The organism is Streptococcus ovis DSM 16829 (assembly GCF_000380125.1).
Classification (GTDB): Bacteria; Bacillota; Bacilli; order Lactobacillales; family Streptococcaceae; genus Streptococcus; species Streptococcus ovis.
Genome location: NZ_KB904563.1, coordinates 117,396 through 232,738 on the forward strand (window position 1 = coordinate 117,396; position 115,343 = coordinate 232,738).

A 115,343-nucleotide genomic window follows, 5' to 3' on the forward strand; every position below is an offset into this window, starting at 1 on the left:
AAGTCATAGAACATTACCCATGGAGGAAAGAAAGAAATGGCAGTACCTGCACGTCGCACTTCAAAAGCGAAAAAGAACAAACGTCGCACTCACTACAAAGTAACAGCTCCAACTGTGAAATTTGACGAAACTACTGGAGACTATTCACGTTCTCACCGTGTATCCCTTAAAGGATACTACAAAGGACGTAAAATCGAAAAAGCAACTTCAGCTGAATAATAGAAGGGAGATACCATGCGCGTAAATATTACACTTGAACACAAAGAATCTGGTGAACGCTTGTACCTTACTTCAAAAAACAAACGTAACACTCCAGACCGTCTTCAATTGAAAAAATACTCACCAAAATTGCGTAAACACGTGATTTTTACTGAAGTAAAATAATTGAATTCAGAAAAGCCCTTGAAATCAACGTTTCAAAGGCTTTTTTCTTTTGATTTTAGCAAAATAACTGAATTTTAACTGATTAAGATACTCAAGTGATTATTTCAGCTAAATCTAGCATAGCTTTTTCAATCTTATCTTTTCCTTTTTGCATGACATGAAGGTAGATTCTTTCAACCTCTTTACTATCTTCTGAATGTCTTACAAATTCTCGAATAACGTTTAGACTGACATTCTTATCAGCCATAACTGAAACAAAACTATGTCGGAACATGTGAGGCACGATGTGAATAGATCTACCAAAATCTACTAGTTCATCAATATCTTTATAAGGTTTTCCACTTTTCTTATTATACTTTGCTGACTGGCTAGTCCCACCCCTCAAGAACATTGAAATTTCTGTATGATATAACGGACTACCTTGCTGATCCTTACCTTTGATATAGATTCTAGTAAATATATATCCCATATCTTTATAAGTTGGGTTGAACTCTGCTTGAAATCTATTTCTCTGAATATATTTCAATAAAATCGCTTCTACTTTTGGAGACATTGGAATAGTTCTCACACTTTCTTTGGTTTTTAAAATGGCTCTGTATCGTTCCTTTTCATCAGTCAATCCTTCTTCTAGCATTTCTTTATCAGTTTTATTATGACTTGCTCTCTACCAGTGTACCTTTATCAGTTTATTTCTAAAATCTAGAACATCCTCATTTAATCCCAGCGCCTCACTCGGTCGCATTCCTGTTAAATAAATTATTCTTAAAACATCAGCCTACTTGCAAATAAATGGAAGCTAGAAGCCTTATCAGCCACCAGCTTAGCTGGTGGTTTTCTTGTTTTTCTCTACGAGAAAAACTGGCTTGAAGCCATAATAAAGTCCTCACCACCCATTCACAGGCGGTGAGGACTCTATGTTTACAGATTTCGTTTATAAATATTCTGCACGCCAAGGTTCTACGGAAACATATAAGTCAGCTTTATCAATTGCTCCGAATAATTGATTTTTATGATGCACTACTTTCTTACCCTCTACAAGACATTCAGGGAATAACGTATTAGGATCCCAGCCTTCATTTTCTGTCAACACTTCTCTTACTTTATCAAAAAATGCTTTTTTGAAATCTGAAGAAATATTAATTTTCTGGATACCATGCTTGACTGCATCAGCAATTTGTTCATCTGGATTAGAAGAACCACCATGTAAAACCAATGGAACTTCAACTTGTTTTACAATATCATCTAAAATATCAATTCGAATTTTAGGGGTAACACTCTTTGGATAAACACCATGAGCAGTTCCAATACCAATCGCCAACGTATCAACACCTGTTAATTCTACAAATCGCTTCGCATCTTCTGGTTTCGTATAGATACCATTTTGCAAACCATCTTCAACAGTGGTACCAGTCTTACCAATTGTTCCTAGCTCACCTTCAACGCTGACCCCAACTCGATGACAGATATCTACTGCTTCCTTAGTAAGAGCAACATTCTCCTCCCAAGACAACAATGACCCATCAATCATTACGGAGCTGAAACCATTATGAATTGCACGGACAACACTCTCTATACTATCACCATGATCTAAGTGCAAAACAAATGGCACACGACTGTTCTTAATCCGTTGTAGCACGTAAGCAAAGAAATCATCTTTACAATAAGCGACTTCTGTTGGATGCACTTCAATAATTGCTGGAGCATTATCAGCCTCACACTGTTCTACAACAATTCGTACGAGTTCCAAGTTCGAAATATTATAAGCAGCAACCGCAAATTTATTTTCTTTCGCAATTGCCAACATTTGTTCCATATTAATTAACATCTTGTTTCCTCCATTATATTTTTATTCAAAAGATAAACTTGACAAATCTACTGTTTCTTCTTCCTCTTCTAAAACAGCATCCATCTCTGTATCAGTTAACGGTTTTTTCAACAATACTAATAACACTGCCGTCACACATGAACCCACAAGTAAAGCAACAAGGGCTACAAATGGTTTGTCCATCGCTGGAATAACAAAGACTCCTCCTGAAGGTACTGGACTACCATTACCAAACGCGTAACTAATAGCCCCAGTAATCCCACAACCAATAGAAGTAGAAATAACTGTACGTAACAAATCATTCATTGCAATTGGAATCACACCTTCCGAAATCATACATAATCCCATTGGAAAAGCAACTTTAATCGCATTCACTTCTTGTTTTGTATAAATAGATTTGTGAACTACTTTTGACAGCAGATAAGCAAACGTAACTCCGATAGGAGGCACCATCGCTGCCAATACCTTAATTCCTTCGGGACCTGTAATCCCTTCAAGCAACAAACCATCACAAATCAAATTAGGCACTTTAGAAATAGCTCCACCGTAGTCAATACATCCTATGAAACCGATAACAAATCCATATAACGCTTTTTGAGATTGATCTAAACCAGTAATAAAGTTTGTCAATGAATTCGTTGCTAATGTTAAAGGAGTCCCCAAAACAAAGAACATAAGTGCCCCACCTATAATAGCTGTTAGAGTTGGTACAATCATCATTGGCATTAAAGCTTGGGCCCACTGCGGTACCTTTAAATAATCTTTGATTAATTTTGCTAGATACCCTGAAATAAAACCACCAATCATCCCACCTAAGAAACCTGCTCCTAAGAAAGAAGCAATCTGTCCCATTAAGAAACCTGGAGCTATCCCAGGACGATCTGCGATAGAATATGATACATAACCACCGATAAAGGATGGAAGCAACCCCATACCAAATACCCCTAGGGTAGTCATCGCATCTGGAAATGACATGCCTGCTAATTCTGTAACATTTTCACCTCCCATTAAATTCCCGATTGCAATTAATAATCCTGAAGCAACTACAAGAGGTAGCATATACGAAATAGCTGTTAATAAATGCTGCTTTATATCCTGTATCACTTTATTCATTACTTTTTCCTCCTCTATGAAATTACTCTGCTGATGCGCTTTTCTGCTTTAAATCTTGTTCAATTTTTTCTAACAATTGCTTTGGTGCTTTCACTACAATAGATGTCGGTACCTTTATAACAGGTAAATCCTTGAATCGTTCATTACCACTTGTTTGAATGTCAACTGCTAATATCGCAACATCAGCATCGCGAATTTCTTGAGGCGTCAGTTCATCTTCCACCCCAATTGTTCCTTGCGTTTCGACATGAATCTTGTGTCCCAGTGCCGTGGCTGCACGAATAAGTTTTTCCTTTGCTAAATAAGTATGCGCTATCCCTGATGTACAGGCTGCAACGGCGACAATTCTCATAAAATTTTCCTCCTTTTTGTTTTTAATTATTTAAGCAGCATCATCAGCTCTTCTTTTGAACTGACTTGATGAAGTTTTTGAATAAATGTATCATCCGCTAAAAGAATTGCAACACGCTGTAATAATTTTAAATGCAACACATTGGAATCCTGTGCACGTACTGCAAATAAAATAATAGCATTCACAGGTTCTCCATCTAAACTCTCCCACGGAATTAAGTGGTCAGAAATACCAATCGCTATTGTTGTACGTTCTACAGCTTCTGATTTCCCATGTGGTATAGCGACACCCTGTCCAATACCTGTCACTCCCTCACTTTCTCGAAAAACAACATCTTCAATAAATGCTGCCTTATCTCGAACATCTCCATGCTGTAATAGCAATTCACTCAATTCTTCAATTGCTTCATACTTCGTTTTTGCTTTTAAATGAAGCGATATCAAGTCTGAATCAATTATGTTAGACATATTTAGTAATATTTCTTCTCCTGGCATATATCATTCCTCCTGTTCTTCTGACTTTCTTTATGTCTTTATCATATCACCAGTTTTTTTACTTGTCACTAATACTTTTTTCCCCCTTTAACGGCAAAAATGATTAAAAAAAATTCCAGTATTTTGCCACATTTTGCGGTAAATAGTTAAAAAAAGATGAATTTATTTACACTCATTTTATGTTACAATAACAGAGAGGATGATTTGTTTAAAGGTTGGTGAGTACATGGCAAAATTAGATTACACACGTTTAGATGATATTTTAAATTATCTCATTTCCCAAAATGTTCCTGTCCCAGCAGGAAGATTATGTAAGGATTTAAATATCTCAGTTCGCACCTTGAGAAATGATATTAAACAAATCAATGACTACATTCATCAAAATGGAGCTACTATTGAACTGATTCGTCGAGAAGGATACTTACTTAGATATACTAACCAAAAACAGTTTAAAAGTTTTTGGGCACATGAGGATAAAGGGACCTTCTTATTTACTTCATCGGAAAATCGTATTCTTTTTCTACTCCGAATTTTTTTAACAACTGAAAACTTTATTTCAAAAGAATATTTAATTGATACGTTTTTTATCAGTCAAAATACACTATATAATGATTTTCGTATTTTAAAGAAAACGCTAGAACCCTATCAGATTTCCATACATAACAAAAGTAATATGGGCTACTATATTCAAGCGGAAGAAAAAAACATACGAACGGCCATTGTAGACCTAATATTTCAAAATAATTTACACCATTTTATTACAGAACAAACTTCGGTTGTAAAAGATGTATGCAATAACATTGACTATAAACTTTTTACAGTTATTTTTTATAAATTTTTCCGAAAAATTAATTTATCAAATACAGATTTTTTCGAAAAAAACTCCTTTGCCTCTCTATTATTAACTATCAGCCGGATTAAAAGTGCCCATCTCATTTCCCATATCCACTATTCAGGTTTATGCCTCTCAGAGGAGTACAAGGAACCCTTCAAACAATTTATTTCAGAATTAGAAGTTGCATTCCAATGCACAATCCCACAGGAAGAACAGGCCTATATCCTATTTTTGTTATCCGAGAATTATCCCAATCTTATCTCAGAATTATATAGCATTCAAGATAATGATACACTTGCGTCTAATATCACAGATGCGCTCATCACCAACCTCTCAAAAACGATTTCTGATCACTGGGTATTTGATGAACAATTACGTATTAATTTAAAAAATCATATTTTACGCGCATTAAATATATTAGTCATTAAAGGCTCTCGCACAAATCCAATTATTCAACATGTTGAAAATAACTTTCCTTACGCTTTTGAATTAGCTGTCAATGAAATGGCTAAAATTGAAACATTGTTCAATATTTCATTCTCAGAAGACGAAATTTCTTATATAGCACTTTACTTCGCAAATGCAATTGAAAATCATAAAGATGATACTATTTCTAAAATCAACATTGCAATTATCTGTGGGACTGGACAAATTCTAAGTTCTATTATTGAAAGCAAGTTACGAAGACAGTTTTTAAATACTATCGGTACCGTAGAAAAATTATCTATAAGGGAATTCGAAAATCTTTCAAATATTAATTATGACTTAACCGTATCTACCGTTCCTTTACCAGAGTATCTAAATCACAATATTTTCTACTTTGATATCAGTAATTTTGAACAAAATTTTCAAAACATTTCCGAGATTATCAGGACTATGCAATATAAACATAATCTCTTTTATCCTGCATTTGTCCAAACGTTCCATCAAAAACTGAATAAAAAAGATTTATTACAACTCTTGGCAAAGCAATTATTAGAGAATCAATTTGTAACTGAAAATTTTTATGATGATATTATGAAACGAGAAGAAATTTCAAATACTGTTTTAGATAATGTCGTTGCAATCCCTCACCCTATTCACCACAGCGTGTTAAAAAGTACTATTTCTGTCGCTATTTTCCCAAAAGGTATTGTTTGGAACGATGTCACTATTAAGTTTGTCTTTTTACTTGCAATACGCCCCGAAGATATCAAATCACTCGAATACATCTATGAGCGTATGCTAGATTTCACATCTTCTATTTCTTTACAAGAAAGTCTGTTAAGGCAACAAGATGTTCAAACATTACATCAGATTTTTCATCATTAAAAAAGGAAGCTAAATAGTAACTAGCTTCCTTTTTGATTTATTTAATTTTGTGTAGCATTCTCAGCAATTCTCTCATGAATCTCCAGATTCGTCACATCTGACAGGACAAGTGGAACAACTTCTGTCGTGACTTCGGAGAATTGGAGGCCAAACCAGCGGACTGGGGTGGCTGTGATGCGTTTAATCATGGCCTTTGTTTGTAAGATGAAACGGTCAAAGACCTTCATCTGATGTGCATTGGAGAGGCGTTCTTCAAGGACCACAAAGCGGAAATCGCCGACCATTCGACCTGGGGTGACAGAATAATCCTGATGCTGTTTTGGTAAACGACCTGATTCCAACAAATCTTGGACAATTGTTCGTAGGTAGCGTGGCACTTCTTGTCTTCTGCGGAAGCCAAGATAAAGCTCGACCTGCACAATATAATCTGTGTCTAGCATATCGACTTTGTATTCGAGCGTATAGGGATCGTCCGTCACATTGACTTTGACAAACCAGTAAACCTCCGCTTTTTTCGGACGTTTATCTAAAATAGAATATAAAATAGAGTGATCAATCATGTGACCATCCATTCGATTGGTCAAATACACCACATTATTTTGATAGAGAGGATAGTTCGAGTCTAAACGCAATCTTCCCAACTGCTCTTTGAAGTCCTCCAGATTCAACGACTTAATGTATTTAAAGGTAATTTGATTGCCCTTGAGCCAGATAAACATAATCCCAATAATAATGGCGGCAATGATGACGACCACGTAACCACCATGGAGGAATTTGACGGCAGAAGCAATGAAAAATACTATTTCAATTAGGGCAAAGAAGGCCATCAAAAGATAAGTCAGTACTGGCTTCACACCACGTTGCAAAAGGAAGTAGGTCAAGAGAATGGTCGTCATCAGCATGGTGATGGTAATGGCAAGACCATAGGCCGCTTCCATGTGAGCAGACGTTTGGAAATGAAGCACAATCCCACAGGTGATAAACCACAGTGTCCAGTTAATAACTGGAATGTATAACTGTCCCAAGGATTGACCAGGATAGGTAATCTTGAAGGTTGGGAAGATTTTCAAACGCATGGCTTCTGATACAAGGGTAAAGGAACCAGAAATCAGAGCTTGCGAAGCAATGATAGCTGCCAAGGTCGCTAAAATCACGACAAAAACTGATAGGAATTGCGGAATGCTGGCAAAGAACGGATTGAGCTCGATTCCACTGTCTCGATGCGCCAAAATCCACGCGCCTTGTCCAAAGTAGGACAAGAGGATACAGACCTTTACAAAGGGCCAGCTAAGGTAGATATTTCCACGGCCTACATGTCCCATATCTGAATAGAGGGCTTCTGCCCCTGTTGTCGCAAGGAAGATAGAGCCTAGTATGAAAATCCCACGATGATTTTCAGGGCTGAGCAATAGGTGGACCGCATAATAAGGATTAATAGCCTTGAAAACCGCTAGATTGGTCAGACTATTGAGCAGTCCACTGATTCCTAAAAAGGAAAACCAGACCAACATGACTGGCCCAAAGACCTTTCCAACAAAACCAGTACCGAACCGCTGAATGCCAAATAAGACTGTTAAAATAACCAAAGTCGTTGCCACAACAAGGGCTTGATTGCTATAAATCTCTTGAAGGGCTGGAACACTTTTAAGACCTTCCACTGCCGTTGTCACCGTCACAGCAGGTGTCAGAGCCCCATCTGATAGAAGGGTTGCTCCCCCAATTAAAGCTGGAATAATGAGCCACTTGGCCATTTTCCGAACCAATGTATACAGAGAGAATATCCCCCCTTCATGATGGTTATCTGCTTTGAGTGCCAGCCAGACATACTTAACTGTTGTTATCAGTGTCAAGGTCCAAATAATTAATGAAATAGACCCTAAAATAAAATTCTCCGATACAGAGGCGAGACCACCTTGGTTTTCAACCAAAGATTGCATCGTATATAAAGGACTCGTTCCAATGTCTCCGTAGACAATTCCAAGTGCAATTAAAAAACCAGCAGCCGTCCCTTTTTCAAAGTTCCTCTGTCCTGCTTGTGTCATATCGGTTATCCTCCGAAACCTCTTCATAATCTTCATCGCAAAATGATTCAAGCCATTATAGCACAATCTTTGAAAATTAAAAGCCTTTTTCGCATTTTTTTCATTTTCTCTGCAATTTACCGAATATTTCCTAAACATCCAAAAAATGCAACCAGTCATCTGACTGATTGCACCTGCGTTTTTGCTTATTACTGTTCTTCTCTAAGGAGCTGTTCGATTATCTGGAAAACACCCGAGGCATCATTTGAAGGAGCTAAAAATTTGGCGGCAGAAAGGACAGAGATCGGACTACCCTCCATGGCATAAGAATGCGCAGCATACTCTAACATTTCCAAGTCATTGTCACTATCTCCAAAAACCATCATTTCATCCGGGTTAATTCCCCATTTTTCTCCCAGATATGCCAAGGCTGTCCCCTTATTGACATCTGGAAGGACAATATCAATAAAGTGAAACCCGCTGGATACCGCCTTGACTTGCCCTTGACCAAGATGATTAATGTCCGCAACAAGGGTTGGAATATCCTGACCAGGTACATCTAATGTTAGGATGGTAAACTGGTCATCCGGCAAATCCAATAGGCTTGGAATTTCACGCCAAGCATAATTGTGTTTTTTGATAATGTTTTTGAAATCCGAATCTGCCTCCTCTTCAAAATAAAGGGCTTCAAGTCCCGCCACTGAACAGCGAGCCAACAAGTCTTTCTCTGCAAATAAGTGCAGAATATTTTCGACTACTGTGCGGTCAAAAGAGTGGCAATCAATCCGCTGCCCCTTTTCAAAAATCTGAGCTCCAATCTCTGATACAATCACGATATCGTCTAGATAACCCTCAAAGAAACTCCGAATCTGCTGGTATTGATTCCCAGAAATCGCAACCAGACGAATCCCCTTCTCTTTCAAAAGAGGAAAAAGACGAGCAAAGTGGGCACGATCATAATTATTTTGAGAATTTAAAAAAGTCCCATCCATATCAAAACCAATCAGACGAATCATTTCTTCTCCCTTTCTACTGCTACCAAATAGGCTTCAATGGTAGTCAATACCGCTCCAGTATCATGGGAGGCAATTTGGTGTTTGGCTACTGATTTGATACGCTCAGTTGCATTTTCTACTGCATAAGAATGACCAACCAACTCTAGCATTTCCTTGTCATTGTCGCTGTCACCAAATGCCATCACCTGGCTAGGATTTACATTCAAATGGTCTAAAACCCGTTTTAGCCCCCAAGCCTTATGAATGCCCTCAGGCAGGATATCAATACTTCCATAGCCGCTGGTAACTGCTACTAATTTCCCAGCAAAAAACCGATTAAATGCTGTCACAACCTCACCCAGCTGCTCCTCTGGTATCCACATTCCCATCTTATAGAAAGAGCCTTGCGCTAATAAATCACTCAAATCTGGCACATAACGTATCCGACTTAAAAAGGCTTCCATCTGTTCTTTGGCAATGATCAACTGATGATCAAATGGCTGATTCGCCCCCTCCGCCATGTAAATCCACTCATCATTACTTAGCATAAAGCAATAATCTTTTACCCTATCTTCTAGGTAATTCAACGTTTCTTGAATCAATGATGATTCCAATGGTTTTCGATAGAGAGTCTGACCGTTCTGATACAAGTGGCTTCCATTTTCAGCTACAAAAATCAAGCGATTTTCAAATCCTTCAAATATTTTCAGAAGTCGCCCCATCCCATTGCCACTGGCTACTACAAAGCGGATGTCATGTGTTTCCAAAGCTGATAGAACACGTTCAAAACGAATTTTATCAAACGCTCCTTGATTGTCTAAGAAGGTCCCATCCATGTCCGTAGCGATTAATTTAATCATCTATTCTCCTACCCCTTTATTTTAATTCTTCTGAAGGCATTCAGCTGTTTTAGTATACTTCATAAGTGCACCCTTCTCTTACAAGTTCAATACCCAACCTACTAATTTTATCAAGACATATAGGAATGTAATACCAAGTAAAAACATGATTGGCATCCAAAAAATTGACTTATCCCTCTCTTTAGAAAAACTATAGCTTGAAAAATTTCTAAAATTGATACCAATATAAAATATTCCAAAAAATAAAATGGATAAAAACAGTGAGATAGACTTTTTATGAACAATCATTATCAAAAGAACAATAACAATTATTAACAAAAACAAAGAGGCTGACGTTCCTTGACTGACTGCATCGATTTCTTTTGCCGATTTTGAATTTGCTGAAACATAAGAAAATAGTGTTAGAAAGATGACAGGTAATAAAACGAATGGTGTAAATGTAATAGGTCGGTAATAATACAAAAAGTCCATATACATTGCCACTAAAAATAAGGATATAGTCGAAGTGTACCAAAAGTGTAGTAAATTTAAGTGAACATGCCAACGTTTAAAGGTGTATGTGGAAGGATTCTCAATATTTATATTTTGAATAAAATCTTGGTCAGTTAATTGATCATCTTTTTTTTGAATACTAAATATCTGCCAAAAACAAAATACCATCACTCCAGTAGGTATGATTTCGGTAAACATAACACGAATATCATCATTTTTAATTATTGTTAAGTTACTAGCACTCTGTAAAAATCCAGGTACAAATTTTAAATACAATAAAAAACTAATAACTACCATTGAACCCAAAACATTACATAATGCAGCGTATTTCATATAATCTGCCGAATAATCATACACACCTTTACCTTTGACATAATGCAGTCCTTCAAATTTCACAATCCTTCTTTTCTCATCTTTTGTTTTTGGCTGATAGTTCATCCTTTTTTGATACCTTAACAGGAACAGTTTCGACTCTACTATTCCTGCAATAACAGTAGAAATAGATAAAATTAATGAAAAAGCTGTCATTAGCAAAAAGAATTTTGAATTTTGTAATGACTTCAAAACTATTTGATCAAGAGATAATTCCATCCCATTGAAAATAATGATAATAAGTGGAACTAGCTTTCTAAAATAAATATTATTTTGGAGATAATGCTCTCCTTGTTTCTCAAAATAGGGAATCAAGCTCTCTTCAAATATAAAATCTACTATTACAAAAATAATTAGTGGAGAAATTATTTTTTGCATCCTCTACTCCTTACCAGTCAATGCATTTTCATAAAATTGGCTAATCGTTGCCATTAATTTTTCATCAACCTCACTCATCTTCCATAAATCAACTCTGTTATAAAATTTCTCAAACTCCTTTTCAGGAACTTCACCCCCAAATTTGTCTTTTAATTTAGCATACTGACTCCAAATATATAATGCATACTCGGCCGCTTCTTGGGTTAACCACAAAGTCATATGCTTATTACGAAATTCTTCATCCACTTCTAAAAATACTACCTGTGAATTTGTTATTTCGTCTTTAAAAGCATAGATACCAACTTGTTCAGCAGGTATTACCTCATCTTCAGATCCGAAGATTACTAAAATTGGTATGTTAGTGTTATTAATACTTTCAACAGCTATAGTATTGGCATCATTTCCAAAAACAAACCGATTTTGTAATGTTAAAAACGGAAATTCTAAGTATGCTAATGGACCTATTATTTTATTAGATTGATAAAGCATTAATTGATTTGGTGAATTAAAAGGTGCTAAGCTAACAACTGCATCAACATTTATATCTTCTGAAAGAATAGCAGTAACTGCATATCCCCCCATACTATGACCGTATAACAGTTTAGGTATATCTTTAAATCTCACATGCTCTTCCAAGAAACAAAGTGCTGATTTTACATCTAATTTTGTTTGCGACAATCCTCGGATACCAATACCTGTACTTGTTCGTGTTCCAGTCCCATCAAAAGCAAATACAGACCAACCTTGGTCTACAAAATACATGATAGATGTCAGATAGGTATCTGCTCCTCCTTCAATTCCATGGGCAAATATAATCACTCCCTTTTTAGAATTTCCATTATACAAGTACCCTGTCAAAATATTTTTCCCTGAAAAAAACTGAAACTGTTCACGTGGGTACTCTTCTTTCGGAATACTTGAATAGCTAATTTCAAGGTGATCTGCTCGTAAATCATTCCTATCAAAATATATTGAAAAAAAGAGTGTTGCTAAAAAAAGTGAGACTAAACAATAAACAACTACAATTCCACTCACCCATACTATCATTTTCTTCGCCTTATCATTTACCATATGCATTAAATTAAGTCATGTCTTGTTTAAACATTAAATAGTTTCCACTATTTGATAACATTGTTTTACATTAAATTTATACCATTCTCACATCTATTCTCCTACTCCTTCCAATTCAAGCCCATCAATTCCGTCATTTCCTGATAGGCAGTGTCAATGCGTTCTTGTGTTGCTGCATCTAGCTGATCTCGGTGCTTACCACCTGCGATAAAATCATCCAAGATATAGGTCTGATACGTATAAAGAGCTGTCCCATCTGGAGAATAGCGACCATTTGGCACACGATTGACCCAAGTCGGATGAGCCTGCGCTGTTTGAATGATGGTTTGCCCGTCTTTTTTCTCAATCGTTACATCCATCAAGACACCACGTTCTGTCCACTGATAGTTTGAAACACCTTCCATGGTTTCCATCCGTTGATTCGAAATAAAATTCCCCATGGAATAGACAATCAGCTTCTTCTGACCAGCTTTCTCAATGGTTTCCGTCGGCTCAGCCACATGAGGATGTCCTCCAAAGACCAAGTCCGCTCCCCAATCCACCATCTGACGGTAAAGAGTCTGCTGCTCCACTGTTGGCTCTAACTGATACTCAACACCCATCTGCGGCATAACAATCGTGATATCTGCTTCCTTTTCTGCTCGCTCAATTTCTGCTTGCATTTTTTCTGTATTCAAGTCAGACAAATAGCCCGCTTGTTCTTCCTGCGTCAAATTGCCTTCCATTCCATTGAAACCATAAGCATAGGCAAGTATGGCAATCTTGATGCCATTGACTTCTCGAATCTGTAAAGGAGCTGTTGCACGATTGCCTTCTGGGTAAACCCCTACTGTTGCAATCCCAGCATCCGTAAAAGCCTGCGAAGTTGAAATCAGACCATTTAACTGAGAATCCAGGATATGATTGTGGGCTAAATCAACTATATCATAACCTGCTTCCTTAATAGCCGCTACCACTTCTGAGGGTGCATTAAAAAGAGGATAGCCGGCAAGAGAAAATTCTGGTGAGATCGTTCCTTCAAAATCTGCTATGGCTAAATCCGCTTGCTCAATCCATGGTTTCACATAGGTAAAATTCTCTCGAAAATCATACAAGCCATCTGTTTGCTGGGCACTCATATAGAGAATATCGTGGTACAGTAAATCCCCATGGGCCATAATCCGTGCTGTCTGTGTTTGCTCCTTTGGTATCGAAGAATGTGATGAAGAAGAAGCTACAGTTGGAGACGCTTGAGAAAGTTTATTCCTCTTTTCCTGTGGCGACAGGAATGAGGAAATTGAAAAAACAACCACTCCAATGATGCCTAGAACAGTCAAACCTGCTAATCCACCTATTATCCTTTTTCTCCTTTGGTGCCGTCTTCTTTTTCCAATCCGATTCATCCTTTTCTCCATCTTGCAACCCCTTTCTTTTCTTTAGTATACCTTTTTTTAAGCAAACAAGCTAGAAAGAAAAAGACTGCTTAGGCAATCTTTTCACTTTTCGTCAATATAATGCAATTTTCCACGAAAATCTTCTATGGTTTCGTAGCCCTTTTCTTCCATAATAACCTTGAGTTCATCCGTAATCTGCTCAAAAGCAACAAGACCTTCCTTTTGAAGAGTTGTTCCTAATTGTACCATACTTGCCCCACATAAGATATGTTCAAAGGCATCGCGTCCTGTCAGAACACCACCTGTCCCAATAATTTGAATAGCAGGGTTCAGACGTTGGTAAAAGGCATGTACATTCGCTAAGGCAGTCGGTTTAATATACTCACCACCAATCCCGCCAAAGCCATTTTTTGGTTTGATAACAACGGTTTCATCCTCAATATATAAGCCATTTCCAATCGAATTCACACAATTGACAAATGTTAAAGGAAATTGATTGAAAATCGCTGCAGCTTGATCAAAATGAACAATGTCAAAATACGGTGGCAATTTGATTCCCAATGGCTTCGTGAAATAAGTAAACACTTCTCTCAGGAGGCTTTCTGTCGTATCAAAATCGTAAGCAATCTGCGGTTTACCAGGGACATTTGGACAAGAAAGATTTAATTCCGTTAAGCCTTTAAAATCACTAGCCTCAACAGATTTCAAAATCGTATGGGTTTCATCAGGCGACATACCAACTACAGACAAAATAAAGGTCCGCTCAGGCTCTGCTTCCTGTAATTCTAATAGATAATCTAGATAATAAGCCAAACCTTGATTGGGCAAGCCCATAGAATTAATAGAGCCTAAAGGCACATTCTGATAACGAGGTTCTGGATTGCCTGAACGATACTCTAAAGTAGCTGTTTTCGTCACAAATGTTCCCGCAGCTGAGGATTTGACAGCCGCTAATTCATCTTTGGTCATGCACCAAACTCCTGCAGCATTCATCAAGCAATTGCCAAATTCAAAACCACCTAGACTTGTTTTTGTCGAAACCATCGTATTTCTCCGTTTTTTTCTTTTTATTATATCATATTCATCTATTAATTTTCTATATTTCCGAACTTTTCCCTATTTTTTCTATATTTTTCTGACAATTTAATTTTTTACTTTACAAGCCTTTAGGATGGTGCTATAATATTCAACAGATAATATTGAATTGTCTGACAATTTAATAAATTAATCCTATTTAAAAGGAGTCATATAATGACCACTGCTAAAACTTACATCGAAACGAGCTTTGAAGCTGTAAAATCCCGTAATCCTCACGAAACTGAATTTCTCCAAGCGGTAAAAGAGTTATTTAACACTCTCGAACCTGTCTTTGAAGCCCACCCTGAATACATCACAGAAAATATCCTTGCGCGTATCGTTGAGCCAGAGCGCATCATCAGCTTCCGTGTGCCATGGACTGACAAAGACGGAAACGTCCAAGTAAACCGCGGTTACCGCGTCCAATTTAACTCTGCTGTCGGCCCATACAAAGGGGGACTTCGCTTCCACCCAACTGTTAATCAATCCATCTTGAAGTTCCTCGGCTTTGAGCAAATCTTCAAAAACGTCTTGACCGGTCTACCAATCGGTGGCGGTAAAGGTGGTTCAGACTTTGATCCAAAAGGCAAGACCGACGTTGAAATCATGCGTTTCTGCCAAAGTTTCATGACAGAATTGCAAAAACACATCGGTCCATCGCTTGATGTTCCAGCTGGTGATATTGGTGTTGGAGGTCGCGAAATTGGTTATATGTATGGTCAATACAAACGCCTTCGTCAGTTTGATGCTGGTGTCTTGACTGGTAAACCTCTTTCAATGGGAGGCTCTCTCATCCGTCCAGAAGCAACTGGCTATGGTCTTGTCTACTTCACAGATAACATGCTAAAAGCAAACGGAAAATCATTCGACGGACAAACTGTCCTCATTTCTGGTTCTGGAAATGTCGCTCAATTTGCTGTGCAAAAAGCAACAGAACTCGGTGCTAAAGTCATTTCTGTATCAGACTCAAATGGTTATGTCATTGATGAAACAGGTATCGACTTCGACCTTCTCTGCGACGTGAAAAATAACCGTCGCGCTCGTTTGACAGAGTACGCTGCTGAAAAAGCAACCGCTACTTACCACGAAGGGTCTGTATGGAATTATGCAGGTCATGCCGATATCGCATTGCCATGTGCTACTCAAAATGAAATCAATGGTGCACAAGCTGCTGCCCTCATCCAAAACGGTGTTTACTGTGTCGCTGAAGGTGCCAATATGCCAAGCGATCTTGATGCCATCAACACTTACAAAGCAAACGGCGTTCTCTATGGTTTGGCAAAAGCAGCCAACGCCGGTGGCGTTGCCGTATCAGCTCTTGAAATGAGTCAAAACAGCCTTCGTCTCTCATGGACTGCTGAAGAAGTGGACAATCGCCTCAAAGACATCATGGCAAACATCTTCAACACAGCCAAAGAAACAGCTGAAAAATACAACCTTGGTACAGACTACCTCGCAGGTGCCAACATCGCAGCCTTTGAACAAGTTGCGGACGCAATGATCATGCAAGGATTGGTATAAAAAAGCAAAAAGAGTTGGAAATCCAACTCTTTTTCCATTTTATCCAAATTGATTATATACTCTCTATTCTTTAAATAGTCGGTAAAACAGAGCCTGCCTATTGTTGATAAACATTTCTGTCACACGGAAACTGTCCGTTTCCTCATAGGTACATGCGTGAATCCCATTTTGGCCAAAAGAATAGATCGTTGCATTTGGAATTCCTAATAAAATAGGAGAGTGAGTCACAATAATAAATTGTGCTCCTTTTTTTGCGTAATCATGTATCTCCTTCAACAAAGTTAACTGTCGCTGTGGAGATAAGGCCGATTCTGGTTCATCAAGAAAATAGAGACTATCCGCTTGAAATTGCTCTTGAATCAGCATTAAAAAACCTTCACCATGTGAACGTTCATGATACTTGCGAGAAGGGTGTAGCCTATCCGCATAATACTCTTCTTGGGTTGCTACATTATAAAAACTTTCCGCTCTTAGAAAATAGCCCCACTTTTCCTTCCTCGCACCTTTCACAATCCGTATCGCATCATGTAGTTCCGAATGAGTATCATATGTAGAAAAGACATAATTTTTTGTTCCTCCTTCCGGATTAAAACCATGAGCCACTGCAATTGCCTCCAGCAAGGTTGATTTCCCACTCCCATTTTCTCCAACAAAAAACGTGATTGGCTGATAAAAATCCAATTTCTCAAGCCCCTGAAGGGCAGCAATTTCCCTCAAGTAACTATCCTGATCCACCTTATTCCAATCAAATAGAATACTCTGAATGATTTGATGATTCATATCACGTCCCTCTTTCAGCATATGTTTGCGATACCAAGATTCCTGTACTCCCTTTACTTCCCAGAAACCACGGTCAACAATGGCAATTCGATTCCGGCTTCGACCAGGGCTTCTTGATAAAGGGCATAGAATGTATGATAGATGGCATATTGCTGACCATTTTCCACAATCAGATTGACCCGATACGAAAACTGCCCATTTGGCGAGGTCTGAGCCCCCAATACAGTACAGCCTTTAATCTGCTCATGTTTTGGAATTTCACGTAAATTCACTTCTTCAATTACCTGGGAAACTTTCTCCAAATTAACCGTTGGATAAAGGGGAATATCAATCTGGGCCCGCATATCGCCACGGGATTTATTGCTAACAACTAAAATATTCCGATTGGGAATAAAATGCAGGGTTCCATCTGCGTCACGAACCTGCGTTGTCCGAATCCCAACGCTGACAATAGTCCCCTCCACTACAATCGGACCATTGGTTAAACGCACCACATCTCCTACATCAAATTGACGTTCAATGAGGATGAAAAAGCCGTTGACCAAGTCAGACAAGAAGCCCTGAGCTCCCATCCCGATGGCGACTCCAGCAATTCCAGCGCCCGCCAATAAGCTCGAAACAGGTAGGCCTAAAATACTTAAGATAGAATAAATCAAAATAAAATAAAGAGCATAATTCAGACTATTCTCAATTAAACGCATAATCGTTTTTTGTCGACCAATATCTCGGCTAGACAACTTCAACGATGGGGCTATGATTTTTCCTACTGATGTCCGAATAACTTTCTTTGCAATATAAAACACGATAGAAAGCAACAGTAGCGACAATCCTTTGTTGAAAAAGGTTGTCAAAATGGCTTCAACGTCAAATTGTGCGAGGTATTTTGTTAAAAAATGTGTCATATCCATCCTTCCTTCACGCTCTTATTATATCATAAAAAGGACGCGATTCTTTTATAAACGAAAAATGGCAGTAAGACAGGTATCTTACGCCATTTGCTGTATACTTTTTACATTATATAAAATGAGGAAGAGAGACACAATTAGAAACAAGAAAGCAATCTGTGTAGCCGACAAAAATAGTACCATCATCGAAACGAAGAATTGAGTGAAGACCACTCCTAATCGAAAATAGGTTGAAATCCCACCATCAATCGTCGCTAGTGTCTCTTCTGGTAGTCGATTATAAATCAAGGCCCCAAACTTTGGATTCACCGCTCCGGCAGTGATTCCGGTTGCAAAAAGACTTGCCATCATCCAGTAAGGTTGTCGGAAATAGAGAGCAAGAAAAATCAAACTCGTCCCAATACAAGCTAAACGAAGCAGGGTGAAAATATCTACCTTTTGTAACACATTCATGGTCAAGATACTGCCGAGGATATTCCCTACTGTCATACTTATGGTCAAGGTAGCGATGGTTGTCGCAGAATTGACAATGATAAAGTCTTTATGAGTACTCATCATCAAGAGACCAATTGTCCCTAAGACTGCCAGAATTCCATTAATAACAGGCACAATCACCATGGACATTTTTAATTCTGGAATGCGATTCATTTCTCTCAGAGCGAGTTTAAGACTGTGCCCTAATCCTTGAACCAGTTTTTTCTCCTGTCCCCCTTTATTATTTTCATCTATTTTCACTGGATGGTCGCGAAGCAATTTTTTTAGGGAAGGGGTAAGTCCCATCATGACCAAGAAAGAGACGAGAAAGGTCCCAGCATTGATAACAGCTAACTGCGTATACGTAAACCAGCCTACTAAAACTGCTGAAGCTGCTTGAAAGAAAATATTGAGCATAGCTGATACCGTCTGACGAAAAGCCATTGAAGTCTCGCGGTCTTCATTAGAGATAATCCGAAGGCTCAGTGGAATGTACAAACCGCTCTCATACTGACCGGCCATATCCGAGAAGACATTGATGATACTCACAACCACCACAATCCAAAGGGCCGGTGTAAAAGACATAATAAAACCAACCAATAGATAGAGTAGTACTCGAAAAATCAACGTTACTTTAATCGTCTTAATTTTATCTGGCGTGCGGTCTGACAAATAGCCCGTAACAAACCCTGTAAGGACCGGCAGCATTTCCGATAAACTAACAAGGGATAAGGCTAGTTTGGGATCCGGTAAGAGCAAAATATAATTCATCATGGCCAAATAATACATGATATCCCCAAAATTGGAGAGCATATCTGACGCCAAAACAGTCATGTATATCCGATTGTTTAAAATCTTTTTCATCTTCCTACCTCTATTTTTTGAATATTCTGATAATTTTAGTGTTATTTTTTAGAGCAGAAGCATCTGCCCTAAAAAACTAAATATAAATCACCTCAAGGCTACTAAATACAAAATCACCTGTCACAATCAACTGCTTCTCCGCAGGCATTCCGCTCGGCTGTGCTTTGATATTGCTAAACACCTGATCTCCAACAAACTCAACAGACCAGTCTTGAGGAACGTAGAGTTTGACAGATGAGAACACTGCATCGCCTGAATAGGTCCCCTTATCTCCGAGAATCAGCGCATTATCAAAATAGATGACTGTACTCGCAAAAACTGTATCTCCTGATACATCTACGAAATCTCCATTGATGTAGCGGGTTTTACTCCCAAAAATCGTATCTGAGTCAGACTTCTGGTAGTCACTGCCCTTTTCACCCACGTGCTCAAATACACGGTCTCGCACATGCTCACCAATCGATTTCTCTTTAATCTTGATAGTAGTAGAACGTCGTTTCGGCTTCCATACCAAACTAAATCCAATTCCCGCCAATACCGCTGCGAGAATCAACGTCCCTATGGAAATATCAAACCAATCAAATATGGAATTGACACAAGAGAAAGACAAGACGCCCAAAACACCAGCTCCAATCCATTCTCCATCAAACAGATTATTGAGAGCTAAAATCCCAAAGCCAAGTGCCCCAACCATCGGCCATAAAGGGAGCCCCTCTAAGCCAAGTGAATCTTTAAATACAATAACTATCGCTAATCCAATCAAACCGAATCCTAATAGTGTTTTTTTCATTTTATCTACCTCAATTCTTGTAGTTTTTCTTTCAGCAATTGGTAATAATGTCTGGAAACGTGTACTTGCTTATGGGTATCCACAAAGCAAATACTACTTGTTCCAGAGAAGGATTTATCCAGTGAATAGATAGCTTTAATATTGACAATAGTTGACTTAGCAACTCGACTAAAGATGGCTGGTAAATGTTCTTCCAGCTCATAGAGTTTCAACTTGACCTCATAGGCATTGTCCTTGGTGTGTCCAAAAATCTTACTACCATCCGTCTCAAAGAAAAGAATATCTTCTATTTTCAGGAAGTACTCACTACTTCCCTTGTAAAAAATCAGAGGTTTGCGATTGAGTTGTTCAAGTGCTTCTTGGATTTGTGTGATTTGTCCATCCAATCGTGCTGTTCGAATCACAACTTCTGCTTCATCACAACTGCTGTCTAATTCTATCCGAATCTTCATCGCGAACCTCCTTTTCATTTTCTATGTATCCATTATAGCAAGCCTTTTGAAAAAAACAAGGTCTTTTCAGTAAGTGGTGTATTTCAGTAAGTAAGTGGTAAAAAAGAGACCCCAAGTTTCCCTGAGTTCTCCTTCTTTACTTTTATGAGGGCCCACCGCCAAATAATCCACCAAGAATCTGGCTCAGTGCAATGTCACTTCGATACCGCTGAGCCGTCTTTTGCACAGCACCAGCTAAATCAGTAATGGTCTTCGGGGCCGTGTATTTATTCGCCATCAAATACCAAGAAAGGCTGTGACTTAATTTGGTAAAAACCAGATTTTCAGGTTCATTTTTCTCCAAATCCGCTTTTGCCGCCAGACAGATTTGGTACAATTCTTCGTCTTTGGCCACTTCTTTGTCTAACAAGGCATTGTATAATAGTTCTACGATATCTTGATCTTTTTTCATCAACTGCCCTCTCTTCTATTATCTGACTAATTGCTACCTGTTACGATATAACGTTGTAATTGACCTGCAAATTGTTGCAAATTCAAACTTTGAATGTAGATTTCTCCATAACCAGAGAAGGTATTGACCACACCTTCACCTGTACCAATAGACTGCATAAAGCCATTTTCAAGGTGAATATCATAGTTAAGGTCACGGCTCCAAGCTACGACGTGCGCATTGTCTATGGTGATACTTTCGCCTTGCAATTCCAGTTTTTTAATAGAACCAAAACTATTGGCAAGAAGAGTCCCTTCTCCTTCAGTTGTCATCACAAAGAGGCCCCCTTGTCCCCCAAAGAAGGCACGACCAAGGCTTTGGCGTTCCATACTATATTGGGCGGAACCATCTAGAGCTAGGAAGGCACCGTCATTGAGGCGATATTGTTTAGCCCCTAGCTCCAAGGCAATCACTTGACCAGGAGTAGATGGAGCAAGAGCCAATTTCCCATCAGCTGCATTAGATACAGCTTCTGTGATAAACATGGACTCGCCTGATACCATCGAACGACCAAGGGCACCCACTAATTTACCTAAGCCCGATCCCTTTCCATTTAATCGTGTATTCAGACTGACGCTTGGCGTATGGTAAACCATACTTCCTTGTTGAATATAGGCTGACTCACCTACTTCAAGAGCGATTTCTACCAGCGGAAACTGCATATTGCTTTCAATTGTGTATTTCATACGGTTATCAGACATAAGAAAACTCCTTTTGTATTAGTTATTTAATACAATTGTATTCCTTTCCGAAAAAGTTGTCAAGAAGAAACATGTTTATTCTGCGTTCTACTGAACTTCTGTCATCAAGCCAGTATCCACATCATAGACCGCACCGCTAATGATGACATCATCAGGAATTAGGGGGGACTGACGTAGCAGTTCCATGTCTTCTTGTACACTTTCTTCTACATCTTTGAAAGGCAGGAAATCCTGTCCTTTGACATCAACACCTAGTTCTTGATGGATATGCTCTGCAAAATCCTCATTAGTGAACGTCTGCGCCCCACAATCCGTATGATGGAGGACGACTATTTCTCGCGTTCCCATCTGTTGTTGTGAAATAACCAAAGAACGAATCACATCCTCTGTCACTCGACCACCTGCATTCCGCAAGATATGGGCATCTCCTAGTGCCAACCCAAGAGCAGGTGCCACATGAAGACGAGAATCCATACAGGTCACAATAGCCACTTGTGTTTTGGGTTTCAAGGGCAGATGGGCAGTTCCATGGAGATCTGCGTAAGCTCGATTGGTCTTTAAAAAACGGTCAAAATAGGACATCACTTTCTTCCTTTCTTCTGTCAAAACAGGGTAGCCTGCGGCATCCAAAATGTTCTAAAAATTTGTTCCATCCTATCATTTTCAACGCATTCTGTCACGCAAAAAGCCTGCCCAAGGCAGACTTTTATGTTTGTTCTTGCTTGATAAAACACCAATTTATCAGCTGGCACATCCTAGCGAAAGACTTGCTGCAAAACCTCTCCCAATGTGGTCACACCTATCACCGTAATACCTTTTGGTAATTGCAATTCTGCCAGAGAGTTTTTAGGGGCATAAACTTTGGTAAAACCAAGTTTTGCTGCCTCGTTTATCCGTTGTTCAATACGGTTGACACGACGAATTTCGCCTGTCAGTCCGATTTCTCCGATAAAACATTCCTGTGGATTGGTTGATTGGTCTTTGTAAGACGAAGCAATGGCTACCGCAACTGCTAGGTCAATGGCTGGTTCATCCAAACGAACACCACCTGCTGATTTGAGGTAGGCATCCTGATTTTGCAAGAGAAGCCCTGCTCGTTTTTCTAGCACTGCCATAATCAAGCTGGCACGGTTAAAGTCCAAACCTGTCGTTGTCCGCTTGGCATTACCAAACATAGTAGGCGTTACAAGGGCCTGTACTTCTGCTAAAATCGGGCGAGTTCCCTCCATGGTGACCACAATGGCAGAGCCTGTCGCCCCATCCAAACGTTCTTCTAAAAAGACCTCGCTTGGATTGGTCACCTCAACTAGACCTTGCGACTGCATTTCAAAAATACCGATTTCATTGGTCGAGCCAAAACGATTTTTGACTGCTCGCAATATGCGGAAGGTGTGCTGACGTTCTCCCTCAAAGTAAAGCACCGTATCAACCATGTGTTCAAGTGTACGAGGACCAGCCAGTGTTCCTTCCTTGGTCATGTGCCCGACGATAAAGGTTGCGATGTTATTGGTCTTAGCAATCTGCATGAGTTCATTGGTCACCTCACGCACCTGGCTAACAGAACCTTGCACACTCGAAATATCAGGACTCATAATAGTCTGGATGGAATCAATGACCAGAAAATCGGGCTTGATTTTTTCAATCTCAGTACGGATAGACTGCATATTGGTTTCTGCGTAAAGATAAAATTCACTGTCAATATTGCCGAGACGCTCCGCACGGAGCTTGATTTGCTGGGCTGATTCTTCCCCAGAAACATAAAGAACTGTTCCAATGGTCGAAAGCTGGGTAGAAACTTGTAAGAGGAGAGTGGATTTTCCAATCCCTGGATCTCCACCAATCAGAACCAGACTTCCTGGTACGACACCGCCCCCAAGAACGCGATTGAACTCTTCCATTTCCGTTTTTGTGCACGCCACTTGAATAGAGGAGACTTCGTTAAGCTTCATGGGGCGCGTCTTTTCACCTGTTAAGGACACGCGCTCATTTTTCACTTCTGCCACTTCAACTTCTTCGACAAAGCTAGACCAAGCCCCACAGTTGGGACAACGTCCCAAGTACTTGGGCGAATGATACTCACAATTCTGACAAACAAAGGTTGATTTTTTCTTAGCGATAATATTTCTCCTTTATACTGTTACTGTCCTGTACTGCCAAAGCCACCTGTCCGCTCGCCAGTCGCTTCATCCCCATCAGCTAGTAAGAAGGGAGCAAAGACAGCCTGCACAATGCGTTCGCCTGCTTCAACGACCACCGTCTCATCTGTAATATTTTTCATCTGGGCAAAGATGTGACCCTCGTTGGCTTCATTGCCATAGTAATCCCCGTCAATCACGCCAACTGAGTTAATCAATACCAAGCCTTTCTTACGAGGATTGGAAGAACGGTCATAGAGATACAATACCTCTGTCGGTTGCATATAGGATTTGACACCTGTTGGAACTAGCTGAATCTCCCCAGGTAAAAGCTCCACACGTTCTGCCGCCTTTAAATCATAACCCGCTGCATGAGCAGTTTCCCGCTTTGGCAATAGCTCCTTATCTGTATAGTTCGTAACTAATTCAAATCCACGAATTTTCATTATCTTCTCCTTCAACAATTTCTTCCATTATAACATGTACCACACCTTTCCGTAAAAATAAAGAAACGGCTCTCCCGTTTCTTTATGCTTCCTTCAATAATTGCAGGGCAACTTCCAAATCCACATCTCGCTCTAAATGCTTAGGTGTCCAAGGAACAAAGACATCCGGCAGCGCTCCCTTGTCTGTCATCCCTTTTCCAGCATCAAGTGCCAGCCAACGTGAGGTTGGATACAAAAGCGAAAAATCACCAAAATCTGCCGTGCAACAATTTGAATAATCCAAGATTCCCAAAGTCGGACGACCAACCACTGTCACCTTAGGCATTTTCTTCATGATATCCACAAAGTTATCCCCAGATGATCCACACATCACATCGGCCAGAAGGATAACACGTTCTGGGCTCTCAACCAAACCTTTTTCACGCGTAAAAATATTTTCTCCATCTTCATCAGCAGCACCGTACACTACATATCCCTTGTCTTGATTGGCTTTCAAATCAACAGACATCACCTCCAGCTGATGCCTTGTCTCCTCAGATACTCTTTCTTCCTGCAAAAATTCATCAAATTGAGCCAGGCGATGCGCAACATTGGTCGGCGTATAGAGAATTTCCATCCCATAGTCCTCATCCTTTAATTCCAACTCATTGAATCCTTTACCAGCTGGAAGGAGGTATTTCAACAATGGAAAATAGAGGGAATCACTCCCACCATGATTGACCCGCACATCAATGATCAAATTTTTAATCGTTGCTAATTTTGGAAAGACCTGCTCATAGAGTTGCCCAATTGCCAACTCATTCGAAAAATCTCCCATTTTCATGTAGTAAGTTTGCTCATCCAAAGCATAGTGTTCAAACAGCGAAGCTGGCGTATCGCTAGGATCAGACAAATGGATAACTACTTTTTCCCCACCACGTGCAACGGTCATATCCTTTAGGTATTTCAACAAACGAGCCCAGTCTAAATAATGACGTTCTGGAGTCTGACTAACAAAGTAGGCACGGTGCTCTTGAAACGTCTCCTCAGTTGACTTCCCAGCCACAGCCACAATTTCATCCCCTTTTCTCAGACCTGTCGCCTCATCTGCCCATTCAACAAAGAGACGCTGCTCAAAGACACGTAAACGAAAACCAAGTGCTTCTGGTTTCTTCGGATGAAAACTCACATGGCTAATCACACCAAAACTCGCCAGATAAGAGCGCATCACATAAAGAAAATCATCGTCAGACATCTCTTCTGAAATCTGTGCACGAAAGAGAGCAGGATTCGCCCCCTGTATATCTTTCTTCGTCGCTGAATCTTCCTTCATCAGCTTTACCACTTGATCAAAGATTTCTAATTTTTCCATCCTTTGTCCCCGCTTTTCATTTTCTCCAGTTTATCATATTCACGTAAGCACCTCTATAATTGTTGCATATATTCAACGCTTTTTGTTACAATAACTACAAAAGGAGGTAGCTATGCATCTAGGTCCTATTTTTAAACACTTACGACTTTCCAAGCACATCTCACTACGTGCTGCCGCTGGTGACAGCTGTTCCCCCTCACTCTTATCTCGTTTTGAGAATGAGCAGACAGATTTAACCAGCCAAAAATTACTCGACGTTTTACAAAACATCCATATCACTTTAGCAGAATTTTCTCATTACATTTATCCTCAACATACATCTGCTATCACCCATATCCGTCGCTTACGAGATGACAATGATATAGAAGGTTTATCCAAATTGTATGCGGAAGAAAGACAACTAGCAGCCCAAGAGGATCAGCCCTATCATGCGATCAACAGCTTAATCATCAAGGTTTACCTTTATTCCTATAATCAAAAAGAACCACTCTCCTCTGACGAACTCGCATTTTTACACGATTGGTTATTTACTTTGGAAACATGGGGTGAGCAAGAAATTGAACTGTTTGCCATTTCCTCGCTCTTTCTGGCACCTCAACTCTACGTCACTTACACACAAGAATTATTAAAAAAAGTTGATTTAGCCAAACTGTATCCACAGAAGCGACATACGTTATTGTTAAATGGCCTTATGCTCTGTGTCGAGCGGGAAGAATATGGTTACGCGACATTTTTTAAAGAACTGATTGAGCAGGATTTCTATTTGGAGCGCGACGCCTATTACCGTATCCTGTATCAATGGACCTGTGGAGCCTGGCAAGCCAAAACAACTGACAAAGTAGCTGGCATCACCAAAATGGAGCAAGCCATTCACATCCTTGAGATGCTAAACTGCCATAGTTCTGCACACTATTATCAAGAAGAAACCAGCAGAGTCAAACGCATGGTCTATTCTAAAAGTTGACTGTCACTTTCTTTTCTATGGTAGGAAAATGAGGACTGTGGTATAATGAAGATAAGTACGATTTGACAAGGAGAAATCATGACAAAACAAACAATCGCTGTCCTTGGACCGGGTTCATGGGGAACAGCTCTCTCACAAGTACTCAATGATAATGGCCACGAAGTTCGCATCTGGGGAAATGTTGCTGAGCAGATTGACGAAATCAATGAACAACATACCAATACCCGTTATTTTAAAGATATTGTATTAGATGAAAAAATCAAGGCCTACAAAGACCTCGGCCAAGCTCTCGACGGAGTAGACGCCGTTCTCTTTGTCGTACCAACCAAGGTGACACGCTTAGTAGCCAAACAAGTCGCTGCTGCCCTTGACCACAAGGTTGTGGTGATGCATGCTTCCAAAGGGTTAGAGCCAGATACACATGAGCGACTATCAACGATTTTAGAAGAAGAAATTCCTGCTGACCTACGTTCTGAAATCGTAGTAGTTTCTGGACCTAGTCACGCAGAAGAAACCATCGTTCGCGACATTACTCTAATTTCAGCTGCATCAAAAGATATGGAGACAGCAACATACGTCCAAAATCTCTTCAGCAATCACTACTTCCGCCTTTACACAAATAACGATGTTATTGGAGTAGAGACAGCAGGGGCTCTTAAAAATATCATCGCTGTTGGAGCAGGAGCTCTTCACGGTCTTGGGTATGGTGACAACGCAAAAGCTGCCATCATTGCACGCGGATTAACCGAAATCACTCGTCTCGGTGTAAAAATGGGCGCCAATCCATTGACTTACAGCGGTTTATCTGGTGTGGGAGATTTGATTGTGACAGGAACATCTATCCACTCACGGAACTGGCGAGCTGGGGATGCACTCGGTCGTGGCGAAAAACTAGAAGATATTGAACGCAATATGGGCATGGTCATCGAAGGGATTTCAACTACGAAGGCTGCCTACGAATTAGCACAAGAACTAGACGTTTACATGCCAATCACTCAAGCCATTTACAGTGTCATCTATCAAGGGGCTAGCATCGAAGAGGCCATTAAAACGATTATGGCAGGTGAATTCCGCCAAGAAAACGAGTGGTCTTAATAAAGGAGAAACTATGATGAAAAAAGTTAGAAAGGCAGTCATTCCAGCTGCTGGTTTAGGAACTCGTTTCCTTCCTGCTACAAAAGCACTCGCAAAAGAAATGCTTCCAATTGTGGATAAACCTACGATTCAATTTATCGTGGAAGAAGCCCTCAAATCAGGAATTGAAGATATTCTTGTCGTCACGGGTAAATCAAAACGGTCCATCGAAGACCACTTCGACTCAAACTTTGAATTGGAATACAATTTAAAAGAAAAAGGAAAACACGACTTATTAAAACTAGTCGATGAAACCACTGGTATTCGTCTCCACTTCATCCGCCAAAGTCACCCACGTGGGCTGGGTGATGCCGTTCTCCAGGCAAAAGCTTTTGTTGGAAACGAGCCTTTTGTTGTCATGTTGGGGGATGATCTCATGGACATTACCTCTCCTGACACTATCCCATTAACCAAACAGCTGATGAACGACTACGAAGCAACACATGCCTCTACCATTGCCGTCATGCCCGTTCCTCATGAAGAAGTATCGTCCTATGGTGTCATTGCACCACAAGGAGAAGGAGTGAATGGCCTTTATAGTGTGGATACCTTTGTGGAAAAACCTGCACCTGAAGATGCACCAAGCGATTTAGCCATTATTGGACGTTACCTTTTAACTCCTGAAATCTTTGGCATCTTAGAAAATCAAGCCCCTGGTGCTGGCAATGAAATTCAATTGACAGATGCCATTGATACACTGAATAAAACACAGCGCGTCTTTGCTCGTGAATTTACAGGAGCACGCTACGATGTCGGTGACAAATTTGGCTTTATGAAAACTTCTATTGACTACGCACTTCAGCATCCACAAGTGAAGGATGATTTGAAGAAATACATTATCCAACTTGGGAAAAAATTAGAAGGTAACACAACACCTTCAGAATAAGAAAAGGGAAATCAGTGTGATTTCCCTTTTCTTATTTAAATTATTCCCAAAGATAGAGCAATCATTCCCAAAATCAATACCATGAAGATGGTACCTGCTAGCCATCGTTGCCAACTAGCAAACATCTGTTTTTCCACAAGAGGCGGCAGGTAAACTGCGGTCAGTACACCACCCACTAATCCACCAATATGCCCAACTATCCCAACACCTGGAGTAAAGAGGTTAAAAATCAAATTGACAACGATGATGGCTTGATAAGATTGCCCAATTTGTCTAAGATAAGGATTGTGACCATAATATCCTACTACTGCCACTGCTGCAAATACACCAAAGATGGATGTTGAAGCCCCTGCTGCTACTACATCTGGTGTCCAAAATAGAGTAAAAACATTCCCCATCATTCCTGACAACAGATAGAGCAAGAGAAATCGCCACGATCCCCAGATACTTTCTGCCAACTGTCCTACCACATAGATTGCAAAAATATTAAATAAAAAATGTTGCCAACCAATGTGAACAAAAATTGGACTAACGAGACGCCATAACTCGGATGGAAAGACTTGTACATAACGACCATACATGCCTCCAAACTCAAAAATCGTTTGACTAGAGGTGGTCGCTCCAAAACGTAGCACCTGCATTAAAAAAAAGACAAGCGTCGTCAGAGCTAGTAATCCCCCTGTCACTGGATATTGCTTGAACTCTTTCATCATTTGCAAATCACCTCCTGCACCGCAATATCATGCTTTTCTTCTAGGAAAGGAGAGTGCTGAAAAGCATAAATCGTACTAACCGTTTTTCCCTTATAATTCTGTAAATATCGGTCATAGAAGCCGCCACCATAACCAATTCGAAAACCACGCTCATTAAATACAAGACCGGGTACATGAATCAAATCAATCTCCACCTTAGAAATTGGTTCGCCAACTGTAGGTTCCCATGTTCCAAATTTACTTTTTCCTAAATGGTTCTCATCATATTCCAAGAACACCATTTCTTCCCGAGACAAAACTTTCGGCACAACAACCCTCTTCCCGTCCGCCAAGGCAGCTCGAATAAGAGGAATTGTATCCACCTCGCCCTCCATTGAGAGATAAGTTGCAATCGTTCGTGCTTCACGATATTCCGGCAGACTCATAAAGGCACGTAATAATTCGGAATCTCGTTCCTGTTTATCAAGCGCGTTTTGCTGTTTCAAGTTCTTCAGACATTTCTGCCGCAAAGCTTGTTTCACTGGCGGCACCTCGCTTTCATCTTTTGTAATCAAAAAGCCCCATTTCAGGGCTTTGTCTGGGCTTTTCCATGCCGATTATAGGGATCGAACCTACGACCTACGCGTTACGAGTGCGTTGCTCTACCAACTGAGCTAAATCGGCTCTACCCAATTATTCTATCACTTTCAAGCCATTTTCTCAAATGAAAAACTTCATTCACATATTTCATGTTTGGTTTATTCTGAACATGAGGATGTTAAAAGAACACATTGAAATTGGGATTTCATATAAGTCTTGACACTCTAGGATAAATGTTTTTACACAAAGCTTCATCCGAATTCAATTATATTCATGATTTATATGGTTATGGCTACCTACTTAGAATTTAGGTTTTCGAGACTCCCCATTCACTATTATATATCTTATTATCACACCTCTATCCATAATTCCTCTGGCGATGAGGATTTCTAATATCAAACTTAAACCAGTCAATTCTTTGACCGTTCCAATTCACTACTCCACTATAAGTCAGTCTTAGGAGCTGCTATTGGGCTCACTGGTGGTGACCCTCAAAGGACTTTTCCCCTCGAATGTACAACAATACCCACTGTACCAAAAACCACCACTAAATTTGTGGTGGAAATATTATTGATGTTTTTGTTGAACAACGAGAATAAAACCAGAGCCTATTATGAGAACAACTACACTTACTATACGCCATAACGGATTGTCGGTAGAACCTGTATTTGGGAGCACTCTATTTTTTGCAGCAGGAGCAGTTATTGCAGTGGTTGGAACGGGTGAATTCTCTTTTTGATAACGCAATACAAAATAACTCTTTCCATCTTGTTCACTAAACTCACTGGAAACATACGTATATCCTGCAATGTCCGGGATACCTGGAACGAAACCATCTTGCCTTGGAGCAATTTCCTCTCCACTATCTTGGTCTATGTATTTGGTATAGTCTGTTAGACGTGGATAGTATTGGTGTCCTGCATATTGGATATAGTCCTCATCGGTTAAATAGGATAAGAGATAAATTTTTTCTCCATTTTCTTCATAAACGAAAGCATTATAAATTTTTGCAGCTCCGAAATGACTAATAAAGACCTGTCCCGCGCGGTCTTCTTGTATTTTCTTTCCAGTCATCCCGTCTATGTAACGCGTCTTGGTAATAGACTGATCTACTTTGTTTATATCATGGTAAATATGGCCAACTGCTTGACCGCTATCTGACCAGGTTAGGGTTGTTGATAAGTAGATATAGCCATCAAATTTGTAAGGAGTCTGGTAACCATCGACACTCTCATGGAGGGTCTTACCGTCAATATCGCTTACAAAAAAGGTTTTGCCAACATAAAGGTTTTGGTGCCGTATCCACTTCATAGCCCGACTGTCATCCTCTAGCAACAACTGCTTAGTGGTTATGGGCTCTGTGGTAACAGGCGAGCTGACGGTTGTAGCACTAGACAACATGGCAGTTGTTGTAGGAGCAACTGTTGAATAATCAGATAAAGTAGGGGTAGGAGCAGCCGTTGTCTTATCGGACGAAACAGTGGTCGTAAGGGTAGTTGTAGGAGAAACTGTAGTCTTACTGGATAACACAGTAGTGGTTGTAGCAGGAACATTACTTTCAGCCTGTACTAAGTGTGAAACCGACATAGCTAAATGTAAGCCTAAGCAAAGGATCAAACTAACGTGAAGCATTTTTGAAGATTTCATTTTACCGACTCCTTATTCTTATTTTTACCTTATTATAGCGCTATTTTTTACAAAACACAAGTATTTATGTCATCTTTTTGTAACCTTTTTGTAATATTTGTTTTCTTTTTGAAACAAAAAATAAAAATCTACGATTGCATTCACACAACCATAGATTTTTATTTTTATTACAAACTATTTACGACTGCAACAACGTTTTCAACTGTGAAGCCATAATTGTCAATGACTGTTTGTGCTGGTGCTGATGCACCGAACTTATCAATTCCGATCACTTTACCATCAAGACCGACATATTTGTACCAGCTTTGAGTAGCAGCCATTTCAATCGCTACACGACGACGAACGGCATTTGGTAGGATTTCTTCTTTGTAAGCTGCGTCTTGTGCATCAAAGAGTTCTGTTGATGGAACGGATACGACACGGACTTTTGTTCCAGCCGCTTCCAATTCTTTGGCAGCTTTGACAGCCAAGTTGACTTCTGAACCTGATGCAATAAGGATGGTATCGAAACCTTCTGCTTCATAAACGACATAAGCACCTTTGGCAACCTTCGCAAAGTCAGTACCTTTTTCTACTGTCAAGTTTTGACGAGTCAGGACAAGGGCTGTTGGCGTTGAAGGGCTGTTGACAGCTAAATGCCAAGCTGCTTGCGTTTCACGCGCATCTGCTGGACGAAGAACGTTCAGGTTAGGCATTGCCCGAAGTCCTGCTAAGTGTTCGATTGGTTCATGAGTTGGACCATCCTCACCAACGGCAATAGAGTCATGAGTAAAGACATAGGTCACTGGAAGTCCTTGAAGGGCTGACAAACGCACTGCTGCTTTCACATAGTCTGAGAAGACGAAGAATGTACCACCGTAAACACGAAGTCCTCCGTGAAGAGCCATTCCGTTCAAGACAGTTCCCATTGCAAACTCACGCACACCAAATTGAATATTGCGGTTGAGTGGATTTGCAGCATCTTGAAGACCGTCTGACTTGATGTAAGTCATGTTTGAATGTGCCAAGTCTGCTGAACCACCGAGGAAGGTTGGTAATTTCTCTGCAATCACATTCAAGGCATCTTGTGAAGAATTACGGGTCGCTTGTGAGAAGCCATCTTCCAATGCTGGGAAGTCTTCTGGCGTAATCGTTACAGGGTCTTTGCCTGCAAGGATAGCAGCTACTTCTGCACCTTCTTCTGGGAATCTCGCTTGATAGTCTGCCACTAATTTTTCCCAAGTAGCATAAGCTGACGCACCACGATCGGCTACATTTGTTTTGAAGTCTGCATATACTTCTTCTGGAATTTCAAATGGTGCATAGTCCCATCCAAGATTTTCACGAGCCCCAGCTGTTTCTTCGTCACCCAATGGCGCACCGTGAACCGCATTTGTACCACCCTTAGTAGGTGCACCATGACCGATAACAGTTTTCACTTCAATCAGAGATGGCTTGCCAGCTTTTTTCGCTGTTTCAACAGCAGCGTAGATAGCATCTACATCTGTTCCATCTTCTACAAGCGCTGTATGCCAACCATAGGCTTCATAACGAGCCCGGACGTTTTCCACAAGAGCATCATCTGTGCTTCCATCCAAACAGATATTGTTTGAATCATAGAGAACGATGAGTTTATCTAATTGTTGAAGTCCGGCATAGGAAGCTGCTTCACCTGATACACCTTCCATGAAGTCCCCATCACCTGCAATCACATAAGTATAGTGGTCGAAGATTGGGAAGCCTTCTTTATTGTATTTTGCAGCGAGAAAACGTTCTGCCTGCGCAAAACCAACCGCTGTTGAAATCCCTTGACCAAGAGGACCAGAGGTCGCATCCACACCTGCTGTATGGCCAAATTCTGGGTGACCTGGTGTCTTAGAGCCCCATTGACGGAAACTCTTGATTTCGTCCATTGATACATCTTCAAAACCTGACAAATGAAGCAAAGCATATAGCAACATAGATCCGTGTCCAGCTGATAAAACAAAACGGTCACGATTGATCCAGTTTGGTACGGCTGGATTGATATGCATTTCTTTCGTAAATAGAGTGTAAGCCATTGGAGCTGCACCCATGACCACACCTGGGTGACCTGATTTTGCTTTATTGATAGCATCAACACCCAAGAAACGAATAGCATTGACTGATAAATTTGACATAGTTTCCTCCTTTTATTCAATACCTTATTATAACATAAAACGCTTACCATTGTCAGTTTTCGGTTAGAAAAACTCCCCATATCTACTTGGACATGGGGAGAAGTAACTACACTTAAAATTCACCTGGATTTGACTCAATAAGAACTTTGTATTCCTTACCACCCATGACAGACTCAAAAGCTGCTCGCCATTCTTCCAATGGAAATTTCTTTGTAATCATCTTGTCAATATTGATGGCTCCGCTATCCAACAAGTGAATGGCGATTGGCCAGTCAAATGGATTTTGTGAACGACTGCCCACGTATTCAATTTCACGTTGAATGATCGAGTTTGTATCTAATTCGACATGATGTTTAGCAAATAGTCCGACCTGAACAAAACGACCACGTTTTTTCATCAATTTTAACACTTGATTGACAGCCGGAACCGCACCTGAGGCATCGTAGGCTTTATCTACTCCATAACCGTCAGTATATTGCATTACAATCGCTTCTAGGTCTTCTGTCAACGTATCAACGACTACGTCTGCACCTAATTCTTTAGCAAAAGCGAGGCGCTCAGCATCTTGAGTAATCCCCGTCATGATGACAAAAGCACCTACATGTTTTGCAATCTGCAACAAGAGCAAGCCGATTGGTCCAGGGCCCATGATGATGATTTTATCATGTAGGGTTAACTGACTCTTTTGGTACATGGCATGCACACAACAAGCCAACGGCTCTGTCATAGCAGCACCTTCATAGCTAAGCGTATCTGGCAAGATATGGACACTTTCTTCACGTGTCATCACATAGTTTGCCATGGAGCCATTTTGTTGTGAACCAATGCCTTTGCGTTTCATAGCAAGATTATACAAACGATCATGAGTATAAATATCAGTACTAGTTTCAAAAGTCGTTTCACTTGTTACGCGATCACCGACTTTTACTTTTGTAACCTTATCACCAACTGCAACCACTTCCCCAGCAAATTCATGACCTAAAACTACTGGTTCTGTTGGATTAATATATTCTCCCTTAAATGTATGAATATCTGAACCACAAATTCCTGTAAAAGCCACTTTAATAAGAACCTTATCATCGGCAATTTTAGGAACATCTAATTCATAAAAGTCCATTTGATCATATCCAGGTGCTGTTTTAAAGACACCCATCATTTTTTCTGGAATTGTCATTTTTATACCTCTTTTTATTCATTAAAACTGATATTCACCTAAAGTTTTCCCTGGTAACAATCAATTTATTACTAGGGAAGTATATTATGGTTTAAAATACTGAATTATATACTTCGGCAAGTTTCAAGAAAATCCAGTTGAGCAAGTTACCACCTGTATCAAAGTTTGAAATTTGTGATGCCCCTTCTGGGAATTCAATGATACCATTCGCCATTTGTGTCATAGCAGGTGCGTAGTCGGTTGCCATCCAAAGTGCAAATGTGATGACGACTGTCAATGTCAATACAGACTGAAGGATATTTCCTTTACGGAATGGCACAACCATTGATGCAAAAAATGGAATCGTAGCCAAGTCTGCAAATGGCAATACACGGTTTCCAGGAAGTATAATTGCGATAAAGAGTGTGATTGGCACCATCAATAAACCTGTTGAAAGAGCAGCTGGAGCACCTGTCGCCAAAGCCGCATCCATACCGAGGTAGATTTCACGATCGCCATAACGTTTTTGAAGCATATCACGAGCAGCTTCTTGAATTGGAATCAGACCTTCCATCAAGATTTTAACCATACGTGGAAGCAAGAACATGATACCTGCCATTGTCATTGAGGTTTGAAGAATACCTGTGATATCGTATCCAGCAAGGATTGCAAGAAGAGCACCGATAAGGAAGCCCATAATCATTGGTTCACCAAATACACCAAAATGTTTTTGGATTGTTTCTGGGTCTGCATCAATATCTTTGATGAATGGGATTTTCCCAATCAACCAACCAACTGGAATACCGATAAGGGCATAACCTTGGGCAGAACCAGTTGAAATAGAAACACCTTCCAAGCCATAATAGTCTTGAATTACTGGAGCAGTTTTATCCGCCACAATTTGAACGATAATAGTGTAGATAACACCACAGAAGATACCAAAGAAGAAATTACCTGTTACAACATAACCCGTCGCTGCTGCTGCGCTCATGTGCCAGTAGTTCCAGATATCAATGTTGAGTGTTTTTGTCCAGTTCAAAGCAAGCATCACCAAGTTTACTACCAAGATAACTGGAATCATTACAGCAGCAATTGGTTGCGCCCAAGTTGCTGCTGATACAGCTGGCCAACCAGCATCAATGATGGTCAAATCAAGCCCCATACGCTCTACCATCGCTTGTGCAGCTGGTCCAACACTATCACCAAGAAGGCCGGTTACCAAACCGATACCAATCATACCAATACCAACTGTCATCCCTGATACAATAGCATCTTTCACCTTCACTCGGAATACGAGTGCTAAAACGAAAATGATAATTGGAAGAACTACACTAGAGCCCATTCCTAGAATAGTCTGAACGATATTATTTAATGCATCCATTGACTGATCTCCTTTTTTAAAAATATTGTTTCCTAAATTTATTTCGCTTGAATTTTAGCAACTTCTTCTAAAATCTGTGCTTCAACTCTATCTTGACCAATACCTGTCAAGAAAGCCATTGCTTTTACAGCTGGGATACGGTATTCAGTTGGGAGCATCGTTGTTGTAATCAACAAATCTGCTTGATCCTGTTTTGCTGCCGCTTCAGCAATCTTAATTTGAATAAATTGTGCATCGATATTGTTCCGTTTGAACAAATCTTCAATTTTTTTCATTACAACTGTAGAAGTTGCAATCCCTGCGCCACATGCTACGAGTACTCTGACTGCCATAACATTTCTCCTTTTATAAATTATTTTTGTTTACGATAGTAATGACATCATCTGACGATGTCGCCGCTAAGATTTCCTTCAATAATTCTTCATTCTGAAGGAGTCCCATCAATGATTGGAGCATTTCCAATTGAGCATGAGGTTGATTTAAACCAAGGACAAAGACCAATCTTGCCAGCACTGTCACATTGATATCTTCCATGCTTTGAAAAGCTACTGGTTCACGATTGACCACTACTGCTACGAATTCCTCTAGGACACATTCAGCGTCAGTATGAGGAATTGCTACTCCTAAATTCTCCAATTGAATACCTGTCGGGAAGGTTGCTTCACGTTCCTTTACACGTGTTAAGAAATCCTCACGAACCCGACCTTCTACCAAAGCAACGTCATAAACAGCTTGAAAAAGCTCACCGCTATTGGCATACTGGTCTTGGGTAAAGATTAATTTATCTGTAAGATAATTGGACAATTTAATAGATTCTGACATAATAATCTCCTTTCTGTTTCATTACTTTATAATCGCTCAATAAATTCTGCCTTTGTCCGACTTTGCGAGAGTGCTTCAATATAGGGCTCGCTGTCAATTTTTGAATACAAACCAATTAGAGCTTTTTTATAAAATTCTTCATCATTTTCAGCAATGGCAATTAGGGCCACTACACTGATTAAATTCTCCCCCCACTGAATAGGTTTCTCTAAAGTCATCATGACCAACTGAGATTCCTTAACTGTAGTAGGATCTGCGTGCGGAAGAGCAATCCCCGTATAAAGACTAGTGCTTCCCAATTTTTCTCTAGCTAATACCGAATGTAAAAACTCATGATTCTTACGATTCTTTGCTGTAGTCTGTCTGACCATAGCTCCAATACACTCTTCTACCGTTCGGTAAGATTGATTAAGAAGGATATTATCCTTTAGTAAATCTAGAATCACAGACTTAGAAAAGACAGTACTATCATGGATAGCTGATAACATATTGCGATTCCCTTGAGTCAGACTTGCATACTTTCTTTGAATAAGCTCCATTTCCCGACTAGTCACAATCGGACTAACCTGAATATAAGGCTTTGGAAAAGCTTCTAACTGTATGGAACTAATCACCAAATCTGCTTGTTCAATTTTCTCAGGAGTAAGCTCCTTCAAATCAATATTCATCAGATTATCAAAAGTAGAAATCGTCCTTCGTAAAGAACTCATAATCAATTCAGATGTCGCCAGTCCATGCGGGCAAATTACATAGATATTGAGAGGACGACTCATCTTCTCTACCGATATCTCAAAATAAATGGTGAGAAAAGCAATTTCTGCATCTACTAATTTCACATCATATGTTTCAGAAAATACTTTTGATGCCAACCAAACCATATAATAGAGAACGCTATACCGTGACTTAATGTCTTCGGTAATCTGATTCTTGATGTTGATCCCACTCTTTAGACGATAAATCATAGGTTGGATATGATTGACCAACATCCGAAACAGGTGGTCATCCTGCGCAAAATCCACACCTGACAGTTGCCCGATTCGATTGATGAATTTCCGAACGGTTTGCTCTATATCAGACTGTCTAACTGTTTGATTTTCGTAGCCTACAGATAAAAGGGTGTAACAGATATTTCGAATCTCTACGTCCTGAAGATGTGACATTGCAATTTTGCTACTCTTACTGAGCAACTCTCCCGCGATGATATAAACTTCATATTGTTGTAAATCCTTGACAATTACGGTAGAAGGCTCATCCGATATAATATGTCCACTTAGGTACCGATTACTACTAATCAGTAAATCTAACACAAGATAGATACTATACTGCTCAGCCGTCTTGAAATGATAGATACTAGAGAAGGATTGAACATTTTTTATCGTTGCACAAATCTCTTCTCTTTCAAAAAAGGTATCCAAACTACCTTCTTCAACCTTCTGATAACTTAAATCAAAATGTTGAATGAGATAATTTCTAAAAAATCGACGAACACTTTCTTCTTTAGCCGATAGATAAACCTGTCCACTTTTTCTGACTAGTTGAATATCGTAAGAAGAAAGTTGCTGTTCAATTCGCTCTAAATCTCGTCGGATAGACGCCTCACTGATATAATGGGTTGTCGACCAATCTAAGATATCCAACTCTCCAGTTTCTAAGATCAGTTTCTTTAGAATATCACAATCCCTTTGAAACTGAGAAGTTTCATCTACTTGATCATATTGTTGTGTTTCAATTAGTTGTAAGATTGTTCGTTTCTCATCCGGTGATACGTTCAACCGTACTCCCTTTCGAGGTTTTCTCTCAATCTCTACTCCAACTGGTCGCAACTGGTCATTGATGACAGCCAGGTCTGAGTAGGCTGTCTTTGTCGAGATACCATACTTATCAGAAAGTTCCTGCCCCGTCATGTAGTCTGAATCAGAAAGTAGGTCCCGAAGAATATTATTTTGTCTTTTGTTCAAATTCTACCTCCTTCACTTGCTACAAGGTCATTGTATTACAACCGCTTACAAAACAAAAGTCAACTTACTTCCACATTAATCTGGAAGTTCTGAAAAAAATGACAGCTTCCCAAAAAAGACGCTGGAAAATCTATTATATAATAAGTTTTCTGTTTTTTTCAGAAATTTTTTTGCGTTATTTTACACGTTTTTTCACATTTTGACTGTCAAAATGAAAAATGGTATATTCTACTTGTGAAAAAAATTACATTCAAAAAGGAGTCTTTATTATGACCACACACTTTGATTCACAGGAGTATTTGAAAAAAGTCGATGCCTGGTGGCGAGCAGCCAACTACATCTCTGCTGCCCAAATGTATCTAAAAGATAACCCACTCTTAAAACGTGAAGTCGTCGAAAATGATTTGAAAGCTCACCCAATCGGACACTGGGGAACTGTTCCTGGACAAAACTTCATCTACGCACATTTAAACCGTGCTATTAATAAATACGATGCCGATATGTTCTATATTGAAGGACCTGGTCACGGTGGACAAGTCATGGTATCCAACTCCTACCTGGATGGTTCCTACACAGAGTTGAATCCAAACATTCCTCAAACAGAAGAAGGTTTCAAACAACTATGTAAAATCTTCTCATTCCCAGGAGGTATCGCTTCTCACGCAGCGCCTGAAACACCAGGTTCGATCCATGAAGGAGGAGAGTTAGGATACGCTCTTTCTCACGCAGCTGGTGCCATTCTTGATAACCCAGACACGATTGCCGCAACTGTTATCGGTGATGGGGAAGCTGAAACTGGACCACTCATGGCTGGTTGGTTCGCCAATACCTTTATCAACCCAGTCAATGATGGAGCTGTCCTTCCTATCCTCTACTTAAATGGTGGTAAAATCCACAACCCAACCATTCTAGAACGTAAAACAGATGAAGAACTAGACCTCTTCTTCCGTGGTCTCGGCTGGAAACCAATCTTTGCGGACGTCACTGCTGTAAGCAAGGACTTTGACGCATCTCACAAACTCTTCGCTGAAAAACTAGACCAAGCGATTGAAGAAATCAAGGCTATTCAAGCAGAAGCTCGTAAAGGTAGCGCTGAAGAAGCCGTTCAACCAGCTTGGCCTGTATTGGTTGCACGCATTCCAAAAGGTTGGACTGGTCCAGAAAGTTGGGAAGGGACTCCAATCGCAGGTGGTTGGCGTGCACACCAAGTACCAATCCCAGTAGATTCTCATCACATGGAACACGTAGATGCCCTTCTTGACTGGCTCAAAGGCTATCGTCCTGAAGAACTCTTTGATGCAGATGGTCGTCTCCTTCCAGAGATTGCCGAAATCTCACCAAAAGGTGACCGTCGGATGTCCATGAATCCAATCACAAACGCTGGAATCATCAAACCAATGGATACAGCTGATTGGAAGAAACACGCATTTGACATTGAAACTCCTGGTGCAATCATGGCACAAGATATGATTGAATTTGGTAAATATGCGGCTGACCTTGTCGAAGCAAACCCAGATAACTTCCGTATCTTTGGTCCAGATGAAACCAAATCAAACCGTCTTCAAGAAGTCTTCAAGAAAACAAACCGTCAATGGATGGGACGTCGCGATGCTTCTTATGACGAATGGTTATCACCTGCTGGTCGTGTGATTGACTCACAATTGTCAGAACACCAGGCAGAAGGCCTTCTTGAAGGTTATGTCTTGACAGGTCGTCATGGATTCTTTGCGTCATATGAATCCTTCTTGCGTGTGGTGGATACAATGGTGACACAGCACTTCAAATGGTTGCGTAAATCAAAAACACACACAACCTGGCGTAAAAACTACCCAGCCCTTAACTTGATTGCGACATCTACTGTCTTCCAACAAGACCACAATGGATACACTCACCAAGATCCAGGTATCCTGACTCACTTGTCAGAAAAAACACCTGAATTTATTCGTGAATACTTGCCTGCCGATGCCAACTCACTTCTTGCAGTGGCAGACAAGGCCTTCAAAGACGAAGATGTCATCAACTTGATTGTCACTTCGAAACACCCACGTCCTCAATTCTACTCGAAAGAAGAAGCGGCTGAATTGGTAGAAAAAGGCTATAAAGTGATTGATTGGGCTTCAACTGTCTCAGCAGATGAAGAGCCAGATGTTGTCTTTGCGGCAGCCGGTACAGAGCCAAACTTGGAAGCTCTTGCGGCGATTACGATCTTGCACAAGGCCTTCCCAGAACTCAAGATCCGCTTTGTCAATGTTGTCGATATCTTGAAACTTCGCCATCCAGATGTAGACCCACGTGGCCTTTCTGATGAAGAGTTTGACAAGGTCTTCACAACTGACAAACCAGTTATCTTTGCCTTCCACGCTTACGAAGGTATGATTCGAGACATCTTCTTCGCTCGTCAGAACCACAACCTCCGCGTTCATGGTTACCGTGAAAATGGGGATATCACTACACCATTTGATATGCGTGTGATGTCAGAACTGGACCGCTTCCACTTGGCACAAGATGCGGCAAATGCAGCACTTGGTGCGAAAGCAGCAGATTTCGCAGCCAAGATGGATGAAACAGTCAAATACCACAAAGAATACATCCGTGAACACGGTGATGATATTCCTGAAGTACAAAACTGGAAATGGGAAAATGTGAATAAATAAATTGTTTCCAATATTCGAATATGGCTACGAGTAACCGCCTAGATCAACAAATCTAGGCGTTTTTTTTAAATAGAAAAAGACAGGCAACAATCACTGCCTGTCTCATTTTTGAGAATCTGTTTCTTATTCAAATACAAATTGATTGTGATAGAGTTCTGAATAAAATCCTTTTTGCTTGAGCAATTCATGGTGGTTTCCTTGTTCAAGCACCTTGCCATCTTTTAAGACAATGATCTCATCCGCATTCAAGATAGTTTTCAAACGGTGAGCAATCACAAAGCTAGTGCGCCCTGCAATAATGGCTTCCATAGCATTTTGAATTTTTGCTTCTGTTACTGTATCCACATTTGACGTCGCCTCATCCAAAATCAAGACTTGCGGATCCGTCAACAAGGTACGCGCAATGGAAATCAATTGTTTCTGACCTGTTGAGAAGATATTTTCATCGTCGGTCACATAGGTCTCATAACCTTCTGGTAAGCTCATGATAAAGTCATGAATATGGGTTGCACGCGCTGCTGTTTCCACCATTTCTTGCGAAATCTCGTCATTGCCAAAACGGATATTATCCGCAATAGTGCCAGAAAAGAGCACCGATTCCTGCAAGACAATCCCCACTTTTTCACGGAGGCTATCTAAATCATACTCCCGAATATCTCGACCGTCAAATGCAATAGAACCACCATTCACATCATAGAAACGGTTAATCAAGTTCATGATGGTGGTTTTACCAGAACCTGTTGGACCAACAACCGCGACCATTTTGCCCTTGGGAGCTGAAATGGTGACATTATCCAAAACTTTTTGACCGGGAAGATAACCAAAGTCGATGTTCTTGATCTCCACTCCTTCTGTTAATTCAGTAAATAGCGGAGCATTTTCTGGACGGACTTCCTCAGGCTCATCAAACATTTCCTGAATGCGATGTGCCCCTGTGAAGGCAAGTTGAAGCTCAGCCCAGCTAGAGGCGATCTGCATCATCGGTTGGTAATATTGTTGTGAGTATTGGACAAAGGTTACGACAAGGCCAAGCGCCACCGCTGTATCCATGGAGCTATCGTTTAAAACAATATTAGACCCCGCAAAAATGACAATAGCTGTATTAACCAAACTCATCCCGTTCATAAATGGGAACATAATTCCACTAAAAAGACGTCCCTTGAAGGTTGTACGACGCACTTCTTCGTTGAGTTCCACGAAACCAGCGATGGTTTCTTCTTGGACACCTTGAACAATAATGGCTTTCTGACCAGAAATTTTCTCGTCCATGTAAGCATTGAGTTTTGATACCGCAGCTTGTTGTAAATTGGTATATTTCCGTGCTAGACGAATAATGATGACCAAGGCAAGCAAAGCAACAGGAGTTGACGCAATTGTTACAAGCGCTAGTCTCGTATCTTGACGGAACATCATCCAGACCATCCCAATGTAGAGCGCCCCATTTGAGAGAATTTGTACCATTGATTGGTTGAAAGCATTTTGGATATTGTCTAGGTCACTAGTAAAGCGAGACAAGATGTCCCCATCTTTATGACGATCGAAAAAGGCAATGGTCAATCGCTCTAATTTTCCAAACAAACCTTTACGCATACGGTTGGTCGAATTCGCCACAATACGGGTCAACAATAAACTATAAATTAGGTTAGCAACAACTGTAGCTACATAAGCTAAAAAGAGATTGAGCATGACTCCATTAAAATCTGCTACATCCGGTTCAAAACCTTTTTGCCCCATTTGCGCTGCCGCAAAGTATTGCTGACCAATTTTTCCTAATTCAGCAATCGCATCCCCCATCAAAACGGGCGTTTTTACTTGTAGATAGGTTGCCAAGATAATCGCAGCAAAAATGACCACAAAGGATAGTGTATACCGTTTAAAATAAAACCAGAAAAATCGTGCTGTCTTCATTTATTCTTCCTCTTTTCCTTTCTGTGTCTCATAAATTTCACGGTAAACGGCGTTATTCGCCACCAATTCAGCGTGTGTTCCCTCTCCAATTAGTCGTCCTTCATCCAATACCAAAATTTTATCAGCTGTCACCACAGACGAAATCTTTTGAGCAATGATGACTGTAGTTGTATCTTTCAAATCGTGGTTTAGAGCTTCTTGGACCAATTTTTCAGATTTAGCATCAAGAGCTGACGTTGAATCGTCAAGGACCAATACTTTTGGATTTCCAATGACACCACGTGCAATAGACATCCGTTGTTTCTGACCACCAGAAAAGTTATTTCCACGCTCTTCCACTTCACTTTCATAGGTTTCATCCAAGCGATCAATAAATTCCTTGGCTTGGGCAATACCTGCTGCGCGTTCTAATTGTTCAAGACTCGCTTCAGCTGCTCCCTGACGCAAGTTGTCTGCGATTGTGCCAGAGAAGAGAATCGCTTTCTGTAAAACAATAGAAACAGTTTGACGAAGCGTCTTTTGATTGACGTCTTTTAAATCACGTCCGCCAATTGAAACTGTCCCTTCTTGAGGGTCAAACAGACGCGGAATCAATTGGGCCAAAGTTGATTTCCCAGCACCTGTCGCACCAACAACCCCAACCATTTGGCCCGACTCAATTTCAAAAGAAATATTTTTAAGCATTGGTTCAGAATCATGAGGATAGGTAAAGCTGACATTATCAAATACAATTTTTCCGTCTAACACCTCATCAGGAGTGTCCACAAAACTCATAGCTGGCTCTGTTTCAAGGATTTCATTAATCCGTTTAATGGAGATAGCGGCACGCGCTGCATTCATCCCCATAAAGCTCGTCATGATGATGGAGAACATGATTTGCATTAAGTAGCTCATGAACGATGTGAAGCTACCGACCACTTCAAGATTATCTTTTACCATACCTGAGACTAAGTACAGGGAGGCAAAAATGGCCATGAAAGATACCAACATCATGATTGGTTGAAGGATAGAAAATCCATATCCAATGAAAAGGTTCAAATTCAGTAAGTCGTTTGAAGCTTCTTTGAACTTGGCATATTGATTCTTCTCTTGAACAAAGGATTTAACCACTCGAATACCACGCAGATTTTCCTTAGCAATGCTATTCATCTTGTCCATCAATATTTGGAACTTGCCAAAACGTGGTCCCATATGCTTCATCACAACTGCCATGATGCTAGCAATCACAATGACCATGACAATAATCATCCACCAGAGCTCAGGCAATGTTCGCACCGCCATAATGAAAGCCCCAATGAACAACAAGGGTACCCGCAAGAGAACAGTAAAACTCATCATCACCAAGTTCTGGATTTGGGTCACGTCATTGGTCATGCGCACGACCAAGTTTCCAGCATTGAACTCTTCGATATTCGCATATGAAAACTCTTGAATCTTACGGAATGTTTGTTCACGAACATCCGCAGAAACCCCTTGTGCAATTTTTGAGGCAACAATTGTATTGAGCATCCCTGCCACAAGACCAATTCCAGCAATGACTAGAAGCCATTTCCCAACGCGAAAGATCTCATTCTGGTCATTCATCAGAACAGCTGTCAACACTTCTTTTAAGTAACTAGGCTGTAACAAAGTTGTCATGACAACAGTCGATACCAGTAGAATGGAGGCAAGAGCATACCATTTGTATCGCAACATTGCTTTCTTAAACATCTTCTTTCTCCTTATACATTTTAATATTTTCTTCCAGCTGCTCAAAAACAGCCTCTACCACTCGGAAATCCTCATAAGGAATATTTGAGAATAATTGGTCAACCATCTCCGCATGCCACACTTTTAAAGGAGGCAACTTTGAACGACCAAGCTCTGTTAGGACAACCTGCTTACACCGCTTATCTGCCACTGAAGAGATGCTCTGAATAAAGCCATTTTTCTCCATTCGTTTGACTAAATTACTAGCAACAGATTTTGAAATTCTCATTTCTTTCTCAATATCTTTGACAAAAATCTCATCTCCATCATGCCGATCAAGATAAAACAACACCTGCCCCTGTGGTCCTGCCAAATGCTCGATATCATGCACTTTGGCAATATCCTCCACTGCCTGTTCTACTTGATTGATAAGATTGCGGAAATCCGATAAGCTATGCATAACCATCCCTCTCTTTGATTGTTTCCATGAGAACCATTATAATTCCCTTAAAAAGCATTGTCAATGGTTTTGTATGAATATCAACATAAAAACGTTTTCGCACTCACTAATCATAACGATATCTAAATAAAAAAGCACTCTCCTAAAATCATGGAAAGTGCTCAATGTGATAAGAAGAATGGATTATAGCAAGGCTTTAAATTGGATATTCGATTCTTCTAAGAAGCAATCATCGAATCCACGTGGGTGATGGTATTCGATTCTATCCTTGTCTTGTGGGTAGGTGTATTTGCCACCGACTTCCCAGATGAATGGGTGGAATTGGTATTGCAACCGTTCCTTGCGCATCTTCCAGAGAGTCAGGATTTCATCGGTAGATGCCATAAAGTTAGACCAGATATCATAATGAACGGGGATGATGACCTTAGCACGGAGATTTTCTGCCATGCGAAGCAAGTCAATAGAGGTCATCTTGTCTTGAATACCAATAGGATTATCCCCATAGTTATTGATAGCTACATCAACATTAAAGTCGCGACCGTGTTTGGCAAAGTAGTTTGAGAAATGAGAATCTGCACCATGATAAATGGTTCCACCCGGTGTTTCAAAAACATAGTTGACTGCCTTACGAGCCATTTCTTCATCTGTTACAGCCAAACCTTTTAATTCACCATCTTGCGCATCAGCTCCATCAACTGGCAGAGTTACCAGGCAAGTCCGGTCAAAAGACTCTACCGCTGTAATTTTGACATCCTTCAATTCGAGAGTGTCGCCTGGTTTCACAATGAGAATCCTCTCTTCTGGCACACCCCATTTTTTCCAGATTTCCCCACATTCATAAGGACCAACAAATTTGACATGATCCAATTTAGGATTATTCACAATCGCTGCAGCAGTATTGATATCAATATGATCACTATGGAAGTGAGAAACCAGATAATAATCCAACTCGTTGATGGCAAACGGATCAATCACCATTGGTTGCACACGTAAGTTTGGTTGCAACTTACGAACACCTGCCATATTCGCCATTTGGTGTCCACGTACCATATCTTTTACTTTCTTTGTTGATTTCCCGCGATTTGACCAGAGGTCCATAACGATATTGGCTCCGCCCGGTGTCTTAATCCAAACACCGCAGTTTCCGAGCCACCACATTGAAAAATTTCCAGCAGGTACAACTTCTTCTTCGATTTCTTCATTCAGCCAAGTGCCCCATTCCGGGAAGGTAGAGAGAATCCAAGACTCACGTGTAATATCTTGTACTTTAGCCATTTCAGCATCCTCCTATAAATCATTGCTTTTACATTACATCTTCAGTATAAACCTTGTAGACCTAAACCAAAAGACCAAGAAGTACACAAGGAAGTGTCCAAAACTGTACCGAACGATTCATAAACATTTGCCACTAAAAAACGCTAGGAATGTTTCCTAGCTTACATGGATAGAATCCGACTAACAATTTCTTCAATCTGTGCTTTCAAAGCCTGCCGATTCTTTTCTTCGGGCAAATAAGCCTGCAAACATTTCTCGAGTTCTGTACTGAATTGTGTTTCAACAGTCTTTCCCATCCCTTTGGCAAAGCGAACCAATTCGATAATGTCTTCATTATCTAAAATAGGATGGACGACAATCACAGGAAAATGCGTTTCCAGAGCATCACTTGTTGAAACCACCAAATCTGTCGCCACTAAGTCACGTACACTGTAAAATTGTTCTGACGTAAAAACAGCTTCAATCGTACAGTTTGTGAGATATTGTTCACATTGATTAAGCAATAATTTCTGTACTCCGACTCCTTCATCACAAACAAGGATGATTTTTCTCTTAGCAGGTTCAGCCGGTGCATTTTTTTCCAGTTCCCCTCCTAAATGAATCGTAATATAGGCAATATCATCATCTGTCATGGTCAACTCCCATGCCTCTTCTAAAATTCCTATATGCGTCTTGGTAATCTGAAATAGACTCTGATAGCGTTCTTTGATATATTTGGTCAGTGGATTGACAGACAAAATGCCATAAGTCTTTCTGTAAATCAAAGCCTTACAATGCATGAGAAGTTTCCGAAGCAGATCGTTGCGATGTACAAATGTTAACGAATGTTGAGCCTCAATTTGACTGAGGAAAAAATCTAGAGTGACACGCATTTCAGAATAATCCTGACTTTCCAAGTGGCTGTCCTTGTCTTTCCGAAATGATAAGAGCAACATGGCAACCAAACTAATCTCAATGTCATCTAACTGGATGTCATAGAGGTTCGATAAATCCTCTGCCATGTCACGTGCCAACAGATATTCTTTTCGCTTCCAGGTCATACTAAAATCACGTCGAACCGCTTCTTTTTCACATTCCGATAATTCAATACTGCGATAACTGAGAAGCAAATACGGTAGAATTTCCACCATAAAAACCCGATCCTGACTATTGAGCTGTTTCCCCAAGCTTTCTTGCGCATTGGTCAATTGATCTTCAATATAGGCATTCACTTCTTCAGAAAAATAACGGTTGAACCCTGTCACATCTACGATTTTGTCTCGGACAATCTCAACAAAATTTTTGTTTCCTTCCGTATAGATTGCGTAGAGCAAACGGTAAAGGTATTGAATTTTGGATAAGGGATGGCATTTTAGATAGTAACCGTCTGCTTTTGTGACGTTGAGTTGAATATCATAATCCTCTACTGCTAACATTTGACGAATATCATTGAGATCACTTAAAACGGTATTACGAGAAACATCATTTAGTTGCATGAGCTTATCAATAGTGACCCGTTCTTTAGAAACAGCAATATAGGTCATCGTCAGTTGGATACGTTCTTCAACACTCATCACATAAGTATAATCATCTAATTGATCCAACAAATCTTGACAAACTTGCTTTTGTTCATTGGTCAATAATATGCCTACTCGTGGATAGGAGACGATCTTATCAATACCGTCCGGCAAGGCTTCGTTGATTTTTTCCAGATGGTAGTAGACCTTGCGCCGAGATTGATTTAGTTTTTTTGACATAGTCATGACTGTCTCTGGTTTCTCTAATGATAGCAAGTAGGACACCAGCTCACAGCTTTTCTTGTCTAGAATAATCACACTCTCTTCTCCCTTCCGAATACAGAATATTATACCATTTTTATAGTCTTGTTTACATGTATATAAAGGCTAAAACATATTAAGAGAGGAGAAAGCTATTTGTTGCATCACTTCCTCCTACTCTCTTCGTATTTCAATAATTTTCCCTCAATGTGCATCACCTTTTTGTCCGTAATAGGCATTTGGACCATGCTTGCGAAGATAGTGCTTGTCCAAGATATACTGTGGAGCAGGTTCTACGCGAGGATTGATTTGCTCGGTGAAACGATTCATCTTTGCCACTTCCTCTAAGACAACAGAATGATAAACTGCTTGAGCAGGATCTTTCCCCCAAGTAAACGGTCCGTGGTTGCGCACAACAATCCCCGGAACGGCAAGAGGATCGAGACCACGGCGTGTGAACTCTTCGATAATCACTGTTCCTGTTTCTTTTTCATAGGCTGTGTTCACCTCATCTGCTGTCAAAGAACGCGCACATGGTACAGATCCATAAAAATAATCTGCGTGGGTTGTCCCATAAAAGGGAATGTCACGACCAGCTTGCGCCCAGCCGACTGCCTCGGTTGAATGAGTGTGTACAATGCCGCCAATTTCAGGCCAAGCTTTATACAGTTGAACGTGGGTTGGTAGGTCAGAGGAAGGATTTAAATCCCCTTCTACCACCTTGCCATCTAAGTCTGTTACTACCATATTTTCGGGTGTCAATTTCTCATAATCCACACCAGAAGGTTTGATAACAATGAGGCCTGCTTCACGATCAATTTCAGACACGTTGCCCCAAGTGAATTTTACCAAGCCGTGTGCTGGCAGTGATTGATTGGCCGCGCAAACACGCTCACGCATTTCTTGTAATGATTTTGCCATATTAGAGTACCCCTGCTTTCTCCATTAGTGGATAGAGGAAATCCTGCGCCTCTTTTATAGCAACACGCGTTTCCTCAACCGTTGGACAATTTTCTGACCACATTTCAATCAAGAACGGTCCATTATAGTTGGTCTTTTTAATCACATCAAACATCAACTCCCAGTTCACACATCCTTGACCAAAAGGAACATCGCGGAACTGACCTTTTGATGTTTCTGTCACAGCATAAGTGTCCTTCAAATGAAGGGCAGCGATAGACCTATGTCCGTTATAAAATTCACTCCAAAGGTCATTGTGCCAAGCAGAGACATTTCCTGTATCAGGATAAACAAAGAGATAAGGGGAGTCAATTTCCTTTTCAATTGCCAAATACTTTTCAATAGAATTGACAAATGAATCATCCATGATTTCAATGGATAAAATGACTTGTGCTTCTTCAGCCCATGTACAAGCTTGACGAAGATTTTTCAAGAAGCGAGCACGTGTAGCTGGTGATTTTTCTTCATAGTAAACATCATAACCAGCTAGCTGGATATTGCGAATGCCGATATCCTGCGCAAAGACAATACATTTTTTCATCATGTCCATAGCACGTGCTTCCTTTTCAGGGTCATTGGATCCCATTGGAAAACGGCGATGGCCACTAAAGGTAATAGTCGGCACACGAACACCTGTTTCAAAAATGGCCTTGACCAACTCCAAACGTTCTTCCTTGGACCAATCCAAACGCGCTAAGCGCTCATCCGATTCATCGATAGATAGTTCGACAAAATCAAAGCCCAACTCCTTTGCAAAATTCAACCGTTCTAACCAAGTGAAATGTTTGGGGGTCGCTTTTTCATAAATACCAATTGGACGTGCCATAATCAGCCTACCCCCAAATCCGTTTGATTTCATCCTTGAAGGCACGTGCTGCGGCAGCAGGATTTTCTGCTTCTGTGATGCCACGTCCTGCGATAAAGGTAAAGACATCCACTCCTTCAAATAATTTTAAGGTATCTACATCAAGTCCACCTGTAACAGATACACGGAAGCCCATTTCAATCAATTTCTTAACCTTGGTTAAATCCTTTTCTCCCCAAGTTTCTCCTGCAAGAAGTGCATCGCGAGACTGATGGTAGATGGCTTGTGAAATACCTGCATCCAACCAAGCCTGGGCATGCTCATAAGTCCAATCTCCGTACAGTTCCACTTGGATTTCTCCACGTTCTCCGCGCTCTTCTTTGATGGCTTTTAGCGCTGCTTTCATGGTTGGAATGGTTGCTGAACAGATACAGGTCATCCAATCTGCTCCACGTATCGCATTATTTTTCGCCACTGTTCCGCCTGCATCTGCACATTTTGTATCAGCCACGATAATTTTTTCAGGGAATAGATGGCGAAGCACCTCCACCAATTCGCTACCAACTTGCAACAGGCAGACAGTTCCTGCTTCAATTACATCGACCTCGTGACCAACAGACACCGCCGCCTTGATAGCTCCCTTCAAATCAGAGTGGTCAAGGGCAACTTGTAAATTTGGAATATGTTTTGTCATAATCGTTTCCTCTCTAAACTGTTTCATGTTTAACTTTCTAAATCCAAACCTTCAAGATAAGGACTATTTTTTGATTCTTCTACCATTGCCAATACCTCTTCAGGAGTCTTACAATCAACCAATCGTTGGATTGAGTTTTCCAATTCAAAAAGAGCAATAATTTGTGGAATGGCTACTGTTGTATGAATGGCTGCAGATTGTGCAGCTAAGGTAAGCAGGACGGAGACTTCCTTCCCATCTGAAAATGTCACCGGCTTGGTCAGGGTAATCAAGGCAAAGGAGTCCTTATGCACCCCAACACCAGCCTGCGCATGTGGCATTGACATTCCCGGCATCAAGATATAGTATGGTCCATATTCTTCCGTTGATTGGATAATGGCATCATAATATTCTTCTGTCACAGCTCCGCTATCAATCAGCGGTTCTACCGCCTTATGTACAGCCTCTTGCCATGTTTCAGCTGTTAAGCCTAAACGGATTGAATTATTCTCTTTAAAAGATTTTGCTAAATTCATAACCTGATTTCCTCCATCTAAAGATAAAGGAGAGGAGACTTTCCTTATAACTAAGCTTGTCTCCCTCTCCTATATAGCATTGTTTACAAAACTGCTTGGAGTTTTGTTTTAATTTCATTGTCATCCATCAAGTTATCAAGACCAACTAAATGACCATTTGTCCGACCTTCCAATTCCTTAATTAAGTGATTGGAAGCGACAACAATATCATACCCCGAAGCCAATCCTTTGGCCTCACCGACAGAACAAGATGCAGACTGGATGTCTGTTACTCCGAGCTGACGAAGGGCGTTTTCAACCTTCATCTTGATGACCATGGATGAACCCATCCCATTACCACAAGCTGTAAGAACTTTAACCATTTTAATTTCCTCCATTAGAACGAATTTTTTAGAAATAGCAGAGCCATTATTGAGCTTCACCACGATAGTAGGCTTCTTTATCCTTAGCCTTCATAAATTGAAGCTGTGGAATCGCCAAGAAGAACAGACATACAAGAACGTAACCAGCAATGCCAAGGTATTTAAAGAGATAACCAAATGGAACCCATGGAATAGCGAGGTCAATATTTCCATGATATCCACCTGTTAAACCAAGAAGGGCAACAGCTACTGCCCCAACTGACACTTGTATAATCCCTGAAATGAAGGAGAGCACAACAGCCGCCTTCCATCCGCCACGCTTGTCAGCATAGACCGCAATTGCAGCATTATCAAAGAATACTGGAACAAATCCTGTAATAATCAAAATCGGATTTTTAAAGATAACGAGAAGTGCAATGGTAATCAATTGACCAATCAAACCGAAGGCAAATCCTGAAAGCACCGCATTTGATGAACCAAAACCATAAGAAGCTGCAACGTCAACCGCTGGGAATGAACCTGGGAGAAGCTTACTTGAGATACCTTGGAAGGCGTTTGTCAATTCCGCAACGAACATCCGAACACCTTGCATCAAGATGAAGAGATAAACAGAGAAGGTGAGTGATGTTTGAATCACATACATAAAGAATGATTTCGTTGGAACGTATGCTCCTGCACCAATCAATTCTGCATTAGACATGAGTTCTGGACCAAGGACTGCCAAAATTGCACCAAAGAAGACCAACATGAGCGTCGCTGAAGCAACAACTGTATCATGGAAAATATTAAGGAAGGTTGGCAATTTCAAATTATCCAAATTCTCTTCTTTTTTACCAAAGAATGGTGCCACCTTATCCACAAACCAAATCGCAAATTGCTGTTGGTGTCCAATAGCGAATCCGCCACCACCAGTCAAACGTTGTGTCGGTTCCACTGTCATATTGGAGCTGACCGCCCAATAAAGACCACAGATAATACCAACTGCCCATGCTCCAAAAGCATTTTGTAATTGAGGAATCAAGAGAAGGACAAAGACAGAAATAGTTGCCGCCTGCTGCACCATAATGTGACCAGTGATAAACAAGGTACGCACTTTCGTCACTTTACGCAGAGCAACAAGGAGGATGTTAACACCAAATCCAATGAGGAGTGCTGTTGTAGCGACACTAATGAAGCCCATTTCTTCTAACTTGGCATTTGCAGCTGCAAGGCCAAAGTAAGGGTCGATAACTGCTGCCTCCAAATTGAACTTTTTCGCAAGAGCGACCAAAATTGGACGGAATGTACTAACTAACCCACCAGCACCAACGTTCAAAATCAAATAACCAACAGTCGCCTTGACAAAACCTGCAAACACTTCATGAACTGGTTTTTTCAAGAGAATATAACCAATCAAAACCAAGAGACCAACGAAGAAGGCTGGGTTTTGCAAAATATTGGTGGAGAACCAATTTAGGGGAATTAAGAGTATATCCATTTTTCCACTCCTTTTAAATGTTTTTCTATATCCTTATTATAGATTTTGTAAGCGCAAACAAAAAGACCAAGTCTTACACACTCATGTGTGCAAAAATGGACCAACCTGTTCCCCCAAAAAAACACCCCAAATTTAGATTTTTCACCTAAATTTGGGGTATCAGTATTTTTGCTTATATTATACATTTGATGAGTTAATTTTTAAGCATCGTTGCTTCTTCTCCGTAAATCATTTCCCAATCTGTTTGAAATTGATTGACTGCCTGAAGAATAGGAGCTGCTAGTATAGCTTGCCGTAATAATTGCGGATCAACTGTAACGGTATGTCCTCCAGCTTCCAAGGTACGATTCACTTGAGAAATATTTTTGTAACTAGCACCTAAAATTTGTGTCGCTTTACCACTTTGCCCTATGTACTGTGCAATCGAGGCGACAACTTCCGTCGCATCTGTCCCAAGATTTTCCATACGATTATAATATGGAGCCACAAAGTCAGCTCCGGCTTCAATGGCCAAGTAGGCTTGCATTTTACTGTAAATTGCTGTTGCAGTAATATGGACGCCTTTAGCTTTTAAGAGTTGGATGACTCGTAAGCCCACCTCTGTTACAGGAACCTTGATATAGACTTCTGAATCAATTTCAGTCAAAATGGTTTCCGCCTCTTTGAGCATTGTCTCCACATCTTGCGAAACAACTTGAACATGTAAACTACGTTCTTTTCCAATCAAGTTGCGAATGGTACGTAAATGTTGGTATACATTGATTTTTCCTTCTTTTTTTAAGATAGAGGGGTTTGTCGTTACACCTACAATCGGTAAAATCTCTATGGCAGACTCAATCTCTTTCAAATCTGCACTATCTAGTAAAAATGTCATTTCCATTCCTCCTATGAAAAAATTTGAATGACCGTTCCTTCCTTCAACACTGGTGGATTTTCTACTTGAATGTGTAATGTGCCTGGTAAACTTCCTTCTACAGAACCATCTAAGGCAACGGTAATATGACCAAGGTTGCTAAGATTTTTTTCCACAACACCACCAACGGCTGTAATAGGGTACTCTAGCCCATCAACGACTAACTTGCCACCAATCTGAATCGGTCTTGCTAAGGTCTTATCATTGATGGTAAAGCAAAATTCCGCTAAATCTGCAGGTGCTCCTTCACCAAATAGGATAAACATCCCTGCATCCGCAATCATATTTTGCGCTTCCGGGCCAATAGCAATTATTTTTGTCTCAAATACTTTTTTCATTTTTATCTCTTTTCTGATTAATAATGGAACAGCGATGAGAACACTGTCCCATCACTGTCTATTTTACTGATAAAGTCCGATACTTGCAATCCATGCAACGATAACACGTGGTACACCGCTCAAGAAACGTGAGTAGAGAACAGATGGAACACCGACTTCAACCGTTTCTGCTTCAGCTTCTGACAAACCAAGGGCAACTGGGATGAAGTCACAACCATTTTGCGTATTGATAGCGAAAAGTGCTGGAAGTGCCATTTGTGGAGGAATATTTCCTTTTCCAATTTCCACACCAATCAAGGTACCAATGATTTGTGAGATAACAGCGCCAGGGCCAAGGAGAGGAGATAGGAATGGAAGTGAACAGATAAATCCAATGACGACAAGCCCCCAGACATTACCTGCAAGTGGTACCATGAGTTTCGCAATCCAGTTACCGACCCCAGATCCATTGATAATCCCAATCAAGAGAGATACAAAGGCCATGAATGGTAAAATGGTGTTGAGCATGGTTTGGATAGCATCACGCGCAGCTTGGTTGAAAATCGCAACAACCTTACCAGCACCCATACCAATGCGAGCTACAAAACTCGTTTCAGCACGTTGTTCTGTGATTTTCTTTGTTGTATCATATGTGGCTGTTTTAACTTCTTCTTTTACTGGAGCAACAGTTGGTGCAACCTCACCTGAAGGAGAAATTTGATCAACCCCAACAGCTGAAACATAGATTTCTTCTGTGATATATTGAGCTAACGGACCTGATTTCCCTGTTGCAACGATGTTAATCGTTGGGATACCCTTTTTAGGATAGATTCCACAACGAAGTGTCCCACCGCAGTCTACAATTGCAAGAGCAATTTCTTCATCAGGAATAGACGTTTTGAAACCATTAACAGCTTCCATACCTGTCAATTCCACAATTTTATCCACAATCTCAGGTTTTTCACCACCGCCAGTGATATAGATAAATTTGTGTTTCTCTTCAGTTGGTGTAATTACCAATGGACCACCAAATCCGCCACTACCTTTAACAACTTTAATGCTATTATATGCCATGATTTTTTCTCCTCATTCTATCTTTATTTCAATGTCTTGCTAAGTGTTACACCTTGTTGTTTACATACCCAAGCAGTTGTGAAGTCTGTGATCCAACCTGCAAAGAAGTTCATCACAATACCGACTAGCATATAACGAATCGCCAAGTCCATTGTATTAAAACCAAGCGTTTCAATCCCGGACGCAATCCCCAACCATACAAAGAGTTCCCCTGGATTGATATGCGGGAAGACCCCGTTTGAAGTGTGGCAGAATTGCATTTGTGATGCTACGTAACCTGGTTTGTAAAATTCAGGCATGAAACGTCCCATTGAGATAGCCATTGGATTTCCCAACATGAAGGCTGAGATAAATGGTAAAATCATGTAACGACTGATTGGATTTTTCGCAGAAACTTCTGCTAGTTTATTGACCTTATCTTCTCCCAAAATAGCAATTAAAGCATTCATCGCTACCAAGAGCATCAAGACAACTGGTACAATCCCTGTCATCCAAGAGATAAAGGTTTCTCCACCAAGTTGGAAGAGCTTCATGAAGCCCTCAGCAAATTTAATAATGTAATCCATCATGTACTCCTTTTCTCCGAGAATCTTCTCGGTATTTTTTTATGATTTTTTTAACTGAAATTTTAACCGTGAGAGGAACAATTTTGCATGTGTCGTCACATCTACCACAGGAGCGTACTTTGGTACATCCTTGTAGACACCAGCTTCTACCCGTAAAAAGACCTCTCGTGCATCTTCAATAGCAATTTGCAATAATTTATTTTCTTTGCGAACCATGGGATTGTACTTGTCAAAGTAATGGATATCTTGCCCAACATAGGTCGGCATATCCTTGAAATGAGCCAAGACTGTTACCCCTTGCATTTTTTTAGCCGCCAAAACTTTACCATCAGGATTGATAGCGAACATGACAATCGTACCTGATTTAATTTTCCCAGCACGACGACCAATGGCAACGCGACCTAGCTGACGCAATTCCCCATATGTTTCATTAAAATGCTTGAGTTGCCTCAATCCAAATAAAATTTGCAATAGATAGGCTGCAATACAGAACAATCCAAATATAATCGCAAAACTCATTTAAAATACTCCTTTACTTCGTGTCAAGTCAATAAATTCAGCTTCCGTCTGAATTCGTTTCAAATCAGACTTCAAGTGCGCATCATTCGCGATTCTAAAAATATCATCGTATAATTCTAACAATTCCGCTTCCATTTTAGACTCAACCTGATGAGGTATCGCCACCAAGAAAATCAACTCAACAGATTCCTTTCCTTCAATGTGGGCCTCTTCTAAAACACCCAGCATCAGAACAGTTTTCGTATCCAATTGATTAATAGTATGCGGAAAACCAATGCCATTTCCAAAAAAGGTTGACTGTTGCTCCTCTCGGTCCAACGTTCGTTGAACAAAGGCTTGATCAACTAATCCTTGCACCTGCAATTGACTCGCCATCGTGATCAAATAGTCTTCATATCGCTCCGCCTTCGGAAGACGGATAAACTTCAATACAATGGTTTCTAAATTTTTCTGATGGTAACGATTAACGCGTTGCCATTCTTCACGCAACCACTGATCGTCAAAAAGATTGGTGATATGAATAAGTGGGGATTGAAGGTTTCCCAATTTTAAAGGAATGGTTGTAAAAATCGCAAAGTAATCATCGTCTGCTTCAGGATTGAAATTTTCTTCTGAATACTGTGTAATTTCAATGTCACGACCTAGTACACGGTGTAACTGTCTAAAAATCATATTGGCCGTTCCACGACCTGTCGTACAAACAACCGCAATTTTACGTTTTTTTACTTCTAATTCTTGTGTATCCTCTCTCAGAATCATTTCAAAGTAAAGGGCCAAATAACTCAGCTCCGACAATTCTACAGGATGTCCAAAGCGCCCTTCTAGGTAGTCGCCTGCTACTCTTGCCATCTCAAAAGCTAATGGATACTTATGTTGGATTTCTCCATGGAAGATATCTCTCGCCTGTACATGAAAGATCAGACGATTGAGTAGGAACTTCAAGTGAGTATGCAGTTCCAGAAAGAGCTTTTTCTCGTCCACCTGCACCATCAATGTGTGTTGAACTTCCTGAATCATTTCCGAGTAGATTTCCTGTAAATTAGAATCACTTCTCGGTTGATAATCGAGACCGTCAACATACTGCGTATTTAAAGGAAAACTTAGAAAATCTTGCTCATATTGACTAAGTGATAATTGATACTGCATCTCAATATGATAGATCAACTGCACCATCAATTCTGAATCCAGCAGATCATTACTGTAGTAAGAGATTGGTTTAATCAGCGGTTTATGCCGTTTTACACGCGCTACTGTAATCGCAATCACCTTGGTCATCAACTCTTGCGTTTTCTTTGGAATTCGGAAAGTTTCATATAATTCTTCCAAAAAAGCTTTTGTCTCATCAACAAGGGTATCTGAATCAAAATATGCATACACATGATGAAGGTAGAAAAGTCGTAGATTGATTTCTGTCCCGACAACTTCTAAGCCCCAATTAGGTTTTCCTGATATGGTCACTTGAAACGATTCTGCCAGTTCTTTAACCTGCTTTAAATCTTTATTGATCGTCGTACGACTCACGCCGATTTCTTCTGCTAAATCATCAATTCGAAGCGGTTCTGCACTTTGAAGTAACCGTTTAATCAAGTAGGAACAACGCTTACTTGAAGAATTAAAATCACTTTCCTTACGTAAGCTGCCTGCTAAGATTTCCTCCAATCTTATATAATCGTAAACTTCAATCGACAGCAAACCTTCTTCTTGTTTAATTTCCAAATCGGGAGCCAGCAAATCATTGAGTTGTTCCAAACTTTTTTGGAGAGTAGAGAGGCTGACATTCAAATCCGCCCGCATCTCTTCTACACCAACTCGGCGTTGTGCGACTAATGTTTCTAAGATACGATACCAACGATTGACTAATGCCACTTTTTCTACTCCTATTTACTATCCTCTCGTCTTACCACCTGCGACATTGGTTGTGATTCCTGTAATATAACTTGAGCGATCTGATACATAGTAGGCCACTAAATCAGCCACTTCACTCAATTTACCACTCCGACCAAGAGGCGTTGTACTCGTAGATGCATACCCTGCACGGATTTCATCTACTGTCTTCCCTCTTGTATAACCCAATGCTTCTTCATAAGCAAGTGTCCGTAAGCCTGTCGCTTCCATAATCCCTGGTGCAATCCCAACTACGCGAACATTATATTTCCCTAGTTCTTTGGCCCATGAACGTGTGTAACTATATACAGCTGCCTTTGTTGCTGCATATGCACTCTGACCTTCTGAACCTTCCAAACCTGCCTCAGAAGCCATATTAATAATGACGCCCTTCTTCTTCTCAACTAAGATTCGTCCAACTGCTTGACTGACGAGGTAAAGCCCCTTTTGGTTGATCATAGTGATTTTCTCAAATGTCGCATCATCCAATTCGTATTTCCCATGCGGGTCTTTTGGATCTACCAATAGACGCGGAACATTGATACCTGCATTATTCACCACAGCATCAATCGTCCCAAAACGCTCTACTGTTGCTGCAACTGCTGCTTCCACTTCCTCACGGGAAGTCACGTCTACTTGTTGGAACAGTAAATTTTCATGGCGCACATCGTTATCTGAAATATCAAAGTTAGCGACGTTTACTCCTAACTCTAATAGTTCATCAACGATGGCTTTCCCAATTCCAGAGGAAGCACCTGTGACAACTACTGTTTTGCCTGTTATATTTAACCAATCTGTCATCTTTTATCTCCTTTTGTTTTGTTTACGCTTTCATTATAAAGTCTTTCCTCCAAATAATTAAGACACACTTTTTGAATCCAAAAGAAAATTTAGTTGACTAATTGAAAAAACAAAAACAGACCCCCGAAGGAGCCTGTTCTCAGGTTCTATTTCCGTTTACAAACGTGCGTTAAGCTCAGCTGCTAAATCTTCAAAACCTGGTTTGCCTAAAAGGGCAAACATGTTTTTCTTGTAGGCTTCAACACCTGGTTGGTCAAATGGGTTAACACCATTGAGATAACCAGAAGCTGCAATCGCAAGTTCAAAGAAGTAGATGACATATCCAAGCGTAAATTCATCTTGTTGTGGAAGCGTTACGTACATATTTGGTACACCGCCATCCGTGTGAGCAAGAAGAACCCCGTCTGTTGCTTTTTTGTTCACAAAATCTACATCCTTACCTTCAAGGTATCCAAGTCCATCCAAGTCCTCTGCCATTTCAGGGATGAGAACATTCTTAGCTGGTTTGTCTACACGAAGAACTGTTTCAAACAAGTCACGACGGCCTTCTTGGATAATTTGTCCAATAGAATGAAGGTCTGTTGAGAAGTTAGCAGATGATGGATAGATCCCCTTGTTATCTTTTCCTTCTGATTCACCAGCCAACTGTTTCCACCATTCTGAGAAGTATTGGAGACTTGGCTCATAGTTCGCAAGGATTTCAGTTGTGTAACCTTTACGGTAAAGAATATTACGCAGTGCTGCGTACTGATATGATTCATTCACTTTCAAATCAGCCGTAGCATAAGCTTCACGAGCCGCTGCAGCTCCTGCCATCAACTGATCCACATCAGCTCCAGATGCTGCGATTGGCAAAAGACCAACTGCTGTTAAAACAGTAAAACGCCCACCAACGCTATCTGGTACAACAAATGTTTCCCAACCATTTGCATCAGCTTCCACTTTTACTGCTCCACGCACTTTATCTGTCGTTGCATAAATCCGTTTATTCGCTTCTTCTACACCATATTTTTTAATCAAAGCTTCTTTGAAGACACGGAAAGCAATGGCAGGTTCTGTCGTTGTCCCTGATTTAGAAATCACATTCACAGAGAAGTCTTTATCAGAAACGTACTCCAACAAGTCCGCTAAATAAGTAGAAGAAATTGAATTTCCAGCATACAAGATTTGTGGTGCCTTGCGTGCTTCTTTTGGTTGCAAATTAACAAACGAACTATTCAAGAAGTCAATTGCTGCTTTTGCTCCAAGGTAGGAACCACCAATACCGATGACCACCAAAACATCGCTGTCAGATTGAATTTTTGCTGCTGCTTCTTTGATACGAGCAAATTCTTCCTTATCGTAGTCTTTAGGAAGGTCCAACCAACCAAGCATCTCGGATCCAGCACCAGTACGATTACGCAAATCAGCATCTACTGCAGTGATTTGACTTTGCATATAATCCAACTCATGTGGTTGAATATATTTCCCCAAAAGTTTTGAATAATCAAATTGAATATGTGTCATGAGTATCCTCCATTTATAATCCATTCTATGATATCGCTTTATCACTTTTTTTTCAAGCGATTTGTTAATGTTTGAACAATCTCTTTTGTTTTTTCTGAAGAAAATCAAAAGAGCACACACCTGACTTCGCTTAGGGCTGCTGGATTCCTCCCCTGACCCACTTCACGCACAGATGTTGCTCCAAAGAGTATTATACCATATTTTTTCGTTATTGCAAATCGTTGAGATAAGTTGGTATTGAATCAAGAAACTACGGATTCTTCTGCTTGCTGGGCCAGTTGTTTGGTCACCTTCTTCCGTTCACGGCCTTGGCGAAAAAATGTACGCATCAGACTCGCACATTCCTCTTCTAAAATCCCTGTTTCCACTGCTACACGATGATTGAGGCGTTCATCGCTTAAAATATCATAGAGACTCCCTGCACCACCAAATTTTTGATTGGCTGCCCCGTAAATAACCTGCGGAATACGAGCTAGACCAATCGCTCCACTACACATGACACAGGGTTCAATCGTGACAAAGAGAGTACTATCCAACAAACGCCAGTTGCCCTCTCTTTGGTTAGCATCGTTGATGGCCATGATTTCCGCATGCATAATTGCTTGATTTAGCTCCTCACGCGCATTATGCCCCCGTCCAATAATATGCCCATCCTTTACAATGACACAACCAATTGGAACCTCTTCTTTGTGAAGGGATTTTTCTGCCTCTTTCAAAGCTTCCCGCATAAAGTATTCTTTTTCTTCTACTGTAAATTCCATAGTGTCATTATACCATATCCTAGACATTGAAAAAAGCCACGAAAAGGTGGCTTTCTTACATTTTATAGGAGGATTAGCGAATGGCTTTTTCAGTTTCTTTATCGAAGAAGTGTCCTTTTCCAACATTGAAGGTCAATTTCACTTTTTCACCTGGTGAATGGAAGTCGCGAGCATCTACGCGAGATACGAACTCTGTGCTACCATTTTTCACGTAGAGCATCGTTTCAGAACCCAATAATTCTGCTACAAGAACTTCAGCTTCTACAGTCGCATTTGGATAGGTATCATGCACAATTTGGTTACTTGAAATATCTTCTGGGCGAATGCCAAAGATAACTTCTTTTCCTAGATAGCCTTTTGCTTCCAAGAGTTTTGATTGACCTTCTGGAAGGGCAATTTCAAATCCTTCGCCGCTGACAAGACGGTCTTTCTCAACAGTTACGGTGAAGAAGTTCATAGCTGGGCTTCCGATAAAGCCAGCAACAAATTTATTAGCAGGTGTATTGTACAATTCTTGGGGAGTACCGATTTGCTCAATACGTCCAATCGTTCCTGAGCCATCTGGGTTCTTTGTAGAACTCATGATAACGATACGGTCTGCTAAAGTCATCGCTTCTGTCTGATCGTGTGTAACGTAAATAGTTGTTGAACCGATACGACGGTGGATTTTCGCAATTTCTGTACGCATGGATACACGAAGTTTCGCATCCAAGTTTGACAAAGGCTCGTCCATCAAGAATACTTTTGCATCACGGACAATAGCACGTCCCATCGCCACACGTTGACGTTGGCCACCAGAAAGGTCAGCTGGTTTGCGTTTCAAGAATTCTGTCAAACCAAGAATTTCAGCCGCTTCTTTTACACGTTTGTCAATATCATCTTTCGCATATTTACGAAGTTTCAAACCGAACGCCATGTTGTCATACACAGTCATGTGTGGATAAAGGGCATAGTTTTGGAATACCATGGCGATATCACGGTCTTTTGGCGCTTTGTCATTGACTACTTCCCCATCAATTTTCAATTCACCTTCAGTAATGTCCTCAAGACCTGCTACCATACGAAGTGTTGTGGATTTACCACATCCTGAAGGACCTACGAATACGATAAATTCCTTGTCCTTGATGTCCAAATCAAAATCTTCTACCGCGTAGTGAGTCGCATTTGGATATTTTTTAAAGATGTGGCTCAAATTCAATTCAACCATGTTGTTTCTCCATTCTCTTTGTTCATTGATAGTTTTATTATACCAAAGAAAACGATTACACAAAATGGACACCTCAACCAATCTCTCTGTGCACCTTGCACAAAAAAACAGTCTGGGAGACTGTTTTTTCACGAGCCTAGAAACAAGAAAGCGAGTTTGTCAGTCCGGGGGAGTGAAACAGTTTGGGGAACTGTTTCAGCTAAACTATTGAAACTAAAGAGAAGGTAACGAGCTAGGGGAGTGTTTTAACCTAGCTCCTAGAAATAAAAAAAGAGCCAGATAGTACGAGACTAAAAACAAAAAGACTTTAATCAGGCTGGGACAAAACTCTGAACAATAAAACAAAAAACGAACAAAGGCCATCTCTTATATATTTAAAGAGTAACTTTGTTCGTTTTTATGTACATTTTATTAGAAAAGTAGATTTATTGGTATAGATTTTCTAAACTAAAAATCTTTTTGTCCCAGCCTCGTCAAAATCTCTAATCATTTTTAATCATTCAATATCAACAGATAGCAAAGAGCTAAATCATCCAGATTTTTCACATTTAAACCTGATACATTACGAAATTTATCCAATTTGTATTGAAGTGAATTACGGTGCATGTACAGTTTCTGCGCAGTCTGCACTAGGTTGCCATGGCTTTCCCACATCGTTTGGATAATCTCTCGTAAATCCTTAGCACCATTAATCAACTCCAAAATCCTATCTGGAATCCGCCCCATTTCCACTTGACGTGATAAGCCCCACAAGGCCAGTTCGGAAAACGAAAGGACATTTTCTCCCCTTTTATGACGGACGAACTCTAAAAACAATTGATGTTCACTGGTAAAATAGGTTTGCAAGTCATCATGATGAAGTTCGCTCCATTTATTTCCCACAAAAATGGTCAAATTCATACCGAAATCTGTTTCTAAGACAGGCAGAATATCCTGCATTATCTTCACAATTTCCAGCTGTTCCTCTAAAGCAAGAAGAAAGGCTGTCTGAGTGTCGCTGATGGGTACAATGACCTGCAACTGAGGCAGCATTCCTTGAAAAATTTCCAACAAATCAGGTGCCAATGCCTGTGGATGCTCCAAGTAGATGAATTGGACTCCATCATACTTATCAGGTGACTCCCCAACTTTTTGCACCAAGTAGCGATTCCACACATTCCCCGAATATGATGAACGATCTGTATGGTGCTTCATCAACCTCAATAAGGTTATTTCCCTCTCTGTCAAGGAAGTTTTGGGGAAATGAAGAAAGCTATGTTCATACGGAATCGTCAACCAGTCTTCCCCCATCTGATCCTCCTGGTTAATCTGTACTTTTGGAAACAATTCTTCTATCGTCATATCTGTCCTCTTTCATGCTTCTTCCTAAATTATAGCATACCACTGCCTAAAGGAATACCGAAAAACGAAAAAGCACTGATTTCTCAGTGCCTCTCCTTAGGAGATTTATGAGTCAAATAGTCTCCTCTAGACTACTTGAACCTGTCGCCTTGAAACGAAAAGCGACAAAGAAAAAGTTAGGGTTCCTATTGCTAGGCTACTAATAGTATACCTAAGAAACCTTAAAGTATTCTAAAAATATTTTTAAGCTAGACTAATTTTTTGTGACGATTTTGACAAATCGTTTCAAAAAAGATATCCATGAACCATACTGCATTATTTTACTTGTTTGAATTTAAATAGATGAGAAAAGAAAAGACAAGCCAGAAATATTCTAGTTTGTCTTCCTCTGAAAGTCTCTGCCAGCTGTTGGTTTACTTAACAACAATATTCACCAACTTATTCGGTACTGCAATGACTTTCACGATATCTTTCCCTGCAATCTCTGCTTGAACTTTATCGCTGGCAAGAGCCACTTTTTCCAATTCTTCTTTGGAAAGGTCTTTGGCCACCACGAGTTTGGCTTTGACTTTGCCCTTGATTTGGACAACGATTTCGACATCGTTTTCGACCAGCTTGCTTTCATCATGGGTTGGCCATGCCACATGTGAAATAGATTCACCTGTTGCGGTCAATGTTTGCCAGAGTTCTTCACCCAAGTGCGGTGCAAATGGGGCAATCAACTGCACAAAGCCTTTGGCATACTGTGCGTAAAGCTTGTCTTCTTTGTTGGCTGCGTTGACAAAAATCATAAGCTGAGCAATGGCTGTATTGAATTTCATGCCTTCAATTTGCTCAGTAACTGCTTTAACCGTTTCATGGTAAACCTTATCAAGCGCTCCGCTATTTTCCGCAACAATCTCTTTGGTCGTGATCAAACGATAGACACGGTCAAGGAACTTGCGTGAGCCTTCGAGCCCTTCTTCACTCCAAGCGATAGAAGCATCAAGAGGTCCCATGAACATCTCATAAACACGCAAGGTATCGGCACCGTACTGCTCGACCACATCGTCTGGGTTAACCACGTTTTTAAGGGATTTAGACATCTTAGCAGGCGCTTGCTCAAGCTCTTCACCCGTTTCGATGTGGAAGAAGCTACCATCACGTTTTTCAACCTTATCCGTTGCAACAAGGGCACCACGGTGGTCACGGTAGCTGGTTCCCAAAATCATCCCTTGGTTAAAGAGTTTTTGGAATGGCTCTTTGGTTGGCACGACACCGAGGTCATAAAGCACCTTGTGCCAGAAGCGTGCATAAAGCAAGTGAAGCACGGCGTGTTCTGCACCACCGACATAAATATCAACTGGTAACCATTGTTTCAACAGCTCTTCATCAGCCAATTTCTCATCGTTGTGCGGATCAATATAGCGGAGATAGTACCAGCTTGAACCAGCCCATTGTGGCATGGTGTTGGTCTCACGACGACCTTTGACACCGTCCTCACGAACAACTTCCAACCAGTCTGTCAAGTTAGCCAGTGGGCTCTCACCTGTACCTGAAGGGCGGATATCTTTTGTTACTGGAAGAACAAGCGGTAATTCATTTTCTGGCACAGCCGTTGACGTACCATCTTCCCAATGGATAATTGGGATTGGCTCACCCCAATAACGTTGGCGGCTAAAGAGCCAGTCACGAAGACGGTAAGTTACTTTTTCATTACCTACTTCTTTTGCTTCTAACCAAGCGACCATCTTAGCAATAGCTTCTTCCTTGTTCAAGCCATCTAGGAAGTCTGAATTGATGTGAGCACCGTCTTCTGTATAAGCTGCTTCTTCAACATTACCCCCTTCAAGAACTGGAATAATCTCAAGGTCAAATTGCTTAGCAAATTCCCAGTCACGGTCATCATGAGCAGGTACCGCCATGATAGCACCCGTTCCGTAGCTAGCAAGCACATAATCTGCAATCCAGATTGGCATTTCTTTACCATTAACAGGGTTGACTGCATAAGCACCCGTCCAGACCCCTGTTTTTTCTTTGGCAAGGTCTGTACGAGCAAGGTCTGATTTCAGGCTGGCTTGATGTTTGTACTCAGCAACTGCCTCTGCCTGTTCTGTCGTTGTAATGCTATCTACCAAAGCATGCTCTGGTGCTAAAACAGCGTAAGTTGCACCAAACAAAGTATCAGGACGTGTTGTAAATACCGTAAAGTCTTTGTCAGTATCTTTAACGTTAAACGTTACGTTTGCACCTGTTGATTTGCCAATCCAGTTGCGTTGCATGTCTTTAATAGACTCTGGCCAATTGACTTCTTCCAAATCTTCAAGAAGACGCTCTGCGTAAGCCGTGATTTTCAGCATCCATTGGCGCATCGGTTTGCGGACAACAGGGTAACCACCACGTTCAGACGTTCCGTCCGGCAACACTTCTTCATTGGCAATAGCTGTTCCCAACTCTTCCACCCAGTTGACTGGCACTTCTGCTTCGTAAGCCAAGCCTTTTTCGTACAATTTGGTGAAAATCCACTGCGTCCACTTGTAGTAGTTCGGGTCAGTCGTATTGATTTCACGGTCCCAGTCGTATGAGAAGCCAAGCGCATTGATTTGACGTTTAAAATTAGCAATGTTTTCCGCTGTAAATTCAGCTGGGTCATTACCAGTATCCATGGCGTATTGCTCAGCAGGAAGACCAAAAGCATCCCATCCCATTGGGTGAAGGACATTGTAGCCTTGCGCACGTTTGAAACGGCTAAGAATATCCGTTGCCGTGTAGCCTTCTGGGTGCCCTACGTGAAGACCCGCACCAGATGGATAAGGGAACATATCCAGCGCATAAAACTTAGGCTTTGATGCATCTGTTCCTGTCTTAAATGTATGGTTGTCTGCCCAGTGTTTTTGCCACTTAGGCTCAATTTCTTTATGATTATATGTAGCCATAATTCTCTCCATGTCAATAACTATTTTTATTATTATAACACGAAACAAAGAAAGAAAAAAGGCAGAAATCAAAAGGATTTCATGCCTTGTTATTCTTTTAAAACCGTGCAATATAAGTTGGTTTTTAATTTATCCCTTGCCTATTAGTCTTTCAAAATGAATGGCCAGATAAGTTAATTCGTCAATCGTAATTGTTTTTTGGTAATGTTGTTCTAGGTATGTTTGAATCTTCACGGCCTGTTTCATCCCTTCAGGCATTGTTTTACAAATTTGATCAAATAAGAGTTGATTGCCATCTTCTAGCATCTTATCTGCAAAAAAGCGTTCTACAAAGAATCGAATATGCGTGATAAAACGTTGATAGTTTAACTCGTCATTCCCAAATCGTATATTCGGTGAGTATCGTACTAGAGTTTCCAAATCTCCAATTAATTTAGCAATTCGTCCTGCATCACTTTTATCAGACTTTTGTTGAGCATTGATAAAATGAAAAGCAATATTGGCAGCCTCTGCTTCAGGTAAAGAAATATCGAATGATTGATTCAGAAGTTCAATAGCATAACAACCAATTCGATACTCTCTATTGTAGTATGATTTTATTTCCCAAAAGACCTTATTACCAAAGATAAATCCTTTTTTAAAACGTTCAACTGCAAAATAAATATGATCAGTAAGACCAACCCAAAGTGATTCCTGCAAAGGAACATTCAGTACCTGTTTAGCTTGCTCAATGATTTCCTGAGCTAAATCAAAATAGATAGAAGGAACCTCATCTAATAACCCTAATAGACGTTGAGCTTGGGGACTATCGACTGATTGAAATAGCTTATCAATGTTAGAGCTTAGAATGATTTCACCTTGTTTTTTTCCAAAACCTATCCCTTTTCCTAACGCAATTTTTTCAGTTCCTTCATCATCAACTAAAACTACGCTGGAGTTTAACACTTTTTTGATAATCATCACTCGTCCCCACTTTAAACAATTAAGTTATAATATAGCACATATTTCTAATCTAAATCAAGACCATTTGTTCGAATTACCTTTTGATACCAGTAAAACGAATCTTTCTTGTAACGATTATAAGTTCCATTTCCTTCATCATCAGCATCAACATAGATAAAACCGTATCGTTTTGACATCTGAGATGTGCTTGCTGATACCAAATCGATACAACCCCAGCTAGTATAACCAATGAGGTCTACTCCTTCATTCACCGCTTCACGCATTTGTTCAAAATGAGCTCGGAAGTAGTCAATTCTGTATGGATCGTGAATGCTCCCATCTTCTTCAAGAACATCTTTTGCTCCCATCCCATTTTCTACAACCATAAGAGGTTTTTTGTAGCGATCATAGAGTTCCAAAAGAGAAATTTTAAGGCCTTTAGGATCAATTTGCCATCCCCAATCAGTCGAAGGAAGATAAGGATTTTTAACACCTAAAATAGTGTTTCCAGGAGTTCGTTCAGCATTTGGATCAGCAGATTCAGTCATAGACATATAATATGAAAAAGTTACAAAATCGACAGTATTCTCTTTCATAATGTCCAAGTCTCCAGGCTGAATATTTAAATCAATACCTTCCAACTCCATTCGACGCAGAATGAGACGTGGATATTCACCAAAAACCTGTACATCCGTATAAAAATGGTTATCTAGATTTTTCTTAAAGGTTAGTTCTACATCCTCTGGAGCACATGTGCGAGCGTACGTTTCTAGTTTCGTTAGCATACAGCCCATCTTTGCCTCAGGTAATTTAGCATGTAAGTCTCGTGTTACAATTGCCGACGCAAGCAACTGGTGATGAAGAGCACGATAAATCGTTTCTAATTCTTTGCCTTCTTCACATTTATCTGGGATAATCCCCGCTGTTGTGAAGGGGTGACGTACAATTGAATCCACTTCATTGAAGGTTAACCAATATTTTACACCAGGGAAGTTATCATAACATGCATTACAGAATCGAACAAAATCTGCTACCACTTCTCGATCAGCCCAACCATTGTTACTAACTGCCAAAAACAACGGCATCTCATAGTGAGAAAGTGTTACGATAGGTTCAATATTGACCGATTTCAGTTTAGCAAAAACGCGTTTATAAAAGTCAACCCCTTCTGGATTAGCTTCCTGTTCTTTTCCAGTTGGAAACAAACGTGTCCAAGCAATGGATAGCCGAAGTGTCTTAAAGCCCATTTCTGCAAAAAGTTCGATATCTTTTTCGTAGCGATGATAAAAATCAATTCCTCTACGCTTTGGATAGTAGGTATCTGTCTGATCATCCATCGCTTCTTGAATCACTTGCGATGAAATGGCAACATGTTCTTTATAATTTTTCACATCTACATTTGGTTTGTAGAGCGCTACATCGGCAACTGATAACCCTTTGCCTCCAATATTCCATGCTCCTTCAACCTGATTCGCAGCAATAGCTCCGCCCCATAAAAAATTTTTTGGAAAAATAGATTCTGACATTTAATTCACCATGCCTTTCCGTGACACAATCATCACCTCTTCATTATGAACGACACTACCAGTAACCTTTTTAATATCTAACTCATAGTCATTTTGATTGGTGACTAGCGCCATGACAGTCGTATCATATCCAGCTTCTTCAATAACTGGAATATCAAATTCAAGCAGGATGTCTCCTGGTTCAACGATTGCCCCAATCTCAACCTTTGGATAGAATCCTTTACCTTGTAATTGCACCGTATCAATACCAACATGAAAAAGAATTTCTGCCCCATTTTCTGCTGTCAAAGCAATAGCATGACCTGTTTCATAAACTAGACTAACCTCTCCAGCAACAGGAGCATAAAGAACCCCATTGGACGGCTTAATAGCTAATCCGTCACCTACAAGTTTTGAAGCAAACACAGAATCATTTACATTCTCAAGAGCTACTACTTCACCATCAACAGGCGAAACGAAAGCAACATCCTTTTTCTCAATGTTCTCGTGATTTTCCTCAACAGTTGCATCTTTAAATGTAATAAAAGTGAAGATAAATGATAAAACGATTGAAATTGCAAATGCAATCCATGCATTCATAAAGTTTGATCCGCCGTTTGGATCAATATACATCGTCATAGTGGCCAAACCAGGTCCAACTAATGCAAAAGCTTTTAGAGCTGTCAAACCAATTGCAACACCACCAAAGAAGGAGCTAGCAACAACACTATATAACACTTTACGGTGTTGAATAGTCACCCCATAAAGCGCAGGCTCAGTGATACCAAATAAAGCTGAAATCCCTGCTGAAACTGCTGTAGCACGAAGCTTTGAATCTTTAGTTTTCAGAGCAACAGCAAATGATGCACCTGATTCTGAAATATTATGCGCAAGGGAAGCTGGTAAGTACAACGTTTCAAATCCAGCTTTCATCGCTTCAATGGCATATGGTAGCATCGCTTTGTGCATCCCCGTAACAACCATAAACGGTAAGATAGCTGCAAGGATACCGGTTGCTAACCAGCCAAGAGTATTGTGTAGGGCAACCACTGCAGCTGCGAGTAATTGACCCAAATTAAAACCAAGAGGCCCTAAGATAAGAAGTGTAACTGGAACGGTGATAGCCAGTGCTACCATCGGTACAAAGAAAATTCGTATTGGTTTTGGGGTATATTTAGTCAATACTTTTTCCATCACAGCAAAGAATAGAGTTGATAGAATAGCTGGAAAGACTTGATAAGGATAGGCGATATTTTGAATTGTGAATCCAAATAACTGAGTTCCTTCTGCCAGCATAGCTGTCACACTCGGTAGCAGTAATGCGCCTACTGCCGATGCTGCAACTAATTCATTGACACGCAATTTTTTTGCTGTATTATACGCCACCAAAACTGGCAAGAAATAAAGCGGAGCATCACCAATCTGATTGAAAATGGTATAAGTAATAGATGTCTTATCCATCCAGCCAATCCATGCAAATAGCATAAGCACTGACTTGAGAACCCCACCACCCGCGACTGCAGGTACGACTGGTTGAAAAATCGCAACCAAGAAATCTAAGAAAATTGCTCCCCAATTTTGCTTTTGACCTTTACTTACCGCGGAATTAGTTGAAAGATTTCCCAATAACGGCTGCACTTGATCGTATACCTCATTTACTTCGTTTCCAATGATAATTTGGGTTTGCGCATTTTGACGAACCCCCATCACACCATCAATTTTTTCAAGAGCAGCTATGTTTGCTTTAGCATTATCAATTAAGGTAAAGCGTAAACGTGTAGAACAATGTTCTAAATGAGCAACATTTTCTTTACCACCAATATTAGCCACAATTTCTTTAGCTGTTTGTGTATAATCCATAGGAATTCTCCTTTTAATTTTTTTGTCAAACATTTAGTAAAAACAAAAGGACCTTCACAGAACGATACCCCAAAAATGGATACTGTTCTATAAAGGTCCTGCCTGCATCACCAGTCACATGCCTAACATTTAAATTTATTATACATGATAACTTTGAAAGCGTCAACATTTTTAGATAAAAAATTTGCGCATTCATCCTATTTTAATTTTAATCTCATCAAAATATGTTCAACAGAGATACAAACATGACGAATTATACAAAAGACAGGTTTTCAATGCTTCAAAGGGATGATATTGAATGCATTTCATTAAATTATGTTATCAAATCTAAAGAAGTTCTTTATTTCTCGTCTCCCAAATACTCTTTTAAATCAGCCATCACCTGTTCTCCATCAGAGAGACCAAGATTGTAAATTTCATCAAACTTGTCTGGATTTTTTTCGAGACGGCCAATTTTTACAGAGCGACTTGGTCGAATGGCAAAGAGTTCACCCGCCTTTTCTAAGTCAATAATCTGCTCTACCGTCGCATTATAGTGGAGTGGGCGCTCAGAGGCTACTTTAACAAATTTAGGATATTTCTTATACAAGAGTTTGTAAATACGCCCACTAGACGGTTTCTTCCGATAATCCAAGGGACGCGTCAAGATAACAATCAACTTGTCAAAACCAAGGCTTCTAGCAAAGTCCACAGGAATACTGTCCGACAAACCTCCGTCCAGATATTTCTTGCCTTTCCATTCGACAATCCGTGAAGCCACTGGCAAGGCAGAGCTAGCCCGCAATACCTCCATTTCTTCAAAGACATTCCCAATTTTGAAGTATTCAGCCTGCCCCGTTTCGATGTTGGTCGCTGTCGCATAAAAGTCAACATCAGAATTTTCAAAGGCTTCTTCATCAAATACATCCAATTTCATCGGAATTTCATAATAGGTAAAGTCTTTGTTGACAACATTCCCTGTTTTCAGCCAAGAACGAAGCCCCATATAGTTGGGATATGAGATATATTTTTTATTGTAGCGCAGGGCACGACCACGTTGGCCCGATACATAATTGACACCAAAAAGGGCACCCGCAGATACGGACACAATCCCATCTACCTGAATCCCTGCATCTAAGAAGGCATCCAACACCCCTGCTGTGTAGAGACCACGCATTCCGCCACCTTCTAATACTAATCCAACCGTCATGCTCTACCCCACTTTCATTTTTGTTTTTCATTATAGCAAAAAATATGTAGAAAGTAACAAAAAAGACGAGTTTGATAGAGAACTCGTCTTTTGTATCTTACCAAATAATCACACGTTCTTCTGGTGCGCGCCACATTGAGTCACCTTCTTTGATGTCAAATTCTTCATGGAATTCTGGGAAGTTGGTCAATGTCACGTTGGTACGGAGTTTCGCTGGTGCATGGACATCGACAGACGCCATCATCTGCATAAATTCCTCACGCGCCTTCATCCTCCAAATGGTTGCAAAATTAACAAAGAAGTCATGGGCTGAGAAGTCTGCTTCTTTTTGAGCTGCTTCAAGCGCACAGGCAACACCACCAAGGTCAGCCACGTTTTCAGAAACGGTTAATTTCCCGTTGACCTTCGCACCGTAAGAATCCAGTCCATCAAACTGTGCTACTACCTTGTCTGTCCGCTCCTTAAAGGCTGCGTAATCTTCGTCCTTCCACCAGTTGTTAAGGCTACCATTTTCATCAAATGAAGCTCCGTTGGTATCAAAGGCGTGAGAAATCTCGTGGGCAATGACCGCACCAATCCCACCATAATTTGCGGACGAACTTTGCTCCAACGAGTAGAACGGCGCCTGCAAAATAGCAGCTGGAAAGACAATCTTATTTTGCTGTGGGCTGTAATAAGCATTGACCATGTGGGCTGGCATCCCCCACTCTGTCGTGTCCACAGGCTTATTCCACTTGCTCCAGCTGTGGGCAATCGAAATCTTAGCCAGATTCTGCGCATTTTCAATAAGGGAAAGAGTTTCGTCAATCACTTTTTTCGCATAGGTTTCTGGCAATTTTTCAGGATAGCCAATATGCGGGGTGATGATATTCAACTTGGTAATAGCTTTTTCACGGGTCTCAGGAGCTAGCCAGTCGGCTGTTTCCAAGCGTGATTTATAGACGTCAATCATGGTCGCTACTTTAGCCTCCACATCAGCTTTCGCTTCAGCTGAGAATTTCTCCCCTGCATACCAGAGCCCGAGTGCTTGATTGAAAGGTCCCTCTGCCAAGTAGTACGCGGCTTTTTTCTTCTCCTGAGCCTGTGGTGTTCCAGAAAGAGCTCGGCCATAAGCACCAGCTAAGACCCGAATTTCGTCCGTTAAATAAGACGTGTAAGCCGTTGCTGCCCCATACAAGAGGACAGCCTTCAAGAATGGCCAGTTCTTTTCAGAATAATATTCTGCTGCAAAATCTGTCCAGAAACGTTCTTCAGGAACAATGACTTGCTCAGGAAGTTGACCTAAAATTTCTGTAAAAATAGCATCCAACGGCAACTCTGGCGTTAATTTCGTGAAATCTACCCACTTGTAAGGGTGGTACAATTTAGCGTACTCAGATCCTTCCTCGCGTGAAAGAACATACTGAGCCACTTTTGCGTCCAGCGCGATAAATTTATCCAAAATATCGATCGCTTCATCTTTTGGTAAACCTAGTGCAACGAGCAAATCTTCCTGCGTTTGACGCCAGGTTGCTAGCAACTCCTTACCTTTTTCATGATCTTCTGCATAGTAGGTTGTGTCTGGTAAGATGGTTGATGGTGCATCTGCCCAGAGAACATTGGTCTTAGCATCCATAAAGTCTGGTGCTACACCAAACCAGAGTAAGTTTGGTTTGCCATCCATTTCATAGTTTGCCATCTTCTCAGCAAATTCCTTGAAAGATCCTAGTCCGCGATATTCTTCCAAGAGTGCTTGAATTGGCGCAACACCAACCTTGTCGCGGGTGCCAAAGTCCGCCACTTGACGGTGGAACTTCACAAAGTTTTGCAAAATCGTATCTTCAGGAACATCTTTACCTTCCAACCATTTGTCGGTTGTGCTGAGCATGAGTTCTTCAATCTCATCTGCCAAATCTGTAAAACCACCTGTACGAGCCTTGTCATCAGGAATGACCGCTTTTTTCGCCCATTCGCCATTGACCGCTTCGTAAAAATCATCTTGATAACGTGTCATACTGTTCTCCTTTTCTATTCTTTATTATGGTATCAAAAAAAGTCATTCCTTGCATCTGTTAAATAAGGGTTTTCTCCTAAAATTTCCGATTGACAGGAACCGATGTTCAATCTACAATGGAGGTATCGAATATGGCACCATCTTTCATGTGCAGTTACTGTCACCATACTGAATTCATCACCGCAAAACAAATTAAAGGATACGCTGGAATGATTCCTGCAAAATAAAAACTGATCTTTGATCCACAAGCCCTCTACCATGATATTTGTAAACATTGTGGCACTGTTGCTCGTTCGTATATTGAACACCCTGAAAAACTAAACTAGGACTTGGAAATTCCAAGTCCTAGTTTTTATCTATTCTTCGTATCCAACACAATGGTCACAGGGCCATCGTTTACCAGAGAGACTTTCATATCTGCTCCAAAAATACCTGTCTGTACGGGAACAAATGCTGCTAGTCCCCCATTGAATTGGTCATAGAGTTGACTGGCCAGTTCAGGCTTAGCAGCTCCTGTGAAGGCTGGTCGATTTCCTTTTTTCGTGTCCGCAAAGAGGGTGAATTGGGAAATGGACAGAATCTCTCCCTTGATATCTTGCACAGATAAGTTCATCTTATCATTCTCATCAGAAAATATCCGCATCTGGCTAATTTTCCGCACGGCATAGTCAATATCTTCTTGCCCATCCTCAGGCGAAACTCCCACCAAAAGAAGGAGGCCTGCCCCGATTTTACCACGGACAATATCTTCAATTGTCACCGCCGCTTCCGAGACACGCTGTATAATAATTTTCATAATATTCCTTTTAACAGTTGTAGTTCAAGCCCACACTTTCTTTGTTTTAAGAAGTCGGGCGAAACAGTCCACTGGACTGGAAGGGATGAAAAGCACAGTTTTTCTATTTCCCTTGATTAAAAAGTTCCCTAAGCCTTATCTGAAAATATCTTAACACGGTTGTTATTCCAAAGCGAGACTAGGCAACGAAGTTGAAATAGCCTGATGAAATAAGAGCCCCCGAACTGTAGAAAGACTCCCGTCTTTCCTCATTTCCAACCTAAAACAGTCCCCCAGACTGTTTTAGCCATTCGTCCTCTTCACAGAATAAACTTCTGGGACGGATTTGATTTTGTCCACCACACTAGTGAGAGTGGCAAGATTGGGAATGCCAAAGGATACGTGGATGGTCGCAAATTTCATATCTTTGGTCGGTTGGGCATTGACTGTCGAAATATTCTTACTAGCGTTGGTCAAGACTTTTAAGACATCGTTGAGAAGGCCTGAGCGATTGAGGCCGTAGATGTCAATATTGGCCATGTATTCTTTATTGGATGGCTCATCCTCCCAATCCACATCAATCAAGCGTGCTTCGTAGTTGTCTTGGCTCTTGAGATTCATACAGTCCACACGGTGAACCGCTACCCCGCGCCCTTTGGTGATATAACCTGCAATCGCATCACCTGGCACAGGATTACAGCATTTAGCAATCCGAATAAGGAGCCCAGAGGCACCCTCAATGACAACCCCACCCTCATGACGGATTTTTAGACTGTCTTTGTTATCCTGTTTGACTTCACCACCATTGACCAACTCATCTGCCATAGCTTTTGCTTTGGCACGTTCTGCCTCACGACGTTCTTTTTCTGTCAATCGATTAAAGACGGACATGGCAGAAACTTCTCCAAATCCAACCGCAGCAAAAAGTGCTTCGTCCGTTTTATAGCTGGTCTTTTGTAAGACGTCGTCCATATGCTTGCGGTCAAAGTATTGATTGGCCACATAGCCATGTTCCTGCAGGAGATTTTGGACTAACTCCCGTCCCTTTGAAACCGACAATTCCTTGTCCTGGTTTTTAAAGAATTGCTTGATACGATTGCGCGCCTTGTGTGTCTTGACTAGATTAATCCAGTCCCGACTTGGTCCAAATGAATTGGCACTGGTCACAATCTCAACTTGGTCCCCTGTTTTCAGTTTGGTTGTCAATGGCACCATACGCCCATTGACCTTAGCACCCGTTGCACGCTCACCGACCTTTGTATGGATTTCATACGCAAAATCAATCGGCACTGAATCTTTTGGCAACTCCCGAACAGACCCATCTGGCGTAAAGACATAGATCCGCTCGGTAAAAATGTCATCTTTGACGGAATCCACAAAGCTCTTGGCATCACCTGAATCCGCCTGTAATTCAATCAAATTGTTAATCCATCTGAGCTCGCTTTGTTTTGCTGTCGCGTTGCCACCGCGCTTGTAAGCCCAGTGCGCCGCAACCCCGTATTCAGCTACCTGATGCATTTCCTTGGTTCGAATCTGAAATTCAATCGGACCTTTTGGACCATATACCGTTGTGTGAATAGACTGGTAACCATTGGCCTTAGGATTTGCAATGTAATCCTTGAAGCGTCCTGGCATTGGACGCCACAACTCATGAATATAACCCAGCATCGCATAAACATCACTTGGCGTATCCATGATACAACGAATGGCAATCAAATCGTAGAGCTGGTCGAAGCGTTTTTTCTTATCATGCATCTTCCGGTAAATGGAATAGATATGCTTTGGACGCCCGTAGATATGACCGACTAAATGGTGTTCCGATGAATAACTTTCGATTTTTTCCACTACCTCATTGACCAACTCTTCACGTTCTTTCCGCTTTTCATTCATCAAATGGGTAATCTTGTAAAATTCAACTTCGTTCAGATATCGGAAAGCCAAATCTTCCAGTTCCCATTTGACAGAAGAAATCCCTAAACGATGGGCAAGCGGTGCATAGATTTCCATCGTCTCCCGTGAAATCCGCTCCTGTTTGTCTTTTCGCAGATGTTTAAGCGTCCGCATATTGTGCAAACGGTCGGCTAATTTGACCAAAATAACCCGCATATCCTTAGACATGGCAATCAGCATTTTACGGTGATTTTCAGCTAATTGCTCCTCGTGGCTCTTGTACTCGACTTTACCGAGCTTGGTCACCCCGTCCACAATCAATCGAACCTCTGGACCGAAATCAGCTTCCATATCATCCAAGGTCTTTTCTGTATCTTCCACCACATCATGCAAGAAACCACAAGCAACCGTGACAGCATCCAGCTTGAGCCTTGCCAAAATTCCTGCTACCTGAATCGGGTGAATGATATAAGGTTCACCTGATTTTCGGAATTGCTCCTTATGTGCCTCCACAGAATATTCGAGGGCTTTTTGAACAAAGGCAACATCATCTGTAGGCATGTATGCTGCAGCCAATGCCACCACTTCTTCTCCTGTTAAATTCACTTCTTTCATTGTTCTTCCCTCTCCAGACATTATTTCTACTATTTTACCACTTTCACCCAAAAAGAAAAAGCCCGACAATAAATCAATGCTAGCCTCCCCTTCAAATTTGTGCTACACTATTTTCATCAGCATTAAAGGAACTAATATGATTGACGTTCAAGAAATTCTAGAAAAAATGAATCCAAATCAAAAGGTCAACTACGATAAGGTCATGCAACAAATGGTCAAAAAATGGCAGGCAGAGAACACGCGCCCAAGCGTCCTCATGCATGTCTGCTGCGCCCCTTGTAGCACCTACACCCTAGAATACATCACCCAATTTTGTGATGTGACGATTTATTTTGCCAATTCCAATATTCACCCCAAAGCCGAATATGAACGCCGTAGCTATGTCACGCAAAAATTTATCAATGATTTTAATCGCAATACTGGTCAAAATGTGCAATTCTTAGCAGCCCCTTATGAGCCCAATGAATTTTTCCGAAAAGTTCACGGACTTGAGGACGAACCAGAAGGTGGCGACCGTTGCAAGGTCTGCTACGATTATCGTTTGGACAAGACCGCTCAAAAGGCAGTGGATTTAGGTTTTGACTACTTTGGTAGTGCCCTGACCATCAGCCCGCACAAAAATTCCCAAACCATCAACTCGGTTGGGATTGAAGTACAAAAAATCTATGATACCCAGTATTTACCAAGTGATTTCAAGAAAAATCAAGGCTACAAACGCTCTGTGGAAATGTGTGCTGAATACGACATCTACCGCCAATGTTACTGCGGTTGCGTCTTCGGAGCCCAAGCTCAGGGCGTCGACCTCGTTCAAGTCAAAAAAGATGCCAAAGCCTTTCTGGCAGGCAAAGACCTCGAACGCGACTACTCCCATATTCGATTTGTATTTAATGGGAAAGAGATATGAGGCATACACTCAACAACTTTTTGTACGAAATAACCTTCCACCTTGTAAACTCGGAGTTCTTCTATGAAATATTTTAAAAACTTTCTTATTTTTATTGGCTATCTGGTAGTTGGAGCTGGAGTAGGTCTCATGATTGGTCGTGCACTCGCTCAAACACAGCTTCCTATCTGGCTCCTAATCCTATTCGTTATTATCGCTATTATAGCCCAAATTGCCATTCATGAGGCAGGCCATCTGGTTGCTGGTCTCTTATCTGGTTATCAATTTTTAAGCTATCGCATCTTTAACCTCCTTTGGCAAAAGATTGATGGAAAAATAAACTTCTCCTTCTTTTCCATTTCTGGTACATTGGGACAATGTCTCATGATTCCTCCAAAGTCAGTAGACGGAAAGGTTCCTTATCTCCTCTACCATCTGGGAGGCGGCTTAGCCAATATCTTTTCCGCCCTTGTCTTCTATCTCTTATCCTTTATGAGCGACAATTCTGTGATCTTTCTAGATTGTCTGGCTCTATTTGGCCTCTTCTTTGCAGTTACCAATCTGATTCCCATCTCGGATAGCCTTGCTAACGACGGGGCAAATATTCTGGCCATTTCTAAAAATCCCAAGGCCTCTCTATACATTGCCAATACCCTTGCAGTCCACGGCTTGCTCGCTCAAGGAAAAAGCTATTCAGAAATGCCAGATGAGTATTTTCTCCTTCCTGAAAAAGAAGAACTGGACAACCATATTGCCTTTGGTGCTTTGGCACCTTACTTATCTCGGTTGATCGAACAGGAAGATTTTCAACGTGTGGTCGATTATCTGGAAACACTAAACCTTGATACTCCTACCATTTTACCCATCTATCAAGCAATTTTTAAATCGTTGTTGATCTATTGCCAACTTATTTTGGAACAGGAAGCTAGCCCAATTTTAACGAAAAAAGACTGGAAGCTAATTCAAGCGCTCAGCCCTTCTCAACCTAGTCTACTAGTGTTCAACTATGCTTATTACAGCCTAGTTGAGCCCAATGCAAAAGAAGCTGAAAAAGCCTTGGCTCAATTTACCAAACTGGGGAAAAACTATCATCTACCAACCGAATACCAAATCGAACAACGAAATTTAGCACGCTTTCAAGCGATCATTGCAAGGAAGGCATAAAAGACAGACCTCACGGCCTGTCTTTTTTGATTTTCGGAAGCGAACACCCCTAAAAATTAATCGTCCATCACTGTATATTGATTGATTTCACCAACTATATAATCAGCGACCATGCCTACCCTATTCAAAACAAGACCATGCAGCACCCCACCATAAACCGCACCACCGTCAATACCAATTTTTCCATCTTCCGTCTGCCACACTTGATTCGTATAGACTGGACTCTCAAAGAGATACTTGGTCGGTGTATGTCCAAAAACGATGCGTTTCCCTGAGTGATTTTTCCCTTGGTGAAATGGCTGGCGCAACCACACCTTGTCGTAGGCTGGTGTTTCTCGCACATCCTCTAAACTCAAATCCAACCCCGCATGGACAAAGAAATCATGCTCCGTTTCATAGAGATAGGGGAAATTCCGAATCTCCTCAATCAGCTCTGCATATTGTGCCAAAATCGTACTAGCATCCTTGACAGGGGCAACTGCCGTATCAAGCGGACGTCCCAAGAGAGAGTTAATCGTTGTATCCCCACCATTTCGTCGGTAGTGCCCATAGCGTTCCACGGGGTCATCTAGATAGCGCAGAAACATCCACTCATGATTCCCAGTCAGGCAAACGGCTCCCTCTTCACGCACCAGTTGAGTGACTAATTCGAGGCAGCTCTTGCTATCCTCGCCTCGGTCAATAAGATCCCCAATAAAAATCAGTTGCTGACGCTCCTTGTCCCATTTACGAAGCAAGTCCCTTAACAAGCCAAACTTGCCATGGACATCCCCCACTACAAAAAATTGGTCTGCCATGTTTGTTTCCTTTATCTACTGTTTACTATTTATTCTGAATTTCTTTTATTTTATCACTCTTAATAGTAAAGAAAAAGAATATATACTCCTATCTTAATTGATTAGCCATTCACCTACTTTTTTCTTGCGAAGCAAATATAAACTACAGATGAGCAATATACCATTTACAATTAAAATACCCAATAACGAGGGAACTCCTGCTGTCACATCACCTTGTAATAACAATGAGCTATTAAAATTGATAAAAAAGTGTAAAAACATAGACCAAAATAGTCCTTTAGTCCTCAACGTCAATGCTGAGAAATAAATTCCATATACCATTGTGTAAAAAACTTGATAGAAAGTAAATGCAAGTGACTGATTAAAAACATTCCCAATATGAGCCAAACCAAACAAAATACTAATCTGAAAAATTCGGCTCATCAGCTGTTTGTAAGAAACTTTCTCTTTCAAGGCATAGCCAAGCAATAATCCTCTACATAAATATTCTTCCATAAATACGCCCAACACTGTCAGCAATATCGTTTTCATTAAAAATATGATATCTGTGGGCCATATTTGAATCATAATAGGTAGTATAAAGATGCAAATCAATAGCCAACTACTACTATTCACATAGACCTGTTCCAAAATTCCGACAATTGCTCCTAAACGAGGTTTCACATGAAGATAGCGACGATTTAACCAGCTAAAAATGACCAGTAAACTAGACAGATGTACAAGAGAGGCAGTATCTTCTCCCAAATGTACACTACTGAATAACCAGTGTAAAAAGATATTGCCTCCTACTAATATGGCACCTAAATACCAGACTACCATTACATTATTTTTTTGCGACATCTTATTCTCCTTTTATCATCGTTTGAATACAGTATAATCTATAAAAAGAGCAATCAAAAAGACATTACATATCTGTAACATCTTTAAAAATTTCTTGTAAAGTCTGAGAAATTTTATCACAACTTAAAAATTGAGCCACTTCTATACATTTTTCCATCTCTATCTTAGCATTGTGATATCCTGTAAGATAGGCAAAATAAGCCCGATAAAAGCGAAAACCTAAACGAATATGCGCATCCTCTTCCAAGAAAGGAAAATCATGTAAAGTATTCAAAAATAGAGTTACCTTCTCAAACTCTTTTCTTTCTAAAAATGCAGATACTAGGTGAAGAAGTATCACAGCCACCTCTTGACGATAGCCTGTATTCTTAAAATACTTTTGATTTTTTGAAAGCAACTCCTGCGCTAATAATTCTAAACTTGAAGAAGGAAAAACCGCATAAGCATTACTAAATAGCCATCTTTCATACTCACCCCACTCTTCAATTTTGAACAGATAATCCATCAGATACCTTATGTTTTCCTCTGATACGACATCGTCTGTGTTGCAGTAATACTTAGCTATCTGGATCATGATTAAATCCAAACGATATTTAGTGATATCTGGATTCTTTTCACATTTTGCCGACCAGTCTATCTCTATCTCTTGAATCCGTTTCAAATCTCCATTATAATAAGCTTCCATAAGTTCTTGTGATAGATTGCTTTCTGGTTCTTGTTGTAAATAAAGCGAGAATTCTTCATAAGAAATAGACATGCGCTGTAGACAAGTAAAAAACACTTCTAGCGTCAGCTGGCTTTTTCCTGTTTCAAACCGAGAAAGCTGAGCAGTTGAAATCTCACTGCCCGCTACCTCTTTCAGAGATAATTTTTTTCCCTCTCGCAATAAGCGAAAAATTTCTCCATACTGAGACAATATAATGTTCCTTTCTCTCTACATCATTTCCACAGCATAACTCACTACTGACAAGGCATAGAGCGGGGCGGTTTCCGTCCGCAAAATCCGTGGGCCAAGACCAACTTTGATGCCACCTGCTTGTTCAAAGGCTTCGATTTCTTTTGGTGAAATACCCCCTTCTGGACCGAAGATAAAGAGAAGTTTGTCACCTTCTTTCACCGTCTTTAATTCATGCGCCAAGGCTGATAATTCACCTACTTTAGCCGTTACTTCGTAGGCAATGAAAATCTTGTCAAAAGCTAGTAGCTGGGCTAAAAAATCTGCCTTTTTCTCAAACAAGCAGACCTCTGGCACGTGATTGCGTTTAGATTGCTCCGCTGCGCCCAAGGCGATTTTCGCCAGCTTTTCTTCTTTCTTAGCTAATTTTTTGCCATCCCACTTGACCACAGACCAGTCGGCAGGATAAGCCCAGATAGCACTGGCACCTAGTTCTGTTGCCTTTTGTGTGACCAAGTCTAACTTATCCCCCTTAGGAAAGCCTGAGGCGATGGTGACCTGCACTGGCATTTCCACATTGTCAGCTAACTCTTCTACCAATTCAAATTGATGGTCTCCGCTATCGGCTACTTTCGCCAAGTGCTTCACACCATCGTCAAAAACCAAGACAACCTCGTCTCCCCCAGTCAAGCGCATAACGTTAAACATGTGCTTGATGGTATCCTTATCGGTGATGGTTACTAGCTTCTCCGCTCTGCCATTTACAAAATACTGCTGCATTTAGCCTCCAATCACGCCCGACATATCGTCGGTTTTCTTAAAAACTACACAGTTCCACTCGCCCTGAATCATGTGGGTTTCGAGGAAAAAGCCTGCGCTGTAAGCCGCTTCAAGGACCATATCCAGTTTTTCGGCAATAATTCCAGACATGATGAGATAGCCCTCATCCTTGACCAAACGGTAAGCATCATCGGTCAGATGAACGAGAATGTCCGCCAAAATGTTGGCAACGATGACATCAGCTTCTTGCGTCACGCCTTTCAGAAGATCTCCTGCTGCCACATGGATATTCTCCATTCCAGGGTTCATGTCAATATTTTCCTGGGCCACGCGCACCGCCACATCATCAAGGTCATAGGCGAAAATCTCTTTAGCGCCCAAGAGAGAGCTGGCAATGGAGAGGACACCAGAACCTGTCCCCACATCAATCACCGTCTCCCCACCACGAAGCACCTGCTCCAAAGCAAAGAGGCTCATTTTTGTGGTTGGGTGAGTCCCCGTACCAAATGCCATACCTGGGTCTAACTTGATGATTTTCTCCCCAGCTGTCGACTCATAATCTGTCCAAGAAGGCACAATGGTCAAGTCATGAGTAATCCGAGCAGGTTCATAGTATTTCTTCCAATTCTCCGCCCAATCTTCCTCAGCCAAATCCTGACTGTCGATGCGCACTGCACCCGTCTCCAGCCCAAAGTTCGCCAAATCAGCAAGCCCGGCCTCAATCTCAGCCTTGACCGCTTCCAAATCCATATTGTCTGGATAGTAAGCCGTCACCGCAATCATCTCAGACTGCTCAACTTCAGGATAGAGCTCGCCAAAACGGTCCTCCTGTCCAATATAATCCGCCGAGTCACTAATCGCAACCCCTTGACTGCCCGTCTCAATCAATAAATTTGAAATAGCTTCTTCCGCCTCACGATGGACGGTGATGGTTAATTCTTGCCAGTTGTTCATCATTAAGATACCAAGCCCGTAAAACACAACGTCAAAATAGGAAAGACTCCGACGATGCTTGCATCTAGGAGAACTTTATCTTTTTGACACAGTGTTTAGGGCGGGTTCAGTTAGATAAACTAACTAAACTCTTTCCTTTCTTTTTAAAGTTATTTGGGGCGGGTTCAGTTAGACGAACTAACTGAACTTCTTTTCTAGTTATTTTTATTGAGAAATAAGTTCAGACATGATTTCACGCACGAACTTACAAACTATATCTTTTTTCAAATGCCTTAGCCCATGTTCAGTTAGACATACTATTTAAACTCACTTAAACTTACTTGATTTTTATTATAACATATATCCGAAAAACAATCTCTGCCATTGCTAATCTCACAGAACATATAAGTAACGTAGTTAAATTATTACCTCAAGCACTCATTATCCCCCCAATTTTGTAATCGCTTAAAAAAATCTCCAATTAGTGAGCATATCTTTATATATTATTTTCAGAATATGATATTCTATGGAGGTTGAAAAACTAATTTTTAACTTTTCAAAGGAGACTATAATGAGTCAAGGTAAAATTACTGCTTCAGCAGCGATGTTGAACGTTTTGAAAACATGGGGTGTTGATACTATTTACGGTATCCCTTCAGGAACATTGAGTTCTTTGATGGATGCACTTGCAGAAGATAAAGATATTAACTTCCTCCAAGTTCGTCACGAAGAAACTGGTGCGCTTGCAGCTCTTATGCAACGTAAATTTGGTGGATCAATTGGTGTCTGCGTAGGTTCTGGTGGACCAGGTGCGACTCACTTGATCAACGGTATCTACGATGCAGCGATGGATGCAACTCCAATGCTTGCCATTCTTGGTTCTCGTCCAGTGAACGAATTGAACATGGATGCTTTCCAAGAGTTGAACCAAAATCCAATGTACCAAAGCGTTGCTGTGTTTAACAAACGTGTAGCTTACGCTGAGCAATTACCAAAAGTTATTGACGACGCTGTTCGTGCTGCAATCGCTAAAAAAGGTCCAGCTGTTGTTGAAATCCCAGTAAACTTCGGTTTCCAAGAAATCGATGCTGACTCTTACTACGGATCAGGTACTTACGACCGTACATTTGTAGCGCCAGCTTTGAACCAAGCTGAAATCGACAAAGCCGTTGAAATCTTGAACAATGCGAAACGTCCAGTGATCTACTCTGGTTTCGGTGGTGTTGGTGCAGGTGAATTGGTTACTGAATTGTCACGTAAAATCAAAGCACCAATCATTACAACTGGTAAAAACTTTGAAGCATTTGAATGGAACTACGAAGGTTTGACAGGTTCTGCCTACCGTGTTGGTTGGAAATCTGCCAACGAAGTGATCTTCGAAGCGGATACTGTACTCTTCATGGGATGTAACTTCCCATTCTCAGAAGTTTACAACACTTTCAAAAATGTTGAAAAATTCATCCAAGTGGACATCGATCCTTACAAACTTGGTAAACGTCATGCCCTCGACGCATCTATCCTTGGTGATGTGGCTGAAGCAACAAAAGCTATCACTGCTAAAGTGGATGCCGTTGAATCAACTCCATGGTGGAGAGCTGTTGTGAAAAACAACCTAAACTGGCGTGAGTACATGAACAAGCTTGAAGGTAAAACGGAAGGCGAATTGCAATTGTACCAAGTTTACAATGCTATCAACAAGTACGCTGATGAGAACGCAATCTTCTCAATTGACGTCGGTAACTCAACTCAAACATCTACTCGTCACTTGCACATGACACCTAAAAACATGTGGCGTACATCTCCATTGTTCGCAACAATGGGTATCGCGCTTCCTGGTGGTATCGCTGCTAAGAAAGACAATCCAGATCGTCAAGTGTGGAACATCATGGGTGACGGTGCCTTCGGTATGTGCTACCCAGACGTGATCACTAACGTTCAATACAACTTGCCAGTTATCAACGTTGTCTTCTCAAATGCTGAGTATGCCTTCATCAAGAACAAATACGAAGACACAAACAAACACTTATTTGGTGTAGACTTCACTAACCCTGACTACGTGAAAATCGCTGAAGCTCAAGGTGCGGTAGGTTTCCGTGTTGACCGTATCGAAGATATGGATGCTGTTATGAAAGAAGCTGTTGAGCTTAACAAGGCTGGTAAAACAATCGTTATCGATGCTCGCATCACTCAAGATCGTCCAATTCCAGTTGAAGCTCCAGAACTTCGCTTGGATCCAAAAGCATATTCTGAAGAAGAAATTGCTGCATTCAAAGCACGTTACGAAGCTGAAGACTTGGTACCATTCCGTCTTTTCCTTGAAGAAGAAGGTTTGGAATCACGTAACATTAAATAATATTTTATGGAAAAATCACCAGCATGGTGGTTTTTTCTTTTTATCACTAATTTTGATATTTCAAGATGGTACAGAAAATAAAAGTTTTGGCATCATTTGACTTAGCAACTTTTCATGAAAATAATATGAGAATTCTAAGCAGATGATTTACACAATTGAAATGTAGGCGCTATACTTTCATCAGATACTGATTTTAATTGATTTCTGCAACTAACATTTACAAATTGGAGGATTTTAACATGGCTTTTCACACAAGTACAGCTGAAGGACCTATCGACTTTATCAATGCCTTTGACTTAGAACAAATGGCCCAAAAAGTAATTCCTAAAGGAGCATTTGGTTACATTGCTTCAGGAGCTGGGGATACCTTTACTCTGCATGAAAATATTCGTTCATTCAATCATAAGTTAATCGTCCCTCACACTCTTCGTGATGTTGAAAATCCAAGTACAGAGACGATTTTTAATGGCGATACATTGTCTTCTCCACTGATTATGGCACCCGTTGCTGCTCATAAACTAGCCAATGTTCAAGGGGAAATTGCCTCCGCAAAAGGTGTTCACGAGTTCGGGTCACTTTACACCACTTCGTCTTATTCTTCAACAGATCTTCCAGAAATTACGGAAACTCTTCAGGGAACACCTCACTGGTTCCAATTTTATTTTTCAAAAGATGATGGCATTAACCGTCATATTATGGACCATGTCAAAGAGCAGGGCATTAAGGCGATTGTTCTTACAGCTGATGCCACTGTTGGTGGGAACCGTGAAACGGATGCGCGTAACGGTTTCGTCTTTCCAGTAGGCATGCCTATCGTGCAAGAATATTTACCAGATGGCGCTGGTAAAACAATGGACTTCGTCTATAAATCAGCCAAACAAAAATTATCTCCAAAAGATGTGGAATTCATCGCACAGTACTCAGGCCTCCCTGTCTATGTGAAAGGACCACAATCAAAAGAAGATGTGGATATTGCACTCAGTGCAGGTGCTTCAGGTATTTGGGTAACTAACCACGGTGGCCGTCAATTAGACGGTGGCCCAGCAGCATTTGATTCTCTCCAAGAAGTGGCCGAAGCTGTTGACAAACGTGTACCGATTGTCTTTGACTCAGGTATCCGTCGTGGTCAACACGTCTTTAAAGCTCTTGCATCAGGCGCTGACCTTGTTGCCCTTGGTCGCCCAGCGATTTATGGTCTTGCTCTCGGAGGAAGTATTGGGGTCCGTCAAGCCTTTGAAAAAATCAATGATGAATTGAAGATGGTCATGCAATTGGCTGGTACTCAGACCATTGAAGATGTGAAAAACGTAACCCTTCGCCACAATCCGTACGACCCGTCTGTTCAGTACGACGTGAATGAATTAAGACTTTATTGATATCAACCTACTCAGCTAACATTGTCCTAGAGACAAAATAAAACCACAACTAGCTTCCCCCTTCGTAGAGAGGAGGTACTGTTGTGGTTTTTATGATGATTCAAATCTAGTGGTATCTTAATACCGTGGATATCCGTAAAATTCTGTTTCTTCTAGTTCTGCTCTGCCATTTTCAAAAGCCTCTGCGTCCCAAATAATCGCAAATTCTTCTGCTTCTTCATCTGCGAGGAAGTCCATGAGGTCGCTGAGCCCTTCGGTCGCTGCTTCGTTGAGAAATTCTGCAAAGTAGGCTAAAAACTCGCGTGACAAGCCCTTTTTCGGCTCGTACGGAATAGCCGCTAAATAGTCGTTCGCTTCAAAGCGGGACTTGGCTGGATTGTAGAAGAGCACTGCGTCTTCAAAAATAATATCATCTGTCGACACTTCTCCTTCTTCATCAACGGTTTCCACACCTGCGCCATTGTGCGCTTCGAGGACAAAAACAACCTCTACAGCATGATTTTTCTTATCCCAATCCATCGCAAAGTCATATTCCAAATGATTGTCTAGTTCTTCCTCTAAGACCGACAAAAAGCCAAATTTCGCCATTATTATACCTATTTTCTATTTTGTAGTATAATTATTATATCATGTTCAAGGAAAAAAGAGGGAACTATGCCAGATAATCTTGCGCTGCGTATGCGCCCAAAAAACATTGACCAAGTCATCGGTCAACAGCACCTCGTTGGAGAGGGAAAAATCATTCGTCGTATGGTCGAAGCCAATATGCTCTCGTCCATGATTTTGTACGGTCCTCCAGGGATTGGAAAAACCTCCATCGCAAGCGCCATTGCAGGAACAACCAAATTTGCTTTTCGTACCTTCAACGCGACGACAGATACCAAAAAACGCCTGCAAGAAATCGCCGAAGAAGCCAAGTTTTCAGGTGGTCTTGTCCTTATGCTGGATGAAATTCACCGTCTCGATAAAACCAAGCAAGATTTTCTGTTGCCGCTTCTAGAAAATGGGAATATCATCATGATTGGCGCGACAACAGAAAATCCTTTTTTCTCTGTGACTCCTGCCATTCGTTCCCGAGTACAGATTTTCGAGCTAGAGCCTCTCTCAAATGAAGACATCAAACAGGCTATTCAACTTGCAATCACGGACAAAGACCGTGGTTTTGACTTTGAAATTGCACTGGATGAAGATGCGCTGGACTTTATCGCAACAGCGACCAACGGTGACTTGCGGTCCGCCTTTAATTCCTTGGATCTTGCAGTCATGTCTACCAGACCAGATGAGGGTGGAAAGCGCCATATTACTCTTGATACCGTTGAAAATAGTCTGCAACGCAGTTACATTACCATGGATAAAAATGGCGACGGTCACTACGATGTCCTGTCTGCCCTCCAAAAATCTATCCGTGGAAGCGATGTAGATGCCAGTCTCCACTACGCAGCCCGCTTGATTGAAGCGGGAGATTTGCCTAGTCTAGCTCGTCGTCTGACCGTGATCGCTTATGAAGATGTTGGCTTGGCCAATCCTGAGGCCCAAATTCACACAGTGACCGCGCTTGAAGCTGCGCAGAAAATCGGCTTTCCAGAAGCTCGGATTCTAATTGCCAATGTTGTGATTGATTTGGCCTTGTCCCCTAAATCAAATTCCGCCATTACAGCGATTGACAAAGCCATGGCAGACCTCAGAAAATCAGGCAGTCTCCCAATTCCACGTCATTTACGGGATGGCCATTATGCAGGCAGTAAAGAGCTGGGAAATGCGCAGGATTACAAATATCCACACGCCTATCCTGAAAAATGGGTAGACCAGCAATACTTACCTGATAAACTAAAAGGCGCTAGCTATTTTACCCCCAACGAAACAGGAAAATATGAACGGGCTTTAGGTACCACCTTAGAAAAAATAAAAATTTTAAAAAAATCAAAACACTAAAATAGCGAAACGCCTCTTTATGAAGCCGTTTTGAGAGCGTTCTCGCTTTTTGAGATTTTCTCTTGAAATTTTTCAAAAATATGATACAATAATTACAGAAATAAGAACTGCTGTGGTATACGAATTCATACCTATGTGTTGACCGACTATTTTTGTATTACTAGGGAAACTAAATTTTCAAGCAGTATGCAGGCCGTCTCACACGGAAGCGACTAAGTTTGAATCGTGTTACCCACCTGCTTCTATGCGCGGGATCAATACAAATCATGAATCACCGGTACCAATACAGCGTTTTTTCTTGCCTCCTTAGCTCAGTTGGTAGAGCAGTAGACTCTTAATCTATGGGTCGTAGGTTCGAGCCCTACAGGGGGTATGTTGATATGCGGAGAAAAACCAGTCCTTTGGACTGGTTTTTCTTGTACTTGAAAACTGAAAAAATGAATTGATTCACTGTTTCTACCAAAAAATCCGCCAACTAGCGGATTTTTCTTATTCTCCAAACTCATTCGCAACCACTTCTAAGGCACGCTCGATCACCACATGCATATCATAGTATTTATAGTCCGCTAAGCGACCACAGAAAATCACGCGGTCGTTAACTGCTTCTGCTTTTTGGGCGTATTGGGCGAAAATGGCATTGTTTGTTTCGTCATTGATAGGGTAATAGGGCTCATCCCCCTGCTTCCAATCTGCTGGATACTCACGCGTGATGACCGTCTTTTCTTGCTGTCCATACTCAAAATGCTTGTGCTCGATGATACGAGTATAGGGAATATCACGTTCGGTATAATTGACTACTGCATTTCCTTGGAAATTATCTGTATCCAACACCTCATGTTCAAATCGTAAGCCACGATACTCCAACTGACCAAATTCATAATCGAAATACTGATCAATCATCCCTGTAAACACAACCTTACGTGCGCTTCTTTCTAGTTCCGAGCGATTCGCAAAGAAATCCACTTCTAACTCGACTTCAATATTCTCTAGCATCTTTTCAATGATAACATTGTAGCCACCGATAGGAATGCCTTGGTAGCGATCGTTGAAATAATTGTTATCATAGGTAAAGCGAACAGGTAAACGCTTGATAATAAACGGTGGTAACTCCGTCGCAGAGCGCCCCCACTGCTTTTCAGTATAACCTTTGATAAGGGTCTCATAAACATCTTTTCCGATGAGCTTGATGGCCTGCTCTTCCAAGTTCTGAGGCTCAGTATCTTGTAAATGCGCTGTCTGCTCCGCTATTTTCTCCCGCACTTCCTGTGGCGTTTTCGTTCCCCACATGGTATAAAAAGTATTCATATTAAAAGGGAGATTGTAGAGTTTTCCCTGATAATTGGCTATAGGAGAGTTGATATAATTATTAAATTCCGCAAACTGATTGACATAATCCCACACTTTTTTGTTAGAAGTATGGAAAATATGGGCTCCATACTTATGCACATTGATGCCTTCTATATGTTCACAGTAAATATTTCCCCCAATATGGTCACGTTTGTCAATGACTTTCACTTTTTTACCACGTTTTGTCGCTTCATAGGCAAAGATAGCACCAGACAACCCCGCTCCGACAATTAAATAATCATACATTTGATGTTCTCCTTCATTTCAACGCTACTATTATACCATAAAAAATAACCCTACTAGGGCTACTTTTCTTCTCGTTTTAATTGTTCGTAGGATTCCTGACCGTCATTGAGTTTCTCCCAAATGACGACTTCACCAGTCGCCAAGGACTTTTGCACATCAATAATCCGCTGATTTGAAGAACCTCTGAATTGTAACATGAGGTTCTTTTTCGTTTTGTCAAAACGCCCATCAACTAAGATATCAATAAGATGAAGGAGTTCCAACTTATCATCCGTTTCCAGCATCATTTCTTCCCAAGTGTAACCTGTCCAAGACCAGATATCCTTCTCTGGCAGTTCTCGGCGAATGCGTTTGACAAGAGGCAGGAGAATCCCTGTATTTAGGAAAGGCTCACCACCAAGAAGTGTCAATCCCTGCACATAAGGCTGAGCTAAGTCGTCCATAATCTGGTCTTCCAATTCCTTGGTGTAAGGAATACCAGCATTAAAAGACCAAGTGGCCACATTATAACACCCCTCACAATGAAACATACAGCCAGCAACATAAAGACTACACCGTACGCCTTCACCATCTACAAAGTTAAAGGCCTTATAGTCAATAATCCGCCCTTGACTAAGCTCTTCGCTCTTCCATTCTTGAGGCTGAGGATTGTTCATTATTAAGATACCAAGAGCGTAAAAAAAGCGAGAGAAAATAGGAAACCGATGACGTATGCCTGCATACGAGGAGATTTATCTTTTTTCCGAAGCTTTTAGCTCGGGTTCCATTCTGTCAAATCATCTGAACAGCCCGAAACACTCTTCCTTTCTATGAAATTTTTAGGTAACATCTATCCAGTATCGCTCTGTCCCTTCACGAACATCTTCTAGCACACCACCATTAGCCAAAATGACCGCACGGCTGGCAAGATTTGTCTCACTACAAGTGACAAGGACTTTTTTGATATTTTTGGAAATGGCAGAGCTAAGCCCCTGCTTGAGCATCTCCTTAGCGTAACCTCTACCACGCTCACTAGGTCTAACAGAATAGCCAATGTGACCACCCTGTTCTAGTAAAAAATCTGATAAACGCAGACGCAGATTTAAAAATCCAACTGCTCCTTCTCCTTCAAATCCCACAAATTGGATCGCTGGTACCCAGCCATCAGGAATATTCAATCCCATCTCTACGTCCGCATTGCCAGCAATCCAATCTTCATAATCGAAGTTTTCAGCCTTCCAAAAACCGCCATCGTGAGCTGAACTAGTCTCCTCAAACTCACGCATCATATCTAAAACGGCTTCTTTATCAGCCAAAGTTGGTCTGCGTAGTTCCATAAAATGCCTCCAAATCTAGTGTCCCATAAGGTGTTTCTGAACGGTTTATCTGGTCACAAATCCAGTGACTCAACAAGCTAGAAGCCGATGAGACTGGATTTTCTTCCGTGTCAATCGCCTCAAGAAAAGCCTGAATGATGCTCTCAAAACCACGTTTGTAGAGGGTCGTATCCCATGAACCAAAGCCATGCTTGGTTTCCACTTCGCCCACTACTGCCGTTAACTCATCCAAATTTTTCAAATGATAGGTTGCTTGCGGTGTTTGAACTTCCATGATTTCACGGCGACTACCTGCCTGTAAATTCATACTAACAGCAATCGTCTCTTTTTCTGTATAAAGATTAACAGAGACCTGACTGAGCAAACCTTCTTCCAAATGGTAATGGAAATCTCCACGAATCAACTGGCCTTCTGCTAGATAAAGAGCTGTATCCAACGGATGAATAAAGAAATCAAAGAGTTTGTATTGAAGTGGTCCAGTCCCTTTCAGAGCATTTTTTTCCACAAAAATCCTTCGTTTGTGCCTAGCCTCTGCCAACACTTTCACCTTCGGTGCAAAGCGACGATTAAACCCTGCCATTAGAAAAGTGCCATGCTTCTCAGCAAGCTCATAAAGTGCCGTTGTGGTCTCGTAATCCTCTGTCACTGGTTTATCCATATAGACAGGAATGCCTTTTTTCAAAAACTGCGCTGCAATTTCCTCATGCGCCACTGTCGCTGCATGAATAAAGACCCCATCCAAACCAGCTTCTAGCAAGGCATCTAAACTATTGTAAGACACCGATTGACCAAACAAGGAGACTACCTCATCACGCACCTCTTGTTTTCGTGTGAAAACGTGCCATTCAATGCCAGATAATTGTCGCATATAGGGCAAATAAGCCTTCTGAGAAATCCCACCGATTCCCACAATTCCGATTTTCTTCATGTATATCCTTTCTAGACAAAACAGGTGACGTTTTACACGCCACCTGTCTCTTTCCTGCTAGTTTATTTCTTCTTACCAGCCTTTTTCAAGAGCGCCTGCACGCGCGCCTTCTTATCATCTTTCACATTGGAATGCTTTTCGTGAAATTTCTCCACCAGTTGCATTCCTTTATAGTCTAATTGATATTTTCCCATGATTACTCCTTCATGCCTGTTAACTGACGGTAGAATACCATCTCCCACCGAGACTCTAGTATACCATACTATTTCCCTGGCGTCTTGATAGTGGAGCCATTCATGTGTTTGACACGGGCAGAGATTTCCTTATGACGGCCATTGACCATAGGCCGGGCCTGTGGGTTGCCCAAGTAACCACAGGTGCGTTTGACCACATCCACTGTCTTAGGGTCACTATTGCCACAATTTGGGCACTTGAAACCACGCTCTGTTGGCTCAAAATCGCCTTCAAACTCACAAGCATAGCACTTATCAATCGGCGTATTGGTCCCCAAATACCCCACGCGGTCATAGGCATAATCCCAGACAGCTTCCAGAGCCTTTGGATTTTGTTGCAGAACAGGGTACTCACAATAATGAATGAAACCACCTGACGCCCCTGCAGCTGGATAATCTTTTTCAAAGTCCAATTTTTCAAACGGTGTTGGGTTCTTACGAACATCATAGTGGAAACTATTGGTATAGTATTCCTTGTCCGTAATGTTTTCCACAAGGCCAAATCTTTCGGTATCCAAACGACAGAAACGGTCTGTCAAGCTCTCTGATGGCGTTGAATAAACTGAAAAATGATAGTCATATTCATCTGACCAATCCGCACACAAGGCTTTCATAGTCTTGATAATCTCTAAGGTAAAAGCTTTTGCTTCTGGATTGGTCTCCCATTCACCGCCATAAAAGGTAGTGGCAACCTCATACAAACCAATATATCCTAGAGATACCGTTGCACGACGGTGTTTAAAGAGGTCATCCACATGGCCATCTTTGGCTAGACGCTGACCAAAAGCGCCATATTGATATAAAATTGGTGCATTAGCAGGAGTAGCTTCCTTGACACGGTTGACACGATAGACTAAGGCATCCTTGGCAATCCCCATCCGTTCATGGAAGAGAGACCAGAATTTTTCCTTGTCTCCAGCTGCTTCCAAAGCAATACGTGGCAAGTTGACAGTGACAACGCCCAAATTCATCCGACCAGAAGTCACATCTTCACCCTGCTCATTTTTCCACCCCTGAAGGAAGGAACGACAACCCATAGGCACCTTAAAGGATCCTGTCAATTCAATAATCTTATCGTAAGACAAGACGTCTGGATACATCCGCTTCACAGCACATTCCAAGGCTAGTTGCTTGATGTCATAGTTGGGCGAAGTTGGCTCCAGATTGACCCCACGTTTCAGAGTGAAAATCAATTTCGGAAAGATAGCTGTCCGACCTTCTTTTCCTAAGCCTTTGATACGGATATTTAAAATTGCCTTTTGAATTTCACGCTCAAAAAATCCAGTTCCCAGACCAAATCCCAAAGAAGTAAATGGCGTTTGTCCATTTGAAGTAAAGAGGGTGTTAATCTCATACTCCAAAGACTGCATCGCATCATAGATGTCTTTTTTAGTCTTCGTCAATGCATAGTCTTCCCATTTTTCTTCAGCAACCCATTCCTTAGCATCATTCAAATGTTTTTCATAATTGAGTTTCGCATAAGGCGCTAAAACTTCATCAATCCGGTCTGCCGAGCAACCACCGTATTGGCTCGAGGCTACATTGGCAATAATTTGCGAAATCTGCGCGGTTGCAGTTTGGATAGACTTGGGACTTTCGACATCTGCATTCCCAATCTTGAACCCTTTTTCCAACATCCCCTTGAAATCTATCAAGCAACAATTGGTCATCGGGGTATAAGGGCTATAATCCAAGTCATGGTAATGGATTTCCCCTTTTTGATGGGCATTGGCCACGTGAGGGGGCAGGAGTTTGAGACCAATGGACTTGCCCACAATTCCCGCTGTCAAATCACGTTGGGTATTGAAGACTTCACTGTCCTTATTGGCATTCTCATTGACGACTGCCTGATCCTTAGAGAGCAATTTATGGATTTCCATGTTGATATCCATGGCTTGATGACGTTGGAAATCCCGTTTTGTACGGTATTGGATATATTCCTCAGCCAAAGGATATTGATGGCTCTGCAGCAATTCTTGCTCGACAATATTTTGGATTTCATAAATTTGGATATCTCTGTCAAAGCGTCGTTCGATTTCTACCAGGACTCGATTCGTTACCTGTTCCAAAATCTCATTAGAAACCTGTTTTTCAATTGGTAGCTCTTGATTCCCCCGCTCCAAAGCAGAGAAAATTTTCTCTTGGTCAAATCCCACTGCTCGACCGTCTCGCTTTAAAACAGTCATTTCAGTTATATTTCCCATTTTTTCTCCCTTCAAAATCTCTTTCTGAGTATTCCAATATAGTGTATCACTTTATCAAGAATATTTCAATATATTGTATGATAAAAATATTTTTTTAAAAAACAACACAATATGTAGTGATTTATGTAAAAAGAAAAAGACTATTTTCATAGCCTATTTCATTTATTTTTTCTGGTAAAGGATCAGATGAGAAGTACCTGTATCTACAGTCTGATAGCTAGTTTCCAAGTTTTCTTTTACACTATCGAGTAGCGGGATATCCTGATTAACGACAATATATTGTGCCTCGTTCCGATTCAAATCATACACCAAATTTGCTTGATTATCTTCTGTATTTAGATAAGGTGCCGCTGCTAAAATGGTGGCCGCAGACAAACGCTCACTTTTTAGATAGACCTGTGCACTATCATCCCAAGCATAAATCTTCGCATCTTTATCCGAATTTTCTCGGATGTAAGCCGCTATGGCTGCCCGTTCTTGATGTACCGCTCCCTCTTCAAGATAGTAGATAACAGGATGAAGCGGAATCAGAAGGCAGGCCACTAACGGTAAAAAGAAACTGGCTTTTAGATAATCAAAGTTATCAAATGAGGACAAGGATAGTTCTTCATCCTCTTCTCCCATCATTTTCACTTTTTTCAATGGCAATACTGCCATCACAAAACCATAAGGAAGTAAAATAATGAGTTGGCTCAATTCAAAATTTGCATTCCCAACAATAAAGACCAATTGAAGCAAAAATGCTAGAAGAATCGTCACTGTAATATAACGATGAAAAGCTTCTTTCAGCGAGAGTATGGATTGGATAAAATTCTTCAAGAAACCTGATACCACCAAGGCTCCTAGGACAATGAGTGCCGTCCACAGGATATCCTGATGAGTGAAATCCAAGCTCACATTATAGAAGAATGTTTGCTGAATCGCTAAGCCCAGTATTTGTTCCACAAAAGCATAATACCCAACTGAATAAATAACGAGTAGAAATCCAAAAACCGTCGCAAGCAACTGATAAATCCCTCTAGCTATACGCTGATGCTGCATGTTGAAAATGAAGAGCACCAAGACTGATACAACCCATAACAGCGCACTCTTAGGATAGATCATAAAGACCAAGGCAGCATCCATTCCATAAAAGATAAACGCCTCATCGCGCACTGCATTTTCAAAATACCGAATCAAAAACCAGATGCTAGTTAGCATAAATGGCAATGCAAAGAGACTAGCATAGATACCACCAAACCCAGCTGCCAAAATAAACAGATAAAACCACACTAGAAGTTGGGTCGCACTATCTTTGCTCTTACTAAAGTAGGCCATGATTTTATAGAAATAAATCCCAGCAATAAAGAGAGCAATAAATTGAAAAATGGCAATGCCGATAGGAGTCTGAAAGAAATAACTCACATTCGTTAGCAAATAATAAAGAAGCCCACTGGTCCCAAAAAAGTCAGCATATGGACTTTGCCCTTTTGCCATAGCAAAACCAGCATAAAGGTTTTGAGTTTGCAAGTTTGTTGCTAAGCCAGTCAATAATGGATTGGCTACGCTCAACAAACTAACAAGAAGACTCCAAAACAAGGCTGGAACAAAACGAGTAGGCAACAAACTCTCTTTGAAACCTTCATTCCACTCATCTCGGACTCGTTCTGGCCTTCGTTGCCTTCGGCCACCCGCACGAGATTTTCTTGAATACAATTCTGAATCATCCATGATTCCATCTACTTCTGTCATCTTCCACTCCTTGCTATAATCATTTTTCATTATACCAAAAAGTCCTCTATCTGTCATTTCCAATTTGAATGCCATCACTAACCTAGTGTATTTGTGTGCCTCAATTCGAAATGCATATACTGTATATAGCTTTCTTTTATATCTATTTTTAGACTCTCTAGCTCAACATCAAAAACTAAGTTAACTACTTTTATCAAGGTTTAAGGAGACTATCATTTTTGTAGTGGGTAAATCCCACTTTGGAGATTATAGGGTCTTTTGAGTATCAAAAAAAGGAACCTCAATAGGTTCCCTTCTCACATTATTCTTCTTCCATAAAACTATTGAAGACTTCCTCAATCATATCCCACTCAGCTGTCGCATCTTCTGGGATTGGTTGCAAATCACCTTCTGTACCATTTTCATTTTCAGTATATGAGTAGGCCTGGATTTCTACCTCACCATTCTCATCCTCTTCTGCGCTTGCTGGAATCAAGAGAACATAGTTCTTGCCAAATTCTTCTTGACCATCAATTGTCAAGAGAATTTCGAACAAGGTTTCATTTCCTTGATCATCCACCAAAGTGATTAATTCACGTTCGTCATGGTTGTGTTCATGATCATGAGTGTGATCGTGTGCCATCAGTACGATACCAAGAATCCGCTTTGCTGTCGGATTCAATCCTTTCCATTCTTAAAATGTTCTATCCAAATAATTTTGCAAAATCAGCTGTGCAGCTAATTTATCAATAACCTTCTTACGTTTGCCACGGCTAATATCAGCTTGCTCAATCAACATCCGCTCAGCAGCCACTGTTGTCAAACGCTCATCCTGGTATTCAACAGGCAAGCTAAATAATTCTACCAATTGCTCGCCATAAGCTTGACTTGCCTCTACACGCGGACCGCTGGTGTTGTTCATATTCTTAGGGAGTCCGACTACAAATCGATCAACCTTGTACTCTTTAACCAGCTCTGTCAAACGTTCAAAACCAAACTCCCCTTTGTCCTCATCAATCGCAATGATTTCCAATCCTTGCGCCGTGAAACCAAGCGGGTCTGATATGGCAACGCCAACCGTCTTAGAGCCGACATCCAATCCCATAATTCTCATCAAAGATCAATCCCATTCTCTTTTAAATAAAAGCGGACCAATTCTTCCACAATTTCATCGCGCTCATACTTACGAATCTGATTGCGCGCATCATTGTAACGAGGAATATAAGCGGGGTCTCCACTCAATACATAGCCTACAATTTGGTTAATTGGATTATATCCTTTTTCATCTAGTGAACGATAAACATTGGTCAACGTCTTGCTAATTTCTTGTTTATTGGTATCATCTAAACGAAAACGGACAGTTTCTTCTGTGAATCCCATACTTACACCTTCCTTCTATTTATTATTATTATGTTATTATACCACAAAAATCCACTATTATCAATGATTGCGTCCGTTTAGAAGAAGAAAAAAACTTGAGGAAAACTCAAGTTTTTCTTATTGGGTTTCTTATTGGGTGATTGCTTTAGCACCTTGTAATTTCAAACCTAAAATATACTGTTTAGGCGTTAATTCAGCAAACTGGGTAAAATCAGCTCCCATCCCTTCTACCGAGGACAAGGCCTTCAAATCTACAACCGTCATGTCAATTTTAATGTTGACAATACCATCATATTCCGGCGTGACATCAGATTCTACTTCAACGCCTGGAATAGATTTTAATTGCTGGATGGATGAATCCCCATTAAAGTATTCAAGCATTTGCGCCCTTACTGTTTCAAAATCTACTCCACTCAGTTCTGTCTTAGTCGCCTCATCTGTCTGAGTGGTAATGTGCACTTCCAATTTAAGAAATTGGTCTCCCTTATAGACAACAGTCTCTTTAATCAGCTGCTTTTCACCCGCTTCACCATTTACCTCATATTCAAAGGACTCAGTTTTTTCCGTTTCTTCTGCTTGTGTTGTCTGAGTAGTGGTAGTGGTTGTTGTCATACTTTTAGATGTTGTTGTTTTTTCTGTATCCGCTGCAGTGGCATTTTGTTTCGCTGTTGTTTTTCCACAAGCAACAAAGACAAAACACGACAACAACAATACGAACAGCACATTCTTTTTCATTTGTGACTCCTCAAAAAATAGTTTACTATTTGATTATCTGAAACTTTTCTTGATTTGTCAACTAAAATAGGGGAAACGACAGTCTCCCCTACTCTATTTTTACAAAGCTGCACGCATACGAGCTTGCGCATTTTCAACATTTCGAACTGCACGCGGTAAAAAGGCACGGATATCATCTTCCTTATATCCTACCTGCAATCGCTTCTCATCAATCAAGATAGGACTTTTTAAAATACGAGGATTCGCTGTGATAATATCAATCACTTCATTCACGCTTAATTCTTCAATGTCACACTCTAAACTCTTGGCATAACGATTTTTGGAAGAAACGATACTAGCAATACCATTTTCTGTCTTTGTTAAAATATCTAATATTTCTTCTTTGGTAATCGCTTCTTTCCCAAGATTATGCTCGTTGTAAGACAACTGATGGGCGTTGAGCCAATTTTTTGCCTTTTTACAACTTGTACAGCTAGAAACTGTATAAATCTTAATCATGTAGTCTCTCCTTTGCTACATTTTATAAATACATTATAGAACATTATACCATAAAACAACTCGGTCTGGAGACCTATTTTCAATTTTTGGGCTATTTTTTTGAGGAAAAGAGGAGTATTTCCGACCAATACTCCTCTTTTCCTGGGTAAAATATACGGTAAAGCTACGATACACACTCTAAATGTCAAGAATGCTCGTTTTTTCCACCTCAATGTCATCAGTTTTAAGGGCGTCCTCTGGACTCCCCTTGCTTTTTTGCTTTCAGGCTCGGGCTAAAAAGGTCCCCCTGACCTGCCTCGATCTTTTATTTTCAGGCGAGGGTTAAAAATCTCTCCCAGAGATTTTTAATCATCCAGCTCGATGCCGCCATCAAGGTCTAGAATGAGGTCATCTGTTTCTGCTGGTGTTTCTTCGACAACAGCTGTAACTGCCTTGTCTTCTTCCGTTTCTTCAATTAGACCAAAATGTACACGGACTTTGTGGTCGATTTCGTCAAAGATTTCTGGGTGTTCTGCTAAGTATTTCTTGGCGTTTTCAGAACCTTGACCGATTTTTTCATCATTGTAAGAGAACCAGGCTCCCGATTTCTTGATAATATCAAGGTCTGTCGCAATCTTCACCAACTCACCTGTGCGTGAGATTCCCTCACCATACATAATTTCCACTTCCGCAGTTTTAAATGGTGGAGCCACTTTGTTTTTCACGACTTTAATTTTGGTTTCCTTACCAACATTTTGGTCTTTTTGATCGCCAGAACCCTTAATTTGCGTATTTCCACGAACATCCATACGAACCGACGCATAGAATTTAAGGGCACGCCCACCAGGAGTTGTTTCTGGATTTCCAAACATAACGCCCACTTTTTCACGCAACTGGTTGATAAAAATCGCAATCGTCTTTGTCTTGTTGATAGAAGCTGATAATTTACGCATAGCTTGACTCATCATCCGCGCCTGCAAACCAACGTGGCTATCGCCAATATCACCATCAATTTCTGCACGTGGAACGAGGGCAGCTACTGAGTCCACAACGACAAGGTCAACAGCGCCTGAGTCAATCAATTTCCCTGCAATTTCAAGTCCCTGCTCACCAGAATCTGGTTGGGAAAGCAGTAATTCATCAATGTTTACCCCAAGAGCCGCTGCGTATGATGGATCAAGAGCATGTTCTGCATCAATAAAGGCTGCAATGCCCCCTTCTTTTTGGGCTTGAGCTACTGCATGAAGAGCTACTGTTGTTTTACCTGAACTTTCAGGTCCATAAATCTCAATGATACGGCCTTTCGGATAACCACCTGCACCAAGTGCAATATCCAAAGCCAATGAGCCTGAACTCATGACTTGAACTTTCTGCTCTGCACGCTCACCAAGGCGCATCACTGCCCCTTTACCAAAGTCTTTTTCGATATTTTTTAGTGCATCATCCAATGCCTTACGACGCTCATCACCAAATTTTTTAGTGATTTCTTCTGTCTTCTTTGTCTTCTTAGCCAAATTTCTTTCCTTTCTCTTCAAGAGATAGTTCTATCTATTATACCAATTTTTTAGCTTTTAATAAAGCCTTTCGTACTAAATTAAAAGCATGCAATGTTGCGATATAGCGGACATCTGATCGACTTCGTCCTCCTATTACGACATGGATAGATTGGACACCTTCCTTCGTCGCAAGACCGATATAAACTGTTCCTGCCGGCTGACCTTCTAGAGAATCTGGACCTGCTACACCTGTCAACCCGAGACCAATATCTGCCCCTGTGAGTCGTCTCGACTGCTCTGCCATTTTTTCAGCAGTAAAACTTGATACAACTCCATGTTCTTCTAAGTCAGATTGGGGAATTTGGAGCATTTTTGCCTTTTCTTCTAAACTATAAGTGACAAAACCACCATTGAAAACCTGAGAAGCCCCAGAAAAGTCGGCCAGAGTAGATTGTAACAGCCCTGCCGTGAGACTTTCAGCGGCCGTGAGAGTATTTCCTGACTCTACCAGCAACTCAAAGACCACACGCGCCAGACTATTGTCATCATCATAGCCATAGTGCAAGTCCGCAAGAAGTTGCCCCTCCAAGGTCTTAACCGCTAGGAGTTCCCGCTCCATCTTGTCCAACTTGACATCTGCATCTGCTTGACTCTGAGCCTTGGTAGATAGTCGAAGAGTAACTTCACCTGTCTTTGCATAAGGTGCCAAAGTCGGATCTGTCTGCTGGTCAATCATGTCCTTTAAGACCGTCACAAGCTGACTCTCCCCCACACCAAAGAACCGCAAGACACGAGAATAGAGCTTGCTATGATTGGTTGAGAGAAGGGGCACAAGATTTTCCTGAACCATTGGCTTCAATTCACTCGGTGGACCAGGCAAAACCACATAAGTCACGCCATTAACCTCCTGCAAACCACCTACCGCTAAGCCAGTAATATTTTGAATTGGCGTAAAGCCGTCAATAATCTGCGCTTGCCGCTCATTGTTTGGTGTACGAGCATACTGAGGACGAGTGGCAAAAAACTCATCCAAGCGCTGATTGGCTTCCACATCAAAAACCAATTTCCGTCCCAGATATTTTGCCAAGGTTTGCTTGGTCAAGTCATCCTCGGTCGGTCCAAGACCACCACATAAAACCACCAAATCGCTCCGCTTACTGGCAATGTCAATCACAGATAAGAGGCGTTCCTCATTGTCCCCTACCGCTGTCTGAAAAAAAACGTCAATCCCTAATTCTGCAAATTTCTCAGATAGAAACTGGGCGTTGGTATTGACAATTTGTCCCGTTAAAATCTCTGTCCCAACAGCAATCAACTCCGCTTTCATAATCCCTCCTACTTATCTATTCGCAGTTTTTCTTTCATTGTAACAAAAAAAGTAGCAAAAGTGCTACTTTTAGTCAAGGGATTATTTCTCAAAGACTAGAACACTGGCTGAATCTATGCCAAATTCTTTCAGAGAATACTCCTTCTTTTTATCTTCATCATAGTTATATTGAACCAATTTATCATTAAACAGGAAATAATAAAGCCCATCTTGTTGAGTGAAATAAGCATCTTGCTCAAAACCTTTTCCTTTTCCTAAAGAAACGGTACGTTGACTGTTATCATCTAAATCAATGAAAGTCCACTTAGCATCTTCAACATATAGAGTATAGTGATAGACTACGAGTATATGACGTTCTTCATCATAATAGAGATCATGCGGGTATGGAATTTCGACTTGTATCTGTCCTAATTCTTGAGTGTCAAGGTTATAAGTGACAATATTATATCCTGGACCAAGTTCGCCATCTTCTCTACGTCCTCTGCTAGGTTCTGCAATGTAGAGAGTCTGCCCAATATTTATCATCTGAAGGAAACCACCACGATTCTCAGAAGTATAATCAATATCCCTTTCTTCCAATAATTCTAAATTTTTATCCAATATCCAGAGACGATTGGCATGTGCACTTGTTTCATCGTCAACACTCCCCACCAAAATATAAAGTTTCTCTCCAATAGCCAGTATATCGTTGGTTAACTCTAAAGTCGTGGTGTTAGGGATTTCTTTTTTGGAGACTTCTTTGAAATTGGAATTGTACTTATGTAAAACAACTCTATCCGTATAAACTTCTGTCCGATACAGGAACTTACCATCGTAGGTCATGGCGTAGGCATCCCCATCATCTAATATCTTGATGGAATGATTTGTTTTATCATAGCGGTAGAGGTAGGGAAAGCCTGGTTTGTTGTTTTCCATCGTTTGTCCATAGACAATATTCCCAACCTCTTCCACATAGTCATTACGTGGATACATCCTATCTGGTACTCTAGCCACCACTGTATGTTTTTTAATTTTATCTTTTTCAAAGGAAAAGGATATGGCCTCTGCCTTATTAAAAATGATAAAGTCACCGTCTGCTGTTGATGACGAAGTTTTCTGTTGTTTACAACCTGTCATCAAAAATAGACAGAACCCAATACAACATAGACTTATTATTTTTTGTACATAGTCGTCTCTCTTTATTAGCGTTTTCGATATACAATCGTCGTGTTAGGATGATCTCGTAATTCAAATGGGTGAATAGCAGCTCCGTAGTCATTTAGGCTGACGTCTGCTTGATTTCCAGAAGTATCACGATAAGCTGCCCATACGAGTTGCGAACAATAAAATTTCTTCCGAGTCCATACATCAAAGAAGTTCCAGTTATAAGGTTTTCCTATTTGTCGTGCAGCCCATTGGGCTGCCTTTTTGTCTTCCGCAACAGATGTAGTATTAACACCGACTTGCCAGATCTGTCCAGAACGTTTTTCCCAGCTGCCATAAAATACTGCGACTCCCGTTTCCTTATTGGCTTCAATAGTAGCTTGATAGTAAGGGGCTGCTGCTACAATTCCAGCATGACCATGGTTAATAATCCCTGATACTTTAGCATCGGTAATGCAAATTAGTCCATCGCGCCAGCTCCAAGTACCCTTACCCGCTTCTGCTACATCTCCAGACACTTTCCAGTCTCCAACGACAGGCTTATCCGCTTCCGCATTCCATGCTGCTACTTGTTCAGGAGAGAACTGACTCTCTATAGTACCTGCAGTTGCACTTTCTGCCACATAGTCTTCAGCATAAACTGATGAGGTATTAAGAAATCCGATACAACTGAAAACTGCTAATAAAATTCCAACTTTCTTTTTCATTGTTATGACAACCTTTCTATTTTTTATTTTACTACAAGAAAACAAACCATATTAGATAACTAATCCATTGGACTCAGCTCCTTTCTATTTATAAACTCTTATTGATTTTGCTATGGCCACAGCCACGTCCACCAGTTCTCTGCTACGGAGCTCGCAAAAGGGACAATCATCGCTAAAAATAACGTTAATTTCAATAGCCTTTTTTTCAAACTTCCTACCTCCTGCATTTATGCTATAATACTAACATACATATCAGTCATTTTTAGAAAATGTAATCTTTTGTCACATTTTAGGGAGGGATTGCTATGAGGTGGGATTTTGGTGCTGTTTATAAGAAGATCAGACTGTCTAAAGGGCTCTCGCAAAAAGATGTCTGTGGAGATCAACTTTCTCGGACAAGTTTGTCCAAAATTGAGTCTTGCGAACGTGTTCCCAGTGTTGAGAACATGATTTTTCTGCTCAATCAAATCAACATGAGCTTAGAAGAATTTCGTTAGATTTGCAATTATTATCAACCTAATGAGAAACAACGCATCCTCAATAAGGTTTACACTCATAATTCTTCAACAGACATTAAAGGATTAGAAGATATTCAAAAGGATTGTATTACTTACTTGAAAACACATCACGATGTGCCTATTCAACATATCAATGACACTTTAACAATTGTCATACATCTACGCAAGCATGGGCTTTCTGATCCTAGCACAGACTTTTTAGAAGCCACACAACGTATTTGGGAGTATATTGAATAACAAAATGAATGGTATGAAAGCGATATTCGATTACTTGGAACTATTCTCTACCACTACCCTATTGAATACCTACCTAAACTAACACAAAAACTATTTCATAGTTTAAAAAAATACCAACATTATCGAAATATTAAACCATTAGAAGCTAATTTATTGGCTACTATCGCCAAACTTTACTTGTATTCTGATCAAAAAAGGGACTGTGAAGATATCAGTGTTCGGCTACTTCGTACATCCAAGAAGATTAAGAACTATGAGACTCTGTCTATTGCGCAGGTCTATATCGGCATCTGTCGTGATGATGACGATTTGATTGAAAAGGGGTTGGCTTTATTGGAGTTAACAGGTGAAACGCGATTATTAGAAAGTCTTCGAGAGGAGGCAAAAAACTACCGCTAGGAAATTCTAGCGGTAGTTTTCTTATCGAAATTCACAGTCCACTTCGTGATCGTTGACTAGGCCTGCTGCTTGAAGGTAGGAATAGACACAGACGGGTCCTGTGAACTTAAAACCACGTTTTTTGAGGTCTTTGGCAATCGTCTCGGACAAGTCTGTTTTGGCTGGAGCCTCCCTATAGTTTTCCACATGATTGACAAGGGGTTGGCCATCCACAAATGACCATATATAAGCTTCAAAAGAACCGTATTTTTCTTGGATGGATAAGAAGGCTTGGGCATTTGCACGAGTTGCGTAGATTTTAAGGCGATTGCGGACAACCGCTGGATTTTGTAAAATAGCATCCAACTCTTCGTCTGTCATCTGGGCAACTTTTTTGATATCGTAGTTGTGGAAAGCTTCCTTGAAAGCAGCGCGTTTATTGAGGATCGTTTCCCAAGAGAGACCTGCTTGATAGGTTTCCAGGCAGAGCAACTCAAAAAGGGCGCGCTCATCGCCTCTTAGGGGCTTTCCCCATTCTTCATCATGGTAAGTTACATATAAAGGGTTATTCATCTTCACCCAGCCACACCGTTTGGTCATTGTTTTCTCCTTTGCTCTTTTAGCAAATGTTGTATCTTGTTAGCAGCGTAGACGTCTGAACTTTCTTCGATAGTATCTGTGCAAGTTCTAGTCTTCCTGACGGGGGTGTGTCTACGAAATCAAGGATTTCTGACTGACCGCCATTTTGCTGTGTATCGCTTAACGGCTCCGTATCTTATATGAATTGAACACGGTCTAAGAGCTGTGCAAAAAGATAGTTTTTCCTAGAGTCTTACGACTCTTCGTCTAAACTCCTATTTTCGCTTTGCTTTTTTAACGACCTTTGTATCTTGTTATTTCATAAGCATCTTCAAGCTAGATTTGATATATTGCTCCGTTGTTTCGGTGGTTCCTTCAAAGAAGGCTTTGATTTTCTTGAGTTCGGCTGCTTTGTAGCCGAGAGCTAATAGAGCTTCCATGGCTTCTTCCAAGGCTGGATTGCCAGTAGGGGCTGACTGAGGAGCTTTGCCATTTTCCACCGCTACATCTACGAACTTCCCTGCCAGATCCAAAATCATTTGCTGGGCTGTTTTTTTACCAATCTTTGGAAACTTCATCAGATACTTGATGTCACTGTTATCAATAGCGCGAACCAACCCTTCGTTGTCATCCACTGCAACAATAGCAAGGGCTGTGGTCGGTCCAATCCCTGATACGGAGATGAGATTGAGAAAGACGGCTTTTTCATCTTCATTATGGAAACCATAGAGGAGATGGGCATCTTCTCGAATCACCTGATGAAGATAGATTTGAATGTCTTGGTTGACTCGGTCAGAGAAACTGTAAGGGTTGGCCACATGAAGGATATAGCCTAGACCCCCAGTCTCAACAACGATATATTTGGCTGTAATTTTGGTGAGTTTTCCTTTAATATAATCAAACATAATAAACCTTTCTTATGAAGTCACTCCGTGCATACGAGCCGATTTGACAATGAGGGAAATTCCAAGCCCTGCAAAGAGGACAAAAGCCACTTGTACGCCGACGACTCCAGTAAATTGGCTAAGTGATACCATGCTACCAGCAAGAATGGCGCCCAGCGGTTGGGCTATTGAAATAAAGCCAGAGTAAGACCCAATCTTGTTTTCATCCATCATCTTAGCACGCAGGACTTGACTAGCTGGGACATTAATCATCTCTCCAATCGTGTAGACAACTGCAGATAGGAATATCGGAATCAGACTCTTGAAAGTAAAGGCAGAAAAAATTCCTCCCGCAAAAATCACTGACCCCGTCACTAATTGGGGAATGAGTCTCATTTTTTCTGTCAGACGATTGACTGTCGTCATGAGAAAGACAATCATTACAGTATTGATAAAGACGGTTAGACTGAGTAACTTAGCCCCTGTAATCTCCAGACCAAAAAGCTGAGTTGGTTGATAAATGGTTTTATAGTGGATAGGAATATAATTATCCACCTGTGTCCAGACGCTGGTAAATAGAACCGTACCTGCTGTATAAACCAGGAAGACCTTGTCCTTGATCACATCGCTGTAGTTTTTGAAAGTTGCAAACAATCCTCGTCCATGTTCAAAGACCAAATCATCTGGTCTTGTTTCTTCAAAGCGGAAAAACATAATTACGAAAGTAAATAGAGCAATCCCAGTCATCACAAGAAGCAACTCGAAAAAGTGGTCATCATAGAAAGCTCCTGCTACACCTGCGCCAATCATCACAGCCACATTCACCAACCAGTAATTAATGGTATACACAAAACGACGATTCTTTTCATTGGTCAAATCAATCAGCATGGCATCAAAGGCTGGAAAGGAAAAGTTAGACATGACTTCCACGACAAAAATCCCAAAAAATGTCAACAATGGCATGATGTGCCCAGGACGATTGGCAAAAATCGTCAGGAAATACCCTATCAGTACTCCAAAATTACCAATATCCGACACTTTCTTCCGACCAATCGAGTCTGACAGATGCCCTCCGTAGAGGATTCCCAGAAAACTCACAGCTTGTGTGACAATGACCAAAAGACCCGTAATAAAGGCCCCAAAATACTGGACATAATACATGGACATAAAAGGGAAGATGGCACTTCCCAATACAACGGACAAAAACCGCAATCCCTCCCGCCACTGCAACTGCTTAGGCAGATTAAAAAATTCTTTCACATAATCTCCTTTGGTACGTTCTCTGCAATAAACTTGTTCTAATACTTCCCTAATTCTCGCAAGCTCGTATGGTTTTCCTGAATACGGCGGAACATTTTTTCCATGTCAGACTTGGTAAAGTTGACAAGGACTGGACGACCATGTGGGCAGTTGTAAGGATTTTTACACTGGGCTAATTGTACCAGTAAATCACGCGCAGAATAGTCATCCAATGCATGGTTGGCCTTGATACTCCGTTTGCAGGACATCATGATGGCGAGTTCAGCTCGGTATTTTTTAATCGACACTTCGTTGGTCAAGAGCAGCATGTCGCACATTTCATAGATACCTGATTCAATCTCCTCTTCTTTCATCCAGATAGGGTGCTCCCGTAGGATAAACTGGTTTTCTCCATATTCTTCTAAGTTGACACCAACTTGACGGAGAGCATCCATTTTCTGCGAAAGTAGCAACGCATCGTTAGCAGGAAATTCAAAGATGTAAGGAATTAATACTTGCTGGGCCGAAGCATCTACTTCCCCAATTTTTTCTCGATAATATTCGTACTTGACCCGTTCTTGGGCAGCATGTTGGTCGATAATATAAAGGCCACCATTTCCCTGTGCGAAGAGATAAGTCCCATGCATCTGCCCAAAGTACTCCAGTTCTGGGAAAGTCGAGGTTTCTTCCTGCTCTAGCTTGTCCACCATCTTGGCGATTTCACTCTGGGTTAGGTCTGGGTGCTCCTGGTTTTGCTCCGCTACCTCCACACGCTGGGCGAAGCGAACGCTACGAGTCGGAATAGGAGCTTGAACCTGCTGTTCCTCTATTTCCTCCAGAGGCTTGATCGGCTCAGCTATTGTTTCAGGCTTGACATAAAAATCCTGCTTGACCGTATCATAGTAGAGATTTGTTTCTCTGAGAGGGAGACTAGTCTGCTCTGCTGTTTGACGAATGCGCGTGCTGGACTTCGCTAGATTTTCTAGGGCATCGGGAATCAACTCCTGCTCACGGAGCGCTGAAGCAATGGCTTGAGAAATCAAGGTCATCAATTCGCGCTCTTTGGAAATCCGCACCTCTTGCTTGGTCGGATGAACATTGACATCCGCCAAATAAGGATCAATCTGAATATCAATCACCGCAATCGGAAATCGCCCCACCATGAGCTTAGATCCATAACCATCTAAAATCGCTCGATTGAGTAGGAAATTCTTGATGTAACGACCATTGATGAGAAGGGTAATGTAATTGCGATTGGCACGCGTTAATTCAGGAAGACTGACATAACCAGATACCTGAAAATCCAAATCCTCCGCATTGATTTCGACCATTTTCTTGGCTGTTGCAATGCCGTACACTCCTGAAATAGCTTGGCGAAGATTGGCAGTTCCCGCTGTCTGCATCAGAGTGCGTTCCTCATTAATCAGGGTAAAGGCAATTTCTGGATGGGCTAGACTGAGTCGATTGACCACATCAATGATATGCGAGAGTTCAGCCTGCTGGCTCTTCATATATTTCAGGCGAGCAGGCGTATTGTAAAATAAATCTTCCACCGTCATCTGTGTTCCCACTGGACGGCTAATAGGCTCTTCACGAACTGTTTCTCCACCATGGGCTTCTAGCAACCAACCATGAGCTCCGTCCGCAGTCGCTGTCTGCACTGTCATCCGACTAACAGAAGCAATCGAAGGCAGGGCCTCACCACGGAAACCCAGGGTCCGAATCCGAAAAAGATCCGCCTGCGTCTTAATCTTACTAGTGGCATGACGACGGAGGGCTAGAGCTACCTCGTCAGCAGCAATGCCTTCGCCATTGTCAATAATCTCAATTTTTTTCAGACCAAATTCCTCAATGGAAATGGTAATCTGACTGCTTCCGGCATCAATGGCATTTTCAACTAATTCTTTGACCACACTGGCAGGGCGTTCAATCACCTCACCTGCCGCAATCTGGTTGGCCAGCACTTCTGGCAATTCAATAATTTGTTGCATACATTTCTTTCTAAGTTTGTTTTCTCAGATGGCGCTTGCGCCTATATTTCCTTCTATTATAACACAAAACAGCAATCCTATTTGGACTGCTGGTCTTCCTTCATAACAGCTCGAAGAGCAAACACACATAAGAGACAAATCAAACATGGAAAGAGGACCTTAGACCAGTCAAATCCTGTTACTATATTATACAGAATAAAAAGGCTATTAAAAACTAGAAAAAAACCATAAAATGCTAGCCGTACTATCTTCATCTCCTATCCTCCCTTCAGTTTTTTTGTCCATTATACCAGATTTTTGAGAGAAGGTACGAAACGAACTTAAAAAAAGCGAGACCAGGAAGGACTCGCTGATTATTTTATTTTTCTAAAGATCGGTTAATTTGCTCAACAGAAGCTTTCATTTGCCGGTAATTGACCCAGTAAATAAGCGCATAAATAGCAATGAACACAAACCAGAAAAAGATAAAATTGCCAAGATCAAGCGGAAACCAACCAGCCAATACTCCCAAGAGTGAGAATCCGACAAAAGACACCACAAAATGTGTCACACTCATGCGCAGCAAACTCCAGTCTTGAGCAAAAATCACATCTGCTGCTTCAAAGAGAAGACCAATCGCAAACCAAACGGTCACCACAATGGTCATTGTAGTTAGCTGATTGAAATGATGGGCGTAGTATTGCCCCATACCCGAAAAGGGATTAAGCGGGAAATATTCTCCGTTTGCAAAAATAGCTGACATCAGTAAAGAAATTACCATACCGATGGTAACGCCTAGAGCGCCTGATAAGATGTATTTTTTCATAGTCCCAAAGTCTCCTTTATAATCTTAAGATAACGACGAGAGGAATAAGTGAAATCCTCATTTTTCATAATGAGCTTGACCAAACCATTTGAAGTCAGTTGCAAGTGGTCTAAATGATTGAGATTGATAATCTCTGACTGGGAAATTTGTAAAAAGTTAGCTGGTAGTAATTCCTTGATTTGATACAGACGTAGATTGGTCGTAAATTCATCCGAAGCAGTCTTGACCCGCACCACCTTGTCCTCAATTACTAGACGAATGATTTCTGATTCCGCTAGTAAATGAACCTCTTCTCCCTTCCTAACGGTCAATCGATCCGTCTTCTTTCCAAGTTGATGAATATAATCCACCAAATTGGAAATCTGTGACGTATAAGCCTGCGCTTCGATGGTGACATTGTCTTCTACAATTCGTTCATCAATTTCCAATTTTACTTTCATATCTCTCTCCTTTCTGACTCTATTAAACCTTATTCTATCAGGGATTTCAATAGGATTTCGCTATGTGGTCATTTTGACGCTCTATACGGCAAAAGCCCCGCATCAAGCGGAGCTTTCTTCATTCTTTAAAATTTATACTTCCTTTTGCAAATTCGCTAAAGTGATCATCGCATCCATTGGTGTCATTTGATTGAGGTTCAATTGACGGATTTTTTCTACTACTGGATGATCTACAGCAAAGAGATCCATCTGCCCTGCATCAACTGGCTGGTCTGAAACCTGAGTAGTTGTGACAGAAGCTGCCTGATGTTCCAAATTTCGCAAAATGCTATCTGCTCGCTGAAGCAAGTCTGTTGGCAATCCTGCAATCTTGGCTACATGAATCCCGTAAGATTTGTCCGCCGGTCCATCCGCAATCTTATGCAAGAAGGTCACCTGCCCATCCTTTTCCAAGGTGCTGACATGAACATTTTGTAGGTGTTGCAACTCCTTATCTAGAGCAGTTAATTCATGATAATGAGTAGCAAAAAGTGTCTTCGCACCAACCTTATCGTGAATATATTCAATAATAGCCTGTGCCAAGGCCATTCCGTCGTAGGTTGCCGTTCCGCGCCCTAACTCATCAAAGAGAATGAGCGACTGTTTGCTAGCAAGGCGAACAGCCTTATTGGCCTCCATCATTTCGACCATGAAAGTTGACTGGCCACTTACCAAATCATCGGCAGCCCCAATCCGTGTAAAAATCGCATCGAAAATCGGCAAGGTAGCAGCATCCGCTGGGACATAGGCTCCCATCTGCGCCATGATGACAATCATCGCCAACTGCCGCATATAGGTGGACTTCCCACTCATGTTTGGTCCTGTAATCAGCTGCATATCGGTCTCCTCATCCAGATAAATCGAATTCGGAATATAAGACTGAGTCCCCATGACCTTCTCCACCACTGCATGACGGCCATTTTCAATGGCAATGGCTCGTTGATCTGAAAAGTTTGGTCGCACTAAGTGTTGCATCTCCGCTACAACAGCAAATGCCTGAAGCACATCCACCGTTGCCAAACCTTGTGCCAAGGCCTGCAAGCGGCCGATGTATTTCTCTACTTCCTGGCGAATCCGCATGAAAATCTCGTATTCCAGATTGGACGATTTATCACGCGCCTCTAGCATCTGTCCTTCGATTTTAGCCAACTCTTCCGTTCCAAAGCGTTCGGAATTTTTCAAAGTTGCCTTGCGGAAGAAATGAGCTGGGACATGACCGAGGTTGGAATTGGTCACATGGAAATAGTAACCATCCTTCTTATTGTAGTCAATTTTCAGGTTGTTGATACCTGAATTAGCCCTCTCTTTTGCCTCAATCTCAGCGATCCAGCCAGTCCCTTCCCGCATCACCAAACGGTATTGGTCCAGTTGTTCATCAAAGCCCGCCTTAATGATATTCCCATCGGTAATGGTCCCTTGGGCATCTGGGTCAATGGCTGCGCTAATCAAAGCATGCAGTTCAGGAATCGCATCCAGTTGGGCAATCAAGTTGGCCAAAGCTGGCTGATGTATCTGCTCTAAAATCGCCTTAATGGTAGGGACATTTCCCAAGGTCTGCGCTAGCTGTAGCAAATCTTTCGGCGTGGTCTTCCCAAATGATACTCGACTAGCTAGGCGCTCGATGTCATAGACACCTTTGAGACTTTCGGTCACATCACTCCGCTCAAAAAAATAATCTAAGAACACTTGGACGATTTCCTGCCGCTCCAAAATCCGCGATGAATCCACCAAGGGACGGTCAATCCAAGAGCGAAGCAAACGCATCCCCATAGCTGTCTTAGTCTCATCCATCAACCAATACAAACTACCATGTTTTTTCCCAGTCCGTCCATTTTCTAGGAGATCTAGACTGGACTTGGTCGCATAATCCATCTGCAAGTAATCTTTAATTTCATAGCGTTGCACCTTTTGCAGGTGAGATAATTCCCGCAACTGAGTCCGATGGACATAACTGAGCAACTTTCCTGCAACAGCCTTTTCAAGCTCTGACAAGGAGCTATCTATCAGTTGTACATCTTCCACACAATCCGTTTCCTGTGAAAGCAGAAGATTCATCTGACTGTGTAACACCTGTTCTTGACTTTCCGTCAGTTCAAATCCTACTACAACTTCTCGCGCCCGTAAATTACGGATTTCTCCAGAGACACTAGCAAAATCTGCCAATTTGGTCACAAAGAATTGCCCCGTTGCCACATCCATGTAAGACAAGGCGAATTCCTTTCCATCTCGATCAATGGCCACAAGGAAATTGCTCTCTGCATCTGGCTTAGCCGAATCTACAACTGTTCCCGGTGTAATAATCTGTACCACAGCCCGCTTGACAACGCCCACAGCTGTTTTAGGATCTTCCATTTGCTCAGCAATCGCCACCTTGTGTCCCAATTCGACCAAGGTATCAATATACTGCTGGGCAGCATGATAAGGAACACCTGCCATCGGAATCGGATGCTCTGCATTTTTATTCCGACTCGTCAAGGTCAACTCCAAAATCTGTGCCGCTTCTACTGCATCTTCATAAAATAATTCGTAGAAATCTCCCATGCGGAAAAGCAAAAAAGCATCTGGATGCTGCGCTTTAATATCCAGATACTGTTGCATACCGGGAGAAATTTTTTCTTTCGTCATAATGTCCCTATCCTAGTAAAAATTGATTGATTTCACTCTC

The 115,343-nt window shown here is 41.0% G+C and carries 106 protein-coding genes, 2 tRNA genes, 2 other RNA genes and 1 pseudogene (1 of these 111 only partly in view); 17 read left to right on the plus strand and 94 right to left on the minus strand.

Going from position 1 to position 115,343, the window contains the following annotated elements; translation table 11 throughout:
• Window positions 1-36 precede the first annotated feature (36 nt).
• The gene (rpmF, locus tag A3I9_RS0102190; RefSeq protein ID WP_018377453.1) at window positions 37-219 is read left to right on the plus strand and encodes a 50S ribosomal protein L32; all 183 of its coding nucleotides are present in this window, start codon (window positions 37-39) and stop codon (window positions 217-219) included.
• Between the two features lie 15 nt (window positions 220-234).
• Window positions 235-384, plus strand: a complete 150-nt coding sequence (rpmG, locus tag A3I9_RS0102195; protein WP_002262412.1) for a 50S ribosomal protein L33 — start codon at window positions 235-237, stop codon at window positions 382-384.
• A gap of 91 nt (window positions 385-475) precedes the next feature.
• Here rpmG and A3I9_RS12370 read toward each other — a convergent pair.
• The 5 genes and pseudogenes from A3I9_RS12370 to A3I9_RS0102220 form a co-directional block, all read right to left on the minus strand.
• Window positions 476-1,159 (minus strand): annotated as a pseudogene (locus A3I9_RS12370) (tyrosine-type recombinase/integrase); the annotation flags it as partial.
• Window positions 1,160-1,315: 156 nt separating this feature from the next.
• Complete coding sequence (locus tag A3I9_RS0102205; RefSeq protein ID WP_018377455.1) at window positions 1,316-2,209, minus strand: ketose-bisphosphate aldolase; 894 nt, start codon at window positions 2,207-2,209, stop codon at window positions 1,316-1,318.
• Between the two features lie 21 nt (window positions 2,210-2,230).
• Complete coding sequence (locus A3I9_RS0102210) at window positions 2,231-3,322, minus strand: PTS fructose transporter subunit IIC (RefSeq protein ID WP_018377456.1); 1,092 nt, start codon at window positions 3,320-3,322, stop codon at window positions 2,231-2,233.
• A 22-nt stretch (window positions 3,323-3,344) separates the two neighbouring features.
• The gene (locus tag A3I9_RS0102215) at window positions 3,345-3,674 is read right to left on the minus strand and encodes a PTS fructose transporter subunit IIB (RefSeq protein ID WP_018377457.1); all 330 of its coding nucleotides are present in this window, start codon (window positions 3,672-3,674) and stop codon (window positions 3,345-3,347) included.
• 26 nt (window positions 3,675-3,700) lie between these two features.
• Window positions 3,701-4,168, minus strand: a complete 468-nt coding sequence (locus A3I9_RS0102220; RefSeq protein ID WP_018377458.1) for a PTS sugar transporter subunit IIA — start codon at window positions 4,166-4,168, stop codon at window positions 3,701-3,703.
• 226 nt (window positions 4,169-4,394) lie between these two features.
• Here A3I9_RS0102220 and A3I9_RS0102225 point away from each other — a divergent pair, with 226 nt between their 5' ends.
• On the plus strand, window positions 4,395-6,314 hold the full coding sequence (locus A3I9_RS0102225) for a BglG family transcription antiterminator (protein ID WP_018377459.1): 1,920 nt from the start codon (window positions 4,395-4,397) through the stop codon (window positions 6,312-6,314).
• Between the two features lie 41 nt (window positions 6,315-6,355).
• Here A3I9_RS0102225 and A3I9_RS0102230 read toward each other — a convergent pair whose 3' ends face one another.
• The 7 genes from A3I9_RS0102230 to A3I9_RS0102260 all read right to left on the minus strand — a co-directional run bounded on the left by A3I9_RS0102230 (window position 6,356) and on the right by A3I9_RS0102260 (window position 14,920).
• Window positions 6,356-8,356 carry a KUP/HAK/KT family potassium transporter gene (locus A3I9_RS0102230; protein WP_018377460.1) on the minus strand — a complete coding sequence of 667 codons (2,001 nt, stop codon included), beginning with the start codon at window positions 8,354-8,356 and terminating at the stop codon, window positions 6,356-6,358.
• A 188-nt stretch (window positions 8,357-8,544) separates the two neighbouring features.
• Entirely contained in the window at window positions 8,545-9,351 is an 807-nt protein-coding gene (locus tag A3I9_RS0102235) for a Cof-type HAD-IIB family hydrolase (protein WP_018377461.1), read from the minus strand.
• Window positions 9,348-10,190: a Cof-type HAD-IIB family hydrolase gene (locus A3I9_RS0102240; RefSeq protein ID WP_018377462.1), complete on the minus strand. Its 843-nt coding sequence runs from the start codon at window positions 10,188-10,190 to the stop codon at window positions 9,348-9,350. The genes A3I9_RS0102235 and A3I9_RS0102240 overlap by 4 nt, the downstream gene beginning before the upstream one ends.
• Window positions 10,191-10,268: 78 nt before the next feature.
• A complete protein-coding gene (locus A3I9_RS0102245; protein WP_018377463.1) occupies window positions 10,269-11,432 on the minus strand; it encodes a hypothetical protein in 1,164 nt (387 codons plus the stop codon).
• 3 nt (window positions 11,433-11,435) lie between these two features.
• Window positions 11,436-12,479, minus strand: a complete 1,044-nt coding sequence (locus A3I9_RS0102250; protein WP_018377464.1) for an alpha/beta hydrolase — start codon at window positions 12,477-12,479, stop codon at window positions 11,436-11,438.
• A 125-nt stretch (window positions 12,480-12,604) separates the two neighbouring features.
• Window positions 12,605-13,897, minus strand: a complete 1,293-nt coding sequence (locus A3I9_RS0102255) for a CapA family protein (protein ID WP_026217291.1) — start codon at window positions 13,895-13,897, stop codon at window positions 12,605-12,607.
• An 81-nt stretch (window positions 13,898-13,978) separates the two neighbouring features.
• A complete protein-coding gene (locus A3I9_RS0102260) occupies window positions 13,979-14,920 on the minus strand; it encodes a dihydroorotate oxidase (protein WP_018377466.1) in 942 nt (313 codons plus the stop codon).
• 207 nt (window positions 14,921-15,127) lie between these two features.
• Here A3I9_RS0102260 and gdhA point away from each other — a divergent pair, with 207 nt between their 5' ends.
• Window positions 15,128-16,474, plus strand: a complete 1,347-nt coding sequence (gdhA, locus tag A3I9_RS0102265) for an NADP-specific glutamate dehydrogenase (RefSeq protein ID WP_018377467.1) — start codon at window positions 15,128-15,130, stop codon at window positions 16,472-16,474.
• A 63-nt stretch (window positions 16,475-16,537) separates the two neighbouring features.
• On the opposite strand, the gene A3I9_RS0102270 is transcribed toward gdhA, so the two are convergent.
• The 11 genes from A3I9_RS0102270 to A3I9_RS0102320 form a co-directional block, all read right to left on the minus strand.
• Entirely contained in the window at window positions 16,538-17,254 is a 717-nt protein-coding gene (locus A3I9_RS0102270) for an AAA family ATPase (protein WP_018377468.1), read from the minus strand.
• A gap of 53 nt (window positions 17,255-17,307) precedes the next feature.
• Window positions 17,308-18,156: a mechanosensitive ion channel family protein gene (locus A3I9_RS0102275; RefSeq protein WP_018377469.1), complete on the minus strand. Its 849-nt coding sequence runs from the start codon at window positions 18,154-18,156 to the stop codon at window positions 17,308-17,310.
• Between the two features lie 84 nt (window positions 18,157-18,240).
• Window positions 18,241-19,497, minus strand: a complete 1,257-nt coding sequence (locus A3I9_RS0102280) for an MFS transporter (protein WP_026217292.1) — start codon at window positions 19,495-19,497, stop codon at window positions 18,241-18,243.
• 76 nt (window positions 19,498-19,573) lie between these two features.
• On the minus strand, window positions 19,574-20,287 hold the full coding sequence (locus A3I9_RS12965; protein ID WP_018377471.1) for a hypothetical protein: 714 nt from the start codon (window positions 20,285-20,287) through the stop codon (window positions 19,574-19,576).
• A gap of 5 nt (window positions 20,288-20,292) precedes the next feature.
• Window positions 20,293-20,739 (minus strand): LytTR family DNA-binding domain-containing protein, encoded by a 447-nt coding sequence (locus A3I9_RS0102290; RefSeq protein ID WP_018377472.1) that lies wholly within the window; start codon window positions 20,737-20,739, stop codon window positions 20,293-20,295.
• Window positions 20,740-20,881: 142 nt separating this feature from the next.
• On the minus strand, window positions 20,882-21,190 hold the full coding sequence (locus A3I9_RS0102295; protein ID WP_018377473.1) for a bacteriocin immunity protein: 309 nt from the start codon (window positions 21,188-21,190) through the stop codon (window positions 20,882-20,884).
• Window positions 21,191-21,216: 26 nt separating this feature from the next.
• Window positions 21,217-21,930, minus strand: coding sequence for a TIGR00266 family protein (locus A3I9_RS0102300; protein WP_018377474.1), 714 nt, complete (start codon window positions 21,928-21,930; stop codon window positions 21,217-21,219).
• An 87-nt stretch (window positions 21,931-22,017) separates the two neighbouring features.
• Window positions 22,018-22,512, minus strand: a complete 495-nt coding sequence (locus A3I9_RS0102305) for a beta-class carbonic anhydrase (RefSeq protein WP_018377475.1) — start codon at window positions 22,510-22,512, stop codon at window positions 22,018-22,020.
• 173 nt (window positions 22,513-22,685) lie between these two features.
• On the minus strand, window positions 22,686-24,050 hold the full coding sequence (radA, locus tag A3I9_RS0102310) for a DNA repair protein RadA (protein ID WP_026217293.1): 1,365 nt from the start codon (window positions 24,048-24,050) through the stop codon (window positions 22,686-22,688).
• Window positions 24,051-24,067: 17 nt separating this feature from the next.
• Window positions 24,068-24,511: a dUTP diphosphatase gene (locus A3I9_RS0102315; protein WP_018377477.1), complete on the minus strand. Its 444-nt coding sequence runs from the start codon at window positions 24,509-24,511 to the stop codon at window positions 24,068-24,070.
• Between the two features lie 82 nt (window positions 24,512-24,593).
• Window positions 24,594-25,862: a S41 family peptidase gene (locus tag A3I9_RS0102320; RefSeq protein WP_018377478.1), complete on the minus strand. Its 1,269-nt coding sequence runs from the start codon at window positions 25,860-25,862 to the stop codon at window positions 24,594-24,596.
• Between the two features lie 112 nt (window positions 25,863-25,974).
• Between A3I9_RS0102320 and A3I9_RS12380 the strand changes: the two genes are divergently transcribed.
• The 3 genes from A3I9_RS12380 to galU all read left to right on the plus strand — a co-directional run bounded on the left by A3I9_RS12380 (window position 25,975) and on the right by galU (window position 28,846).
• Entirely contained in the window at window positions 25,975-26,826 is an 852-nt protein-coding gene (locus A3I9_RS12380) for an Rgg/GadR/MutR family transcriptional regulator (protein WP_018377479.1), read from the plus strand.
• A 78-nt stretch (window positions 26,827-26,904) separates the two neighbouring features.
• On the plus strand, window positions 26,905-27,921 hold the full coding sequence (locus tag A3I9_RS0102330) for an NAD(P)H-dependent glycerol-3-phosphate dehydrogenase (protein WP_018377480.1): 1,017 nt from the start codon (window positions 26,905-26,907) through the stop codon (window positions 27,919-27,921).
• A gap of 16 nt (window positions 27,922-27,937) precedes the next feature.
• A complete protein-coding gene (gene galU / locus A3I9_RS0102335) occupies window positions 27,938-28,846 on the plus strand; it encodes a UTP--glucose-1-phosphate uridylyltransferase GalU (RefSeq protein ID WP_026217294.1) in 909 nt (302 codons plus the stop codon).
• A gap of 35 nt (window positions 28,847-28,881) precedes the next feature.
• Here the strand turns inward: galU and A3I9_RS0102340 are convergent, their stop codons facing one another.
• From A3I9_RS0102340 to A3I9_RS0102385, 10 genes are all read right to left on the minus strand, one after another.
• On the minus strand, window positions 28,882-29,559 hold the full coding sequence (locus A3I9_RS0102340) for a rhomboid family intramembrane serine protease (RefSeq protein ID WP_018377482.1): 678 nt from the start codon (window positions 29,557-29,559) through the stop codon (window positions 28,882-28,884).
• Entirely contained in the window at window positions 29,556-30,080 is a 525-nt protein-coding gene (locus A3I9_RS0102345; protein ID WP_026217295.1) for a 5-formyltetrahydrofolate cyclo-ligase, read from the minus strand. Before A3I9_RS0102345 ends, A3I9_RS0102340 begins: the two co-directional genes overlap by 4 nt.
• Before the next feature lie 69 nt (window positions 30,081-30,149).
• Window positions 30,150-30,222 (minus strand) — tRNA-Thr (locus A3I9_RS0102350).
• Between the two features lie 483 nt (window positions 30,223-30,705).
• Entirely contained in the window at window positions 30,706-31,785 is a 1,080-nt protein-coding gene (locus A3I9_RS0102355; RefSeq protein WP_018377483.1) for an LPXTG cell wall anchor domain-containing protein, read from the minus strand.
• Between the two features lie 167 nt (window positions 31,786-31,952).
• Window positions 31,953-33,923 (minus strand): transketolase, encoded by a 1,971-nt coding sequence (tkt, locus tag A3I9_RS0102360; protein WP_018377484.1) that lies wholly within the window; start codon window positions 33,921-33,923, stop codon window positions 31,953-31,955.
• 112 nt (window positions 33,924-34,035) lie between these two features.
• Window positions 34,036-35,097, minus strand: a complete 1,062-nt coding sequence (locus A3I9_RS0102365; protein ID WP_018377485.1) for a zinc-binding dehydrogenase — start codon at window positions 35,095-35,097, stop codon at window positions 34,036-34,038.
• Window positions 35,098-35,188: 91 nt separating this feature from the next.
• Window positions 35,189-36,457 carry a PTS galactitol transporter subunit IIC gene (locus tag A3I9_RS0102370; RefSeq protein WP_018377486.1) on the minus strand — a complete coding sequence of 423 codons (1,269 nt, stop codon included), beginning with the start codon at window positions 36,455-36,457 and terminating at the stop codon, window positions 35,189-35,191.
• Window positions 36,458-36,495: 38 nt separating this feature from the next.
• Window positions 36,496-36,789, minus strand: a complete 294-nt coding sequence (locus tag A3I9_RS0102375; RefSeq protein WP_018377487.1) for a PTS sugar transporter subunit IIB — start codon at window positions 36,787-36,789, stop codon at window positions 36,496-36,498.
• A 13-nt stretch (window positions 36,790-36,802) separates the two neighbouring features.
• Window positions 36,803-37,279, minus strand: coding sequence for a PTS sugar transporter subunit IIA (locus A3I9_RS0102380; protein WP_018377488.1), 477 nt, complete (start codon window positions 37,277-37,279; stop codon window positions 36,803-36,805).
• A gap of 26 nt (window positions 37,280-37,305) precedes the next feature.
• Entirely contained in the window at window positions 37,306-39,237 is a 1,932-nt protein-coding gene (locus A3I9_RS0102385; RefSeq protein WP_018377489.1) for a BglG family transcription antiterminator, read from the minus strand.
• A gap of 269 nt (window positions 39,238-39,506) precedes the next feature.
• Between A3I9_RS0102385 and A3I9_RS0102390 the strand changes: the two genes are divergently transcribed.
• The gene (locus A3I9_RS0102390; protein ID WP_018377490.1) at window positions 39,507-41,891 is read left to right on the plus strand and encodes a phosphoketolase family protein; all 2,385 of its coding nucleotides are present in this window, start codon (window positions 39,507-39,509) and stop codon (window positions 41,889-41,891) included.
• 123 nt (window positions 41,892-42,014) lie between these two features.
• Here the strand turns inward: A3I9_RS0102390 and A3I9_RS0102395 are convergent, their stop codons facing one another.
• The 31 genes from A3I9_RS0102395 to A3I9_RS0102550 form a co-directional block, all read right to left on the minus strand.
• Window positions 42,015-43,799 carry an ABC transporter ATP-binding protein gene (locus A3I9_RS0102395; RefSeq protein ID WP_018377491.1) on the minus strand — a complete coding sequence of 595 codons (1,785 nt, stop codon included), beginning with the start codon at window positions 43,797-43,799 and terminating at the stop codon, window positions 42,015-42,017.
• A complete protein-coding gene (locus A3I9_RS0102400) occupies window positions 43,800-45,509 on the minus strand; it encodes an ABC transporter ATP-binding protein (protein ID WP_018377492.1) in 1,710 nt (569 codons plus the stop codon).
• Window positions 45,502-45,948 carry a MarR family winged helix-turn-helix transcriptional regulator gene (locus tag A3I9_RS0102405; protein WP_018377493.1) on the minus strand — a complete coding sequence of 149 codons (447 nt, stop codon included), beginning with the start codon at window positions 45,946-45,948 and terminating at the stop codon, window positions 45,502-45,504. The genes A3I9_RS0102400 and A3I9_RS0102405 overlap by 8 nt, the downstream gene beginning before the upstream one ends.
• Window positions 45,949-46,131: 183 nt before the next feature.
• Window positions 46,132-47,223 carry an L-ascorbate 6-phosphate lactonase gene (gene ulaG, locus A3I9_RS0102410; RefSeq protein WP_018377494.1) on the minus strand — a complete coding sequence of 364 codons (1,092 nt, stop codon included), beginning with the start codon at window positions 47,221-47,223 and terminating at the stop codon, window positions 46,132-46,134.
• Between the two features lie 161 nt (window positions 47,224-47,384).
• Window positions 47,385-49,037, minus strand: a complete 1,653-nt coding sequence (locus A3I9_RS0102415) for a BglG family transcription antiterminator (protein ID WP_018377495.1) — start codon at window positions 49,035-49,037, stop codon at window positions 47,385-47,387.
• Window positions 49,038-49,184: 147 nt separating this feature from the next.
• Entirely contained in the window at window positions 49,185-49,901 is a 717-nt protein-coding gene (locus A3I9_RS0102420; protein ID WP_018377496.1) for an L-ribulose-5-phosphate 4-epimerase, read from the minus strand.
• A 1-nt stretch (window position 49,902) separates the two neighbouring features.
• Window positions 49,903-50,766, minus strand: a complete 864-nt coding sequence (locus tag A3I9_RS0102425) for an L-ribulose-5-phosphate 3-epimerase (RefSeq protein ID WP_018377497.1) — start codon at window positions 50,764-50,766, stop codon at window positions 49,903-49,905.
• A 7-nt stretch (window positions 50,767-50,773) separates the two neighbouring features.
• Window positions 50,774-51,439: a 3-keto-L-gulonate-6-phosphate decarboxylase UlaD gene (locus tag A3I9_RS0102430; RefSeq protein WP_018377498.1), complete on the minus strand. Its 666-nt coding sequence runs from the start codon at window positions 51,437-51,439 to the stop codon at window positions 50,774-50,776.
• A 29-nt stretch (window positions 51,440-51,468) separates the two neighbouring features.
• A complete protein-coding gene (locus A3I9_RS0102435) occupies window positions 51,469-51,954 on the minus strand; it encodes a PTS sugar transporter subunit IIA (protein WP_018377499.1) in 486 nt (161 codons plus the stop codon).
• Window positions 51,955-52,037: 83 nt separating this feature from the next.
• Window positions 52,038-52,316 carry a PTS sugar transporter subunit IIB gene (locus A3I9_RS0102440; protein ID WP_018377500.1) on the minus strand — a complete coding sequence of 93 codons (279 nt, stop codon included), beginning with the start codon at window positions 52,314-52,316 and terminating at the stop codon, window positions 52,038-52,040.
• A 46-nt stretch (window positions 52,317-52,362) separates the two neighbouring features.
• Window positions 52,363-53,793, minus strand: coding sequence for a PTS sugar transporter subunit IIC (locus tag A3I9_RS0102445; RefSeq protein WP_018377501.1), 1,431 nt, complete (start codon window positions 53,791-53,793; stop codon window positions 52,363-52,365).
• Window positions 53,794-53,986: 193 nt separating this feature from the next.
• Window positions 53,987-54,667 carry a fructose-6-phosphate aldolase gene (locus A3I9_RS0102455; protein ID WP_018377503.1) on the minus strand — a complete coding sequence of 227 codons (681 nt, stop codon included), beginning with the start codon at window positions 54,665-54,667 and terminating at the stop codon, window positions 53,987-53,989.
• A gap of 11 nt (window positions 54,668-54,678) precedes the next feature.
• Window positions 54,679-55,044 (minus strand): PTS glucitol/sorbitol transporter subunit IIA, encoded by a 366-nt coding sequence (locus tag A3I9_RS0102460; RefSeq protein ID WP_018377504.1) that lies wholly within the window; start codon window positions 55,042-55,044, stop codon window positions 54,679-54,681.
• Between the two features lie 63 nt (window positions 55,045-55,107).
• On the minus strand, window positions 55,108-56,097 hold the full coding sequence (gene srlE / locus A3I9_RS0102465) for a PTS glucitol/sorbitol transporter subunit IIB (protein ID WP_018377505.1): 990 nt from the start codon (window positions 56,095-56,097) through the stop codon (window positions 55,108-55,110).
• Between the two features lie 23 nt (window positions 56,098-56,120).
• A complete protein-coding gene (gene srlA, locus A3I9_RS0102470; RefSeq protein WP_018377506.1) occupies window positions 56,121-56,663 on the minus strand; it encodes a PTS glucitol/sorbitol transporter subunit IIC in 543 nt (180 codons plus the stop codon).
• Between the two features lie 39 nt (window positions 56,664-56,702).
• Window positions 56,703-57,182 (minus strand): transcriptional regulator GutM, encoded by a 480-nt coding sequence (locus tag A3I9_RS0102475; RefSeq protein ID WP_018377507.1) that lies wholly within the window; start codon window positions 57,180-57,182, stop codon window positions 56,703-56,705.
• Entirely contained in the window at window positions 57,183-59,048 is a 1,866-nt protein-coding gene (locus A3I9_RS0102480) for a BglG family transcription antiterminator (protein ID WP_018377508.1), read from the minus strand.
• A gap of 18 nt (window positions 59,049-59,066) precedes the next feature.
• The gene (locus tag A3I9_RS0102485) at window positions 59,067-59,867 is read right to left on the minus strand and encodes an SDR family oxidoreductase (RefSeq protein ID WP_018377509.1); all 801 of its coding nucleotides are present in this window, start codon (window positions 59,865-59,867) and stop codon (window positions 59,067-59,069) included.
• Window positions 59,868-60,023: 156 nt separating this feature from the next.
• A complete protein-coding gene (locus tag A3I9_RS0102490; protein WP_018377510.1) occupies window positions 60,024-61,373 on the minus strand; it encodes a glucose-6-phosphate isomerase in 1,350 nt (449 codons plus the stop codon).
• A gap of 96 nt (window positions 61,374-61,469) precedes the next feature.
• Window positions 61,470-61,565: signal recognition particle sRNA small type (gene ffs / locus A3I9_RS13120), an RNA gene on the minus strand.
• Between the two features lie 50 nt (window positions 61,566-61,615).
• Window positions 61,616-62,134 (minus strand): tRNA adenosine(34) deaminase TadA, encoded by a 519-nt coding sequence (gene tadA, locus A3I9_RS0102495; RefSeq protein ID WP_018377511.1) that lies wholly within the window; start codon window positions 62,132-62,134, stop codon window positions 61,616-61,618.
• Window positions 62,135-62,207: 73 nt separating this feature from the next.
• Window positions 62,208-63,341 carry an ABC transporter ATP-binding protein gene (locus tag A3I9_RS0102500; RefSeq protein ID WP_018377512.1) on the minus strand — a complete coding sequence of 378 codons (1,134 nt, stop codon included), beginning with the start codon at window positions 63,339-63,341 and terminating at the stop codon, window positions 62,208-62,210.
• Between the two features lie 492 nt (window positions 63,342-63,833).
• On the minus strand, window positions 63,834-64,682 hold the full coding sequence (locus tag A3I9_RS0102505; RefSeq protein WP_018377513.1) for a helix-turn-helix domain-containing protein: 849 nt from the start codon (window positions 64,680-64,682) through the stop codon (window positions 63,834-63,836).
• A 413-nt stretch (window positions 64,683-65,095) separates the two neighbouring features.
• A complete protein-coding gene (gene leuS, locus A3I9_RS0102515) occupies window positions 65,096-67,597 on the minus strand; it encodes a leucine--tRNA ligase (protein WP_018377515.1) in 2,502 nt (833 codons plus the stop codon).
• A 129-nt stretch (window positions 67,598-67,726) separates the two neighbouring features.
• Window positions 67,727-68,557, minus strand: coding sequence for a PRD domain-containing protein (locus A3I9_RS0102520; RefSeq protein ID WP_018377516.1), 831 nt, complete (start codon window positions 68,555-68,557; stop codon window positions 67,727-67,729).
• Window positions 68,558-68,604: 47 nt separating this feature from the next.
• Complete coding sequence (locus A3I9_RS0102525) at window positions 68,605-70,065, minus strand: glycoside hydrolase family 1 protein (protein ID WP_018377517.1); 1,461 nt, start codon at window positions 70,063-70,065, stop codon at window positions 68,605-68,607.
• A complete protein-coding gene (locus A3I9_RS0102530) occupies window positions 70,066-71,904 on the minus strand; it encodes a beta-glucoside-specific PTS transporter subunit IIABC (RefSeq protein ID WP_018377518.1) in 1,839 nt (612 codons plus the stop codon). It lies immediately after the preceding gene.
• Between the two features lie 340 nt (window positions 71,905-72,244).
• Entirely contained in the window at window positions 72,245-73,093 is an 849-nt protein-coding gene (locus A3I9_RS0102535) for a patatin-like phospholipase family protein (protein ID WP_018377519.1), read from the minus strand.
• A gap of 97 nt (window positions 73,094-73,190) precedes the next feature.
• Complete coding sequence (locus A3I9_RS0102540) at window positions 73,191-75,086, minus strand: M13 family metallopeptidase (protein WP_018377520.1); 1,896 nt, start codon at window positions 75,084-75,086, stop codon at window positions 73,191-73,193.
• 352 nt (window positions 75,087-75,438) lie between these two features.
• Window positions 75,439-75,882: a D-aminoacyl-tRNA deacylase gene (gene dtd / locus A3I9_RS0102545; protein WP_018377521.1), complete on the minus strand. Its 444-nt coding sequence runs from the start codon at window positions 75,880-75,882 to the stop codon at window positions 75,439-75,441.
• Window positions 75,883-76,164: 282 nt separating this feature from the next.
• A complete protein-coding gene (locus A3I9_RS0102550) occupies window positions 76,165-78,366 on the minus strand; it encodes a RelA/SpoT family protein (protein ID WP_018377522.1) in 2,202 nt (733 codons plus the stop codon).
• Window positions 78,367-78,502: 136 nt separating this feature from the next.
• On the opposite strand from A3I9_RS0102550, the gene A3I9_RS0102555 reads away from it, so the two are divergent.
• Together A3I9_RS0102555 and A3I9_RS0102560 are read left to right on the plus strand one after the other, a co-directional pair.
• Window positions 78,503-79,270 carry an epoxyqueuosine reductase QueH gene (locus A3I9_RS0102555; RefSeq protein WP_018377523.1) on the plus strand — a complete coding sequence of 256 codons (768 nt, stop codon included), beginning with the start codon at window positions 78,503-78,505 and terminating at the stop codon, window positions 79,268-79,270.
• A 63-nt stretch (window positions 79,271-79,333) separates the two neighbouring features.
• Window positions 79,334-80,413 carry a hypothetical protein gene (locus tag A3I9_RS0102560; RefSeq protein ID WP_018377524.1) on the plus strand — a complete coding sequence of 360 codons (1,080 nt, stop codon included), beginning with the start codon at window positions 79,334-79,336 and terminating at the stop codon, window positions 80,411-80,413.
• A gap of 56 nt (window positions 80,414-80,469) precedes the next feature.
• Here the strand turns inward: A3I9_RS0102560 and A3I9_RS0102565 are convergent, their stop codons facing one another.
• From A3I9_RS0102565 to prmA, 5 genes are all read right to left on the minus strand, one after another.
• Window positions 80,470-81,210, minus strand: coding sequence for a metallophosphoesterase family protein (locus tag A3I9_RS0102565; RefSeq protein ID WP_018377525.1), 741 nt, complete (start codon window positions 81,208-81,210; stop codon window positions 80,470-80,472).
• Window positions 81,211-81,303: 93 nt separating this feature from the next.
• On the minus strand, window positions 81,304-82,050 hold the full coding sequence (locus tag A3I9_RS0102570) for a CPBP family intramembrane glutamic endopeptidase (RefSeq protein WP_018377526.1): 747 nt from the start codon (window positions 82,048-82,050) through the stop codon (window positions 81,304-81,306).
• Window positions 82,051-82,114: 64 nt separating this feature from the next.
• Entirely contained in the window at window positions 82,115-82,966 is an 852-nt protein-coding gene (locus A3I9_RS0102575) for an Rgg/GadR/MutR family transcriptional regulator (protein WP_018377527.1), read from the minus strand.
• A gap of 18 nt (window positions 82,967-82,984) precedes the next feature.
• Window positions 82,985-83,725, minus strand: a complete 741-nt coding sequence (locus A3I9_RS0102580) for a 16S rRNA (uracil(1498)-N(3))-methyltransferase (RefSeq protein ID WP_018377528.1) — start codon at window positions 83,723-83,725, stop codon at window positions 82,985-82,987.
• Window positions 83,726-84,679: a 50S ribosomal protein L11 methyltransferase gene (gene prmA, locus A3I9_RS0102585; RefSeq protein ID WP_026217298.1), complete on the minus strand. Its 954-nt coding sequence runs from the start codon at window positions 84,677-84,679 to the stop codon at window positions 83,726-83,728.
• Window positions 84,680-85,229: 550 nt separating this feature from the next.
• On the opposite strand from prmA, the gene spxB reads away from it, so the two are divergent.
• Together spxB and lctO are read left to right on the plus strand one after the other, a co-directional pair.
• Window positions 85,230-87,011, plus strand: coding sequence for a pyruvate oxidase (spxB, locus tag A3I9_RS0102590; protein ID WP_018377530.1), 1,782 nt, complete (start codon window positions 85,230-85,232; stop codon window positions 87,009-87,011).
• A gap of 239 nt (window positions 87,012-87,250) precedes the next feature.
• Entirely contained in the window at window positions 87,251-88,387 is a 1,137-nt protein-coding gene (lctO, locus tag A3I9_RS0102595; RefSeq protein ID WP_018377531.1) for an L-lactate oxidase, read from the plus strand.
• 117 nt (window positions 88,388-88,504) lie between these two features.
• On the opposite strand, the gene A3I9_RS0102600 is transcribed toward lctO, so the two are convergent.
• Window positions 88,505-88,975 carry a DUF3013 family protein gene (locus A3I9_RS0102600; RefSeq protein ID WP_018377532.1) on the minus strand — a complete coding sequence of 157 codons (471 nt, stop codon included), beginning with the start codon at window positions 88,973-88,975 and terminating at the stop codon, window positions 88,505-88,507.
• 66 nt (window positions 88,976-89,041) lie between these two features.
• Here A3I9_RS0102600 and A3I9_RS0102605 point away from each other — a divergent pair, with 66 nt between their 5' ends.
• The 3 genes from A3I9_RS0102605 to A3I9_RS0102610 all read left to right on the plus strand — a co-directional run bounded on the left by A3I9_RS0102605 (window position 89,042) and on the right by A3I9_RS0102610 (window position 90,692).
• A complete protein-coding gene (locus A3I9_RS0102605) occupies window positions 89,042-90,319 on the plus strand; it encodes a replication-associated recombination protein A (protein ID WP_018377533.1) in 1,278 nt (425 codons plus the stop codon).
• 104 nt (window positions 90,320-90,423) lie between these two features.
• Window positions 90,424-90,615, plus strand: a non-coding RNA gene (ssrS, locus tag A3I9_RS13130) — 6S RNA.
• Window positions 90,616-90,619: 4 nt separating this feature from the next.
• A tRNA-Lys gene (locus tag A3I9_RS0102610) sits at window positions 90,620-90,692 on the plus strand.
• 116 nt (window positions 90,693-90,808) lie between these two features.
• Here A3I9_RS0102610 and glf read toward each other — a convergent pair.
• From glf to A3I9_RS0102695, 16 genes are all read right to left on the minus strand, one after another.
• Window positions 90,809-91,912 (minus strand): UDP-galactopyranose mutase, encoded by a 1,104-nt coding sequence (glf, locus tag A3I9_RS0102615; protein WP_018377534.1) that lies wholly within the window; start codon window positions 91,910-91,912, stop codon window positions 90,809-90,811.
• 59 nt (window positions 91,913-91,971) lie between these two features.
• Complete coding sequence (gene nrdG, locus A3I9_RS0102620; protein ID WP_018377535.1) at window positions 91,972-92,568, minus strand: anaerobic ribonucleoside-triphosphate reductase activating protein; 597 nt, start codon at window positions 92,566-92,568, stop codon at window positions 91,972-91,974.
• Window positions 92,569-92,730: 162 nt separating this feature from the next.
• Entirely contained in the window at window positions 92,731-93,228 is a 498-nt protein-coding gene (locus tag A3I9_RS0102625; RefSeq protein ID WP_018377536.1) for a GNAT family N-acetyltransferase, read from the minus strand.
• Complete coding sequence (locus A3I9_RS0102630; protein WP_018377537.1) at window positions 93,200-94,156, minus strand: Gfo/Idh/MocA family protein; 957 nt, start codon at window positions 94,154-94,156, stop codon at window positions 93,200-93,202. The genes A3I9_RS0102625 and A3I9_RS0102630 overlap by 29 nt, the downstream gene beginning before the upstream one ends.
• Before the next feature lie 62 nt (window positions 94,157-94,218).
• Window positions 94,219-94,350 carry a hypothetical protein gene (locus A3I9_RS13790; protein WP_018377538.1) on the minus strand — a complete coding sequence of 44 codons (132 nt, stop codon included), beginning with the start codon at window positions 94,348-94,350 and terminating at the stop codon, window positions 94,219-94,221.
• A 68-nt stretch (window positions 94,351-94,418) separates the two neighbouring features.
• Entirely contained in the window at window positions 94,419-96,593 is a 2,175-nt protein-coding gene (nrdD, locus tag A3I9_RS0102640; protein ID WP_018377539.1) for an anaerobic ribonucleoside-triphosphate reductase, read from the minus strand.
• 162 nt (window positions 96,594-96,755) lie between these two features.
• Window positions 96,756-98,324: a hypothetical protein gene (locus tag A3I9_RS0102645; protein ID WP_018377540.1), complete on the minus strand. Its 1,569-nt coding sequence runs from the start codon at window positions 98,322-98,324 to the stop codon at window positions 96,756-96,758.
• Between the two features lie 301 nt (window positions 98,325-98,625).
• The gene (locus tag A3I9_RS0102650; protein ID WP_026217300.1) at window positions 98,626-98,946 is read right to left on the minus strand and encodes a DUF1292 domain-containing protein; all 321 of its coding nucleotides are present in this window, start codon (window positions 98,944-98,946) and stop codon (window positions 98,626-98,628) included.
• 51 nt (window positions 98,947-98,997) lie between these two features.
• Window positions 98,998-99,417, minus strand: coding sequence for a Holliday junction resolvase RuvX (ruvX, locus tag A3I9_RS0102655; protein ID WP_042361589.1), 420 nt, complete (start codon window positions 99,415-99,417; stop codon window positions 98,998-99,000).
• Complete coding sequence (locus A3I9_RS0102660) at window positions 99,417-99,683, minus strand: IreB family regulatory phosphoprotein (RefSeq protein WP_018377543.1); 267 nt, start codon at window positions 99,681-99,683, stop codon at window positions 99,417-99,419. Before A3I9_RS0102660 ends, ruvX begins: the two co-directional genes overlap by 1 nt.
• 129 nt (window positions 99,684-99,812) lie before the next feature.
• A complete protein-coding gene (locus A3I9_RS12970) occupies window positions 99,813-100,418 on the minus strand; it encodes an SP0191 family lipoprotein (RefSeq protein ID WP_018377544.1) in 606 nt (201 codons plus the stop codon).
• A gap of 99 nt (window positions 100,419-100,517) precedes the next feature.
• Complete coding sequence (gene spx / locus A3I9_RS0102670; RefSeq protein ID WP_018377545.1) at window positions 100,518-100,916, minus strand: transcriptional regulator Spx; 399 nt, start codon at window positions 100,914-100,916, stop codon at window positions 100,518-100,520.
• A 344-nt stretch (window positions 100,917-101,260) separates the two neighbouring features.
• Complete coding sequence (gene recA, locus A3I9_RS0102680) at window positions 101,261-102,409, minus strand: recombinase RecA (RefSeq protein WP_018377547.1); 1,149 nt, start codon at window positions 102,407-102,409, stop codon at window positions 101,261-101,263.
• Window positions 102,410-102,446: 37 nt separating this feature from the next.
• The gene (locus A3I9_RS0102685; protein WP_018377548.1) at window positions 102,447-103,718 is read right to left on the minus strand and encodes a competence/damage-inducible protein A; all 1,272 of its coding nucleotides are present in this window, start codon (window positions 103,716-103,718) and stop codon (window positions 102,447-102,449) included.
• A gap of 81 nt (window positions 103,719-103,799) precedes the next feature.
• Entirely contained in the window at window positions 103,800-104,834 is a 1,035-nt protein-coding gene (locus tag A3I9_RS0102690) for a hypothetical protein (protein WP_018377549.1), read from the minus strand.
• A 65-nt stretch (window positions 104,835-104,899) separates the two neighbouring features.
• Window positions 104,900-105,568, minus strand: coding sequence for a YiiX/YebB-like N1pC/P60 family cysteine hydrolase (locus tag A3I9_RS0102695; RefSeq protein WP_018377550.1), 669 nt, complete (start codon window positions 105,566-105,568; stop codon window positions 104,900-104,902).
• A gap of 305 nt (window positions 105,569-105,873) precedes the next feature.
• Here A3I9_RS0102695 and A3I9_RS13680 point away from each other — a divergent pair, with 305 nt between their 5' ends.
• Together A3I9_RS13680 and A3I9_RS13685 are read left to right on the plus strand one after the other, a co-directional pair.
• Window positions 105,874-106,065 carry a helix-turn-helix domain-containing protein gene (locus A3I9_RS13680; RefSeq protein WP_018377551.1) on the plus strand — a complete coding sequence of 64 codons (192 nt, stop codon included), beginning with the start codon at window positions 105,874-105,876 and terminating at the stop codon, window positions 106,063-106,065.
• Window positions 106,066-106,476: 411 nt separating this feature from the next.
• The gene (locus A3I9_RS13685; RefSeq protein WP_018377552.1) at window positions 106,477-106,722 is read left to right on the plus strand and encodes a hypothetical protein; all 246 of its coding nucleotides are present in this window, start codon (window positions 106,477-106,479) and stop codon (window positions 106,720-106,722) included.
• A gap of 21 nt (window positions 106,723-106,743) precedes the next feature.
• Here the strand turns inward: A3I9_RS13685 and A3I9_RS0102710 are convergent, their stop codons facing one another.
• The 8 genes from A3I9_RS0102710 to argR all read right to left on the minus strand — a co-directional run.
• Window positions 106,744-107,301, minus strand: coding sequence for a DNA-3-methyladenine glycosylase I (locus tag A3I9_RS0102710; protein WP_018377553.1), 558 nt, complete (start codon window positions 107,299-107,301; stop codon window positions 106,744-106,746).
• A 293-nt stretch (window positions 107,302-107,594) separates the two neighbouring features.
• Window positions 107,595-108,185 carry a Holliday junction branch migration protein RuvA gene (ruvA, locus tag A3I9_RS0102715; protein ID WP_018377554.1) on the minus strand — a complete coding sequence of 197 codons (591 nt, stop codon included), beginning with the start codon at window positions 108,183-108,185 and terminating at the stop codon, window positions 107,595-107,597.
• 12 nt (window positions 108,186-108,197) lie between these two features.
• Window positions 108,198-109,424: an MFS transporter gene (locus A3I9_RS0102720; RefSeq protein WP_018377555.1), complete on the minus strand. Its 1,227-nt coding sequence runs from the start codon at window positions 109,422-109,424 to the stop codon at window positions 108,198-108,200.
• Between the two features lie 38 nt (window positions 109,425-109,462).
• Complete coding sequence (gene mutL, locus A3I9_RS0102725) at window positions 109,463-111,394, minus strand: DNA mismatch repair endonuclease MutL (protein ID WP_018377556.1); 1,932 nt, start codon at window positions 111,392-111,394, stop codon at window positions 109,463-109,465.
• A gap of 358 nt (window positions 111,395-111,752) precedes the next feature.
• A complete protein-coding gene (locus A3I9_RS0102735; protein WP_018377558.1) occupies window positions 111,753-112,199 on the minus strand; it encodes a DUF3021 domain-containing protein in 447 nt (148 codons plus the stop codon).
• Window positions 112,196-112,639, minus strand: a complete 444-nt coding sequence (locus A3I9_RS0102740) for a LytTR family DNA-binding domain-containing protein (protein ID WP_018377559.1) — start codon at window positions 112,637-112,639, stop codon at window positions 112,196-112,198. The genes A3I9_RS0102735 and A3I9_RS0102740 overlap by 4 nt, the downstream gene beginning before the upstream one ends.
• Window positions 112,640-112,771: 132 nt before the next feature.
• The gene (gene mutS, locus A3I9_RS0102745; RefSeq protein WP_018377560.1) at window positions 112,772-115,303 is read right to left on the minus strand and encodes a DNA mismatch repair protein MutS; all 2,532 of its coding nucleotides are present in this window, start codon (window positions 115,301-115,303) and stop codon (window positions 112,772-112,774) included.
• A 7-nt stretch (window positions 115,304-115,310) separates the two neighbouring features.
• A protein-coding gene (gene argR / locus A3I9_RS0102750; protein ID WP_026217301.1) for an arginine repressor crosses the window boundary here: on the minus strand, window positions 115,311-115,343 show its 3' portion. 411 nt of this gene lie beyond the right edge of the window; the window shows 33 of its 444 coding nt (coding positions 412-444); the start codon falls outside the window, past its right edge; its stop codon occupies window positions 115,311-115,313.

Bases quoted from the DNA above. Each gene is read 5' to 3' on its own strand.
- A3I9_RS0102255 (WP_026217291.1), bottom strand. From the start codon at position 13,897: ATGGAGAAAAGGATGAATCGGATTGGAAAAAGAAGACGGCACCAAAGG.
- A3I9_RS0102320 (WP_018377478.1), bottom strand. From the start codon at position 25,862: ATGGAAAAATTAGAAATCTTTGATCAAGTGGTAAAGCTGATGAAGGAA.
- A3I9_RS0102205 (WP_018377455.1), bottom strand. From the start codon at position 2,209: ATGTTAATTAATATGGAACAAATGTTGGCAATTGCGAAAGAAAATAAA.
- A3I9_RS0102305 (WP_018377475.1), bottom strand. From the start codon at position 22,512: ATGTCCTATTTTGACCGTTTTTTAAAGACCAATCGAGCTTACGCAGAT.
- A3I9_RS0102275 (WP_018377469.1), bottom strand. From the start codon at position 18,156: ATGACACATTTTTTAACAAAATACCTCGCACAATTTGACGTTGAAGCC.
- A3I9_RS0102225 (WP_018377459.1), top strand. From the start codon at position 4,395: ATGGCAAAATTAGATTACACACGTTTAGATGATATTTTAAATTATCTC.
- A3I9_RS0102215 (WP_018377457.1), bottom strand. From the start codon at position 3,674: ATGAGAATTGTCGCCGTTGCAGCCTGTACATCAGGGATAGCGCATACT.
- A3I9_RS0102660 (WP_018377543.1), bottom strand. From the start codon at position 99,683: ATGGGATTCACAGAAGAAACTGTCCGTTTTCGTTTAGATGATACCAAT.
- A3I9_RS0102405 (WP_018377493.1), bottom strand. From the start codon at position 45,948: ATGCATAGCTTATCGGATTTCCGCAATCTTATCAATCAAGTAGAACAG.
- A3I9_RS0102485 (WP_018377509.1), bottom strand. From the start codon at position 59,867: ATGACAGATTGGTTAAATATAACAGGCAAAACAGTAGTTGTCACAGGT.
- A3I9_RS0102570 (WP_018377526.1), bottom strand. From the start codon at position 82,050: ATGTCGCAAAAAAATAATGTAATGGTAGTCTGGTATTTAGGTGCCATA.
- A3I9_RS0102290 (WP_018377472.1), bottom strand. From the start codon at position 20,739: ATGAAGATTCGGATAGAATTAGACAGCAGTTGTGATGAAGCAGAAGTT.
- A3I9_RS0102565 (WP_018377525.1), bottom strand. From the start codon at position 81,210: ATGGCAGACCAATTTTTTGTAGTGGGGGATGTCCATGGCAAGTTTGGC.
- leuS (WP_018377515.1), bottom strand. From the start codon at position 67,597: ATGGCTACATATAATCATAAAGAAATTGAGCCTAAGTGGCAAAAACAC.
- A3I9_RS0102365 (WP_018377485.1), bottom strand. From the start codon at position 35,097: ATGACAATTCCAGAAAAAATGATGGGTGTCTTTAAAACAGCACCTGGA.
- A3I9_RS0102690 (WP_018377549.1), bottom strand. From the start codon at position 104,834: ATGACAGGTTGTAAACAACAGAAAACTTCGTCATCAACAGCAGACGGT.
- A3I9_RS0102600 (WP_018377532.1), bottom strand. From the start codon at position 88,975: ATGGCGAAATTTGGCTTTTTGTCGGTCTTAGAGGAAGAACTAGACAAT.
- A3I9_RS12970 (WP_018377544.1), bottom strand. From the start codon at position 100,418: ATGAAAAAGAATGTGCTGTTCGTATTGTTGTTGTCGTGTTTTGTCTTT.
- A3I9_RS0102425 (WP_018377497.1), bottom strand. From the start codon at position 50,766: ATGGCACGTCCAATTGGTATTTATGAAAAAGCGACCCCCAAACATTTC.
- A3I9_RS0102540 (WP_018377520.1), bottom strand. From the start codon at position 75,086: ATGACACGTTATCAAGATGATTTTTACGAAGCGGTCAATGGCGAATGG.
- A3I9_RS0102735 (WP_018377558.1), bottom strand. From the start codon at position 112,199: ATGAAAAAATACATCTTATCAGGCGCTCTAGGCGTTACCATCGGTATG.
- A3I9_RS0102550 (WP_018377522.1), bottom strand. From the start codon at position 78,366: ATGAAAGAAGTGAATTTAACAGGAGAAGAAGTGGTGGCATTGGCTGCA.
- A3I9_RS0102630 (WP_018377537.1), bottom strand. From the start codon at position 94,156: ATGAAGAAAATCGGAATTGTGGGAATCGGTGGGATTTCTCAGAAGGCT.
- A3I9_RS0102440 (WP_018377500.1), bottom strand. From the start codon at position 52,316: ATGGTTAAAGTTCTTACAGCTTGTGGTAATGGGATGGGTTCATCCATG.
- A3I9_RS0102300 (WP_018377474.1), bottom strand. From the start codon at position 21,930: ATGTCTGATAACCGTATGAAATACACAATTGAAAGCAATATGCAGTTT.
- A3I9_RS0102270 (WP_018377468.1), bottom strand. From the start codon at position 17,254: ATGAATCATCAAATCATTCAGAGTATTCTATTTGATTGGAATAAGGTG.
- A3I9_RS12965 (WP_018377471.1), bottom strand. From the start codon at position 20,287: ATGAAAAAAACACTATTAGGATTCGGTTTGATTGGATTAGCGATAGTT.
- A3I9_RS0102220 (WP_018377458.1), bottom strand. From the start codon at position 4,168: ATGCCAGGAGAAGAAATATTACTAAATATGTCTAACATAATTGATTCA.
- A3I9_RS0102520 (WP_018377516.1), bottom strand. From the start codon at position 68,557: ATGATTATCAAAAAAGTGTTAAACTCCAGCGTAGTTTTAGTTGATGAT.
- A3I9_RS0102740 (WP_018377559.1), bottom strand. From the start codon at position 112,639: ATGAAAGTAAAATTGGAAATTGATGAACGAATTGTAGAAGACAATGTC.
- A3I9_RS0102370 (WP_018377486.1), bottom strand. From the start codon at position 36,457: ATGGATGCATTAAATAATATCGTTCAGACTATTCTAGGAATGGGCTCT.
- A3I9_RS0102380 (WP_018377488.1), bottom strand. From the start codon at position 37,279: ATGTCAGAATCTATTAAATTGTCCAATTATCTTACAGATAAATTAATC.
- A3I9_RS0102250 (WP_018377464.1), bottom strand. From the start codon at position 12,479: ATGATAGTATGGGTGAGTGGAATTGTAGTTGTTTATTGTTTAGTCTCA.
- A3I9_RS0102530 (WP_018377518.1), bottom strand. From the start codon at position 71,904: ATGGATTATACACAAACAGCTAAAGAAATTGTGGCTAATATTGGTGGT.
- A3I9_RS0102260 (WP_018377466.1), bottom strand. From the start codon at position 14,920: ATGGTTTCGACAAAAACAAGTCTAGGTGGTTTTGAATTTGGCAATTGC.
- A3I9_RS0102435 (WP_018377499.1), bottom strand. From the start codon at position 51,954: ATGAATTTAGCAAAATCTTTTAAAGAGAATAATTCAATCCGTTTAGGC.
- A3I9_RS13680 (WP_018377551.1), top strand. From the start codon at position 105,874: ATGAGGTGGGATTTTGGTGCTGTTTATAAGAAGATCAGACTGTCTAAA.
- nrdG (WP_018377535.1), bottom strand. From the start codon at position 92,568: ATGAACAATCCTCAGCCTCAAGAATGGAAGAGCGAAGAGCTTAGTCAA.
- A3I9_RS0102420 (WP_018377496.1), bottom strand. From the start codon at position 49,901: ATGGCAAAATCATTACAAGAAATGCGTGAGCGTGTTTGCGCGGCCAAT.
- A3I9_RS0102490 (WP_018377510.1), bottom strand. From the start codon at position 61,373: ATGACACATATTCAATTTGATTATTCAAAACTTTTGGGGAAATATATT.
- glf (WP_018377534.1), bottom strand. From the start codon at position 91,912: ATGTATGATTATTTAATTGTCGGAGCGGGGTTGTCTGGTGCTATCTTT.
- mutL (WP_018377556.1), bottom strand. From the start codon at position 111,394: ATGCAACAAATTATTGAATTGCCAGAAGTGCTGGCCAACCAGATTGCG.
- A3I9_RS0102210 (WP_018377456.1), bottom strand. From the start codon at position 3,322: ATGAATAAAGTGATACAGGATATAAAGCAGCATTTATTAACAGCTATT.
- galU (WP_026217294.1), top strand. From the start codon at position 27,938: ATGAAAAAAGTTAGAAAGGCAGTCATTCCAGCTGCTGGTTTAGGAACT.
- A3I9_RS0102340 (WP_018377482.1), bottom strand. From the start codon at position 29,559: ATGATGAAAGAGTTCAAGCAATATCCAGTGACAGGGGGATTACTAGCT.
- gdhA (WP_018377467.1), top strand. From the start codon at position 15,128: ATGACCACTGCTAAAACTTACATCGAAACGAGCTTTGAAGCTGTAAAA.
- A3I9_RS0102460 (WP_018377504.1), bottom strand. From the start codon at position 55,044: ATGAAAAAAGTATTTGAGACAAAAATAATTGCTATTGGCCCGGAAGCG.
- A3I9_RS0102475 (WP_018377507.1), bottom strand. From the start codon at position 57,182: ATGAGTTTTGCGATTATATTTGGATTGTTCTGTATTGCAGCCTATCTA.
- ruvX (WP_042361589.1), bottom strand. From the start codon at position 99,417: ATGAGAATTATGGGATTGGATGTCGGCTCTAAGACGGTTGGCGTTGCC.
- A3I9_RS0102650 (WP_026217300.1), bottom strand. From the start codon at position 98,946: ATGGCACACGATCACACTCATGATCATGAACACAACCATGACGAACGT.
- tadA (WP_018377511.1), bottom strand. From the start codon at position 62,134: ATGGAATTTACAGTAGAAGAAAAAGAATACTTTATGCGGGAAGCTTTG.
- A3I9_RS0102430 (WP_018377498.1), bottom strand. From the start codon at position 51,439: ATGACAAAACATATTCCAAATTTACAAGTTGCCCTTGACCACTCTGAT.
- A3I9_RS0102315 (WP_018377477.1), bottom strand. From the start codon at position 24,511: ATGAAAATTCGTGGATTTGAATTAGTTACGAACTATACAGATAAGGAG.
- A3I9_RS0102445 (WP_018377501.1), bottom strand. From the start codon at position 53,793: ATGGATATACTCTTAATTCCCCTAAATTGGTTCTCCACCAATATTTTG.
- mutS (WP_018377560.1), bottom strand. From the start codon at position 115,303: ATGACGAAAGAAAAAATTTCTCCCGGTATGCAACAGTATCTGGATATT.
- A3I9_RS0102390 (WP_018377490.1), top strand. From the start codon at position 39,507: ATGACCACACACTTTGATTCACAGGAGTATTTGAAAAAAGTCGATGCC.
- A3I9_RS0102240 (WP_018377462.1), bottom strand. From the start codon at position 10,190: ATGATTAAATTAATCGCTACGGACATGGATGGGACCTTCTTAGACAAT.
- A3I9_RS0102555 (WP_018377523.1), top strand. From the start codon at position 78,503: ATGATTGACGTTCAAGAAATTCTAGAAAAAATGAATCCAAATCAAAAG.
- A3I9_RS0102395 (WP_018377491.1), bottom strand. From the start codon at position 43,799: ATGAAGACAGCACGATTTTTCTGGTTTTATTTTAAACGGTATACACTA.
- A3I9_RS0102355 (WP_018377483.1), bottom strand. From the start codon at position 31,785: ATGAAATCTTCAAAAATGCTTCACGTTAGTTTGATCCTTTGCTTAGGC.
- A3I9_RS0102525 (WP_018377517.1), bottom strand. From the start codon at position 70,065: ATGTCAGAATCTATTTTTCCAAAAAATTTTTTATGGGGCGGAGCTATT.
- A3I9_RS13790 (WP_018377538.1), bottom strand. From the start codon at position 94,350: ATGGGAAAATATCAATTAGACTATAAAGGAATGCAACTGGTGGAGAAA.
- A3I9_RS0102400 (WP_018377492.1), bottom strand. From the start codon at position 45,509: ATGTTTAAGAAAGCAATGTTGCGATACAAATGGTATGCTCTTGCCTCC.
- dtd (WP_018377521.1), bottom strand. From the start codon at position 75,882: ATGAAAATTATTATACAGCGTGTCTCGGAAGCGGCGGTGACAATTGAA.
- srlE (WP_018377505.1), bottom strand. From the start codon at position 56,097: ATGGCATATAATAGCATTAAAGTTGTTAAAGGTAGTGGCGGATTTGGT.
- nrdD (WP_018377539.1), bottom strand. From the start codon at position 96,593: ATGGGAAATATAACTGAAATGACTGTTTTAAAGCGAGACGGTCGAGCA.
- A3I9_RS0102375 (WP_018377487.1), bottom strand. From the start codon at position 36,789: ATGGCAGTCAGAGTACTCGTAGCATGTGGCGCAGGGATTGCAACTTCT.
- A3I9_RS0102455 (WP_018377503.1), bottom strand. From the start codon at position 54,667: ATGACATTTTTACTAGATAGTGCAGATTTGAAAGAGATTGAGTCTGCC.
- A3I9_RS0102500 (WP_018377512.1), bottom strand. From the start codon at position 63,341: ATGGTTGAATTGAATTTGAGCCACATCTTTAAAAAATATCCAAATGCG.
- ruvA (WP_018377554.1), bottom strand. From the start codon at position 108,185: ATGTTTGATTATATTAAAGGAAAACTCACCAAAATTACAGCCAAATAT.
- srlA (WP_018377506.1), bottom strand. From the start codon at position 56,663: ATGGATTACATTATTAAATTTGCTGAGGGCTTCATGAAGCTCTTCCAA.
- tkt (WP_018377484.1), bottom strand. From the start codon at position 33,923: ATGTCAAATTTATCAGTCAATGCTATTCGTTTCTTGGGTGTTGATGCT.
- prmA (WP_026217298.1), bottom strand. From the start codon at position 84,679: ATGAACAACTGGCAAGAATTAACCATCACCGTCCATCGTGAGGCGGAA.
- A3I9_RS0102245 (WP_018377463.1), bottom strand. From the start codon at position 11,432: ATGCAAAAAATAATTTCTCCACTAATTATTTTTGTAATAGTAGATTTT.
- A3I9_RS0102505 (WP_018377513.1), bottom strand. From the start codon at position 64,682: ATGACGATAGAAGAATTGTTTCCAAAAGTACAGATTAACCAGGAGGAT.
- spxB (WP_018377530.1), top strand. From the start codon at position 85,230: ATGAGTCAAGGTAAAATTACTGCTTCAGCAGCGATGTTGAACGTTTTG.
- A3I9_RS12380 (WP_018377479.1), top strand. From the start codon at position 25,975: ATGCATCTAGGTCCTATTTTTAAACACTTACGACTTTCCAAGCACATC.
- rpmF (WP_018377453.1), top strand. From the start codon at position 37: ATGGCAGTACCTGCACGTCGCACTTCAAAAGCGAAAAAGAACAAACGT.
- rpmG (WP_002262412.1), top strand. From the start codon at position 235: ATGCGCGTAAATATTACACTTGAACACAAAGAATCTGGTGAACGCTTG.
- spx (WP_018377545.1), bottom strand. From the start codon at position 100,916: ATGATTAAGATTTATACAGTTTCTAGCTGTACAAGTTGTAAAAAGGCA.
- A3I9_RS0102230 (WP_018377460.1), bottom strand. From the start codon at position 8,356: ATGACACAAGCAGGACAGAGGAACTTTGAAAAAGGGACGGCTGCTGGT.
- A3I9_RS0102280 (WP_026217292.1), bottom strand. From the start codon at position 19,497: ATGAAAAAGATTTTAAACAATCGGATATACATGACTGTTTTGGCGTCA.
- A3I9_RS0102605 (WP_018377533.1), top strand. From the start codon at position 89,042: ATGCCAGATAATCTTGCGCTGCGTATGCGCCCAAAAAACATTGACCAA.
- A3I9_RS0102625 (WP_018377536.1), bottom strand. From the start codon at position 93,228: ATGGAACTACGCAGACCAACTTTGGCTGATAAAGAAGCCGTTTTAGAT.
- A3I9_RS0102645 (WP_018377540.1), bottom strand. From the start codon at position 98,324: ATGACAGAAGTAGATGGAATCATGGATGATTCAGAATTGTATTCAAGA.
- ulaG (WP_018377494.1), bottom strand. From the start codon at position 47,223: ATGGCTAAAGTACAAGATATTACACGTGAGTCTTGGATTCTCTCTACC.
- A3I9_RS0102560 (WP_018377524.1), top strand. From the start codon at position 79,334: ATGAAATATTTTAAAAACTTTCTTATTTTTATTGGCTATCTGGTAGTT.
- A3I9_RS0102295 (WP_018377473.1), bottom strand. From the start codon at position 21,190: ATGAAAAAAGATCAAGATATCGTAGAACTATTATACAATGCCTTGTTA.
- A3I9_RS0102330 (WP_018377480.1), top strand. From the start codon at position 26,905: ATGACAAAACAAACAATCGCTGTCCTTGGACCGGGTTCATGGGGAACA.
- A3I9_RS0102580 (WP_018377528.1), bottom strand. From the start codon at position 83,725: ATGCAGCAGTATTTTGTAAATGGCAGAGCGGAGAAGCTAGTAACCATC.
- A3I9_RS0102235 (WP_018377461.1), bottom strand. From the start codon at position 9,351: ATGATTCGTCTGATTGGTTTTGATATGGATGGGACTTTTTTAAATTCT.
- A3I9_RS0102710 (WP_018377553.1), bottom strand. From the start codon at position 107,301: ATGACCAAACGGTGTGGCTGGGTGAAGATGAATAACCCTTTATATGTA.
- A3I9_RS0102685 (WP_018377548.1), bottom strand. From the start codon at position 103,718: ATGAAAGCGGAGTTGATTGCTGTTGGGACAGAGATTTTAACGGGACAA.
- A3I9_RS0102695 (WP_018377550.1), bottom strand. From the start codon at position 105,568: ATGAAAAAGAAAGTTGGAATTTTATTAGCAGTTTTCAGTTGTATCGGA.
- A3I9_RS0102535 (WP_018377519.1), bottom strand. From the start codon at position 73,093: ATGACGGTTGGATTAGTATTAGAAGGTGGCGGAATGCGTGGTCTCTAC.
- lctO (WP_018377531.1), top strand. From the start codon at position 87,251: ATGGCTTTTCACACAAGTACAGCTGAAGGACCTATCGACTTTATCAAT.